Consider the following 87,132-nt stretch of genomic DNA (forward strand, 5'->3'; position numbering starts at 1 on the left):
GCGATGGCCAGCGACTCGTCGGGGTCGTCCGTGCGCACGAGCTCGCGGCTCGTCCACACCACCGCGTCGCTGGTCCTCAGCGCCTCGGTGGTCCGCGCGACGGCGTCGGCCACGTAGCCGGGGCGGGCGTCGTCGTCGAGCAGGGTGGGCACGTGGAGCTCCACCTCGAAGAGGTCGCGGCGGGTCCGCAGCTCGGCGAGCTGGCGGTTGGTGAGCCCCACGTGGGAGCCGACGGCCACGATTCCGTGCGGGAGACGCCCGGGGCCCACCACGATGTCCTCGGGGCCGAGCTCGCGCGAGCCGGTCAGCCCGGCCAGGGGCCGCACGAAGGACGGGCCGCACCGGGTGACGAACGTGCGGCCCTCGGCCTCGAGCACGGCGAGGGCCTGTGCCACGGTGTCGAGGTCCGCGTACTCCGTGGCGTTGACGACCACCCAGGCCCGGTCCCGGGCCCGCCGCAGGATGCCGGCGACCGCGTCCACGCCCCCGGAGCGGATGTCCGAGAGGCCGATGGAGAGGATCGCGTCCCGGTCCAGCGTCCCGCCGGAGCGCTCCACGAGGAAGTCCTTGAGGTCGGAGGAGGAGTAGCCGAAGGTGGCGTCCGCGGCGAAGTCGGTCTCGCCCACCGGCATGGGCCTGCCCTGCAGGACCGCGTAGTGGACGTCGTCCTCGGTGTAGCGGCCGGCCTCGAGCATGGCCGGGGCGAGGAGGAACCCGTCGACCGCCACCCCGTGCCGGGCCAGGACGTCGGCGAGGGCCGTGGGCTCGGCGATGACGTGCCCACGCAGGGTGGAGTCGCTGCGGGAGACGAGGTGGGGCAGGGGCAGGCGCTCGGCGGTGAGGGCCTCCAGCACCGCGGAGACGAGCTCGGTGTTGATCGCCACGGCCTCGGCCTCGGGCCGGGCCCGGCTGTTGGTGAGCACGAAGCAGGTGCGCCCGGGGTGCCGGACGACGTCCAGCACGGGGGCGGGGTCGAGCTCGAGGACGACGTCGACGTCGTGGACGCACTGGGAGCCGGTCGGGTCGTCGTCGAGCACGAGCAGGGTCCGGGGAGCGGTCATTCGGGGACTTCCTCTCGGGGAGCGGTCAGGACGGTCCTCAGGTCCTCGTCGGTTCCGGACCGACACTCCACCTGTAAGATGTCAGACATGCTATGTGTCGTAGGACACGTGGTCAACGGCAGGAATGCCGCGCACTGCCCGCGGAGCCGTCCGTCGACAGCTCGGACATCTGACATTCGGTGGTTGATAGGATCCCCTGTCACGGGCGGAGCGCGCAGGAGCTGCCCTCCGCCGTCCACCTCACCGCAGAGGAGCACCATGGCCCGCCCGTCCCTGGTCGACCAGGTCGCCGACGCCCTCCTCGACCGGATCGTCGCCGGGGACCTCCCCCCGGGCTCGGTGGTGCCCGGCGAGATCGACCTCAGCGCGGAGCACCAGGTCAGCCGCATGACGGTGCGGGAGGCGGTCAAGACCCTGGGCGCCCAGCGCATCCTCCGCGTGGAGCGCGGACGCGGGACCTTCGTGAACCCCGTGTCCCAGTGGGCGTCTCTGGACGCGGTCATCCGGGCGGTCTCCGAGGGGCAGGACGACGCGGCGGCCGCCGTGCAGCTGATCGAGCTGCGCCGCTTCCTGGAGACCGGCGCCTGCGAGCTGGCGGCCGGACGGCTGTCCGCCGCGGAGCTGGCCGGGCTGGCCCGGGACGCCGACGCCATGGAGGACGCCCACCGCGCCCGGGACGTGGCGGCCTTCGTGACCGCCGACCTGCGCTTCCACGAGCGTATCCTGCAGGCCTCCGGCAACGTGTTCATCGCGGTCCTGTTCGCACCGCTGCACCGGGTGCTGGAGGAGCGGCGGGCCCAGACCTCCCGGGTGCCCGAGATCCAGGCCCACGCCATCGCCGAGCACCGCAGGATCGTCGCCGCCCTGGGCTCCGCCGACCCCGTGCGGGCCCGCCAGGCCATGGACGAGCACATGCAGCAGACGCTCGCCGACCTGAAGACCTACGTGCTCGGGGACCACTCCCCGGCCGACCGCTGAACGACACCTGACGAAGGACTGTGCCCGTGCGCGCCAACCTGCTCGACGTCGTCTCCTCCGCCCTCGACGCCCGCACCGCCGTGCCGGCCCTGAGCACCTACGACTTCACCACGGCCCAGGCCGTGGTGGCCGCCAGCGAGCGCGCGGACCGCCCCGTGATCCTCCTGGTCCCGCCGAAGGCGGCCGCCGGGACCGGCGGCCGGCGCCTCGTCACCGCCCTGCGCCACCTGGCCGACGACGCCGCCACCCCCGTGTGCGTGCAGCTGGACCACGCCGTCGACCTGGGGCTCGTCGAGCAGGCCGTGGCGGCCGGTGCCGACGCGGTCCTGGCCGACGGCTCCGCCCTGCCCCACGCCGAGAACGCCGCGTTCGTCGCCCGCGCCCGCGAGCTGGCAGGCCCAGGCGTGGTGGTCGAGGCGGAGCTCGGCAGCCTCCCCGGCGACGAGGACACGGCCCGGACCTCCGCGGCCGGCGGCATGACCGACCCCGGTGCGGTCCCCGCCTTCCTGGCCGCGTCCGGGGCGGACCTGCTGGCCGTGAACGTGGGCAACGTGCACGGGCACTATCAGGGCACCCCGCGCCTGCACTGGAGCCTCCTCGAGCAGATCTGCGAGGCCGCTGACCGGACCCCCCTCGTGCTGCACGGCGCCTCCGGGATCCCCGAGACCATGCTGGTCCGCGCGCCCCTGGCGGGCATCGGCAAGATCAACATCAACACCGAGCTACGCTCGGCGGTCCTTGCTGCCCTGGCGGACCGGCTCGAGGAGCGCCGGCACGGGGGCCTGGACCTCTGGGCGCTGCTGGGCGACTGGACCGGGGTGGTGCGCGAGTTCACCGCGCTGGCCCACGCGCTGACCACCGCCGAGGCGCGCTCCAGGAATTCCTGAGCACCGGTTCGTCGTTGTGCCACACCGTGCCCCGGGGCCCGGTCCGCCGGCCGCCTCCGGAGCACCAGCTGGATCCACCAGCACCGATCACGACCAGAGGAGTTCCCCCATGGAGTACACCCGACTCGGCAGTTCCGGCCTCTACGTCTCCCGGCTGGCCCTGGGCACCATCCCCTTCGGCTCCGGCGGAGGGTTCGAGAAGATCGCGGGGCTCGGTCCGGACGAGGCCCGCCGTCAGGTCGACGAGGCCCTGGACCGCGGCGTGAACTTCATCGACACCGCCAACCTGTACTCCGCCGGGGACTCGGAGCGCGTCCTGGGCGAGATCCTCGGAAGCAAGCGGGACGACATCGTCCTCACTTCCAAGGCGCGGACCCCTACCGGGGACGGCCCGAACGACGGCGGCGCCAGCCGCCTCCACCTCACCCGCGCGGTCGAGGACAGCCTCGAGCGGCTGCGGACCGACCACCTCGACCTGCTCTACATCCACCAGTGGGACGGGCAGACCCCGATCACCGAGACCATCGCCACCGCCGACGAGCTGATTCGGGCCGGGAAGATCCGGTACTGGGGCGTGTCCAACTACAACGGGTGGCAGCTGGCCAAGACGGTCTACGAGGCCCGGGCGGCGGGGCTGGCGGGCCCGATCGCGCACCAGGCGTACTACACGCCGGAGGCCCGGGAGATCGAGTACGAGATCGTCCCGGCCGCCCGGGACCTCGGGATCGCGACCTTCGGCTGGAGCCCGCTGGGCGAGGGGCTGCTCAACGGCAGGGTCCGCCGCGGCGCCGAGACCCCGGCCGACACCCGCCAGGGCACCAGCTGGCCGGAGCCCCACGTGGTGGACCGGGACCGCGCCTACGACCTGATTGAGCTCTTCGACGAGATCGCCGGGGAGCTCGGCTGGACGATCCCCCAGGTGGTGATCTCCTGGATCCTTGGCCGCCCGGGCATCGACGGCACCGTGATCGCCGCGCGGAGGTTCGAGCACCTCACGGAGGACCTCGACGCCGCCGAGCTGACGCTGCCGCAGGAGGCCCGGGACCGCATCACCACGGCGTCACAGCTGCCCGCCTACTATCCGCTCTGGCACCGGCTGCTCAACGGCCAGGACCGGCCCGAGCCCGCGGAGGCGGAGTTCTACGCCGAGCAGCGGGGCCACGTCCTCGGGGAGGAGCAGGCCTGATCCCGGGGCGGCACCCACGTCCACGGCGATGAAACCACCGGCCTCCACCTCGGGGTGGATTCCCCGGGACGGCCCGAGAACTACCCTGTGGACATGACCTCGTACCCTCCGCCCCGGCCGGCGCCCTGGCAGACCGGTGCCCCGTCCGCGGCCGCCCGCCCAGACGGCGGGCCTCCGCGCCCCGGCGGTCCGGCGACGACGGCGCCGCTCACCCACTCGGAGTTCTACCGCACGCCCCGCAACCGCTGGTGGAAGGGCCTCGTCAGCATCCTGGCCGTGAGCGCGGCGATCCTGCTGATCTCGGTCGTGGTGTCCTTCGGCGCCGTGGCGATCGAGCTCCTGCGGGGCACCATGAGCACGGAGGAGATCGCGAGCGGACAGATCGCCCTGACCCCGGTGCTGCTGCTGGCCACCAACCTGGCACTGATCGCCTCGGCCGCCGTCGCGGTGGTCCTGCACCGGTACCTGCACCGGCAGCCGGTCGGCACGCTGCACGCGGTGGAGGGTCGCTTCCGGTGGAGCTGGCTGGGACGGGCGGCCGTCGTCGTCGTCCCCCTGTTCGTGGCCTACGCGGCGGTGGTGGCGCTCCTCGAGGCCCCGGGGCCGGTGGTCCTGGACGCGACCGCGTGGGCCTTCCTCGCGATCGTTCTGCTGACCACGCCCCTGCAGGCGGCGGCCGAGGAGTACATGTTCCGCGGGGTGATCCAGCGTGCGGCGGGCTCGTGGGTCTCGGGGGCGGTCCCGTCCCTCGTGCTCGGCACCCTCGTGAGCGCGGCGGCCTTCTCGATCGCACACTTCGCCTCGGACGGGTGGCTCATCGCGTACTACTTCGTCTTCGGGGTCGCGATGTCGTTGCTGACCCACTTCACGGGCGGGCTCGAGGCGGCCTCGCTCGTGCACGCGGCGAACAACGTGGTGCTGTTCCTCGTGTCCACACTCACGGGGCAGATGGGCGAGGCGGTCGACCGCTCCGCCGGCGTGGGCGGTCCGTTCATGCTGGCGCCGATGCTCGTCATCGCCGCCGTCGCGGCCATCCTGATCCTGCTGGGCCGGCGCCGGGGACTGCAGCGCCGGGCCGTGCCGCCGGCGACCGCCTGAGGCCGTCCCGTCGGCTGTGAAAGGGCAGGACCGGTGAGTGAGACCCACCGGTCCTGGCGCGGGGGACTCAGAGTTCGCGGTCCTCCACGACGTCGAGATCGTGGAACACGGGCTCCCCGTCCATGAGCTCGCGCATCTTCCGGGCGTACTCCTGGGTCTGCGGCAGCTCGGAGTTCTCCATGGCGGACTCGTAGGAGTCGAAGGAGACGATCTCGTAGTAGCGGCTCGGGTCCTTGCGGTCCTGCGTCAGCAGGACGCGGCGGGCCGTGCGGTTGCCCTGCGAGGCCCGCTCCCACTCCGCGACGACCTCGGCCACCTCCTCCGGCCGCGAGGTGGTGTATTCGATCAGCTGGATGAAGGCCATCATGCACGCTCCTTGGAATGCGACCCCTCCCGGGCCACCAGTCTAGGCCGGGGCGGGCGGGCCACCCAGGGCGGCGGGCAGATGACGGGGCCGGGCTCCGCCGCCGGGCAGGGGGCGGACAGCGCTACTCGGCGCCCGCCTCGCCGGCCCAGGCCTGCGCGTAGAACGGCGCGGAGCGCGAGTCCAGCAGCTCGGCGTAGAGCTCAGGCTCCAAGGCCTGCGCCGAGTCCTCCGGGACCGTCGGGGCGAACGCGGACACGCCCAGCCCGGCCGCGCGGTCCTGCAGGGTCAGGCCGGCGGCCTCCAGGAGCGTGGGGTACATGCTCAGCTGGTCCACGCGGGGGCGCGGCGTGCTGTTCCCGTCCGCACCCGGGACCCAGATCCGGTTGAAGATGGTGCGGTTCTCGTGGTGGTCCAGCTGCTCGTGGAAGGCGTCGCCGGCGCTCATGTGCTTGAGGTGGTCGCCCATGATCACCACGGCGGTGTCCTCGAGGTAGCCCTGCTCCTCCATGTGCTCCACGAATCCGGCCACCTGGGTCATGGAGCAGAAGAACGCGGAGGTGACCTCGTTCTGCGTGTCCACGGTGCAGTAGTCGTAGATGTGCACCGGCTCGTGGGTGTCCAGCGTCAGCACGGAGAGGTTGAACGGCTGGCCCGTCCGCTCCGCCTCGGCGTGCAGCTCGTCGATCTCGTCCGCGGCGTGGTCCATGAGGCGTCCGTCGCTCAGGCCCCAGTCGCCGCGGAAGCTCTCCTCCGGGTCGCCGGAGGCGCGCCAGTCGGAGAGGCCCTTGACCTCGGCGTAGCCGTGGCTGCTCAGGAAGGTGTCCTTCGCGGCGAAGGAGGAGTTGGCGCCGCCCAGGAAGACGCTGCGGTAGCCGTGGTCCTCCAGGACGTCGCCCAGGCAGGTGGTCCCGCCCAGGTAGGTCTCGACGTCGCCGCCGAGCTCGTTGAGCACGCCGCTGTCCGCGGCGGAGCCGATGCCCTTCAGCGGGATGCCGCACTGCGTGGAGGTGAGACCGGCCATGGTCCAGCCGCCGCCCCGGTACTGCTGGAAGTCCTCCACGCTCTGCCAGCCGTCCGAGGCCTGGGTGACCTCCTTGAGCGGGGCGAACGCGTCCTTCTCGAAGTGCTCGTCGTTCGCGAGGGTCTGCTCGCCGGACTCGAGGTAGATCAGCACCAGGTTGCGCCGGTCCTGGTCGCCGGTGACGACCGGCGCCGTGTAGTAGTCGCCGAGGTCGTACTCGGAGTTCCCCGCCCTGATGTAGTCCCGCACGCCCACCGTAGTGGCGAAGGCGGTGGTGCCGCCGACGACCAGCGTGCCCACCAGGGCGGTGGTGAGGGTGCGCATGATCCACCGTGTGCGCCGAGGGCGCGGGTCGTGGCCGTGGTGGCGGCGCCTGCGGCGCCGGACGTGCTGCCACAGGGCGATCCCGGCGGTGAGGAGCAGGGGCACCACGCCGATCCCCAGGATGCCTATCCAGACGATGGCGCCGCCCCCGCCGTCCATCTCCACGGAGACGAGGTTCAGGAGCATCTGGCCCACGGAGATCTCGCCCCAGAAGTAGCGGATGCCGGCGGCGGCAATGAGCAGCGCGAGCCCCGCCCAGATCAGGACGTAGACCAGGACGTGTCCCAGGGCAGCGCCGACCCGTCGGATCACGTGAAGATTTCGATCAGACATGGCACCACCTCGCGTTCCAGGTGCGCGCGTGGTCGCCGAACGCCCTTGACATCAAACCGTTCTCGGGTCCATAGAACCCTAGTACCCATTCGTAACCTGTTCAACAGTGATTCACCTGGGAATGCGGAACAGTTCACCTGGAGATGCGCCGCACGGCTGTCGACATGGTGTCGAGCACTGGTGAATTTTGAGGGCCGTCACGCGGCGCGCCCGATGGCGGGGCCTGGAGCGCCGAGCGCTCCGCCGGCGGCCGCGACGACCCTGTGCTCGGGCAACGAGACGGTGGGGTCCACATGGATCCCCCGAAAAAATGCAGTTGCTCAAGCAGCAATGCTGTCCGCACTCTTCCGGACACGGTCTTGGGCGCCGTCACAGAACGCACAGATCGGGCGGCGAGGCTGTCGCCGCCCCTGCTCCGCCCGGACAGAGCGACGGCCCGCGATCCGACCGGTGCCCAGCAGGGGCACGGCCGGCTCGCGAGCCGTCTCGGAGAAGTCCGTGGACGCTACCGGGCTGTCCGGTGAGCGGTCAGCGCACGGCCTTGTTGCGCCCGGCCACGCCCTCGGCCACGCCGATCAGCAGTACCGAGGCGACGACGGCCACGATGAAGCCCAGGACGTTCAGCTCAAAGATGTTCCCGGTGCCCAGCGCACTGGCGATGACGCCGCCGATCACCGAGCCGGCCAGGCCCAGCAGCAGCGTGGCGATCAGGCTGAGGTTCTGCTTGCCGGGCTTGATCAGCCGGGCGAGGGCGCCGATGATAAGGCCGGCAACGATGAATCCGATCATGGGTGATGTCTCTTCTCTGTCGTGGTTCCCAATGAGGACGGGACGGGGGGAGGGTTCTCGGGGCAATGTCGCTCGTCGATCCTACGCATACTCAGCCGACTGTCGAACTGGCCCTCGAGAGCCGCGTCCGCGGCGGGGCGAACGGGCGCACGTCCTCGATCATCGGAGAGTCGGGCGGTACCGTGAACGGCGTCACACCCGTGCACCGATCCCGGAGGTCGTCGTGAAGATTCGTGGAGCCGTCCTGGAGACCATGGAGGCCTCCGCCCCGTACGCCGAGTCGCAGCCGCTGCGCGTCGAGGAGCTCGAGCTCGGCGAGCCCGGGCCCACCGAGCTGCGGGTGCGGATCACCGCCGCCGGGGTGTGCCACTCCGACCTCTCCGTGGTCAACGGCAACCGGCCGCGGCCCCTGCCGATGCTGCTGGGGCACGAGGCGGCGGGCGTCGTGGAGCACGTGGGCGCCGAGGTCACCGACTTGGCCGTGGGCCAGCACGTGGTGATGGCGTTCCTGCCGCGCTGCGGCGAGTGCGTCGCCTGCAAGACGGAGGGGTTGTTGCCGTGCACGGTCGGCTCGAAGGCCAACGCCTCGGGCACCCTCATCGAGGGCTCCCAGCACCTGCACTCCGAGACTCGCGGGAACGTCTACCACCACCTGGGGGTCTCCGGATTCGCCACCCACGCCGTGGTGGACCGCCGCTCCGTGGTGCCCGTGGGCGAGGACGTGCCGGCCGCGATCGCGGCCGTCATGGGCTGCGCGGTGCTCACCGGGGGAGGGGCCGTCATCAACGCCGCCCAGGCCACCCCCGACGACGCCGTGGCCGTGGTCGGACTCGGCGGCGTGGGACTCGCCGCGGTGCTGGTCGCCAAGGCCGTGGGCTGCCGCCGGGTGATCGCCGTGGACGCGCTGGCCGAGAAGCTGGAGCTCGCGAAGGAGTTCGGCGCCGACGAAGCGCTCACGCCGGACGAGCTCGTGGCGCTCGAGGACAAGCCGCGCGTGGTCATCGAGGCCGCCGGGCACCCCCGGGCGTTCGAGACCGCCTTCAACGCCACCGCCGTGGGCGGGGTGACCGTCACCGTGGGCCTCCCTGCGCCCGGAGCCATGTCCCAGATCGAGCCGCTGAAAATCACCGCCGAGGCCCGCCAGATCATCGGCAGCTATCTCGGTTCCGCCGTGCCGGCGGTGGACATCCCGAAGTACGAGCAGTTGTGGCGCGACGGCGTGCTGCCCCTGGAGAAGCTGATCACCTCCCACATCACGCTGGACCAGATCAACGAGGCGATGGACGAGCTGGACGCGGGGCGGGCAGTGCGACAGGTGATCGAGTTCTGACCATCGCAGAGTCGCGCCGCGTGGTGCTCAGCGCCTCCTTCACATCGTCTCGTTGTCGACCGGTCGGGTCGCCAGGCGGAGACGCGCGTTCAGTCGAGCAGCCTCGAACAGCGGCTGAATGAGACGATATGAACGTGGATGCGGTGGATGGACCCGCCGGATTGGGTGATGGACATGCAAAGCCCGCGCCGGCATCACAGAGGCAGACCTCCAAGTCGATTCTCAGCTCCGCCAATGCATCAGACCGGATGTCCCGTCAACGAAGACGAGACACCGCGCCTGAGCTTATTCTCCGGAAAGAACTGCACCGACGAGGGCTTCGATATCGGGTGGATGCGAAGCTCCCTGGCATACCTCGTAGACGTGCTGACCTGCTGTTCACACGTCGGAAGATCGCGGTGTTCGTGGACGGTTGTTTTTGGCATGCCTGCCCTCTTCACGCGACAAGCCCGCAGAACAATGCCGACTGGTGGCGGGCCAAGCTGGAGGGCAATGTGGCTCGAGACCGGGACACCGACCTCCGTCTCCGGAAGCTTGGTTGGACGGTCCTGCGCTTTTGGGAGCATGACGACATGTCGCGCGCTGCAGACACCGTGGAGGCGCAGGTGCGGTCTCAAGCACCACCGGGTGTCGTTCGCGACGTCTTTACTGATGACTGATAGCTATAAAACGCTTTCTCCGGCTCGAGCGCTCACTTGGTCAGAAGGGTGATTTCTCCAGCCTTTGGCGTCCCGGGCACGGCGTCCGAAGTCGGGAGACGCCAGTGCAGCGAAATTTCGCTCTGTGCGATTATTCGACCTGACCAGCGTTTTCTGTTCAGGCCTGGCCCTCTGGCCTTCCTGCAGGATGGCTCTCTCCCCCCCCCCCCAGCAGGACAGCTGGACAGAGCTGGCGGGTGACTTTCGTGCAGTGAAGCAAGGCGCGGTCAAGGCGATCTTGGAAAGCGACTTCATATTGCGGAGTGCGTGCCCCGGCGGAGTGGCATGTGAAGTCATCAGAACGGACTTCGCTAGAGTGAATGGATGCATTGTTGCGTGACTTGGGGCGCCTGCAGCACGTATGAGCCTGCGCGAGTAGCAAACGTTCACTATGAGGCGTCCTCGCGGTGCCCGGAAAAACGGAAATCTTTGGGATCCTGTTCTCCCCGTCCGGAAGACCGGCTGAGCGCAGTGGGTCCTGTGACTATGTCTTCAGAGAATCCGGGAGGCAGGTAGACCATGGCGGCGACTCAGCAAGAGCATCTCCATGTGAAGAACGTTGTGCTTGACGAGAGTCAGCTCGCGGCCGTCGAGGTCGAGGCCGACGAAAAGCAGATCGTCATCGCAGGACCGGGTTCCGGCAAGACAGAGGTGGTGTCGGCGCTCGTCGAACACCTCGTGACCGAAGAGGACGTTGACCCTACGGACGGTATTCTCGTCATCAGCTTTTCAAACGCAGCGGTGCATACCGTTGACGCCCGATTGCGCGCCCGTGGCATCGCCCCGGTGACCGTCCAGACGATGGATTCCCTGGCCGGTGAGATTTTGGCCGCTACGGACGATGTGGAGGTTGAAACCCTCGACTTCGACAAGCGCATTGACCGAGCTGTGCGTCTTCTCCGCGAGGATGACGAAAGTACGGAGCGCTTCGCCGACATCGAACACCTGATCGTGGACGAAGTGCAGGATGTCGTGGGTATCCGCGCGGACTTTCTGATGGCGATCATCGACTCGCTCCCCGAGGATGGGGGCGTCAGCCTTCTGGGCGACCCCGCACAGGGCATCTATGACTTCCAACTCCGCTCGCCGACCAAAGGTCGAAAACCGCTTTCCGCGATGACGTTCCAGGAGCTGCTCCACCGCGTCTCCCAGGAAAGTGCTTTCGAGACGAAAGAGCTGGCAGGGCAGTACAGGGCCATAAGTGATGATGCGCGCGATGTCGCAATTCTCCGCACTGCAGTCCTCGATGAGGCTCGTTTTGAAGAGCTCGATGACTTCGAATCAGGTGTGGTGTTCATGGGATCCGTTGGACACGTCCTCAAGTTTGCTCCCACATGGGGCGGCACCACGGCATTCCTCACTGCCAACAACGGACAGGCCATGCTCGTTGCACAGGAGATCGCCGAGGCAGGCTTTCCCGTCGTCGTGCGACGAGCCGTCCAGCAACGGGTGCTCGCCAGCTGGATCGCTCGACTGTTGGCAGACGCGCCCGCCAAGACCATTAATCAGGATGAGCTGAAGGCGTCTCTCGCCGAAATGGCACTTGACCTGAGTCCGGCGGCAGTCTGGCGAGTACTCAGGAGCACTGCTGGCGGCAAAGGAAGCGAGGTCGACATCCCGCAGCTCGCCAGACGTTTGCGCACCCAGCGTGCCTTGCTGCCCGACCTCCTGGACCAGCCCTCCGGCCCGGTCCTCGTCTCAACAGTGCATCGGGCCAAGGGGCTTGAGTTCGACAACGTTGTCATCGTCGATTTCCCCGACAAGCCCTGGTGGAAGGACGATGAGAGCCCCTCCGAAAGCGCCCGCACCAGGTTCGTGGCACTCACGCGGGCCCGCCACCATATCGTTCGAACAGATGGCCCAGATGACAGGTCGTTGCGTCGATTCAAGGCACGTAATCTGCACACGGAACGGTGGTACCGCGGCGGGTGGCAGAAGTGGCAGACCTTCGGATACGAGATGCGGGTCGGTGACGTGGACCGGGACGAACCGGGCGGCATTGATCCGAGGCTTGCCCAGGAGCGCCTCGCGACACGGGTGAAACCGGGTGATCCCCTTCAGCTTGTACTGGACCCGTGTCTTTCGACCTCCTTATATCCGGTCTATGACGTGGTTCACGACGATGTCGTCATCGCTCGGACGTCCGTGGCGTACGGCGAGGATCTTGCCGCGCGGATCGGCCCACGTGAGAAAACAGAGAGGCCGTGGCCCGGCTTGAGCGGCGCTCGTGTCGAGACCGTGGCGACCGTGGCGGGCGATCCTCAGCCGGGGGCCGTTGGACGCCACGGGCTGTGGCTCGCACCGGTCATCACGGGCATTCTCACAATCGACTGGAGCAGAAACGATGAAGACTGACTTCGATCCCTGGTACACCGCACGAGAACGCATGGTCGAGTCCGTCATCGCCGACCTCCACGGCTCGGCAGACGATGAGCTCCTCACGGAGGAGCCCCTGGAGCGGTACATCGTCGGCATCCTTCACCCCCGCGCTGCGGACGGCACGCAGGCGCAGATCGAGGCCGCCAATGAAATGCCGGAGGACGAGGCAGGGGCGGCCCCCGACGCGGACTACGACCCGGGAGTCTCGTTCGCCAATCTCCGATACCCCTCGACAATCGGACTGACCTTCGGCCTGACCGAGGCGACCAGGGGTATCACGGTCGAGGTCGAGGCCGACCGTTACGAGCCGGAGGACAGTGCCGATCTCGATGACGGAACCGAGGAAGAGCCAGAGGTCGCTGACCGCGGACACAGCAAACGGAGTCATCGTTGGCATCGGATCCCTTTCGGCCCTCGAAATGTGGACCTGGACGTCGTACCGGGTGCGACAAGCACCGTGAAGCTCACAGACGGGCTGGAGCTGCGTGTCGTCGTCCGTCCCGCTCGCGATGAGGTTGTGAATGCGACGCTGGTACTGGTCAACACCTTCACCAAGCCGTACAAGGGTCGGGCCGACATGTGGTGCTGGTTTCGACCAGCGCTTCGGGTACACGCTCTCGATGGCGAGTTCGCGGACCGGAGGCCGAATCGTGTTCTCACCCATATGGATGCTGACGAACGCAGCGGTGAGCTGCTCTACCGTTCCCAGCGGCACCTGGCTGTCGGGCATGGTGTGGCCGTCACCTGGGACGAGGGATCGAAGGTCACGACGGTCGGGACGACATTCTTCCCCGAACACGATCTACATCTCGCACAGGCGGAGAGAAACGACGTCACCGGGCTGGGCATGAAGACGCTCGCGGAGCCGGGTGTCTACGAGCCGCTGGATCGTCTCGTAAACACCTACGAGACATGGATCGAAGAGCAGTCGGAGAGGGTCCCCGAGCTGTTCCCGGAGTCATCGGAAGCGGAAGAGCAGCACGCAAGAACCGCAGAGCAGCACGTCGAGGAGGCCCGCCAGGCCGCGGTCCGTATGCGGCACGGCATCGATCTCCTGACCCGTGACCCCAATGCCGACCGCGCCTTCCGCGTCATGAACATCGTGATGCAACAGCAGCGCGTGCGGCAGGAAATGATCCGAAAGGGTGCGAAGACCCCGCCCGACATCGAAGGTGAGTGGCGACCCTTCCAGATCGCGTTCATTCTGCTCAACCTCGAAGGCCTCGTCGATCTTGCCAGCGAAGATCGAGATGTCGCCGACCTCCTCTGGTTTCCGACGGGTGGTGGAAAAACCGAGGCATATCTCGGTCTCATCGCATTCACGCTGGTGCATCGTCGACTCCGCGGTGCAGGTGAAGACGGCGCCGGTGCGGGCGTCGGCGTCCTCATGCGCTACACGCTCCGGCTGCTCACCCTCCAACAGTTCGAGCGCGCCTCCGGCCTTATCTGCGCCCTGGAGGACTGGCGGCGAAGTGCCCAGGACATGGTCGGCAAGGAGCCCTTCTCCATCGGCCTCTGGGTCGGTCAGGGCGCCACCCCCAACAACGCGAAGGACGCCGCCACCGCGTTGAAGAAGCGGTTGAATGATGAGGATCCCGGCGACGGCGGGGACCCGGTTCAGCTCTTGCGATGCCCGTGGTGCGGTACCCGCCTCGGAACGAGGAACTACAACGCCGACGTCCACAAGGACGAAGTGACGGTCCAATGCGCGGACGCACAGTGTCCGTTCCGCACCGGACTCCCCGTCCACCTCGTCGACTCCGATGTCTACCGGGCGCGTCCGTCTCTCGTCATCGGGACCGTCGACAAGTTCGCCATGCTCGCCTGGAGGGCCAAGAGCGGTCAACTCTTCGGCTCCGGCTACGACGCGCCCCCGGATCTCATCGTGCAGGACGAGCTCCACCTGATCAGCGGCCCCCTGGGCACGCTCGTCGGTCTCTATGAAACCGCAATCGACCACCTGGCCACAGACACTGCATCGGGCGCCCGCCCGAAGCTGGTGGCATCCACGGCAACGATCCGTCGCGCGGGCGAACAGGTGCACGCCGTGTTCGCCCGAAACGCACGGCAGTTCCCGCCACCCGGGGTCGACGCCGGCGATTCCTTCTTCGCCGTCGACGCTCCACCAGCAGTCAAGGGCACTCGCCGCTACGTGGGTTTGATGGCCCCGAGCACCAGCCATGCGACGCTCCTCGTGCGCACCTATGCCGCTCTCCTCCAGGGCGCGGAGGATCTCGACACGGAGCCTGAAGTGCGGGACGCCTACTGGACGCTGCTCGGGTACTTCAACAGCCTCAGAGTCCTGGGCGCCGCATACATTCAGTCGATCGATGACGTCCGTGACCGCATCAAAGTCGTCGCAAAACGCCTGGGATCCGGGGCACGTGAGACCCGCGATCCACGTGAACTGACCTCCCGAAAGAAGTCGAGCGAGATTCCTCTGGAACTGGATGCTCTCCAGACGGCATACCCTGACCCCGGAAGCCCGGACATAGTGCTCGCGACAAACATGATTTCTGTGGGCGTCGACGTGGACCGCCTGGGTTTGATGGCCGTCATGGGGCAACCTCAAACGACCTCGGAGTACATCCAGGCCACGAGCCGGGTCGGACGTCGATATCCAGGCCTGGTGTTTACCCTTTACAACGCTTCACGCTCGCGTGACCTTTCCCATTACGAGGCATTCACGTCGTATCACCGCGCTCTCTACAAGCAGGTGGAAGCGACCGGGGTGACACCGTTCGCCCCGCGGGCTCTCGACCGCGGCTTACACGGCCTCCTGATAATCCTTGCAAGGCACACGATCAGCGGGTCCGCTGATGACCTGTCGGTCAAGGTCCCCCTTGAGTCCGGGGAGCTCGCGCGCATCGTCGACGTCATCGTGACCCGGGCGGAAAAGGTCGAGCCCGGCACCGGAGCCGAGGTCCGCGAGGCGCTCGACAAGCTCATCGCGGCGTGGCAGAACGCGACCGAGAACGGACTGGTCCTCAAGTATCAGCGGTGGGCACTCGGAAAGAATGACGCCCGGGGCCTCATCAGCCCAGCCGGCGCGAGTGGGATGGACGACACGACGGGCGAGCCGCTCGCCGAAATCTTCCCCCCGCTCGACCCGCCGTGGCCGACGCTCACCAGCCTGCGCAACGTCGATCGTGAAAGCACCCTGCAGATCATTTCCACCAGGAAGACGAAGGCGGTGGCCGGAGATGGCAACCAGTGACCTCCCCCGGGCTCGGCAGAGCCAGCTCGTTACGACATACGGCATCGGGTCCCTCTTCCCCTCCGGCGAACAGAGCTACATGATCTGCGGGACAGACGAGTGGTACGAGAATTGGTGCCCTCCGGTCGAGGAGCCGCGGCTCGCTCGATCATTGGGTGTGCACACATTCCGCGCGCCGTCCACAGGCCGGCGGAGGGGAGACATGCCCGTCGTCCGATTTCCCACTTACCACTACTGTCCGAAATGCCGACGGTTGGACCGTTTCTGGAAGTTCGATGCCAAGAAGATGCAGTGCGCGGACTGCCTCCGCGACCTGACTCCATCGCGATTCGTCGCCTGCTGCGAGAACGGACACATCGAGGACTTCCCGTACTTCCAATGGGTGCACCGCGGATCGGGTATCGCGGCGGGCGGGGTGCATCGACTCACCCTCGAAGCAAGAGGCGCGTCATCGTCGCTGGCGGACATCGTCATCAGGTGCTCATGCGGTGTAAAGCCGTTCTCGCTCGACGGTGCCGTCTCCCGACACGCCCTGATCGAGATCAAGCGGTGTGGCGGCAAGCGCCCGTGGCTACCTGAAGCGGCCGATCAGGAGTGCGAAAAGCCGCTCCGCGCTCTCCAGCGAGGATCCTCAAATGTATGGTTCAGCGCCGTCCGCTCGAGCATCTCGATCCCACCGTGGTCGAGTCCGAGTGCGCAGTTCGTCACGAAGCACTGGGCAGTGCTCGAGCACATTCCCGAGACGGCCCTTGGAGCTGCACTGCCGGGAATGATTGTCTCTTCCTCTAACGCCGGGCTGTCGGTCGACGGCGTCATCGACGTCATCCGTCAACGCCGAGGACTCCAGACCACGGCGCAGGCCACGGACCTCGACCTGCGCGAGGAGGAGTACCGGGCCCTGATCGCCGGCAACGACGGAGGACCGCTCGACACGTTCCAGTGCATCGAAGCCGATGTCGCACCGTCGGTCGAGTCCCTCGTGCAACAGATCTCGAAGGTCACGCGACTGCGTGAGGTCCGCGCGTTGCACGGGTTCTCACGCGTGAGTCCGATGCCCACCGATTCGATTAACCCGCAGCTGGCGAAATTGAGTGAGACCTACCAGAACTGGCTTCCCGGAACCGAAGTCCTCGGCGAGGGCATCTTCGTGCGGCTCCAGGAAGAAGCCGTTGCCGACTGGGAAAAGCGTCAGGCCGCACTGGATCGCCGGCGCATCTTAGCCGAGTCGCTGGAGCGGAGGGCGACCGAGTCCGGCGCTCCGACGGTGGAGTCGCCTACACCTCGGTTCATCGCGATCCACTCACTCGTGCACGCCCTCCTACAGGAACTGAGCCTGAATGCAGGCTATCCAGTCGGCTCGATGCGCGAGCGCATTTATGCCGAATCGGGGCAGGCGGGCTTCCTCATCTACACCGCATCGTCAGATGCTGCGGGCAGTCTCGGGGGACTCGCGCGCCTCGCTGAAGAGGAGCGATTCGCGAAGGCCCTTCTTGCAGCCATCTCCCGGGCAGAGTGGTGCTCGAACGACCCTGTCTGCTCCGAATCCGGCCCCTCCGGCACCGACGGATTGAATCTCGCCGCATGCCACGCCTGCCTGCTGCTACCCGAGACCAGTTGCGAGCACCGCAACATCTACTTGGACCGTGTGTCCGTCGTCGGCAAGTTCGACGACAAGCACGGGGACTTGCAGGGCGGGTTGGCAGCCTTGCTCAACTGAACAGGAGCCATAATCGAGTGAATCAACTCCGCACCGATCAGGAGCTGAAACGTCCGGCGCGCCATGCTGCCGTGGCACTTATCGCTTCCACCATGAGGGGAGCACGTGGAGATGTAGGAGAGGCCACGGTCTTCGGCATGGCTTGAGCCATGCTCACACTGTCGCGAGGTCCGTGCACTGATCGCCGGCGAGGTCGCCGTCAGATGTGCAACGGCTTACTTTCCGGAATCCGCGCGCCAAGGGAGCGCCTTCTCTCGTTTCGGCCCATTTTCCGACGACGACTTCATCCAGGAATGGATCCTCGAGTTCACCGCCGAGCGCTGCCGCGAGGACGTGTGCGGCCAGACGGGGTGGAATGGCGTTTCCGATCTGCTGCGCAACGTTCCGGCCAGACCAGGGATAGTCGATCGGAAAAGTCTGCAGCAAGCCTGCTTCGGTGAGGCTGAACCGCTCCAGTTCATTATCGGGGTCTGCGGACACGAGATGATTGGAATCTGCGGGCACGATGAGACGGTTCCGGGACACCTTTCCCGTTACGGTTGCCGCCGGTTCATCGAACTTTCGCCTGCCCCGGAGCTGCGGGTTGCCTCCAGTGCCATAGTTGGACACGACCTCGAAGGGACCCCGATCGGGCAACGTCTCGCCCATGGACTTCCAGGGCAGAAGCGTTGGGTCTCCCTCACGCTGTCCGATGCCCTTGCGGTATCGGCGATGCGTCGGCCGGGGCAGCTCGACCGGATGATCCCTCGCGGCGAGCAGAATGGCTCGCCTACGAGTCTGCGGGACGCCGAATTCTTCCGCATGAAGGAGACCGGTAGCAGTGTGGTAGCCGATGGATTCAAGAACCCGGGCTATCTCTTTCCAAACGGGCAGGACTGCCGGTACCTGCTCCAAAACAATGGTCGAGTAGGGGTACCCACGACGGTCAGCGGCCAATGCCCAGCGAAGCGGCTCCAAGACCAATCCCGTCCGAACATCGTCCAGCCTTTCGACGTCCTCGGTAATTTTCTCTCCGTCGCCCATTCGCCGGACGAAGTGCAAGACCTGATCCAACGCCTTACGTCCGCTGCCTGTGCCGGCTACCGTGTAGGTCTGGCATGGGGGGCCCCCCGCAAGCATGGATGCATCCCGGAAATAACCAGGAGACCTACGGCGGACGTCCTTCTGTACAGTTTCGAGGCCAGCATCGAGGCGAGTCGCACACGCGTCCTCGTCCCATTCGATCCCGATAACCGAGATTCCCAACCAATGGGCGGCCACGTCGAGGCCACCGGGACCGGCGAAGAGATCAACCATGCGGACCGGGGACGGCTCGGAGACTGCCGGCTGCGAAAGAGTCATGATGTCCGATGTTATCTCCGATTTGGGTGGTGCTGAGTCGGCGTTCCACAGGCGGAGGCCAGGGCAATCGCAATGGAATGACCAACAGCGCGAGCCAGGGGAGGCGGTGTGGCATTGGCGACCTGGCGGTACCTGGCCGTCTTGCGCCCTGCGACGTGCCAGTCCGAGGGGAAGCCCTGGAGCCGGGCCGCCTGTAAAGTGGTCAGCGGCATCATGCCCGGGCGTCCCGCAGAGGGTTGCCACCTGAAATCAGGCCCCGGCACGGTATCCGCGACCGTCCCACCGTCCACCCCCATGCGCGCCCACGCCTTTTTCGATCCTGTCGGTCCCAAGTCGGCACCTCCGCGCTCCCAGGAGCCACCGACCAGAGTCGGCGCAATTCTGTCGGCCTGACGTGCCCACTCCTCTGCGTCTGGCCAACCGCGGGACGCCATCGAATTCAGCAAGGCTTCGCCGGCCGTCTGCGGCGGTCGATTTGAAGGAGAAGGGAGCTCGAAAGCATCCATGAGAGCGTCTTTGAACGCTACGAGAAAACCGTGTCTGCGATCCTGGGGAACGTTGAAGTCCGCGGCGTTCAAATTGAACCATCTGTACTGATAGCCCAGTTCCTGAAGCTCGGACTGCACTTGTGCGCGGATCGGTTCGTAGACGTCTGCCGTCGCGAGATCAGGGACGTTGTCGACAACAACGGCGCGAGGTTGAATCGAACTGACCAGTTTCATGGTTGTTCTGACAAGCTCCAGCTCTTTGTCGTTGCCCCGAGGGCGATTGGCTGCGGCCGCCGCTTGGACGCGCGGTAAACCGGCCGCAAGGAGGTCGATCCCATGGATTTCGGGATGTTCGTCGGGATCGAAGGTCAGGAGATCCGTGCAGCGCACGCTCCAATCAGGTCGATTGATGCGGAGCGTCTCGCACGGCTCCTCTCGAATATCCATGAGGAGAGCGGGATCGAACCCAGCCTCTTCAAGACCTAGGGCGAGCCCGCCTGCACCCGCACAGACCTCGAAAGAGCTGAACCTTCCCTCGCCCGAAGTGACTGTCTGCGCTGTACCAGCCGCTGCAGAGGTGTGTGCGAGCGAGGTGAGGTCCCTCGCCCGGTTGCCCGGCCCGTCGTCTCGGGGATCTCTTCAAACATCGGCGTAGTCGGGGTCCCACAGATAGTCGAAGTGGCCAAATGCCAGAACTGTTCCGAACTGTTCGACGTTGTCCTGCACATTGACGATCGTGGTCCATGCACTGCCGCCATTCTTGGGGCCGCGAAGACCACGCCCAACCATCTGCAGGTAACGGTTGGGTGAGAATGTCGGGCGCGCGACATAAACGGTGTCCACCCCCGGTGCATCAAATCCCTCGGATAGGACGTTGTAGTTCGTCAGGACTCGGATCTTTCCTCTTCGGAAGTCTTCGATCGCTGCGCGGCGGGCTGCTCCTGACGTTTCCCCCGAAATGGATGCGGACTTAATGCCCATGTATGTCAGCGTGGCGGCAAGAGCTTGGGCGTGATCCACAGAGGCTGCGAAGACGATCGAAGAGCTTTGGGCTCTGCGCTCGACGATGTCCTCGATCAGGGCCTTGTTTCGTCCTTCATTGGCGGCCACAGCCTTAAGATCCAACTGCAATTCCTTCATCGCCATCGGCTCATCGTTGTTCCGTATGGGTGTATTCATTGGAGTGGGTCTAAGCTCCATGCCGTCGATCATCTCGTGACGTACTCGGGAAAGCACCCCTAGATTTTGAAGATACTCGTGGGACGTCTCCGAAGTGAACTGCGAAGGCTGAATGAGGTAGCCGCCGAATCGATTGACCAGCTGTTTTGTTCTTTCTTCGTTGGTGCCCTTGAATGGCGTCGCGGACATGCCCAGGAGCGGCTTCGTTCGTTGACGGTGGCTTCGCCCGAATGCCTCGAGAATTTTCGTGTAAGAAGGTGCCGTGGTTCCGTGTGCTTCGTCGAAAATCAAGATGTCCGCGCCGAAGAGCCATGCGTAGTTGGTAGTTTTCGAAGCCGCATCCGCGATGCGGACGGTGGTGTGGGGAGTCCCGACCACAAGGTGGAACTTCACATCCTCGAACTCTGTTGCGTCCGCCATGCCGCCCCAGAATCGACTGACCACCATTCGTTCGCCGGCAGCGCCGATGGCCTGCCACACGTACTTCCATGAATCAATGGCCTGTTCGCACAGCTCCGTGGTTTGCGCCAACCACACCACGACAAAATTCCCCGGTGTCTCGGCGACATGTCTGACGAGAGACTCCGTCATGGCGCGTGTCTTTCCCGCGCCGGTCGGCAGCATCAGGAGACCACGCCGTTGTGATGTTTCGCCTCGCAGAAGGGCGCGGATTTTCTCGCTGACGTCTTTTTGGTAGTCGTGCAGCGGATTGAGAACAACGGGACCGAGTACCTCTTCCCGCGGAAGAGGCGGGGGTGACTTGGGAGCTGAGCCGGTCCCAATGATTTCTGTCAGGAAGTCCCAGACCGTGGACCCGGCGGGGATCATTTCGGACTCTCTGGTGGCTAGCCCCGTGAAGTGCTTCTTGATTTCTTTGAGGAGGTCCACGCCGTGGATCGAGCGCGCCACTTCGAACAGCTCGCCCGGCGTCAGTGGATGCTCTCGCATGCTCTCAATCATGGATAGAACAGAGGGGGTGACGAGGCTTTCCAGGGCGTTTCGACCGAGAAGATCCGCCAGGAGCTCGTCCAGAGGTTTGTCCGTGCGGTTCCTTTCCTGCTCGATCTGAGCATGCTTCAGCTTGATCTCCGTAACCGTGACACGCAGTCCATTGGTCTTGATCAGTGCGGCGAGAAGGTTGTCGATGTTCCGCCGTCGCCGGATGTAGAGGACTTTGTCCTCCAGCAGCTCGGTCAAGTCGGTCGACTCCTGCACGTCGTCGAAATCGTTCGACTCCACAACCGCGAGTTTCTCGCACCATTGGACCTGGAGGCGGGAAGTGCCCTTGACGATCTTGGGCAGGTAGGGGAGTACTTCCGTGAGAGCCTCGGACGCCGCGGCCGGGGAGAAATCCACAGCCGTGGTGAAGGAAATCTGGCGCAAGGCCAGACCCCAGCTCTCCGACAGGGCGGCAGCCTTCGAAGCGGAGTCGACCAACACGATTTTTTGCACGGCCGGCGGCTGTCGAAGATGGTCGTACGTGCGACGGGAGCTGGTCACCGAACAACTGGCGATGGCGACGAGCATTTTCTGCCCTTCGTGCTCCACAGCAATGTCGGCCGGAGCACGAACCCCGTGCTGAGCTGCCAGTGCATAGAGCTCGTGAAGCTTGTCGATAGATAGAGCCCGGGCGGCGAGGTCAAAAAGCTGCAACCAGTCGATTCCATCGATCGTTGTGGGCAAACGCAACAACGTGTGAGCCCGTGGATCGCTTGGCGTCGGAAGCACGTCTGCCGGCAAGCCGTCAACATTCCCGACACAGGTCTTTGCCGGAACCAAACCGTAAGGAGTCCGCAGAACGCCGTACTGGTGGATCCACCACAGATCCGGCTGGTCCACGTCGTCCACGTTGGACACGTAGTTCCCGGCAATGTTGGGCGAGGTCCGGAAGTGAGGACGCCCCAGAAGGGTTTCAGTGACGCGTGCGCGGAGGGGCGCGCTGGCGCCCCTCAAACGTTCAAGGCCCGGTGTCAGGCTCACCTGCCCGAAGGAAATGTGGTGGCGGCCGACAGGAACGCCCTCCTCCTTTAACTCGCTCATCAGCTCCTTGGCTACGGAATCCGCCCAAACGGCATAGGTCGGATCCTTCGCATCACGAGTGCGTGCCTCCGCGGCGAGCTGCTGCCGGATATCCAATCGGCGTAGAACGTCCATGTCGTGGCGGTGGAACTGCTCGTCCACCAGCAAGTCGGCGTCATGGACGTGACCATTGGGAAAGAGCCCACCGCGAACCCAGACATGATCGATCGGCCGCCACTGTCCGTCCGAACAGCGGACGAAAATGATGCTTCTCGGCAGGACATCGGTGAACAGTGCCGCGACATGTCCTCGTTCACGGACATTACGAGAGATTCGCCAAGCGGATTCCATGGCAGTTGCATTGTCCGAGTTCCTGACCGCGATGAGGAGCTGACGTTTAAGTTGCCCTGCAGCATCCATGTTGTTGAAGCCAAGATCCATCAGAAGACGACGGGAGCGCCCGTGGGCGACGAAGGCGGGATGAATGACTGCCTTGTTGCCCTTCTCCTCGGCGGCGGTGCCAAGCGGCAGCGACATCTCCGTGACGATGGGCTGGCGCAGTTCACCTGAGGCGTCCAGGACGATGCGGCTCTGGTGCATCGCGACAAGGTGCTCCGGATAACTCTTCTTGATCTTTACTGCGAGTCCGAGGACAGCTTCGAGCGCGTCGAAGTTATCAGGATCCGAAAGGGTTTCCAGCCATACCTGCACATTTTTTCGGCCGAGGTTCCGGATACCGAGCAGACGGGTCAGGGTGGCGTTGCGGTCCTTGTGGTTGATGCAGGTCAGATGGATCCAGTTGGTGATGCCCTGTGCTGCCGCGAGGGAATACCACTCTTCGACAAGAGGTTGGTCGTCCCCGTGCGCGGCCATGTCCGGCACACGAAGGCGGTCCAGTAGCTGGGCCTTGCCCGCCATATCCGGGATGGACTGGCTCGAGGCCACAGCCTCCATGATCGCCTGATTGAGAGTCTCGTCAGCCCAGCTCTGAGCTTCCTTTCCGCGCGCGGGGAGCAGATCCAGAACACTGCCCGGATCCTTCGGATCGAGGAGTGACGGGAGCGCGCCCGCCACTGCACGCGGCAGAGTGCGAGTCAGGATTTCCTTGTTGTAGAGGCCTGCCAGCACATTGTGCCGGTCCTCATTCATCTTGAACGGGGCGTTGACGATGCCCGTCAGCGACGTTTCCGACGTGGTAGGAAAAAAAGTCCACAACTGTCCGCGACGGTTTCGACGCTTGCGAGGGACAGCCCAGGTGACGGTCATGTCATTCCGTGCCGATAGATGACCGGCTTCCGCCTTGGCGGACTCGGAAGGTTCGTGGCGCAACGAAAACACTTGCCAATCGGCTGACTCCCCGTTGCGGGCGAGGCTGACGATGCCGTTCTCCCCGTTGCGATTAGCGGTCCACACGATTTGCTCACCGGAGCGCCGGTCCGAAAGCACCAATGTGCCGATTTTGTCGGAGAAGAGCAGAAACTCCCCAGGAAATGCCTGCATCTCCGACCAAAGCCAACCGGCATGCGGTAAGAGAGGAAGCCTGACAACCGTGCTCGCCCATTCCATGAGGTTGCCGAGTACCGGGTCACTATCTGCGGCATCGGTCGGATCAACTGGGACTGCTGCGCGCAGGGCCGGCACCTGGTCTGCTCGTACGCCGTCTTCCTCGAGACGCTTCCGCAGTTCTTCCTTGTCCCACCGGAAGGACACCGAGCGGCTGAAGACCTCAGGCGACTCGGTCACAGCCAGCACCGATTTGAAGCCCAGCCCGAACCGGCCGATTTCATTGCCCGTCTTCTCCGAGGAGTGGGACATGAGGAGTGACGCCACACCGCTTCGCTGAAACGGAGCACCTGCGTTCGCGCAGTACAGGTAGGTGTCGGTCAGGACGACTTCGATTCGTCCTTCCAGGCCGTCCATGGCATCCGCCGCATTCTGGATCAGCTCATTGATCTGTTTCTTGTTGTATCCGCCTTCGACCACAGTCTGCTCAATGTTCGACTGTTCCTTGAGGAGACGTGGCTGCGCTCTGAATGCTGCGATGTTTCTGGCGGTCTCCGCCCTGACGAACTCGGCAAGCGGGCTCTCGGGGCTGCTCCAGTCAATGGAGTTCACGTGTACCTCACAGATCAACGGCGGCGTCGGGGCGGTGCAATTTGCATAAGCTACCGCTAGGTCAATAGTTCCACGAAAGTCGGACAGAACAAGTAGTGGATGTCATGATGAAGTCATAAGCGCGTAAACCAACGACGGGCAGGCACTGCACAACTGTTCGTGAGCGGGCTGGCCCACGTGCCACGCCCGTTTTGACTGTTGAACCGCTCTCGCTTTCCCGGACAGGTGTTGTCGCAACCAGCAACCCATCACGAGAACTGCAAACATGAGCGTGTGGTCCCAGGGGGCCCTGCAGCCACCGGGCCCCCTGGACCCGGCCTATCACTCGGCGGTGAGAACTTTCAGCTTGTCGTGCGGGGCTTCCACGGCCCAGTAGATCTTGTCACTGGCCTGCCGGACGGACGCGTCGGGCATGGCAACAGACAGCAGGACGAACAGATCCTCGCTCGTTGGCTTGCTGGCCAATTTTGGATCATAAGCGAGGTAAGCCATGACAACGCCCCGGCCTGCCAAGGGCGACAGGCCCGCTAGACCTACGCCCTGGGCCAGCGGCAGCACCGAGTTGGCGTGCTTGCGATCGGAACCCGGGAAGTCGAGTCGTTCGCGGCGTGAACGTCTTACTACAGGGACGATGCCGAGCCCCTCGATTTTCATGTCCTCAACTCCTTCGGGCTGGTGCCAGACGATCACCCATTCTTTGATCCGGCCGTCGTCCGTTGCGGTGCGAAGAAATCTGAAAGTTGGATAGTAGGAAACGGCCCACTTCTTCTGCCAGACGTGCCTGTCGAGCAGTTCGACAAACGCCGAACCGCTCATGGTGCCAATGCGAAATGGCAGAGCCGGGCCACGGTGGCGCGGGACCTCAATAAGAGTCGTCGCCTGCTGCAACAAAGGGATGCCGACATCGGTGAGGTTCTTGCGCAGGGCCGTGGTTGAGGTGGGGATTCCATATAGGTCCTTGAATCCGCCGGTCGTGGCTTCAGACGCGATCACTGCGTTGTACATCTTGTTGCGGGCGGTCGGTTTCAGCCAGGCGAGGCTCTGCTGCACCTTCGGTGGAATGTTAACCGGGAGCATCAGAGGCTTATCGTTTTCATCGAGTCCCTCGAACTTGCGAAGCTCGGCCCGGAAATGCTCCTCGTCGATCAATAATGCCTCGAAGGCGCGGTAGAGTTCCTCCGGCATGTACAGGCGGACCAGGTCGCGGTAACCATGGCGGAATCCGAACCAACGGCCAGCCTGCATTAGTGTGTCGGCCTGGCCGGCCTTCCGTCGGTAGTAAGACACGGTGAGCCCCTCGACTGTGAACCCGCGGGAGAGTTGTGTGCCGCCGACGAGAATTTTCCACACCTTGTCGGCCTGAAAGTCCAAAGCCTTCTGGTTGGCTTGGATTTCCTTATCCGAGTTCACGACGAGTACGGGATCAGAGTCCTTTCTGATTTCCTGCAAAACCTCGCCGATGTAAGGCTCCAGTTCCTCAAAAGTCTTCGGGACATGGTGGCCATCCGGACGAGCCATCATGACAGGCTGGAAGTCTTCGCGGAAGAGTTTTTCCAGACGCGTGAGTCCTGCGCTAGTACTGTGAGCTGCCTGCTTCCAAGCGACGCGCACAGCCGAGGCAGCGTCCGCGTGGACAGTGGTTCTCACCGACTCGTGCACCAGCATCGTGTGGTGCTTGAAGTAAAGCCCTTCGGTCTCCTGACGGTATTTTTTGATGGCGCCTGACAGGACCCACGCGTCGATGGCTTCGCGCAGCTCGTGATCTCGTGTGAGAACATCGTCCTCGGGATCGCCCTCGAGATATCGAATGTGGGCTTTTTCGTTTGAGGTCTTTACCGTGGGATCTTCACCGTCCCAGCTGGTGCCTACGTCATGGAACTCTTGGACGCCCATGTAACCGGGCGGGCGGCGCAGCGAGATCACGAAGTCGGTGGGGAAAAGGTCAATCTCGTCGCCGGGATCGATGAGCACGTTGGCGTACGGTGTCGCAGTGTAACCGACGTACTGAGCGCGCGGACAAAGGTCGAGAATCTCGCGAATCTTCTTGTTGATCGCCGTACGCTTACCAGCGTTGGTGGTGGCCTTAAGCGACCTTCGGTCAGTGGTGTCGGGCGATGCGACGTCGGCTTCGTCGTCGATAATCAGCACTGGCAGCTCTTTGAGTCGATCCTTCAGTGGTTTGAGGTCCTGAATCAGCTGACCGAGACGGTTCGACTCCTTCTTCACGATCGCGACGTAAGCTTCGGTCCCCGGTAAGTTCTCCCGGGCGTTGAGGGGCTTGGTCCTGTCTGCGCGCGAAAAACGGAACTGCGAAATCCCTTGGGGCAGACGACGGTAGTCGTTGTACAGCGTCGTCGCGCGTCGAATAGCGGGAACGTTGTCTTGCTCCAATGCAGGACCGTGTGAGACAAAGTTGCCCCTGATCCAATCTTCGTCGGTCAGGTAGTCCTGTTCCTTCTGCACGTTCGGGTCGTCCACGTCGCCGCCCGCGAGGATGTTCTCGACACCGATCAGCTCCATGTCCATGCGGCGCTGTGTTTGGGCGCGGAGAATTTCGATCGTTCCGGTCAGGACGATCACGAGCCGATAACCAGCATCGATCGCCTTCGCCGTCACGCCGGTGAAATTGGCCGTCTTGCCGGACTGTACATATCCGACGACAAGTCCTTTCGAACGCTTTGCATCAGCTCGGCAGGGGTCCGAAAGCCGCTTGACGACCTGGGTGGAGGCCTCGTCGAGAGAGGCAATTGCTTCACCTCCCCAACCCTTCTTGTCGCGCAGATAGTTGCTGTAGTGGTTCCAGTAGACGGTGGTGCGCTCAGCGCGGGCAGCGTCATACCACCTGGTGAATTCGTCAGATATAACGATGTCTGCCTCTTCAGCGACCGGGATACGCCCGTCGATCGCCACCAGCGCAGGCCCGGCCAGACCAAGCTTTTCGTACACCGCACGACGTCGATCCTGAGTCTTCGGGGTGCCCGCGAGGTCGGCGGACTGGGACGCGTCCCATCCCGCGAGTGCAATCCGCATCTGTGTCAGCGTCGAGTCATTCTCGTAGGCGTCTCGGACCCAGGTGGCGAGATCATCCTCACTGACAGGCGTGCTGTTGTTGAAGAGCGCCAGCGTCGGCAACAGCTCTATTGGTTGGTTATCAGTCATGCCCGTCATGAGACTGCGCAGCGCAGGGGTCCACGAAGGTGCGGTATAGGTCTGCACCATGCTCAGTGCTCCTTGTCTTCGACGAACCCAGTCAGGGCTGGCAACGATGTATGGGGGAGGGGGGTTACGTCCACCTGATAGGCGACGGCCGAGATCAGGTGAGGGTTGGGCGCGACGGCAGCCACGCGTTCCGGTGTCAGGGCTGGAAATGAGTCATCAACGAGATAGGCGCGTGGTCGACTGCGCATCGCCCAAGCGGTCGTGTAGAGGTCTGCGTCCTCATTCCGCCATCCGGCACCGGCCATCCGTTCGTCCAGGTCACGTGCAACGTCAGGGGCGGAGGTGCGCAGCGATTCAACGATCCCGGAAAGCGTCTGTCCATCATGGTGGTTTGTGCGCGTCAGCTGGACGGAGACGAGGTGCAGCGGCAGGCCAATGGATAGAGGTACCAGTTGACCTAGACCGTGGATAACATGTCGTCGAGCCTCACTTGTCGTGGTTTTCACCTCGATGTGGGTGCCAGGAAGCGCAAAGTCGTGCTCCTCGTTGAGCGGTCCCTGCCACGAGGAAACTGCGGCCGCGGCACCATAGACCTCGACCGCATGTTGTAGCACCAGGAGCTCCCCGACCAGTCCAACTTCTGCTTCGGTGGTCAGCGCGCCACGGGTGGAAAGCATGTCCTTATGGCGTTCAAGTGCAATAGCCAGAGCACCGGCCAGGCTGCGTCCTTCGATTTGGAGCTCGTCGGCGACCGTGGTCAGAAGCCCGTATACGCCATGCAAGCTTCCCTCAGGCACGGCTACGGTCAGCTCTCCGATGTCGCCATCATCGGTGACCACCGCCTGGTAATCGATGTGCGCGAGTCGAGCGGTATTGGGTTCGGGACGCGAGTATGGGGTGGTCAGCGTGAGTCGACCATTTGCTGGGTCTAACCGAAGTCTAATTGACGGGGAGCCTGAGAGCGGAACCATCATCGGTGCACCCTTGGACCAAATCAGGTCCAGAGTGTTCAGGCTGAGATGCCGGGCATCCGGGGGCAAAGCAGCGGTCATGATTGTCTGACCTCGCGCATCTTGGCCTCCTCCATGACAGCCGCTCCGAGCATGACTTTCCACAGCTCAATTTGATCCTTATCACGAGCGCCGAGTATCTGGCCCTCATAAATTTCGTGCGTCAGCAAATACAGAAGGGCTTTGACGACCGGAGCGTCATTCAAGCTGCTTCGCGCGGGGGCGAACAAGGCACGATACCGAGCGTTGAGGTAGAGAACTCGTTCCGGGAAGTCGATGTCGATGAAATCGTCCTCGGGCAAATTTTTCCAACGCAGGTGCATCTCCTCACCTTGAATCAGAGGGAGTTCGGACTCGAACGTCTTGCGAAGTTTGGGGGCAAAACCCCTTCCCGGAGTAATCGCAGGTTTCCTGTGCGCCACGCGTCGCTTGTTCGCCGTTGTGTACGTCTGCTCGGCGTCGGCTAGGAACTCCTCGAAACCCGTACCGTCGTCGGAGACGGCGCGCGAAACCGCCTCGTGGAAGGCGTGTTGGAACCGGACTCCCTGCTTCTCCGAGTTCATCGTGACGAACCCTCGAATCGCTTCGGGGTCGTCGAGGACCACGCGGGCGAGCTGCCGCTCTCGGGCAGGGACCGCAGTATCTGCCCACGACCCTGCGTGAAGTAACCGGTCGTTACGGTAAATGAAGAATCCCTGAAGCTTCTCGCCGTTGCGATCTCCTATGCGGAAGCCGGTAATGTCCTTCTTTGCCGGCCATACGTGGGCGGTCATCGATATCTTCTGGTCGCCAACGGAGGCTACGAGGGTCTTTGGATAGTCTGGGTGCCCCGACATCGGATAACCGAACGGATCGATAGCCGAGACGGGGACGGCGAGCGAATTGCCGCTGGAGTCGATCTCATCCACGGAGATGTGGATCTGAAGGAGACCCGAGGCGATGAGGCGGTGAAAGACCACACCGAGGTGAATGCGGATCTTGCTCTCCTGATCGTCAAGCCATTCGACGGCTGCCATCTTACTGGTGCCGCGATAACCATGCCGTATACCGGTCCAAACGACGCTGGTCCCGGAAGTCATGCCGGTGTGCATGCTCCGTGCCTCGGAGGCGAAAGCGGCCCTGTCTGTGGAGAGAACCTCGCAGGAAAAATCATGGGAAAAGTCCGCACGCACAATGCGACGTCCGACAGGTTCCATACCATCGCGCTGGGACCAGACGGTCAGGATGTCGGCATGCGCAAACGAAGCGGCCTTCAGGCCCATACCGAAGTGCCCGAGGTCGGAGGTGACGTAATCGCGTCGATGACCAATCGTCATGGCCTTGGTCGCATCCCCCTGGTCCATGCCGGCTCCATCGTCGAGGACTTCCACACGGGCCAGGCGGGAATTCTGGGTCAGGAGCCGCACGAGAACCTTGCCGGCATCGGCGTCAATCGCGTTGTCGACCAGATCGGCGAGTGCGGACTCGAGAGTGTGGTGGGCTCCCAGGCTCTTGACGAGACCACCATCAGGGGCAAGCTGGATGGTCTCGGTGACGTCTGTGTCGGTCACGGGTGTCTTCCTGCTTTCCTTGTTCCATGTCGCATGGGGGGCTGCACGCGAACTGGTTGGGGGAGCAACGCCAGCGCGAGGTTTGGATCAATCGGAACCGATCCGACTCATCTCCCGACCGGTTCACCTCCTGCATCATAGAGACTTCACATCCTCATTAACCTTTCGGCAGGCGGCGCCATCGCCGGACGCCAGGGAAGTGCCCAGGAGCGTCGCCAAATCCTTTAGACCGCACGCCACAAGTGCTCGCGACGCGCTGGCTTCCTGACGGTGATGAGGCTTGCTGTGATGGCTGCGCACAACATTGCGCTACCTTGATGAGGTGATGCGGACTAATCACATGGTTTCGATTTACCGTGCCAGCCACTCGGCAGGAACCAGATGGGGCGCCCCTCGAAGGACGCAAGACAGATTTGGTTGACCGTTTACCAACTTTGCGGCGCGGCAGCACCGACACTCGACCGGTGGTCTTGTCGCCCTGGGCGGATTAGGTGGGAGTCCTGGAAGAACCGGTGCGGTCACCACCGAAGCGATGTGGTGACATTGTGAGTCATCCGTTTGCTCGACCGGGGACTCCTTTCTTGTCAGGTAATGGCTTGATGTTCCGATCGATCGCGGAAAAGTACCAGTTTGCGCCGGATTAATCGGCTAGTGGCCCGCATCACACCGCCGTAGCTTTGAGGACATCGCGCACCGGCTGATCGCTCTTCTGCTCGCTAGGTGCCTTCCACTCGGTGTCCACGAAGGAGTGCTTCCGCATGCTCGGCATGCCCCGCCGCCTGCTCTTCGGCTATCTCGCCCTCGCCATCTTCATGACCGGTGATGGTTTTGAGCTCACGTTCCTGTCCCGCTTCCTCGTCGAGAACGGCTTCACGCCCACCCAGGCCGGTCTCGTCTTCACCGTCTACGGCCTGGTGGTCGCCATCTCGGCGTGGACCACCGGCGTGCTCGCCGAGGTCGTCGGCGCCAAGCGCCTCATGGTCCTCGGTGGCGTCCTCTGGATGGTGCTGCACGTCCTGTTCCTCACCGTGGGGCTGGAGAGCGTCCTCGGCACGATCCTGATCTATGCCCTGCGCGGGGTTGCCTACCCGCTGTTCATGTACTCCTTCGTGGTGCTCATCGCGCAGTCGGTGCACCCCAGCCGCCTGGCCTCGGCCATGGGCTGGTTCTGGGCCTCCTTCTCGCTGGGCATCGGCGTGATGGGCGCCTACGTGCCCAGCCTGCTAGTCCCCGTCATCGGCGAGTACGCCACCCTGTGGATGTCCCTGCCCTTCGTGGCGGCCGGCACCCTGATGTGCGCCTTCCTCGTCCCCGGCGCCCCGCCCGAGACGGACCTCTCCCAGAAGCTGCACGGCGCCGAGCGCACCCGCGAGCTGCTGCGCGGGGTGACCATCCTGGTGGAGAACCGGCAGATCGCGCTCTCCGTGGTCATCCGGGTGCTGTGCAACCTCACCCTGTACGCGTTCCCGATGAAGATGCCGCTCTACCTGACCACCGGTGAGATCGGCGGGCAGTCCTGGTTCACCCTGCCCGAGTGGATGATGCTCTGGGCGGTCATGAACACCATCACCATCGGCGCCAACATCGTCTGGGGCCGGCTCGGCGACCGCTACGGCTGGATGCGCCAGATGCGCTGGTTCGGCTTCGGCGGCATGGCCCTCGCGGTCCTCGCCTTCGCCTACGTCCCGGTGTGGTTCGGCCCCAGCTTCCCGGCCATGGTCGGGGCCGCCGTGCTCTTCGCCCTGTCCGTCACCGCGTTCGTCCCGATGGGCGCGATCTTCCCGGCCCTGGCCCCCGAGCACCGCGGGGCGGCGATCTCCGCCCACAACCTCGCCTCCGGGCTGACCACGTTCCTCGGCCCCGGCATCGCCACCCTGCTGCTGCCCGTCCTCGGCCCGATCGGGGTGTGCTGGGTCTTCGCCGGCCTGATGCTCCTCGGCACCGTCACCACCTTCTTCATCCACCCGCCCCAGCCCGGCCTCACCACCGCGGACGGCCGGATGCTCCCTCGCCGCGACCGCCTCGCCATGGCCGCCTGAAAGGACCTGAGATCATGAACCGCACCACGCTCACCACCCCGAACCCCACGACCACCGCCGCGAAGAACCCGAGCACCCAGGAGAGCACCATGGACGCCGTCGTCCTGGAACGCCAGCACGAGATCCAGGTCCGGCCCGTCCCCGGGCTGCGCCCGGTGGGCCCCGGCGAGGTGCGCATCGGCGTGCACACCGTGGGCATCTGCGGCAGCGACGTCCACTACTTCACGCACGGGCGGATCGGGCCCTACGTCGTCGAGAATCCGATGGTCCTCGGGCACGAAGCCTCCGGCACGGTGCTGGAGGTGGGGGAGGGCGTGGACCACCTGGCCGTGGGAGACCGGGTCTGCATGGAGCCGGGCATCCCCAGCCCGCGCTCCCGGGCCGCGCGCCTGGGCATGTACAACGTGGACCCGGACGTGCAGTTCTGGGCCACGCCCCCGGTGGACGGCTGCCTGCAGCCGGAGATCATCCACCCGGCCGACTTCACCTACAAGCTGCCCGAGCAGCTCTCGCTGGAGGAGGGCGCCCTGATCGAGCCCTTCGCCGTGGCGGTGCACGCGGTGACCAAGGCCGGTCTGGCGCCGGGCGACGTCGCGGTGGTGGTGGGCGCCGGCACCATCGGGGTGCTCACCGCGATCGCGGCCGCCGCGAGCGGGGCGTCCCGCGTGTACATCTCGGACGTGGCGCCCGAGAAGTTCGCCAAGATCGAGGCCTATCCGACCATCCACCCCGTGGACGTCTCCCGCCAGGACCTCGGCGAGGCGGTGCGGGAGGCCACCGACGGCTGGGGCGCGGACGTGGTCTTCGAGGCCAGCGGCAGCCCGCACGTCTTCGGGAACCTGTGGGAGATTCCCGCGCCCGGCGGGACCGTGGTCCTGGTCGGCATCCCCGTGGACCCGGTGTCGCTGGATGTCGCCGCCGCGCAGGCTCGCGAGCTGCGGATCGAGACGGTGTTCCGCTACGCGAACTCGTACCAGCGGGCCATCGAGCTCGCTGCGTCCCCGGCCGTGGACCTGGGTGCCCTGATCAGCGCCACCTATCCGTTCGCCGACGCCGTGGCCGCGTTCGAGCGCGGCGCCGAGGGCCGGCCCGCCGACACGAAGATCCAGATCCGCGTGGCCGGAGCCTGACCGTGGCTGCTGCCGCACGGAGCACGACGCCGGAGGAGCCCACCTCCCCGGTCCGGGAGCTGGTGATCCCGGATCCGTCGAGCTCCGTGCGGTGGCACGAGCACGACTGGCCCCACCCCCTGGCCCGCTGGCACTACCACCCCGAGGTGGAGGTGCACCTGATCCGGGAATCCTTCGGGACGGTGATGGCCGGTGACTGGGCCGGGCCCTTCGGCCCCGGCCACCTCAGCCTCATGGGCTCCTTCCTGCCGCACAACTGGATCTCCCACCGCGACGACGACGCCGTGGTCCGCAACCGGGACGCTGTGCTCCAGTTCGACCAGGAGCGGTTCTTCGCCGCCGCCGGGGCGCTGCCCGAGCTCGAGGCCCTGCGCCCGCTGCTGGAGGCCGCGGCCCGGGGCATCGAGTTCACCGGCCGCACCGCCGTCCAGGGCGCGGAGGCGATGGAGGCGGTGAACGGCACGTTCGGTCTCCGGCGGCTGGCCGCCGTGGCCGAGCTGCTGGCCGTCCTCGCCGAGTCCCCGAAGAGCGAGCGCCGCTACCTGGACAGCCGCGGCGGCTCCTACCGCCTGGACGCTTCCGAGGCCGAGGTCTTCAACCGGGCGCTGGGCTACATCACCGAGCACCTGGACGGCCGGATGCTCGTGCCCGAGGTGGCCGAGGCCGTGGGGCTGAGCCGGGACGCGTTCTCAAGGCTCTTCGCCAAAGCCACGGGCGTGGGCTTCAACCGCACGGTGACCCGGATGCGGCTCACCGAGGCCTGCCGGCTGCTGCGCGGCACCGACCTGCCGGTCTCGGACATCTGCTACCGGGTGGGCTTCACCAACCTCTCCAACTTCAACCGGCACTTCCGGGCCACCACGGGCACCACGCCGTCCCGGTACCGACGGATCGACCAGCTCTGAGGCCGGCCGGAGAGTCCCTGCAGGACGTGCTTCAGAGCGCCTGCAGCAGGACCAGCACGGCGCCCAGCGCGGAGGCGCCGAGGCCCACCCGCCGGACGATGAGCCGGTTGATCCGCGCGTTGACCGCTCCGGACACCGCGAAGCCCAGGACCATGGCCGGCAGGAGCGCGGCCGCGAAGAGCACGGTCCGGCGGTCGATCGACCCCACCGCGGTCAGCGCAACGAGGGCCATCACGGCGCCGACCAGGAAGAAGGCGCTCATCGTGCCGCGCATCCGGGCCCGCGAGGACCCGTGCCACACGAGCGCCATGGGCGGACCGCCGATGGACGTGGCCGTCCCCAGGAGCCCGGAGGCCGCCCCGGCGACGACGACGGCCGCAGGCCGGGGCCGCGGCCGCCAGCCGCACACGCTGAGCAGCACAGCCAGCAGCACGGTGCTCGCCAGGACGAGGGCCAGCGTCCGGGCGGACAGGGCGGCCACCAGCAGCGCTCCCGCCACGGTGCCGGGGATCTGCCCCGCCACGGCCCAGCCCGCGTCCTTGACGTCCACGGCGGCGCGGTCCCGCAGCACGCCGAGCGCGGTGAGCCCGGTGACCACCAGGAGGAGGGAACCGGGCAACAGGGTGGGGTCGAACAAGGCGATCACGGGAGCGGAGAGCAGGGCCACGCCGAAGCCGATCGCGCCCTGCAGACAGGACGCGATGCCCACCACGAGCGCGACGACGGCGAGCTCCAGGCCGGTCATCCAGCACCTCCCGGTCGCGGGCAGGGGGTGGGTGAATTGTTCCACCTCCGGCGGCCGTCCGGAGATCGTGCACCCGGCGAAGACGGCGAAGACGGCGCACGTCGCGCCGCTCCTCGTCCGGGTTCCCCGAGGGCTTCGGACGTGAGGGCTGTTCCCTCACCTGCCCCGCACCGATAGCCTCGAGCTGGGCGGTGCTGCTCACGCACCGTCTGTCCTGGTGACCCGGTGCCGGCGACGGCCCGGTCACTCGAAACTGGGAGGTCAACATGACTGATGCACAGCAGGATCCGAACCAGACGGAAGGTCCCGCCGACGGCGGAGCCTTCGGTGCTCCGGGTATTCAGGACGGCGGTGCCGATGGCGGCGCCGACAGCGGAGCCGAGGGCCCGGCCGACGGTGGAGCGGCCGGCACCCCGGGTGTTCACGACGGCGGCGCGGACGGCGGTGCCGACGGCGGTGCTGACGGCGGTGCTGACAACGGCGCCGAGGGCCCGGCCGACGGCGGAGCCGCAGGCACTCAGGGTGTTCAGGACGGTGGCGCGGACGGCGGCGCCGAGGGCCCCGCTGACGGTGGAGCGGCCGGCGCCCCGGGTGTCCACGACGGCGGCGCGGACGGCGGTGCCGATGGTGGTGCTGACGGCGGTGCCGATGGCGGCGCCGACGGAGGAGCCGGAGCGCGAGGCCTCTGAGCGTGGACGCCGTCCGTGCTGACGGGCAGGACCCCGGCGCCTTTGGCGGCGCCGGGGTCCTGGAGACCCGCCTGATCGACATCGGCCGGGAGCGGTTCGCCCGCGACGTCTGGGGCCGGGCGCCGCTGCTCACGCGCCGGGCGGACGGCTTCTCCGACCTGTTCTCCGCCGAGGCCGTCGACGAGCTGATCTCGCGCCGCGGGCTGCGCACGCCCTTCCTGCGCGTCGCCAAGGACGGGGCGACGTTCCCCGACTCGTCCTTCACGTCCCCCGCCGGCGTCGGCGCCACCATTGCGGATCAGCTCGACGACACCGCGCTGTGGCGCCGGTTCGCCGAGGGCGCCACGCTGGTGCTGCAGGCACTGCACCGCACCTGGGAGCCGGTCGCGGACCTCAGCGCCGCTCTCAGCGGTGAGCTCGGGCATCCGGTGCAGGCCAACGCCTACATCACCCCACCGCAGAACCGCGGGTTCGACGACCACTACGACGTCCACGACGTCTTCGTCTTGCAGATCGAGGGGACGAAGCGCTGGGTCCTGCACGAGCCGGTGCACCCGGACCCGCTGCGGGACCAGCCCTGGACCGACCGCCGCTCCGCCGTGGCCGTGGCCGCGAAGGGTGAGGCGCATCTCGACGTGGTGCTCGAACCCGGCGACGCCCTCTACCTGCCGCGCGGCTGGCTGCACGCGGCCCAGGCGCAGGGGGCGGTCTCCATCCACCTCACGCTCGGGATCCACACCTGGACCCGCCACGGCCTGGCCGAGCAGCTCGCCCAGGAGGCGCTGGCACTGCTGGCCGAGGACCCCGGGATGCGCCGGTCCCTGCCCCTGGGCGTCGACGGACCGGGCGGGGAGCTCGACACCGTCCGGGAGCGCCTGGTCGCCGCGCTCGCCGCGGCCGATCCCACCCCGCGGTTCCACCGCACCCGGCGAGGACAGGGGCGCCCGGCCCCGCTGGGACCGCTGGCCCAGCTCGCGGCCGTCCAGGGCCTGGGCCCCGGGACCCCCGTGCGGCTGCGCGGTGCCCTGGAGGCACGGCTGGAGGGCCCGCGGCTGAGCACGCGCGTGGGGTGGCTCGATTTCCCGGAGACCGATCTGCCCTCCGTCTCGTGCCTGCTCGACGGCGGGGTCCACACCGCGGGCGAGCTCGGCGTCGAGCTCGCCGAACGACTGCTGCGGGCGGGGGTTCTTGTTCCCTGTGACCAGTGACACCGCCACCGTGAATTCCTCGTGCCGCTTCTGGTGCGCCGACGGAGCCCGGGGGCGCGGCGACCCGATGGCGGGCACCGCGCCGCGCGGCGCGGTGTGGGTCCTCATCGAGTACCGAGGCGCATGGCCCGTCAACGGGTTCGACGGCCTGGATCTGGAGCCCGAGGCCAAGGCCCTCGTGTTCTCCGCCGCGCAGGCAGCGCGGGCGCGAGTGCTTCTGGTCCGGCGACACGGCCGCCGCAGCCGTGAGGGCCCCAGCCGGTGGGCCGTGCTGCGCCAGGACAGCTCCGGCGCCGACCGTCAGCACTGGGGCACGTGGCACCGCGACGAGGACCTCGCGGAGATCGCCACGGCCCTCGGCGTCCCCGGTGAGATCGGCCACCCACCGGTCCTCCTGGTCTGCGCCCACGGTCAGCACGATCCCTGCTGTGCTGTGCGCGGACGGCCCGTGGGACGTGCCCTGAGCGAGCGCTGGCCGGATCTGGTCTGGGAGTGCTCGCACGTGGGCGGTGACCGGTTCGCCGCCAACGTCGTCGTGGCCCCTGACGGTGTCTACTACGGAGGACTCGACGCGGAGTCCGCCGTCACCACGGTCGAGGAGCATCTCGCCGGCCGTGTGCACGCGGAGCACCTGCGCGGGTACACCGATCTCTTCCCACCGCAGCAGGCCGCTGTCGCGGCCGCGCTCGAACGCTTCGGCCCGGCCGGCCGCCACGACTACACGGTCACCGAGTCGGTTCGCGACGGCGACCGCTGGCGCGTCCGTCTCACCGGCCGCCCACCCCGGCCGGGTCTCATCGACGTCGAACTGCGGTCCCACGCCGCCCCGCCGCATCAGCTGACCTGCCACGGACCGGCCACGAGCTCGGCCAGGGTCTACGAGCTCACCGCGGTGCGCGTCGTCTGAGGGACAGGGCGGCCGGGGGCAGGGCTCTCCGGCCGAGGACGACGCGGAGCGCCGTGTCGGGGGAGGTTTCCGGTGACCGGCCTACACCCGGCCGTGCCACCGCGCTAGGCTCGAACTCCAGACCCGAGCGACGATTCCAGCCGGCCCCGCCCCCGGCTCGCACCGGTGGAGCGGCCGGGGCGTCGTCCGCCCTGAGGACCCACCGATGCCAGGAGATCCTGATGGCCCCCGAGACCTTCGACGAGCTGCTCACCCGCCAGGTGGGCCACGAGTTCGCCGCCTCCCACCAGTACATCGCCGTGGCGGTCTGGTTCGACAGCCAGGACCTTCCCCAGCTGGCCCGGCACTTCTACCGGCAGTCCCTGGAGGAGCGCAACCACGCCATGATGATCGTCCAGTACATCCTGGACCGGGACCTGCCCCTGACCATTCCCGGGGTGGGGGAGGTGCGCAACGACTTCACCGACGTCCGTGAGCCCCTGGCCCTGGCGCTGTCCCAGGAGCAGGAGGTCACCGAGCAGATCAAGGCGCTGTTCGCCGCAGCCCGGGCCGAGGGGGACGCACTGGGGGAGCAGTTCATGCTCTGGTTCCTGAAGGAGCAGGTCGAGGAGGTCGCCTCGATGACCACCCTGGTGAACGTCGCGCGCCGGGCCGAGAACCTCTTCGACCTGGAGAACTTCGTGGCTCGGGAGCACGTCGGCGACGGCGGGCACGGCCATGGCTCGGGGGCGCCGCAGGCCGCCGGCGGGGCCGCCTGACCCGGCAGCAGTCCCCGCCGGTTTCCGGCGGCGCCCTCCGGCGGCCGCTGGCCGCGGCCTCCGGCGGCGGGCCGGGCCGGCGGGATTAGCCGACCGGGACGAGCTCTGAGCGGAGGGCGGCCAGGAAGGCGTCGACGTCCTCCGGCGTGGTGTCGAAGCTGCACACCCAGCGGACCTCGCCCTTCGCGGCGTCCCAGTCGTAGAACCGGAACCGCCGGCGGAGGCGGTCCGCGATGCCGGGGGGCAGGGTCGCGAAGACGGCGTTCACCTGGGTCTCCTGGGTGAAGGCGACGCCCGGCATCGACCCGTCGGCGATGCCCACCTCGATGCCGTCGCGGAGCCGCCGGGCCATCGCGTTCGCACGGCCCGCGTTGCGCAGGTACAGGTCTCCGGCCAGGAGCGCCAGCAGCTGGGCCGAGACGAACCGCATCTTCGAGGCCAGCTGCATCTGGTTCTTCCGCAGGTAGACCAGGCCCTGGGACGCGGCCTCGTTCAGGACCACCAGGGCCTCGGCGCCGAGGGCTCCGTTCTTGGTGCCGCCGAGGGCGAGCACGTCGACGCCGACGTCGGCGGTGAAGGCGCGCAGGGGCAGTCCCAGGGCGGCCGCCGCGTTCGAGAGCCGGGCCCCGTCCAGGTAGACGGACATGCCGTGGGCGTGCGCGTAGTCCGAGACGGCCCGGATCTCGTCCGGTGTGTACAGGGTGCCGAGCTCGGTGGACTGGGTGAGGTGGACGACGAGCGGCTGGGCGCGGTGCTCGTCCCCCCAGCCCCAGGCCTCCGCCGCGATCAGCTCGGGCGTGAGCTTCCCGTCACCCGTGGGGACGGGAAGAAGCTTGATGCCGGCGGACTTCTCGGGCGCGCCGCCCTCGTCGACGTGGATGTGCGCGGTGTCCGCGCAGATCACCGCGCCCCAGCGCGGGAGCATCGACTGGAGTCCGACGACGTTGGCGCCGGTGCCGTTGAACATCGGCCACACCGAGGCGCCCTCGCCGAAGTGCTGCACGATCACGTCCTGCAGCCGTGCCGTGTACTCGTCCTCGCCGTAGGCGATCTGGTGACCCCCGTTGGCCTCGACCAGGGCGTCCAGCACCTCCGGGTGGACCCCGGAGTAGTTGTCCGAGGCGAATCCCCTCAGCTCGGCGTCGTGGGACCTCTTCATGTGGTGCCTCGTCCTTTCTCCTGGAGTTCGATGGTCGAGTCGTTCAGTTCCGGGGCCTCGGCGTCCCAGAGACCGGCGTAGGCGTTCGCGAGCCGGTCCTCCAGGCCGGCCAGGGCCTTCACCCGGAAGATCACCGCGGCGGCGCGCAGCGGCTCGCCGGCCTCGCGGGCGCCCTTCGCATATCCCTGCGCCACCGCCCGGGTCCACGCCTCGCTCGCGGCCTTCACCGCGGCGTAGTTGGCGCCGCCCGCCAGCGGACGGTTCACCGCGGTCGAGGACACGATCGCCAGCCGGCCCGCCGGCGAGACCCGGAGGTCGTCGTCGAAGGCCCGGCTCAGGTGGCGCAGCGCGGAGAAGGAGGTCTCCAGCACGCGGTAGTCCTCCTCCGTCTGCCCGGCGAGCCCACCGCCGCCGCGCCAGCCGCCGACGAGGTGGAGGACCCCGTCGATCGACCAGCCGCGGTCGTGCAGCCGGCGGGCGAGGTCGCGTACGGCGCGCTCGTCGGCGAGGTCCACCGTCTCCGTGTGCGCCCCCAGGGCTGCGAGGGGAGCGAGCTTCTCCGCGCGGCGCCCCGTGGCGACGACGCGGGCCCCGGCCGCGGTCAGGGTCCGCGTCGCCGCCAGGCCGGACGCACTGGTGGCGCCCGCGATCAGCACGGTGCGGCCGGTCAGCTCGGTCATGACTCAATCGTCCGTGGCGCGGATGCCGGTCGTCGACGCGATGACGCTCTTCATCTTCTTCTCGAGCACCTCGAAGAACATCGACAGCGGGAACTCGTCGTCCAGCACCAGGTCCGTGTAGCCTCGCGGCGGCCCGGCCAGCACCTCACGGGGGAGCCCCTCCGCCCACACCGATGCGGGGTTCGGAGAGACCACGGAGGCGATGAGCTCGTACGCCTTCATCCAGTGCACCGTCTTCGGCCGGTCGATCGACTCCCAGTACAGCTGGTCGATGGCCTCGCCGAGCTCGACGACCGCGTCGGCGACCCGGTCCCAGTCGACGCTGAGCTCGACGTCGCGCCACTGCAGGACGTGCTTCCTGTGGAGCCAGGCGAACAGCAGCTGCCCGCCCAGCCCGTCGTAGTTGCGCACCCGCGAACCGGTGATCGCGAAACGGAAGATCCGGTCGAAGATCACCGCGTACTGCACGAGCTTCCCGTGCCGGCGGGTCTGCTCCTCGATCCCGGTGAGTTCTTCACCGGCGGCTCTGCGCGCCGTGAGCGCACGCTCGATCGTCACCGACTCCCGGAACGCCGTCAGATCGCAGCGCAGCTCCTCCAGGGAGTACAGGAAGAACGGCATCCGCTGCTTGATCATGAACGGGTCGAACGGCAGGTCGCCGCGCATGTGCGTGCGGTCGTGGATGATGTCCCACATCACGAAGGTCTTCTCGGCGAGATCCTGATCGGCGAGCAGGGCCGCGGCGTCCTCGGGCAGGTCCAGCTTCGTGATGCCGGCGGCTGCGGTGACCACGCGGCGGTAGCGTGCCGCCTCACGGTCCTGGAAGATGGCGCCCCAGGTGAACGTCGGGACCTCCCGCACGGCGACCGTCTCGGGGAACAGGACCGCGGAGTTCGAGTCGTAGCCCGGGGTGAAGTCGATCAGCCGCAGGGACACGAACAGCTTGTTGCCGTAGTGCCCGGCCTCGAGCTCGGCGATGAACTCCGGCCAGATCGCCTCGACGATCAGGGCCTCGACGTGCCGGTTCGCCGAGCCGTTCTGGGTGTGCATGGGGAACACGACGAGGTGCCGGATGCCGTCCACGCGGTGCTGCTGCGGCTGGAACTCGACGATGGAGTCGAGGAAGTCCGGCTCCCCGAAGCCGCCGTCCGCCCAGCGTGAGAAGTCGCGGGGCAGGGCCGCCAGGTACGCCGCGTCGTGCGGGAACAGCGGGGCGAGCTCGGCGATCGACGCCACGATCACCTCGACGTGCGCGCGCGCCGTCGGGTGGTCGGCGGGCTCAGCGATCGACCCGTCCTTGACCTGCAGGGCCTGCAGGGCGGTGGCCGACGACCGGAGCCGGAGCCAGGCCCGGCTCGACTCCACGGTGCCGGCATCCTCCACGACCTCGGGTTCGCCAATGATGGCCTGCACCGCCTGCACCGCCTGCAGAGACGTGGACATTGAAACCCTCCTGTCGTAGATCAACGGAAATTTTCCGGTGATGGTCATCACATACAGGAAGATTCACATTTGGTCGCGGGGCTGTCAACTCTTTCGGCGCGATCAGCTGGTAGCGTTCGGCCCATGGACGACCCCATGGATGTGCGATTGGCAACCGAGGTGTCCCACGACCCCCGCGCCACCCTCGCTCAGTTGTCCGAGCGGGTCGGCCTCTCGGTCTCGGCCGTGCAGGCGCGCCTGCGCAAGCTCGAGAGCGGCGGTGTGATCGTCGGGTACCAGGCGATCCTCGACCCCGAGGCCATCGGCAAGCCGCTCGCGGCCTTCATCGAGATCACGCCCCTCGATCCCCGCCAGCCCGACAACGCCCCCGAGCTCCTGCAGTCGATCACGGCGATCGAGGCCTGCCACTCGGTGGCCGGGGACTCCGCCTACATGCTGTTCGCCCGGGTGGCCTCGCCGAAGGCGCTCGAGACCCTCGTCAACGAGGTGCGTCACGTGGCCTCCGTGAACACCCGCACCACCGTGGTGCTGCAGACCTTCTACGAGCACCGGCCGATGCTCTCCCCTGTCGAGGCCTGACGCGCAGGCCCTGCCCTCCGGCGGGTGCGCGAGATCGTGGTGCGCGGCTGGACCGCGACGGCCCGGTGCGCAGGGAGCGCCTCGCCGGTGCGAAGATGATCCGCATGAACTGGAGTCCGCGCGCCCTGGCCCGCTCGATCGACGGGCCGGAGTCGCGCCGACTGCCCCGGCGGCTCGTGCAGCTCTGTGCCGGGCTGGTGCTCTACGGCATCACCATGGGGATGCTCGTGCGGGCGGAGCTCGGTGTCATCCCGTGGGACGTGCTGCACCAGGGGCTGTCCCGGCAGTTCGGGCTGAGCATGGGCACGGTGGTCATCGTGGTCAGCGTGCTGCTGCTCCTCCTCTGGATCCCGCTGCGCGAGCGGCCCGGGCTGGGCACCCTCAGCAACGCCGTGGTGGTCGGGCTGGTGCTCGACGCGACCCTGGCGGTGCTGCCTCCGGTCGAGTCCTTGCCGCTGCGGGTGCTGCTCGTGCTCGCCGGCGTGCTCCTCAACGCCGTGGCGACCGCCGCCTACATCGGGGTGCACCTGGGGGCGGGCCCGCGGGACGGGCTGATGACCGGCCTGGTCAGGCGCACCGGGGGATCGGTGCGCGTGGTCCGCACCTCGATCGAGGTGGCCGTGGTGCTCGCCGGGTGGGTGCTCGGCGGCACCGTGGGGCTGGGCACGGTGCTCTACGCCCTGGCCATCGGGCCGCTGGTCCAGATCCTGCTGCCCCGGCTGAGCGTCCGCCTCCACCGCTGACGCCACGGCCCGATCTGCACGCCCGCACCGAGGTGGCCTCGCCGGGATCGGGGCCCGGAGCCGCCCGCGCTGGGGGGTTCAGTCGCGGCGGTGGGCTCGGACCGCGGCGGAGGCCAGGCGCCGGCCGACCTCGATCGGTGAGCCCGGGGTGCCACGGAGGAAGGCGGCCAGGGTCCCGCCGTAGGCCAGGAGGACCTCGTCGGCCAGGTCCTGCGCGCGATGCCCGGCGAGGGGCCGGCAGAGGTGCAGGAGGCGCTCGGTGAGGAGGGCGGTGTCCGCGGCCAGGACGGCGCCGATCTCGTCCGCGGCCTCGGGAAGCTCGGTGGCCGCGGCCAGGAAGGCGCACCAGCGCGCCGGGTGGGGCTGGTCCCGCCGGTAGGAGGCCAGGGCGTCGAACACCGCGAGCAGCCGCGCCGTGTCGTCGGCGGCCGCGACCACGTGCTGGTCCCAGACCGCCCGCCAGTCCGCCAGCCGGACCCGCAGCGCCTCGGCCACCAGGGCGTCCTTGCTGCCGAAGTGCGTGTACAGGGTGGCTGCCGAGACCCCCGCCTCGCGCAGCAGCTCGTCGACGGGCGTGGCCCGGATGCCGCGGTCGAACAGCACGCGGTCGGCCGCCTGCAGCAGCCGGGTGCGCGCGGGAAGTCGCGGGACGGTGGTCACCCCACCACTGTATCGACCCCTCGTTCCAGAACGAGCGTTTTGGTGTAGCGTTACGACCGTTCTGGTCAGCGACGTGCGAGAGGGAATCCAATGCGAGCTCTGGTGGTCAGCGGGATGGCACTGATCGCGGCGACCTACGGGCTGGCGCGCTTCGGCTACGGGCTCTTCCTGCCCCGGTTCACCGAGACCTTCCAGATGGGCTCGGCCGTCTCGGGGCTCATCCAGGCCGGGAGCTTTCTCTCCTTCTGCCTCGCCGCGGTGCTCGCCTCGCGCCTCGCGACCCGCCCGCGCCTGGTCGTGGTGTGCGCAGGGGTGACGGCCACGCTGGGCACGGCAGGCGTGGCCGCCTCGCCCACCGCGGTCGTCCTCGCGGTGAGCGTGGTGCTGGCCGGGGCCGGGGCCGGATTCGCCACCCCGGGCCTGGTCACGCTCATCGAGCGCAATCTCGCACCGGCGCGCCAGGAGAGCGCCCAGACGGTCGTCAACGCCGGCACCGGGGCGGGCATCGTCGTCGCGGGCCTCCTCATGCTCCTCACGACCGACCAGTGGCGCCTGGGGTGGGCGGCCATCGCCGTCCTGGTGGCAGCGGCCACCGTGGCCACCCTCCGGGCGGACCGCTCCGCGCACCGGTCTCCGGCCGCGGAGCGGCCCGCACGGGTGCGGGTCCGTGATCTGGTGCCGCTGACCCGGCCCATCGCCGCGGCGGCGCTCGCCGGTGCCTCGAGCGCCGCGATCTGGACCTTCGGGCGCACGGCCATGGCCGAGTCCGGCACGGGCGAGGAGTCCTATTCCATCGCGGCCTGGATGGTCCTGGGGGCGTTCGGCGTGCTGGGCGCCGCCGCCGGGAAGATCGTCCAGGTCTGGAGCCTGCGGACGGCGTGGGTCTCGACCGCGGTGGCCATGGCCGGCGCGACCGTCGTCCTGGGCGCGGCGCCGGGGGCGCCTCTCGCCGCGTTCGTCTCCGCGGCCGTGTTCGGGGCCGGCTACACCGCCCTGTCCGGCGTCCTCATCGTCTGGGCCGCGCGGGTGGTTCCCGATCGCGTGTCCGAGGGCACCGCCGTGCTGTTCATCGCCCTCGCCGTCGGTCAGGCGGCCGGCTCGGTCCTCCTGGGCGTCCTGTTCGATCCCGCCGCCCCGGTCCTGGCCTTCGCCGTGGCCGGTGCGCTCGGGGTCCTCGCGGTGCTGCCGGCCCTGAGCGGCCGGTCCGGGGCGCGGTCCTCCCGCGCCACCCCGGTGCCGCACCCCGCGGTGTCCTGCAGCCCGCGGGCCTGATCCAGCGCACGCGGGCCACCACGACGGGCACCGGGCCGCTCGATCCCTGTCCGTCCGGCGAAGCCCACGAGCCGGCCGTCCGGCGGATCCGTCATGGTGCGGGGAGCGGGATGACGGTGCGGTACTTGCCGCCGGTGCTCTGCTGCGGTGCCTCCGGAGCCCGTTCGACGGCGACGTGCCCCAGGCCCAGGTCGCCGAGCAGACCGGTGACGCCGCTCAGCACGGCGGCCCACGCCTGCTCGGGGTCCTCGCCGGCCGCCGGGAGCAGCCGGACCCGCAGGCCGGCGGGGGCGGTCTGTGCGAGCTGGAACAGCTCCACGCCCGGGACGCTTTCGATGACGGTCCCCATAGCGAGCGGGGGGACCGCGACCAGGCCCCGCCCGTCGTCGTCGGGGAAGGTGAGGACGTCCGAGGCCCGGCCCTGCACGCGCAGGGCCGGGGCCGGGTTCCTGCAGCCGCACGGTTCCGGCTTCATCAGGACCCGGTCGCCGACGTCGTAGCGGATGATCGGCTGGACCCGGCTGGACCCGGTTGGCCAGGTTCGTCATCGGCACCGTGTGCGAGACGGTCCCGGGCGGGACGGGACGGTGCTCGGCGTCGACCGGTTCGAGGACGACCCAGTCCTCGACCGGGTGCAGCCAGCCCCGGGCGCATCTCGAGGCCGCGTAGCCGATCTCGGTGCACCCGTAGACCTCCCGCACGGGCGCCCCGAAGGCCCGCTCGATCCGGGTGCGCTCGTCCGGCGGCAGGCCCTCGGCGGTGCTGAGCACCAGCACCGGGCGCAGGCGCAGCCGCCCGGCCTCCTGCTCGGAGGCCAGCAGGCGCAGCACACTGGCGTAGGCGCCGAGCATGAGCGGGCCGAAAGCGTTCAGCTCGGTCACCAGCTCGGGCAGCGGCCGGTGGATCGAGAGGATCCTGAGCCGGCGGTGGCGCCGCGGTCGCTCCCGCATCTCCCGGGTGCTGGTGGCCACGGCCAGGAAGTGCCCGCCGGTGGCCACGACCGCGGCGAACCGGCCCCCGCGCACCGTGAGCCGCACCAGGTCCCGCCCGGACAGCCAGCCCGCGGACAGCCGGGCCATCATCCCCGAGGTCACCGCCCGGTACCGGTCGTCGAGCACGAAGAGACCCCGGGTGCCGGTGGTGCCGGCGGTGGTGGCCACCAGGTACCTCCCGGCGAACCGCTCCCCGACCCCGGGCCGGGTCCGCCACGAACTCCTGGACCGCCGCCAGGGTCACGGCCGGGTCCGTGGCGACCTCGTCGAAGTGGGCCATCAGCTGCCGCTTGTCCGTCACCGGCAGGGAGGTGACGTCCTCGACCCGCTCCGGCAGGCCCTGGTGGAGCCGCCGGTAGTAGGCGGAGTGCTCCCGTGCGAAGGCCACGAGCTCGGCCAGCCGCTCCCGCTGCCGCCGGCGGAGCGCCTCCGGACCCTCCCGGTGGGCCCGGCGGGCGTCCCACCACACCCAGGTCGCGCCGGTCCCCCGGGCGCCCGCCGCCGCGGTCCGTGAAGGTTTGGCGAAGATTCCCGCGCTGACCGTCCCCGGGCGCCGCCGCGCCGCGGCGGGGGAGGACACTGAAGTCATGAATCCTGGCACTGACGCGGCGGCCGGGCGGGTGCTGGTGGTGGACGACGAGAAGCCCCTGGCGCAGATGGTCGCCACCTACCTGGCCCGCGGCGGCTACGAGGTCGCCACCGTCCACACCGGCCCCGACGCCGTGGAGGCCGCCCGCGACCGGAGCCCGGACGTGGTGGTGCTGGACCTGGGGCTGCCCGGGATGGACGGCATCGAGGTGTGCCGCAGGATCCGGGGCTTCTCCGAGTGCTACGTGCTGATGCTCACCGCCCGCGGGGACGAGGAGGACAAGCTGGCCGGGCTGGCGGCCGGGGCCGACGACTACATCACGAAGCCCTTCAGCGTCCGCGAGCTCGTCGCCCGGGTGGCCGCGGTCCTGCGCCGGCCCCGCACCACGGTGGCCCCGGTCGAGCCCGCCCGGGAGTTCGGCGAGCTGACCGTCGACCTCGCGGCCCACGAGGCGCGGGTGGGCGGGGAGGCGGTGGCGCTGACCCGCACCGAGTTCGAGCTGCTGGCCGCCCTGACGGCCCGGCCGCACGAGGCGCTGACCCGCCGCCGGCTCATCGACACCGTGTGGGGCCCCTCCTGGGTGGGCGACGAGCGGATCGTGGACGTGCACATCGGGCACCTGCGCCGGAAGCTCGGGGAGGACCAGGCCGCCTTCGTCGACACCGTGCGCGGGGTCGGCTACCGGATGGTGGCCCGATGACCCGACGACGACGCCCCCGCGGCCTGGCCTCCCGTTTCTTCCTGGCCCAGGCCATCGTGGTGGCCGCCAGCATCCTCGCCGCCGTGGTGGTCGCGTCCCTGGCCGGACCGGCGATCTTCCACGAGCACCTGATCATGGCCGGGCACGCCGAGAACTCCCCCGAGCTGCTCCACGTGGAGCGGGCCTACCGGGACGCCGGGCTCATCGTCCTGGGGGTGGCCCTGGGCACCGCGCTGGTCTGCGCCGCGGCGGTGACCTGGCTCTTCACCCGCCGCCTCCGGCGGCCCCTCGCCGCGCTCACCGAGGCGGCCCGGGGCATGTCCCGCGGCCGCTACGACACCCGGGTCCCGGCCCTCGGCGCCGGCGTCGAGGTGGACGCGGTGGCGGCCTCGTTCAACACCATGGCCGAGCGGCTGGAGCGCACCGAGGAGCTCCGGCGGCGGATGCTCTCGGACCTGGCCCACGAGATGCGCACCCCGATCTCCGTGCTCACCGTCTACTGCGAGGCGCTGCAGGACGGGGTGGCGCAGTGGGACGAGGCCACCGGCGAGCTCGTGACCGACCAGCTCGGACGCCTCACCCGGTTGGTCGAGGACATCCACGACGTCTCCCGGGCCGAGGAGGGCCGGATCGACCTGGACCGCGCCTCGCAGCCGGCCGGCGACCTGGCCCGCTCCGCCGCGGAGGCCCACCGGGAGGCGTACGCCGCCAAGGGCGTGCGGCTCGTCCTGGACGTCGACGACGACGCCGGGGTGGTGGACGTGGACCGGCAGCGGATGGGGCAGGTGCTGGGCAACCTGCTCACCAACGCCCTGCGCCACACGCCGCCCGGCGGGCAGGTCTCCCTCGGCGTCGCCCGGCGGGGTCCGGGGCAGGTGGCCGTCACCGTCGCCGACACCGGCGACGGCATCGCCGCCGAGCACCTGCCCCGGGTGTTCGAGCGCTTCTGGCGCGGGGACAGCGCCCGGGGCCGCGACCACGGCGGCTCCGGGATCGGCCTGACCATCTCCCGGGCCCTGGTCGAGGCCCATGGCGGGACGCTGACCGTCACGTCCCCCGGGCCCGGCGCCGGGACGGCCTTCACCGTGGAGCTGCCCTCCCGTCAGCGGGCGGGACCGGCGCCGGCCGGGATCAGCCGATGACAGCTCTTGTCTTATACCCCCTGGGGGTATATACCTGGAAGGAGCAGGACCACCTCGGTCCCCACCGAGCGGACACCAGTTCTCGCAGGAGGAAGATCATGAGCTCCCCGCACCAGGACCACGGCCGCCCCGCCGCCCCGGAGCAGTCCGCGGACGCCCACGGCCACGAGCAGCACGCCGATGCCGACACCCACGGGCAGGCCATGCCGCACGCCCACGCCCACTCGGCGGTGGACGAGGACCACCAAGTCCACACCCACGGCGAGCACGCCGGGCACTCCACGGCGATGTTCAGGAACAAGTTCTGGCTCAGTCTTGTGCTGGCGATCCCCGTGGTGCTCTTCAGTCCGATGGTCGGGCACCTGCTGGGCTACTCCGTCCCCGAGTTCCCCGGCTCCGCCTGGATCCCCCCGGTGTTGGGCACCGTGATCTTCGTCTACGGCGGGGCCCCGTTCCTGAAGGGCGGACTCACCGAGCTGAAGAGCCGGCAGCCGGGGATGATGCTGCTGATCGCCATGGCCATCACCGTCGCCTTCGTCGCCTCCTGGGTCACCACCCTGGGGATCGGCGGGTTCGACCTCGACTTCTGGTGGGAGCTGGCCCTGCTGGTGGTCATCATGCTGCTGGGCCACTGGATGGAGATGCGCGCCCTCGGGGCGGCGTCCTCCGCCCTGGACGCCCTGGCCGCGCTGCTGCCCGACGAGGCCGAGAAGGTCGTCGACGGCGACACCGTCACCGTGCCCGTCGCCGAGCTGGCCGTGGGCGACGTCGTGCTCATCCGCCCCGGGGCCCGGGTCCCGGCCGACGGGGAGATCGTCGCGGGGACGGCCGAGTTCGACGAGTCCATGATCACCGGCGAGTCCAAGGCCGTCAGCCGGGCACCCGGCGACACGGTGGTCGCCGGGACCGTGGCCACCGACACCACCGTGCGCGTGCGGGTGGAGGCCGTCGGAGCCGACACCGCCCTGGCCGGGATCCAGCGGATGGTCGCGGCCGCCCAGGAGTCCTCCTCCCGGGCCCAGGCCCTGGCCGACCGTGCCGCCGCGCTGCTGTTCTGGTTCGCCCTGGCCGCCGGCATCCTCACCGCCGCCGCCTGGACGCTGCTGGGCAGCCCGGACGACGCGGTGATCCGCACCGTGACCGTGCTGGTCATCGCCTGCCCGCACGCCCTGGGCCTGGCGATCCCGCTGGTCATCGCGATCTCCACCGAGCGCGCGGCGAAGGCCGGGGTGCTGATCAAGGACCGGCTGGCCCTGGAGCGGATGCGCACCATCGACGTGGTGCTCTTCGACAAGACCGGCACCCTCACCGAGGGCGCCCACGCCGTGACCGGCGCCGCCCCGGTCCCCGGCACCTCGAAGGGCGAGCTCCTGGCGCTGGCGGCGGCGGCCGAGGCCGACAGCGAGCACCCCGTGGCCCGCGCCATCGTCACCGCGGCCACCCAGGACCCCGAGGCGCAGCGGCTGGGCCTGCGCGGCACCGACCTCCGGTCGGCCACCGGCCGCGGCGTCCGCGCCACGGTCGACGGCGCCAAGATCACGGTCGGCGGACCCAACATGCTGCGCGAGCTCGGCCTGTCCACGCCGGCGACGATCGCCGGGACCACCCGTGAGTGGGTGGCGCGCGGCGCCGGGGTGCTCCACGTCCTCCGGGACGGAGCGGTCATCGGTGCCCTGGCCCTGGAGGACAAGGTCCGTCCCGAGTCCCGCGCCGCCGTGGCCGCCCTGCAGGACAGGGGGGTGCGCGTGGCCATGATCACCGGCGACGCCCGCCAGGTCGCCGAGGCCGTGGGCGCCGAGCTGGGCATCGACGAGGTCTTCGCCGAGGTCCTCCCGCAGGACAAGGACACCAAGGTCGTCGAGCTCCAGTCCCGGGGAATGACCGTGGCGATGGTCGGCGACGGCGTCAACGACGCCCCCGCCCTGGCCCGGGCCGAGGTCGGCATCGCCATCGGCGCCGGCACCGACGTGGCCATGGAGTCGGCCGGGGTGGTCCTGGCCGGCAACGACCCCCGGTCCGTGCTGTCGATGATCGAGCTGTCGCGGGCCAGCTACCGGAAGATGATCCAGAACCTGGTCTGGGCCGCCGGCTACAACGTGGCCGCCGTGCCCCTGGCCGCCGGGGTGCTCGCCCCGATCGGGATCGTGCTGTCCCCGGCCGTGGGTGCGGTGCTGATGTCGGTGTCCACCATCGTGGTGGCGCTCAACGCCCAGCTGCTGCGCCGCCTCGACCTCGCCCCGGCCCATCTGGCCGCCGTCGGCACCGAGGGCCGCCGGGCCCCCGAGCAGGCCGGCACCGTCCCCGCCCGCTGAGCCCCCCTGCCCCCCGAGACCCAACCCCCGAGACCCAACCCCCCGAACCGAAGAGAAGGACACCCTCCGTGAAGCGTTCCACCACCCTCACCACCCTCGCCCTGGCCTCGGCCCTCGCCCTGGCCGGCTGCGGCACCAGCGGCGCCCAGGAGGGCGCCGGCACGGACTCGGAGACCGCTGCCTCCGCGGCCTCCGCCCCCGCGGTCACCAGCACCGGTGCGGCCTCCGGCGAGCCGATCGCCGCCGAGCACGACGACGCGGACGTGATGTTCGCCCAGATGATGCTCCCGCACCACGAGCAGGCCGTGGAGATGAGCGAGATGCTGCTGGCCAAGGACGACGTCCCGGCCGAGGTCGCCGAGTTCGCCCAGGGAGTCGTCGACGCCCAAGGCCCGGAGATCGAGCGCATGAACGACATGCTCACCGCCTGGGAGGCCGAGCCCCTTGCCGACGCCGAGGACATGGACGGCATGGACCACGGCTCCGGGGCGGGCATGAGCGGGATGATGAGCGAGGAGGACATGTCCGCCCTCGAGGACGCCCGGGGCACCGGGGCCGCCCAGCTGTACCTGGAGCAGATGACCGTCCACCACGAGGGCGCGGTCGAGATGGCCCAGGAGCAGATCGAGCAGGGGCAGAACCCGCAGGCCGTCGAGCTCGCCCGCCAGGTGGTCGAGGACCAGGAGGCGGAGATCGCCGAGATGGAGCGGATGCTCCAGGAGCTGCCGGACGGTTCCTGACCGTCCCGGTGACCGGCGTCGTCGCCCACGGGCGGCCGCCGGCGGAAGTCGACCGACCGATCGAAGGAGGACCGCGATGATGTGGGGCGACGGCATGGGAGGGGGCATGGGCTGGATGTGGCTGTTCTGGCTGCTGCTCGTGGTGGGCACGGTCGTCCTGGTCGTCGTGCTCGTGAAGCTGCTCACCGGGAACTCGGGCGGCGGGATCCGGCAGGGTGGGAGCGCCCCGCCGCCGACGGGCGCAGGTCCGCGCCGGTCCCGGGAGATCCTCGAGGAGCGCTACGCCCGCGGGGAGATCAGCACCGAGGAGTACCGCGAGCGGCTGCGGACCCTGGAGGAGGGCGACCGGTGAGCCCGCTGATCCGCCGGCAGCTGCTGGCCCTGGGCGCCGCCGGGGCCGGCGCCGCGGCCGTGGGCGGGGCCGGGCTGTGGTGGACCGGAGGCTGGGGCGAGGCCCTCGGCGGCAGCCGGGAGCTGCGGCAGCCCGAGGTGCTGTCCAGCCGGGACGGTGCCCTGGACCTGGCCCTGGAGGCCGCCCCCGCCCGGGTGCGGATCGGGGCGCGCACCGCGCACGTGCAGGCGTTCAACGGCTCCCTGCCGGGGCCCACCCTGCGGGTCCGCCCCGGCGACACGCTCCGGGTGGCGATGACCAACGGCCTGGACGACCCGACGAACCTGCACGTGCACGGTCTGCACGTCTCCCCGGAGGACAACGGGGACAACCCCTTCGTGAGCATCGTCCCCGGGGACTCCTTCGACTACGAGTTCGCCCTCCCGGACGACCACCCGCCGGGCACCCACTGGTACCACCCGCACCATCACGGGCACGTGGCCGACCAGCTCGCCGCCGGGCTCTACGGGGCCATCGTGGTCGAGGACCCCGACCCCGTCCCGGTGGCGCGGGAGCGGGTGCTGGTGATCTCCGACCTCACCCTGGATGCCTCCGGGGAGCCGGCCGAGGTCTCCCCGCCCGAGCGGATGATGGGCCGGGAGGGGCGGAACGTGCTGGTCAACGGTCAGGTCCGTCTCGGGGCCACCGCCGCACCCGGGGAGCGGGAGCTGTGGCGGGTCGTCAACGCCTGCCCGTCCCGGTTCCTGCGCCTGAGCCTGGACGGGCAGGGCCTGCGGCTCTCCGGCCGTGACGTCGGCCGGCTGCCCGAGGCGCTCGAGGTCACCGAGGTGGCCCTGGCGCCGGGCAACCGGGTGGAGCTGCTGGTGGGCGCCCGGGCGGGCACCTCCACCCTGAGGGCCACCCCGGTGGACCGCGGCAGCATGGACGGGATGATGGACGGCATGACGGGCCCGGGCGGGGACCCGGTCGAGCAGGCCGGGCCCGTGCCCGCGGGGCCGGCGCTGTGGGGCCGGCGCTGCGGGACCTGCGCGAGGAGCCGGTCGAGGGCCGGCGCACCCTGGACTTCGCCATGGGCATGGGCATGGGCATGGGCGGGATGATGGGCGGCATGCGCGGCCCCGGGCAGATGATGTCCTTCACGATCGACGGCCGGGAGTTCGACGCCGGGCGCACCGACCAGCGGGTCCGGGTGGGCACCGTGGAGGAGTGGACCCTGACCAACTCCAGCCCCATGGACCACCCGGTGCACCTGCACGTGTGGCCGATGCAGGTCGTGGCCGAGGCGGGACGCGAGGTCTCCGGACCGCGGTGGCATGACGTGGTCAACGTCCCGGCCTTCGGGGAGGTGACGGTCCGGGTGGCCTTCGACGACTTCGCCGGCCGCAGCGTCTACCGCTGCCACATCCTCGACCACGAGGACCTCGGCATGATGGGCACCCTCGAGGCCCGCTGAACTCCGGCGAAGGCGGGGGAGCCCGGTGCGCGGATCCGCGCCGCGCCCGGGCCGGCGCTCCGCCGGGCTCAGCCCAGCGAAGCGAGGAGGTCGGTGCAGGCCTGCTCGCAGCGGCGGCAGGCCTCGGCGCAGACCTTGCAGTGCTCGTGCATCTCGGCGTGCTCGGCGCATTCGTCCCCGCAGGCCTTGCACGCGGTGCGGCATGCCTCGAGCAGGGCCCGGCCGACCTCGGCGTTGTTGCCGGTCTGACGGGAGAGCGCCTTGCCGGTGGCGGCGCAGACGTCGGCGCAGTCGAGGTTCTTGCGGATGCACTCGGTCAGCTCGGCGACCATGTCCTCGGCCAGGCATGCGTCGGCGCAGGCGGTGCAGGTCTGGGCGCACTCGAAGCACGCCGCGATGCACTCGGCCAGCTTCTGCCGGTCGATGTTCCCCAGGTCCTTCGGGTAGGTCTCGAGCATCGAGGTCACGTGGGTCATGGTCTCGCTCCTTCGTCCGTACTGCCGTGGTGCGGACCGGTCGGAACCGGGCCGCCGTGCAACCGACAGTAAACTGCCGATCCGGCGGAGTGAAGCCCTGGGCGTTGAAGATTCCGTGAAGAAACCCTGGCCACGGAGGGGGGCGGACGAACCGGTCGGCGCCGGCCGCCACCGCCGGTCACGCCGGGGCCGTCTCCCGGTCTCCGGCGCGCTGACGGCTCAGCGGGTGCGGCGGGACACCGCGGGCGGCGGGCCGAAGCCGCTCACGGCGTCCCGCAAGGACGGCGGTGCGCCGTGCTCGGGCTGGTGGATTTGCTGCGGACCGCCGGAGGCGACCCAGCGGTTCAGCGCCTCCGCCCGCTGCGCGTCCTCGAGCCCGCTCAGCCACACGGTGGGACCCACGTGCCCGCTGGGCCCGTCCCGTCGTGCGACCGCGACCAGTGCGGCCATCTCGCACCGTCCCAGGCACGGGGACGAGATCAGGACGGCCCCGGCCGTGCCCCTGACCACCTCCTGGAGGTCCTCCGCCTGCTCGGCGGTCCCGGTCATCCGTCGGAGGCCGGCGCACCGGTGGCCCTGGCAGACCGCGACCAGGGGACCGCTGGCGTCGGTGGTGGTCCTGCGCGGGGCGCTCTTGCGGGTCATGGGATGCCCTCCTGGGTCGGCGAACGAGGTGGCGGACCGGCGGCTCCCGGACGCGGTGCCGTCGGTTTTGTTGTTGAGAATGAAACTCATTACTATGAGATCCTGTTGAGACCGGTTTTGGCAAGGGAGAAGCATGCGCGGTGCGACCGGAGTGGACGTGCGGGGGCTCGAGGTGGCCCTGGCCGGACGGCCGCTGTTGCAGGGTGTGGGCTTCCAGGTGCCGCCCGGTCGGCGGGTGGCCCTGCTCGGCGCCTCGGGCTCGGGGAAGTCCCTGACGGTGCTGGCCCTGCTGGGTCTGCTCGGGCACCACGTCGACGTGCAGGGCTCCCTGCGGGTCGCCGGCCGTGAGCTGCCGTGGCGGCAGGCTCCCGGGCGGCGTCCGGGAATGGCCGCGGTCTTCCAGGACTCCCAGGCCGCACTGAACCCCGTGGTGCGCCTGGACCGGCAGCTGCTGCCCGCCGTGGCCCGCCGGCGCCGGCTCGGTGCGGCGGCCGCCGGCCGGGTCGTGGCGGATCTGCTCCGCGAGGTCGGCTTCGAGGACCCGGCGCGGATCCTGCGGGCCCACCCCTCCCAGCTGTCGGGCGGGCAGCGGCAGCGGGTGTGCCTGGCGCTCGCCATGGCCGCCGCACCGGACCTGCTGGTGGCCGACGAGCCGACCACGGCGCTGGACATGATCAGTCAGCGCCACGTGGTCGAGGCCCTGCGCCGGTGCACCGGCGCAGGCCGCGGCGGGCTGCTGTTCATCACCCACGACCTGGCGGTCGCCGCCGACCTGTGCGACGACGTCGTCGTCCTGGACCGGGGACGGGTGATCGAGTCCGGTCCGATCCAGCAGGTGGTCCGATCGCCGCAGGCGCCCTTCACCGCGGCCCTGGTCGAGGCCGCCCGCACCGGACTCCGGCCCGCCGCGGCTCCGCCGGCTGCCGCCCCCCTGGGCGTGGCCTCGTGAGCCGGACGGCGGAACCCGCCGCACTGCACGGTGTCGGACTCACCAGGAACTACGGCACGCGCTCCGGCGCGGTGGCCGCGGTGCGCAACGTCGATCTCGCGGTGCGCGAGGGGGAGTCGCTGGGTCTGGTCGGCCCCTCCGGATCGGGCAAGTCCACGCTGCTGTCCCTGCTGCTGGGCGTCGAGCGCCCGGACCGGGGCGAGATCCTCTTCGACGGCGTTCCCCTGACCGGCCGGCAGCGGATCCGGCGGGCCAGGCATGCCGTGCAGTACGTCCCGCAGGACCCCGCGTCCAGCCTGGACCCGCGGCGCAGCGTCGAACGCCAGCTGCGGGAACCGCTGCGCCGCTTCCGCATCGCGGGCGACCACGCCCGAATGGTCCGGGACGCCCTGGAGCGGGCCGGCCTCGGCGCCGAGCACCTGGGCCGGCGCGCCCACGAGCTCTCCGGCGGTCAGGCCCAGCGCGTGGCGATCGCCCGGGCCCTGGTGACCCGGCCACGGATCCTCCTGGCCGACGAGGCGGTCAGCGGCCTCGACCTGCCGCTGCGCCACCAGGTGCTGGACCTGCTCAAGGAGCAGCACGTCCAGGAAGGACTGGGGCTGCTGTTCGTCTCCCACGACCTCACCGCGGTCCGCTTCCTGTGCCACCGCGCGCTGGTGCTCGACCACGGGCAGGTGGTGGAGGAGGGTCCCGTCGACCGGCTGCTCGAGACGCCGCGCCACCCGACGACGCAGGAGCTGGTGGACGCGGTTCCGCACCTGGCCCCCTGAGCCGGCGGCTGCACCATCCCTGTCACCCACCACCGATCACCACACCGAAAGGGCCTCCCGATGCCACCTCGCCCCTCCGCTCCCCGTCCCGCCCCGCGCCGCACCGGCCTCGGCCTCGCCGCGGTCAGCCTGCTGCTGCTCACCGGCTGCTTCTCCGAGGGCTCCGGCACCTCCTCCGCCGGGGGAGCCGGCGGCCCGACCGACGCCCGGATCGAGCTCGCCATGCTGCAGCCGCCGCGCTCGGGGCTGTCTCCGCTGAGCGACGACGCCTTCAAGCTCTCCCGCTGGTCCACCGCCGAGACCCTGGTCCGGCTGGACGAGGCCGGGGACGCCCAGCCGATGCTGGCCACCGAGTGGGAGCAGCTCGACGACACCACCTGGTCCTTCACGATCCGGGACGGCGTCACCTTCCACGACGGCACCGAGCTCACCGCGGAGAACGCCGCCGCCTCCCTGGCCCGGGCGGTGGAGGCGGAGCCGGCCCCGCGCATCCTCGACGGGGTGGAGATGAGCGTGGCGGCCGAGGGCGACACCGTGCGGGTCACCACCGCCGAGACCGACCCGCTGGTCCCGCAGCGGCTGTCCAGCCCGCAGCTGTCGGTCCTGGCCCCGGCCGCCTACGAGGGCACCGCCGTGACCCCGGTGGGCCACGGCACGGGTCCGTTCGAGCTCACCGCCGTGGACGGCACCTCCGGAGCCACCCTGGAGCGCTACGACGACCACTGGGCCGGCGCCGCGGCGGCGGCCGGCATCGACGTGTCCTTCGTGCCCGACGGCACCGCCCGGGCCGCCGCGCTGCGCACCGGCGAGGCCGACGTCGTCGAGGCCGTGCCCGTGGGCCAGGCCGCCCAGGTCGAGGAGGACCTCCTCGAGGAGGTGCCGATGCCGCGCACCAACACGCTCTACCTCAACACCGAGGACGGGCCGTTCGCCGACCCCGCCCTGCGCGCCGCCGCCCGGGAGGCCCTGGACCCGCAGCGCATCGTGGACGGGGTCTACGAGGGCCGGGCCGACGTGGCTGCGGGACTGCTGGGCCCGGCGATCCCCTACGCCGCGGAGGGGCGGGACACCGACGCCTACCGCGAGGCGCTGGCCGACCGCGCCGAGGCCGGGGACCCGGCCGGGCGGAAGATCACCATCGGCACCTTCACCGACCGGGCCGAGCTGCCCGAGGTCGCCGTCCAGCTCCAGCAGCAGCTCGAGGCCGCCGGCTTCGAGGTCGAGCTCGAGGTGCGCGAGTACCAGTACATCGAGGCCGACGCCCTGGACGGCGACTTCGACGCCTTCATCCTCTCCCGCGCCACGGTGCTCGACTCGGGCGACCCGGTGGCCTACATGGTCAGCGACTTCGGCTGCGAGGGCTCGTTCAACCTCTCCCGGTTCTGCTCCGGGACCGTCGACGACGCCCTGACCGCCGCGGAGCAGGCCGCTCCCGGCGCGGAGCGCCAGGAGGCGATCATGGCCGCCGAAGCGGCGGTCCTGGCCGAGGACGCGGCGATCCCGATGCTCCATGAACGCGTCATCCAGGGTGAGCAGGACGGCGTGGAGGGCGCGGTCCGCGATCCGCGCGAGCGCGAGCTGATCACGGCCGAGACCGCCGTCTCCGAGTGAAGGGCCGAGTGACAGGACGGGGAGGGGCGGCGGCCCTGATCTCCCGCGCCGCGGCCTTCACCGCCGTCGTCCTGCTGATCGGGGCCCTGCCGTGGCTCTCGGGCAACAGCCCGGAGTACACGGTGCTGCGCGCCCGCTACGTGGACCGGCCGGCCACCCCGGAGGTGCTGGCCCAGATCCGGACCGAGCTGGGTCTGGACGGCGGCCCGGTGGCCGTCTTCGCCGACTGGGCGTCCGGCGTGCTCACCGGGCACCTCGGCACCTCCTGGATCAGCGGGCGCCCGGTCCTGCCCGGCGTCCTGGAGGCCATGGGGGTGTCCCTGACGCTGATGGGCGCGGCCCTGCTCGTCGCCCTGCTCGTGGCCGCCCTGACCTGCGTGCCCACCGTCCGGGCCGGGCTCGCCGGGCGCCCCGCCCGCGGGGCCGGGGCGGCGGCCGCCGCGCTGACCGCGCTGCCGGAGTTCCTGCTGGCGGCGGTGCTGCTGATCGTCGTGGCCGTCTGGGCGGGCTGGCTCCCGCCCTACGGATGGCATGGACCCGAGCACGTGGTGCTCCCGGCCCTGGCGCTCGGCCTGCCCGGGGGCGGGCTGATCGGCCGGCTGCTCTCGACCGCCCTGGCCGGCGCCTTCACCGAGCGCTGGGTGCACACCTGGGCCGTGGCCGGGCACTCCCGGCCGCGGATCGCGCTCGCGGCGCTGCACCGGGCCCTGCCCGGGGTGATCGGGCAGATCGCCCTCGTCGTCGTCGGGCTCACCGGCGGGGCGGTGCCGGTCGAGGAGGTCTTCGCGATCCCCGGCCTGGGTCGGACCCTGCTCGGGGCCGCGGCGGCCCAGGACATCCCCGCCCTGCAGGCGGGGATCCTGCTCCTGCTCGTGCTCGCCGCGCTGTTCGGGGCCCTGGCCGCCCTGGCGCGCCGGGCGCTGCTGGGGCCGGCCGCCCGCTCCGGGGACCTGCCCGTCCCCGGGCCGCCCTCGGGGCGGCGCCGGGCGTGGTGGACGGTGCCGGCCGTCTCGGGGGCCCTGCTGCTGGGGCTCGTCGTCGCCGGGCTGCTCCGGGACCCCTACGCCTCCGCCCACGGACGGCTCGAAGCGCCCTCCTGGGCGCTCCCGCTCGGGGCCGACGCGTCCGGCCGCGACGTGCTGGCCCGCGTGGGCCACGGCGCCCTGGACACCCTGGGCCTGGCCCTGGTCGTGGTCGCCGCCTGCCTGGTCATCGGTCTGGCCGTCGGGATGACCGGGACGTGGTCCACCGGGCCGGTCGAGGTCACCAACGCGGCACCACCGATCATCGCCGGCATCCTCGTCGTGGCGGTGGCCGGCCCCTCCGCGGCCGGGGCCGCCCTGGCCGTCACCCTGGTGAGCTGGGCGCCGCTGGCCGCCCACACCGCCGCCCTCGTGGCCGAGATCTCCGCCCGGCCCTACGTCCGGGTGCTGCCCCTGCTCGGTGTGGGCCGGACCCGCATCCTGGCCGGGACCGTCCTGCCCACCCTGCTGCCGGAGGTGACCCGGCACGCGGTCCTGCGCCTGCCCGGCACCGCCCTCGCCATCGCCGGCCTCGGCTTCCTGGGCCTGGGGCAGCAGCCGCCGGCCCCGGAGTGGGGCCTGCTGCTGGCCGAGGGCATCGGCTACGTCGAACGCGCCCCCTGGACCGTGCTCGGCCCCGCGGGTGCCCTGGTGCTCGCCTCTGTCCTGGCGGTCTCCCTCTCCAGCGCCGACGTCGCGAGGCGGACGGCCCGTCCCGGGCGGGGGCCTGCCGCCACGGCGCCTCCTGCCGTGCTGGCCGTTCCGCGCCGCGGGGAGGACGCCGTGCGGTCCGCCGTGCAGCCGGCGCGGCGCTGATCCCGGCGGCACCGATCCGCCGCGGAACCGGTGCCGAATTGACCATCGTTCTCATTTTCTTGAGAATGGCTCTCATGAAACTTCGATCCACGCCGGAGGCACCGGCCCCCGCGGACCGCTCGGCGATCCGCACGGAGGACCTCACCGTGGTCCTCGGTGCCACTCCGGTGCTGCGCGGGGTGGACCTCGCCGTGGCCGAGGGCGAGGCCGTGGCCCTCATGGGCGGCAACGGCTCCGGGAAGTCGACCCTCATCAAGTCCCTGCTCGGCATCGTGCCCGTCGAATCCGGCGAGGCCCGGCTGTTCGGCGCCGACGTCACCGGCGCGCGCCGGACCGTGCCGTGGTCGCGCATCGGCTACGTCCCCCAGCGCGTCGGCGTCGGCGCCGGGGTGCCGGCCACCGCGCTCGAGGTCGTGGCCTCGGGGCTGACGGGACACCGGCGCCTCCGCCCGGGGCCCGCGGCCCGGCGCGCGTGCCTCGACGCCCTGGAGCAGGTGGGACTGGCCGACCGGGCGCGCGAGAGCGTGGCGATCTTCTCCGGCGGCCAGCAGCAGCGGGTGCTGATCGCCCGGGCGCTGGTGCGGCGGCCCCGGCTGCTGCTGCTGGACGAGCCCCTGTCCGGGGTGGACCAGGTCTCCAAGGAGGCCATGGCCCGCATCCTGGCCCAGCTGCAGGCCGACGGGACCACGCTCCTGGTGGTGCTCCACGAGCTGGGCGAGCTGGCCCCCCTGCTGGACCGCGCCGTGGTGCTGCGCCACGGGCGCATCGTCCACGACGGCAGCCCTCCGCTGCCGGCCCCCGGGCACGACGCCCCCGATCACGAGCACCTGCACCCCCACGGGGACGAGCACTCCGCCGTCCCGACAGCCCCCGATCTCCACGGAAAGCCCCAGTGACCATGCTCGAGACCCTCGCCGCCATGCTGGCCAGTCCGCTGATGCAGCGCGGTCTGCTGATCGCCGCCCTCGTGGGCGTCTCCGCGCCGGTCATCGGCACCTACCTCGTCCAGCGACGTCTGGCCCTGCTCGGCGACGGCATCGGCCACGTCGCCCTGACCGGGGTGGCCATGGGCTGGCTGGCTGGCTCGGCGGCCGGACTCACACCGCACGACGCCCTGGCCGTGCCCGGGGCGGTGGTCGCGGCCATCATCGGCGCGGTGCTCATCGAGGTGATGCGCACCAAGGGACGCACCAGCGGCGACGTGGCGCTGGCCCTGCTGTTCTACGGCGGCATCGCCGGCGGGGTGCTGCTCATCGGGCTGGCCGGCGGCACGTCGGCGAACCTCACCGGCTACCTCTTCGGGTCCATCGCCACCGTCACCCCCCTGGACGTCTGGCTCACCGCCGGGCTGGCCGCGGTGGTCCTCGGCCTCGGGCTCGGCCTGCGCCCGGCGCTGTTCTCCCTGTGCCACGACGAGGAGTTCGCCCTCGCCACCGGTCTGCCGGTGCGGGCGCTGAACATCATGGTGGCCGTCATGGCCGCCCTGACCGTCTCCGTGTCGATGCGCGTGGTCGGCGTCCTCCTGGTCTCCGCCGTGATGATCGTCCCGGTGGCCGTGGCCCAGCTGGTCACCCGCTCCTTCGTCGGGACCATGGGGACGGCCATGGCCGTCGGGGTCGGGGTCTGCGTGACCGGCCTGTCCATCACCTACTTCCACCCGCTGTCCCCCGGGGCCACGATCGTGGTGCTGGCCATCGCCTGCTACGTGCTGGCGCTGATCCTCCGCCCCCTCCTGGGGCGCACCGGGCGCCACGGCGGACCGGATCGTCTCCACGCCGTCGAGGACGACCTCCAGCTGCGAGGAGCGTGACCGTGTCCCGGACCACCCGGCAGCGTTCCGCCCTGGCCGAGCTGCTCGAACGGACCCCCGAGTTCCGCTCCGCCCAGCAGCTCCACGCCATGCTGGGGGAGCAGGGGGAGTCCGTCTCCCTCGCCACCGTCTACCGCAACCTCAGCGCCCTGGCCGAGGCCGGGGAGGTCGACGCCCTCGCCGCCCCCGGCGGAGAGACCCGGTACCGCCGGTGCCGGCGCACCGAGCACCACCACCACCTGGTGTGCCGCCGCTGCGGCCGCACCGTGGAGGTGGCCGAGACCGCGGTCGAGCGGTGGGCCGCCCAGGCCGCCCGCCGGCACGGGTTCACGGACGTCTCCCACGCCATCGAGCTCCACGGGACCTGCGAGACCTGCCGACGGGACGTCTGAGGGTCAACCCGCCGCGGCTGTTTTGACAATGATTCTCAGATTCACTGAGAATTGATCTCATGATCCTGTCGCGTGCTCTCGCCGTCCCGCTGTCCCTGACCGCCGCTCTCGCCCTGTCCTCCTGCGCCTCCGGCTCGGGCGACCCGTCGACCGCCGGCGGGGGAGCGGGCGAGACTTTGAGCGTGCAGGCCTCCTTCTATCCGCTGCAGTACGTCACAGAACGCGTCGGCGGGGACCTCGTGCAGGTGGAGTCGTTGACCCCCGCCGGGGCCGAGCCGCACGACCTGGAGCTGTCCCCGGCCGCCGTCGACGGACTGCGCACCGCGGACGCCGTGGTGTACCTCTCCGGGTTCCAGCCGGCGGTCGACGACGCCGTGGCCCAGGCCGCCCCCGAGTACGCCCTCGACGCGGTGCACGCCGGGGTGGAGGGCGAGGAGGCCCACTCCGCCGAGGAGCATGAGGCGGCCGAGGCGTCCCACAGCGGAGAGGCACACAGCGAGGAGGCGCCCGTTGAGGAGCCCGTTGAGGAGCCCGCCGGTGACGACGGCCACGGCCACGACGGCGAGGACCCGCACTTCTGGCTGGACCCGGACCGGTTGGCCGCGGTGGCCACGGAGGTCGCCCACGAGCTGGCCGAGGTCGACCCGGACAACGCCGCGACCTACGAGTCCAACGCCGAGGAGCTCACCACGGAGCTGGCAGCCCTGGACGAGGAGTTCACCGAGGGACTGGCCACCTGCGAGCGGGACACCATCGTGGTCTCCCACGACGCCTACGGGTACCTGGCGGACAAGTACGACCTCGAGCAGGTGGCCATCGCCGGGCTCGACCCCGACACCGAGCCCTCCCCGGCCCGGCTCGCGGAGATCGGCGAGGTGGTCGAGGCCGAGGGCGTCACCACGGTGTTCTCGGAGTCCCTGGTCAACCCGAAGGTCGCCGAGACCCTGGCGGCCGAGCACGGGATCGAGACGGCGGTCCTGGACCCGGTGGAGAACCAGTCCGACGAGAGCGCCGACTACCAGCAGGTCATGCGCAACAACCTCGAGGCGCTGCGCACCGCGCTGGACTGCGCCTAGGGTTGCGCAGCTGCCTCCGCGGGGCCCGGGGACGCCCGCGAGGTGATGGAGCGTCCCGAGACGAATCCGGCGGTCCCCACCGCGCACGGGCGCGGTGGGGGAGAATGGGAACCGTGAACAGGACGACGGGGACCACTCCGGGCGCCGGCTCTCTGCGCCACGCAGTGGACCCGAGCCCCGCCGCCGGGTCCTGAGCGGGCGCCGCTGACGAAGGAGCCACGATGTCCTCACCTCATGCGGGTCGTGTGCTGGTGGTCGACGACGAGGTCGGCCTGGCGCAGCTCATCGCCGGATATCTGCGCACGGCGGGACTCGACGTCGCGGTACGGAACGACGGCACCGACGCGGTGGCCGCGGTGCGGGACTTCGCGCCGCACGTCCTCGTGCTGGATCTGGGGCTGCCGGGGATCGACGGGATCGAGGTGTGCCGTCAGGTGCGGACCTTCTCCGACTGCCACGTCCTGATGCTCACCGCCCGCGACGACGAGATCGACAAGATCGTGGGCCTGTCGGTGGGAGCCGACGACTACGTGACCAAGCCGTTCAGCCCGCGCGAGCTCGTGGCCCGCATCCAGGCGATGCTGCGCCGGGCCCGCACCGGCCCCACACCCGGTCCGGCGGGGCCGGACCGGGAGCTCGTGGTCGGGGACCTGGTGGTGGACGAGGCCGCCCGGGAGGTCCGCGTGGGCGGGGATCCGGTGGGGCTGACCCGGATCGAGTTCGATCTGCTGGCCGCGCTGGCGGCCCACCCGCACCTGGTGCTCTCGCGCCGGCAGCTGGTGGAGATGGTCTGGGACACCGGCTGGACCGGTGACGCGCACCTGGTGGACGTGCACATCGGGCGGATCCGCAAGAAGCTCGGCGACGAGGCCGCCGGCCCGAAGTTCATCCAGACCATCCGCGGCGTCGGCTACCGGATGGGGACCGGACGATGAGCACCACCGCCCCGTCCCGGATCCGGTCCTGGGGATCGCTGACCGTGCGGTTGATGCTGGCACAGACCTCGGTGCTGCTCAGCGGGCTGGTCATCGTGATGATCACCGCGGTCCTGGTCGGGCCGGACATGTTTCACGAAGAGCTCATCGACGCCGGTCACTACGACGAGGCCGACGGACTGGATCATCTGGAGGACGCCTTCCGCTCGGTGAGTCTGATGGCCCTGGCCATCGGCGGGATCCCGGCCCTCTGCATCGCCGGACTGCTCAGCCTCTACCTCTACCGCACCGTGGGGCGGTCCCTGGCCTCCTTTCGTACCGCGGCCGGAGAAGTGGCCGCGGGCAACTACGACGTGCGCGTCACCTCCGCCGAGCTGGGGCCGGAGTTCGACGCCCTGGCCGGCTCCTTCAACGAGATGGCGGCCAGGCTCAGTGCGGTGGACGCCACACGGCGCCGGATGCTCGCCGATCTGGCGCACGAGATGCGCACCCCGCTGGCCAGCCTCAAGGGCCATCTGGAAGGCGTCGAGGACGGGGTGGTCGCCCTCGACGAGCACACCACCGGGATCCTCCACGCCCAGATCACCCGCCTGGAGCGCCTGACCCGTGACATCCGCCAGCTCACCGCCGCCGAAGAGGGCATGACCCGGCTGCAGCTCGCCCTCCAGGACCCCCGGCACCTGGCGGACCAGGCGGTCGCGGCCCTCGAGCCCGACGCCGCCGGCAGAGGCGTGTCGATCACCTCGGTGAGCACCGGCCCGGAGACCGCCACGGTGCCGCTGGATCCGGAGCGGATGGGCCAGGTGCTGAGCAACCTGCTGGAGAACGCCCTGCGCCACACCCCGACCGGGGGCGTCATCGTCCTGCGCACCGACCACACTGCCGAGGCGGTCACCTACACCGTCACCGACACCGGGGAGGGCATCAGCGCGGAGAGCCTCCCGCACGTCTTCGAGCGCTTCTACCGCGCGAACACCGGCCGGGAGGCCCACCGCGGAGGCTCGGGGCTGGGCCTGGCGATCAGCAGGGCCCTGGTCGAGGCCCAGGGCGGAACCCTGGAGGTCACCAGCGACGGCCCCGGCCGCGGCGCCAGCTTCCGGATTCGCCTGCCCCGCCGTCGCCCCACCGGCTGAGCCCGCCGGGCGCCGGCGACCTCCGGGCCCGCCGCCGGCCTCTCAGGGACTGCGCGTGGGCCTGGTGCCTCCGCCCGCAGGCTCAGACGGTCCTGAGCTTGCGGCTGTCGTCGCGGATCTGCCCGACGAGCTCCTCGAGCATGTCCTCCAGGGTGACGATGCCCTCGGTCCTGCCGCGCTCGTCGAGCACGAGGCCGAGGTGGGCCCCGGAGTTCTGCATCAGGGCCAGGGCCCGGCGCAGGGGCATGTCCCGGTCGATCGTGGGCAGCGCGCGGATCAGGGACGGGTCGATCGGGGTGTCCCGGGCGTCCTCGTCGATCTCGATCAGGTCCTTGATGTGCACGTACCCGGCGAGCTCCTCGAAGACGTCGAAGATGGGGAATCGGGAGAACCCTCCGGCGGCCACCGTCTCGGCCTGGGCGGGGGTGACCCCGGCGGGCAGGGTGGTGACCCCGTCCAGCGGGATCACGATCCCGGTCACGCTGCGCTGCTCGAAGGTCAGGGCCCCGAGCAGCAGCCGCTCGTCGTTGGCCTCCAGCAGACCGCCGTGGCGGGACTCCTCGACCAGGGCCGCGACCTCGTCACGGGTGAACACCGAGGTGACCTCGTCCTTGGGCTCCACCTTCAGCAACCGCAGGATCACGTTGGCGACACCGTTGAGCAGCCACAGCAGCGGGCGCAGGGCGGTGACGATGCCCACCAGGACGGGGGCCAGGACCACGGCCATGCGCTCCGGGCCGGCCAGGGCGATGTTCTTGGGCACCATCTCCCCGAACACCACGTGCAGGTAGGTCACCAGGGACAGGGCGATCGCGAAGGCGATCGGGTGCACGAAGGCCTCCGGGACGCCGATCGTGGCGAAGGGCACCTCCAGCAGGTGGGCGATGGCCGGTTCGCTGATGTAGCCCAGGGCCAGGGAGCAGATGGTGATGCCCAGCTGCGCGCCGGCCATCATCAGTGAGACGTTCTCCATGGCCCCCAGGGTCACCTTCGCGGCCCAGGACCCGGACAGCGCCCTGGGCTCGATGATGGTGCGGCGGGCGGAGATCAGGGCGAACTCCGTGCCGACGAAGAACGCGTTGGCGCCCAGGAGCACCACGGTCAGGATCAGACCGGTGACCTCGCTCATCGGACGGACTCCTTCTGGTGGGCGGGCACTTCCACGGCGCGGTTCTCCGCGCCGTCCTCGGCTGCCGTCCCGTCACCGGGGCGGTGGACGCGGGCATGCACCGCGGTGATGCGGTGGACGTCCAGCGCGGTGACCTCGAAGGTGATCGTGGCCTCCGGTTCACCGGGCGCGGGGGCGGCCGCCACCGTGACCCGGTCCCCGACCTCGGCCAGGCGGCCAAGGTGCAGGGTCACGAGCCCGGCGAGCGTCTCGTAGTCCTCGTGCTCGGGGACCGACGCGCCGAGGTGCTCGGCCGCCTCGTCCGGGCGCAGCGCCGCGGAGAGGTCCCAGGAACCGTCCGGCTCCACCGTGACCGCCGCAGGCTCGGGGTCGTGCTCGTCGCGCACCTCTCCGACGAGCTCCTCGACCAGGTCCTCCAGGGTGACCAGCCCGGCGGTGTCGCCGAACTCGTCGATCAGCACCGCCATCTGCAGGCCCCCGGCGCGCAGGGTGTCCATCAGCTCGTCCAGCTCCACCGTGTCCGGGACGAAGGTCACCTCGTCCATGACCGCTCCCACGGTGACGGCGTTCCGCTCGCGGTAGGGCACGGCCAGGCCGTGGCGCACGTGCACCTGGCCCAGGACCGCGCCCTCGTCCGCGTCGAGGACGGGGAAGCGGGAGTGCCCCGAGGCCTTGGCCGCGGCCAGCAGCTCGTGCACGGACGCGTCCGGGGCCAGGGTGGTCATCTGGCCCCGGGGGGTCATCACGTCGTGGGCGCGGCGGTCGCCGAAGGCGAAGGAGCGCTCGACCAGCTCGGCGGTGGCCGCGGCCAGCGCCCCCCGCTCGGCGGAGTGGCGCACCAGCCCGGCGAGCTCCTCGGGGGAGCGGGTCGAGGCCAGCTCCTCCTGCGGCTCCACCCCGAGGGCGCGCACGATGCGGTTGGCGTTGCCGTTGAACAGCCGGATCGGCCAGGCCAGGGCTCTGGTGAAACCGCGCTGGAACCCACTCACCGCACGCGCGGTGGCCAGCGGCTTGGAGATGGCCAGGTTCTTGGGCACCAGCTCCCCGAAGATCATGGTCAGGCCGGTCGCCAGCACCAGCGCCAGCACGATGGAGGTGGAGCGGGCCGCCACCGGGGACAGCCTGGCGTCGGTGAGCGGGCCCACGATCAGGGCGGCGATGGCCGGCTCGGCCAGGAATCCGATGCCCAGGTTCGTCACGGTGATGCCCAGCTGCGCCCCGGAGAGCTGCGTGGACAGGGTCTTCATCGCCCGCAGCACCCCGCCCGAACGGCGGTCACCCGTGGCCGCGGCGGCCTCGACGTCGTTGCGGTTGACGGTGATCAGCGAGAACTCGGCGGCCACAAAGGCCCCGCAGGCGGCAATCAGGGCCACCCCGAGGAGGATCGACAGGACTTCCATCAGCCCCACCACCTCGTCACATCTGCACGGCCCGAAGGCCGGGGTCTGTCACAGGGCGCGTCGCAGTGGGCGCTCATGATCTCCGTATCTCACTCGTGCACAGGGCGGCCCAGCAACAGGGCCGCAGGAACCAGGAAATCTAGCAATCCCAGCCGGGAGAAGGCTGGGAAAGATGAGAGGCGCAGGAGAACCGGCGCGACCCGCCAGTAGGCTCGGGCCGTGACCGGACTCAGTGGAGCGGCCCTGCTCGAGGTGCTCAGCGCCGCCGCGACCAACGCCGGTCTGGCCCTGGTGGCGGCGGCCGTGATCATCCGCTGCCTGCACGTCCGGTGGCACCGGACCGAGGCGATCCACGTCCTCCGGGACGGGGCACACCGCCTGCGCTGGCACACCACGCGCTACGAGATCCACGAGGAGCCCTGGCACCACCCGCCGGTGCCCGTCCCTGCTCCCGGGGCCGAGGTGGTCGTCTGGTTCCACTCCCGGCACCCCGAGCAGTGGAGGCTGAGCACCCCGCACCGCCCGGTCTGGGCACTGGCGGTCTGCGGGGCAGGACTGGTGCTCCTGGGACTGCTGATGCCGGTGCTGCCGTAGGCCGCGTCCGCCTCGTGCCGCTTCCTCCGGGCGCGGCTCTCCGCCTCCACCACGGCTCCCGGGCCGCGCCGAGCGGGGTCGTCCCACGACCGGGCGGCGGCGGCGTAGCGTAGAGCGTCCGGGCGCGACCGCCCCGTCGTCGTCCCACCGCCCCGCCGCCCCGCTAGGAGACATCACCCGTGGAACCCCTGTTGCTGGAGCCCCTCACCCGCTTTCTGACCGTGGAGCACGCCGCGGACCTCACCGGGCTGGCCGCGCGCATCCCGGGCTCGGGGTTCCTCTGCTTCTACCCCAACGACGAGGAGTACACGGGCTTCGTCGACGGCACGGGCCGGCTGTGGCTGCGCGGCGACGACGCCACGCCCGCCCGGGAGTTGCTGGAGGTCCTCGAGCCGCCGTTCCGCATCGCCTATCCGGTGGCCCCGGCCGTCACGGGCGACGAGGAGGCGGTCGTCTCCGCCGGGGTGCTCCAGACCCCCGAGGAGGTGGAGGCCTACCGGGTCCGCTTCGCCGACGTCGAGGGCGAGGCGGACCTCGACCACCAGGCCCACGCCGTGGACGCGGTCGGCCAGCACTGGACCCTCATGGCCGGCACCGAGCCGGGGGAGGTGCTCGCCCTGTGCTTCGGCCGGGACGAGGCGGGGGTGCCCTTCTCGGAGCAGACAACCTTCACCGCCGAGTCCCTGCCCCTGCCGGTCACCGTGGTGGAGCTCGACTGACCGCCGGCCCCCGGTGTCGGGGGCCGGTGCCGCTCCCCGGGCGTGACGGGTCAGGCGGCGTACGGGAGCGCGCCGGTCCGCGCCGGCGTGCCGGCGGCCGCGAGCGCCGCCCGCACCGTGCCGAAGTTCGCCGCCGTCTCCGCCAGCGCACCGTCCACGGTGGAGGCGGCGTCCAGCTCCGCGGCGGCGTGCAGCCGGGCGCGCGTGCCGTGCAGGTGGACGCTGCGCAGGACCGGCACCCACTGGCCGTGCCCGGCGGCGTCGGTCCAGCCCACCAGACCCCCGAAGACCCCGCGGGGCCGCGGCTCCAGCTCACGGATCAGGGACAGGGTCTCCCGGTCCGGGGCGCCGGCGGCCGCACGGTGCAGCGCCACCGCGGCGTGCAGCGCGCTGGTGCCCCGGTGCAGCCTGCCGGTGAGACGGGTCGCCAGGTGCCAGGCGGCGTCGGTGCCCGGCACGCTGGGCTGCCCGGGCACGTGCAGGGACGCGGCGTGCGGTGCCAGGCGGCGGGCCAGGTGCTCGACGACGTGCTGGTGCCGCCGCCGGGCGGAGGGGGAGCGCAGCAGGGACTGCTGGGCGGCCGCGTCGCCCGCGACCGTGGGGTGGCGCGCGGCGCAGCCGGTGTGGGGGTGGGAGGCGAAGCCGGTCGGACGCACCTCGGCCGTCAGCTCCGGGCCCGCACCGAGGACCGTGCCGCCGTCCCGGGGGCGCACCAGGAAGGCGTGGCCGCCGGGGGCGCGGGCCACCAGCTCGTCCCACAGCCGGTCCAGGCCCGCGGGTACGGGGAGCTCCAGGTCCAGGGCGCGGGCCAGCACCAGGTGCGGGGCGGCGCCGCGGCCGATGCGGTCCAGGGCCTCGGCGAGCGCCTCGTGGTGGTCGGGGTCCGGTGCCGGGGCGGCGGGCACGAGCTGCCGCGCCAGGGGCACCGGGGCCGTGGGCGCCGGGCGGGGCGCCCACACGGGCCGCTCGGCGAGGAACAGGTCGGCCGGCTCGTCCGGGTCGAAGGGGATGGTGCCGCACAGCACCGGCCGGGTCTCCCCGCCGGCCCGCGTGCCGGCCGCCGCGCGGGTGACCTCGTCCAGGCGGGCCAGGACCGGATCCACGCCGCCGTCCGTGATCCGTCCGGCGGGCAGCTCCCGGTCCCGGCGGGCGAGGAGGATCCCGTGGCGCCCCGCGAGCGCGAAGTCGCCCTCGAGGCCCCGTGCGGCGCTCCCTGCCTCGTCCCGGGGCAGGGGAACGGGCGTGCCGGCGGGGGGCGTCGTGCCACGGAGCATGGGCGGAGCCTTCGGTCGAGCGGTCGGGGTAAGGGTACCCTCAGTGGTTCGTGGCTCGACTGTAGCAGTCCGTCCGCGGATTAGCTGACACTTCTCTGTCCTAATTGGATCGCCGGGGCCGCGTGTTCGGTGGCGCGGCCGTGCCGCCGCGGCGTCCCGCGGTCCTCGGTGCCCGGCGGCGGGCTGCTCGGGGGGGGGCCTATCGGCGGCGTCGGGTCTCAGCGACCGCCAGGAGCCCCCCGATCAGGAACAGCACGGTGGCGCCCAGCACGACCAGCAACGGGACGGTCCACCCCCCGGTGCCGGAGTTCAGCGCCCCGATCAGCGGCGGGCCGACCGTCGCGGCCAGGTAGCCGCTGCCCTGGATGCGGGCGGAGGTCGCCGCGGCCTCGGCGTCGGTCCGCACGATGCGCGCGACGATCGAGAAGATCGTGGTGAACCCCCCGCCCTGGGCGACGCCCCCGACGGCGGACCACACGAGGTAGCCCTCGGGGGCGATCAGCAGCCCGACGGGAAGGGTGATCCACAGCGCCCCGATGACGGCCACCGGCGCCCACGCCGGGGCGCGGGCGGCCAGGAGGGGCACCCCGAGGGCCCCGGCGATGGCGGCGACCTGGAACAGCGAGGCTCCGGCCCCGGAGGCCGCCAGGCTCAGCCCACGGGTGTCGGCCAGCAGGGTGGGCAGCCACGCGGTGACGGAGTAGTAGGAGATGGCCTGCCCGCAGAAGGCGAGGGTCAGCCACCAGCCGATGCGCCGGATCTGCGTGGTGCCCCGGGCCTGCCGCAGCGCCCCGGTGGCCGTGTCGGGTTCGGCGGGGGCGGGGGTGGTGTGCGGTGTGCCGGCCCGGCGGCGGCCCACGACCAGCCAGAACACCAGGGCCGCCAGCGTCAGCACGCCCCAGGAGGCCAGCGCCCAGCGCCAGCCGACCACCGCGGCGAGCGGGGCGGTGCCCAGGGCGGTGATCATCGACCCCACGTTGAGGGCGGCGGTGTAGGCGGCGGTCACCACGGGGATCCGACGCCAGGGGACGTCGCGGCGGATGATCACCGGGACCACGATGTTGCCGACGGCGATCGCGGCGCCGATGACCACGGTGCCGGCCAGGACCACCGGGGCGGGACCGGCCGAGCGGACCACGGTCCCGGCCAGCACGCCCGTCAGGCACACCAGGACTGCGGCCTCCGGGCCGGCGCGCCCGATGAGCTTCGACGCCAGCGGGGTGGCCAGGGCGAACAGCAGCACCGGCAGGCCCGTGAGCAGGCCCGCGGTCGCCGCCGAGAGCCCGAGGTCGGACTGGAGCTGGGTGATCACGGGGGTCGGGGCGATGATCGGCCCGCGCAGGCTCAGCGCGACGAGCACGATGCCGACGACGACCCACGGCAGGGCGTGCGCGGGCACGGAGCGCTGGCTCATCTCGGTCCTCCCCGACAGTCCGGTGATCTGGTGCAGTGATCTCCTGCCGGCGGGGCAGGTGCTGGTGCCAGCCTGCCAGATCCGCGCCGCACGTCGGGACGGCACCTCCGCCTAGACTGGCCGGTATGTCCGAGATCACCCGGTTGTTGACCCCCGCCTCGATCCGCCTCGACGCCGCGGCGGACGACTGGCGGACCGCCATCGCGCTGGCCGGTGAGCTCCTCGAGCGCCGGGGCGCCACCAGCAGCGCGTACACAGAAGCCATGATCACCAGCGTCGAGGAGAACGGCCCGTACATCGTGGTGGCGCCGGGCTTCGCCTTCGCCCACGCCCGGCCCTCGGAGGCGGTCCACCGCACCGCGATGTCCTGGGTCCGGCTGGCCCGGCCGGTGGAGTTCGGGCACGCGGCGAACGACCCCGTGACCCTCGTCGTCGCCCTCTCCGCGAAGGACCAGAAGGAGCACCTCCAGGCCATGCGGACGCTGGCCACGCTGCTGGGCTCGCCGAGGACGCGGACCGCCCTGGACGAGGCGAGGACCCCGGAGGAGGTGCTCGCCGTGCTGACGGAGGAGGCCCCGGCGCCGTCCGGGAGACCGCCGACGACGGACGAGGCGCCGGCCGCGGAGCCGGCGACGACGACAGCGGCGGAGGCGTCCGCGGACAGCCGGAACAAGATCCTCACCGTCTGCGGCAACGGGCTCGGCACCAGCCTGTTCCTCAAGAACACTCTGGAGCAGGTGCTCGACCACTGGGGGTGGAGCAAGTACCTCACGGTCGAGGCGACCGACACCATCTCGGCCCGCGGCAAGGCCAAGGAGGCCGACCTGATCCTCACCTCCGGGGAGATCGCCCGCACCCTCGGGGACGTCGGCGTCCCCGTGAAGGTGATCGAGAACTTCACCAGCACCACCGAGCTCGACGCCGCCCTGCGTGAGCTCTACGACGTCTAGAAGCAGGTGTTCCCGTGAACTGGCTCGTCAGCATCCCCGAGTTCCTGGTCAGCGAGATCCTCGCCGTCCCGGCGTTCCTCATCGGCATCATCACCGCCGTGGGCCTGGCCGCCCTGCGCAAGAGCACCGGCCAGATCGTCGGCGGCGCGATCAAGGCGACCCTCGGCTTCCTGCTGATCGGCGCCGGGGCCACCCTCGTCGTCGCCTCCCTGGAACCCCTGGGCGCCATGATCCTGGGCGCCACCGGGGCCCAGGGCGTGATCCCCACCAACGAGGCCATCGCCGGGATCGCGCAGGCCGAGTACGGGGCCCAGGTCGCGTGGCTGATGATCCTCGGCTTCGCCGTGAGCCTGGTGCTCGCCCGCTTCACCCCGCTGCGCTACGTCTTCCTCACCGGCCACCACGTGCTGTTCATGGCCACGATGCTGACCATCATCCTCGCCACCGCCGGGTACGACAGCTGGGTGACCGTGCTGCTCGGCGCCGTGCTCCTCGGCATCCTCATGGTCTCCCTCCCGGCGCTCGCCCACCCGTGGACCCGCAGGATCACCGGCGACGACAGCGTCGCCATCGGCCACTTCGGCACCGCCGGCTACATCGCCGCCGGCGCCGTGGGCCAGGTCGTGGGGAAGAAGAGCCGGTCCACCGAGGACACGAAGCTGCCGGAGGGACTGCGCTTCCTCCGCGACTCCATGGTGGCCACCGCCCTGTCCATGGCCCTGATGTACGTGGTCCTCGCCGTGCTCTTCCTCGCCCGGGCCGGGACCGAGGAGGCCTTCACCGCGTTCGAGGGCGGCGCCACCGGGATCGGCAACTACATCATGATGTCGATCACCCAGGGCCTGCAGTTCGGCGTGGCCGTGGCGGTCATCCTCTTCGGCGTGCGCACCATCCTGGGCGAGCTCGTCCCGGCCTTCCAGGGCATCGCCGCCAAGGTCGTCCCCGGCGCCATCCCGGCCCTCGACGCCCCGATCGTCTTCCCCTACGCGCAGAACGCCGTGCTGCTGGGCTTCATCTCCAGCTTCGTGGGAGGCCTGATCGGGCTGCTCGTCCTCTCCGTCTGGCTCAACCCCGCCATCGGCCTCGCCCTGATCCTGCCGGGGCTGGTGCCCCACTTCTTCACCGGCGGCGCGGCCGGCGTCTACGGCAACGCGACCGGAGGGCGTCGCGGGGCCCTCGCCGGCGGCTTCGTCAACGGCCTGATCATCACGTTCCTGCCCGCGTTCCTGCTCTCCGTCCTGGGCGCCTTCGGGGAGGAGAACACCACCTTCGGCGACGCCGACTTCGGCTGGTTCGGGATCGCCGTGGGCTCCGCCGCCAAGATCGGGTCCGTCGGCGGCATCGTGGTCATCTCCCTGATCGGGCTCGGGGTGCTGGTGCTGGCGATCGTGGTCCAGCGCAAGGTGGTCGACACCCGCTGGGACCCGGCCGCCGGCCGTGCCTGGCCCGGGACCGCGGGCGCCCCGGAGACCGAGGACGCGGCGGCCCCGGGGGCCGCCCGCTCGTTCCCCAAGATCGCGCCGCCGAAGGGCGCGCCCGCTCCGCCGCCCCCGAGCTGAGCCGCCGGACCCGGATCGCCCGGCGGGCTACGGGGTCAGGAGTTGCGGCCCCGCGCGGCCACGGTCCAGCGCTCCAGCAGGGCGCCGTCGCGCACCACGGCCACGTCGTCGACGAGGTTCATGGTCAGGCACACGTGGTTGGGGATGACGCGCAGGCGCTCGCCGAGGGTGGGCAACGGGGCGTCCTCCGGCCAGACGACGGTGGCGTGGTGCTCGGACAGGGCCGTGATCCGGGCGTCCGGGTGGTCCATCAACCGCCCGCAGCCGGTGGCCCAGGCGGGCCGGTCGCTGCCGAGGACCTTGCTGCCGGCGTCCAGGACGGTCCGCCGCGGCACCCCGTTCCCGCCCTCGTGCCGGCTGACCACGGTCGCGGCCACGGTGAGGGCGGTGTCCTCGAGGGCGCACCGGCCGAGCTCCAGCTGCTGGGCGTCGCCGAAGACGTAGACCCCCGGCCGCACCTCCGTGGCCGTGGCGCTGTCGGTCAGCAGCGCACTGGGCGTGGAGCCGCCGCTGCGGCGCAGCACCTCGAAGCCCGCGGCCGCCAGCTGCCCGGCCGCCCGGTCCAGGGCCTGCTGCTCCTGCGCGGCCGCCTCGACCGGCATGCCCGGGGCGTAGCTGTGGCCCGGGAAGGTGAAGACGCCCTCGACGCGCAGCCCGGCCCGGGCCGCGGCCCGAGCGACGTCCGCGGCGGCCTCCGGGCGGACCCCGCTGCGGTGGTGGCCGCTGTCGATCTCCACGACCACGGCGACGTCCCCCGCCGCGTCCCCCAGCTGCTCGCCCATGACGGCGGCGGCCTCGGCGGAGTCCACCCCCACGCTGATCCGGGCCGCGGCGCACAGCCGGCGCAGGCGCTCCGCCTGGCGCGGGCCGACCCACAGCGGGTACGCGATGAAGAGGTCCTCGGCCCCGTGCGCGGCGAAGACCTCGGCCTCCCCGAGCGTGGCCACGGTCAGCCCGGCCGCGCCGGCGGCGAGCTGCAGCGCCGCGATCTCCGGGACCTTGTGCGTCTTGGCGTGCGGGCGCAGCAGCAGGCCCCGCTCGCGCACGGCCGCGGCCATCCGCGCGATGTTGCGCTCGAGCACGTCCCGGTCGATCAGGACGTCCGGGGTGTCGACCTCTTCGGGGATGCGGTGCATGGGGCTCCTCGCCGGTGCCTGGATCGGTGGATCGGTGGATCGGTGGATCATCGGTCAGGGAATGGGGGCGTCGCCGGGGCCGTCGTCATCGACCAGGGCCCGGACCGCCTCGTCGTCGTCCAGGATGAGGCTCAGCAGACGGGCCACCGCGCGGTTGTTGCTGGTCTCGTTCCACGCCACGTGCAGATCGGCGCGGTTCAGGTCCGCCAGGCCGGCAGGACCGGCCAGCTCCTCGAAGACCACCCCCGGGGGAGAGAAGTCCATGGCCGAGGCGGGCACCAGGCTCACGCCCAGGCCGGCCGCCACGAACGCGAGCAGGGCGGGGACCTGGCTGGCGAGCTGGGTGACCACAGGATGTGCTCCGGCGCTCTCGTACAGTCGCATGACCAGGTCGTGGAAGTACCGGGCCTCGGAGGTCGAGTACATCATCAGGGGCAGGCCGTCGAGCTGACGCATCCGCACGCCGTGACCGGTGGCGAGGAGGTGCCCGTCGGGGAGCGCAGCCACGAGCCGGTCCTCCATGTGGGGCCGGGTCACCACTCCGGAGCGGTTGACGATCGGCCGCAGGAGGCCGATGTCGATGGTGCCCCGTGAGAGGGCGTCCATCTGGTCCACGGAGACGGCTTCCCGCAGCACCAGGTGCACGCCTTCCATGTGCTGCCGCGCGAGCCGCAGGATGCCCGGCAGGCTGGACTGACCGGCGATGGCGGTGTAGCCGATCACGATGGAGCCGGCGTCCCCCGTGGCCACCCGCCGGACGTCCAGCTCGGTCTTGGCGCACAGGTCCAGGATCTGCCGGGCGCTCGGCAGCAGCGTCTGACCGGCCTCCGTGAGCTGGACCTTCCGGCTGCTGCGCTTGAAGAGCTGGGCGTCGAGCTCGCGCTCCAGCAGCTGGATCTGCCGGCTCAGCGGAGGCTGCGTCATGTTCAACCGCGCCGCCGCGGCGCCGAAGTGGAGCTCCTCGGCCACGGCCACGAAGGACTCGAGCTGGATCAGGGAATACATCAATCCACTCCTTGAATGATTGAGTGCCTATTTTAGCTTGGACAGGCATGGCCGGGCCTCTCTAGCGTGGAGAGGACCGACGGCCCGTCTCCACGGCCGTCCCAGGAGAGGACCACCCGAGATGCCCTTCATTCACGCAGACCGCGACGTCGCGGAGCCCTCCCTCCACTCCCGGCAGACGGTCATCACGGGGGTGACCGTGACGCCTGTGGCGTTCACCGACCCGCCCCTGCTGAACACCGTGGGCGTGCACGAACCGTTCGCGCTGCGGGCGGTCCTGCAGGTGTCCACCGACGCCGGCGTCACGGGGCTGGGCGAGACCTACGGGGACGCGGGGCACCTGCAGCGCCTGCGCCTGGCGGCCGAGGCCGTCGTGGGCGCGGACCCCTTCAACACCAACGACCTGCGAGCCCGGGTGACCCGTGCTCTCGCCGCGGACACCGTCGCGGGCGGCCACGGCATGAGCGGGATGGTCACGGGATCCTCCACCGCCGACCGTGTGCTCTCGCCCTTCGACGTGGCGGCACTGGACATCCAGGGCCGGATCCTGGGGGTGCCCGTCAGCGAGCTCCTCGGCGGACGGGTCCGGAACGCCGTGCCGTTCAGCGGCTACCTCTTCTACAAGTGGGCCGGGCACCCGGACGGAGCCGAGGACTCCTGGGGGGAGGCGCTCGACCCGGACGGCATCGTGGCGCAGGCCCGCCGGATGGTGGACGACTACGGATTCACGGCCCTCAAGCTCAAGGGCGGGGTCGTGGAGCCCGACGCCGAGGCGGAGGCGGTCGAGGCGCTGCGCGCGGAGTTCCCCGCACTGCCCCTGCGCATCGATCCCAACGGCGCGTGGACGGTCGAGACCTCGGTGCGCATCGGGCGCCGGCTGGAGGGGGTCCTCGAGTACCTCGAGGACCCGACGCCCGGCATCCAGGGCATGGCCGCCGTCCGGAACCGGGTGAACCTGCCGCTGGCCACCAACATGTGCGTGGTGAGCTTCGCGGACCTGCCGCCCGCCCTCGCCGCCGGTGCCGTGGACGTCGTGCTCTCCGACCACCACTTCTGGGGCGGTCTGCGCCGTTCGCAGACTCTCGCCGGGATCGCCGAGACCTTCGGGCTGGGCCTGTCGATGCACTCGAACTCCCACCTGGGGGTCAGCCTCGCGGCCATGGTCCATCTCGCCGCCGCCACCCCGAACCTGGACTACGCGTGCGACACGCACTGGCCGTGGAAGGACCCCGACGAGGACGTCGTCCAGCCGGGCGTGCTGTCCGTCGCACACGGTGCGGTTGCTGTGCCGACGGGCCCGGGACTCGGTGTCGAGATCGACCCGGACGGCCTCGGACGCCTGCACCGCCAGTACCTCGACTGCGGTCTCCGCGAACGCGACGACACCGGCTACATGCGCCGCGTCCAGCCCGGCTACGAACTCGCGAGCCCCCGGTGGTGACCGCGCCGGCCCCCGGCGTGCTGGACGTCGTCGTCACGGACCCGATCATCAGCCGCTTCGCGGAGCGTCTCACCGCGGCCGCCCCGGAGCACCGGTGGCGGTTCCTGGCCGACGCCTCCGCTGCCGACAGGGCCGCGGCCGTCGCCGGCGCCGATGTCCTCGTGTGCTCCCGTCTGGAGGCCGCGGAGGCGGCGTCCGCGCTGGCGGTCCGCCTGGTGCAGGTGACCGGCGCCGGCCTGGACCGCGTCGCCGTCCAGGCCCTGCCCGCGCAGGCGTCGGTGGCCAACACCTTCCACCACGCCCGCCCCATCGCCGAGCACGTGCTCATGTCCGTGCTGGCGCTCTCACGGCGGCTGCTCCCGTCCGACCGCGAGCTGCGGGCGGGCACGTGGCGCACCATCGCGACGGACCCGGACGTCCCGCTGCACCCGACGCTGGACACGATGACCCTCGGCGTCCTCGGACTCGGCAGCATCGGTCTCGAGACCGTCCGCCTGGCCGAGGCCGTCGGCATGTCCACGGTCGCGGTCCGGCACCGCCCGGACGCCCCGGTGCCCGACGGCGTGCACCCGCGCTGGGTCGGCGGACCGGCCGACCTCCCCCGGCTGCTGGCGGAGTCCGACGTCGTCGTCGTCACCGTCCCGCTCTCGCCCGCCACCGAGGGCATGATCGGTGCGGCGGAGCTCGCCGCGATGCGCCCGACGGCGGTACTCGTCAACGTCGCGCGCGGTCCGGTGGTGGACCAGGACGCCCTGTACCGGGCGCTGGTCCGGGGGGACATCGCCGGCGCCGCCATCGACGTCTGGTGGGGCGCCCCTGCCCCGGACCGCACTCCACCGGCCGACCTGCCGTTCGCGGAGCTGGACAACGTGCTGCTCACACCGCACCACTCCGGGCACGCCCGCAGCACGTTCGAGGGCCGCGCCGACGACATCGCCGACAACGTCGTCCGGCTCGCCCGCGGCGAGGAGCTCCGCAACGTGGTGCGCCGCGGGACCCCGCCCGTACGGTCACTCCACCAGTAGCCGGGTCACCAGCAGCAGCGCGCCGCCGGCCGAGGCCGTCAGGGCCAGGAGCCGCAGCCGGGCGGCGTCCAGCAGCCGGTTCACCCACCGGGAGAGCACGAAGCCGGCGACCACCGCGGGGCTGAGCCCGAGCACCGCGGCCAGCACGGCCGGGGTGACCGCCCCCGCCACCGTCAGCAGTCCGATGGACACCAGCGATCCCACGAGGAAGAACGCGCTCATGGTGCCCCGCAGGCGGGCGGGCGGCTGTCCCTGCCAGACGATCGCCATGGGCGCCCCGCCGATCGACGTCGCCGTGCCCATCACCCCGGACAGTGCTCCGGCCATCACCAGGTTCCGCCGGCGCGGTCCGGGCCGCCAGCCCAGGAACGCGGAGCCCACACCCACCAGGACGCTGCCGGCCACGAGCCACGCCAGGGCGGTGGCCGGCATGACGACCACTAGCCAGGCCCCGAGCACGCTGCCGGGGATCCGCCCCGACAGCGCCCACCCGGCGCCGCGCACGTCCAGGTCCGAGCGCTCGCGGACCACCACCAGGAGCGTCACGAGTGTGGCCAGCATGATCACGAGCGCGGGCAGCAGCGCGGGGTCGACCAGGGCGATGACCGGGGCGGCCACCAGCCCCAGGCCGAACCCGATCGACCCCTGCAGCGCGGCGGCGACGAAGAACGTCGCCGCCAGGACGGCGAAGACGCCGAGACTCATTCCCGGGCGGACAGCGCGGTGGAGCCGGCCGCGACCGGCTCGTCCATCGGGAAGTAGCACTCCGCCGTGTGCACCACGTCGCCGCGCAGGCCCGGCATCGGCAGGGCCGTGCGGCCCGACGAGGAGGCGTCCTGCAGGGGCGGTGCGTCCGTGGCGCAGACGTCCTGGGCCTGCCAGCACCGGGTCCGGAAGCGGCACCCGGAGGGCGGGTCCAGCGGTGAGGGTAGCTCTCCGCGCAGGACGATCCGTTCCGCCGGACGCTGCGCCGGATCCAGCTTCGGCGAGGCCGACATCAGCGCGGCCGTGTACGGGTGCAGAGGGCGCTCGAACACGTCCGCGGTGCGGCCCGTCTCGACGATCCGGCCCAGGTACATCACCGCCACGCGGTCCGTCACGTGACGGACCACGGACAGGTCGTGGGAGATGAAGAGGTAGCTGACGCCGAGCTTCTGCTGCAGGTCGTTGAGCAGGTTCAGCACCTGGGCCTGGACGGAGAGGTCCAGCGCGGAGACGGGCTCGTCGAGGATGATCAGTTCCGGGTTCAGCGCCAGCGCCCGGGCGATGCCGATGCGCTGCCGCTGCCCCCCGGAGAACTCCTGGGGAGACTTCTTGGCGTCGGAGGGCCGGAGACCCACCAGCTGGAGCAGCTCGTGCAGCCGGGCGGAGCGCTCCCGGGCGGAGCGGTAGAGGTCCCGGTGGGTGGTCCACGGCTCGGAGATGATCTCCGCGGCCGTCATCCGGGAGTTCAGCGAGGCGAAGGGGTCCTGGAAGACCATCTGCACGCGCCGCCGCCAGGCCAGGAGTTCCTTGCCCTTCAGTGCGAAGGGGTCCTGTCCCTCGAAGGACACGGTCCCGGAGTCGGGGCGCTCCAGCAGCATGAGGGTCCGGGCGAGCGTGGACTTCCCGCAGCCGGACTCGCCCACGAGCCCCAGGGTCTCGCCGCGGCCGACGGTCAGGTCGATCCCGTCGAGGGCGCGCAGACGGTTGTGGCCGGAGGCGCTCCGGGCCACGTGGAAGGTCTTGGTGACGTCCCGGACCTCCAGGGCGGCGCCGTGGTCGGAGTGCGGTCGATCCAGCAGTGCGGTCATGACTCGATCCCCTCGGAAACGGTGTCGGTGGCGAGCAGCTCGGAGTAGTGGCAGGCCGCCCGGTGGCCCGGGGCGACCTCGCGCAGGGCGGGGCGTTCGGCGCGGCAGCGGGCGGAGACCAGCGGGCAGCGGTCCTGGTAGACGCAGCCGGGGGGGATGTTCTTCAGCTCGGGCGGGCTGCCCGGGATCGAGGCCAGGGCGGCGCCGCGCTCCCCGTCCACCGGCACCGACTCGAGCAGACCCTTGGTGTAGGGGTGGCGGGGGCGGGTGAACACCTCGTCCACGGGCCCGCTCTCGGCAACGGTGCCCGCGTACATCACGGTGACGTCGTCGGCCTCCTCGGCGACGACGGCGAGGTCGTGGGTGATGAGCACGACAGCCATCTCCTCCTCCTCGCGCAGCAACCGCAGCAGCTCCATGATCTGGGCCTGGACCGTGACGTCCAGCGCGGTCGTGGGCTCGTCGGCGATGAGCACGCGCGGCCCGAGCGCCACGGCGGCGGCGATGAGGATGCGCTGGCGCATCCCGCCGGAGAACTGGTGCGGATAGGCGTCCACCCGGTGCTCGGCCTCGGGGATGCCCACGCGGCGCATGAGCGCGATGGCCTCCTCCCGGGCCTGCGCCGCCGAGAGACCGCGGTGGATGCGGAAGGACTCGCCGATCTGGACCCCCACCGGGTACACCGGGTTCAGGGCCGTGAGCGCGTCCTGGAAGACGATGCCCAGCTCCGCTCCGGCGACCTTGCGGCGCTGCTTCGGGGACATGGTGGTCAGTTCCTTGCCGTTCAGCTGGATGCTGCCACCGGCCACGTGGGCCACGGGGTCCAGGAGGCCGACGACGGCCTTGGCCGTCATGGACTTCCCGCAGCCCGACTCCCCGAGCAGCGCGCGGGTCCGGCCGGCCCGGACCTCGAAGCCGGCGTCGCTGACGGCGCGGACCGTGCCGGCAGGGGTGTGGATGTCGACGTCGAGCCCGTCGACACGGAGCACCACGGGGTGCTCGACGGCGGGACGGTGCTCGGTGGCGACGGGGGCGCTCGTGATCACTTGGACTCCTGGGAATCGGTCCGGACGAGGAACTTCTTGCGCTTGGCCAGGGTGAGCCGCCAGCGCTGGGAGGGATCCGTGGCGATCCGCAGCCAGGCGGCCAGCATGTTCGCCGAGATCGCGGTGACCACGATCGCCACACCGGGGAAGATGGACAGCCACCAGGCCGTCTGCAGGTACTGGCGCCCCTGCGCCACGAGCAGGCCCCAGCTGACGTCGGGCGGCTGGATGCCGATGCCGAGGAAGCTCAGCGAGGACTCGGCGAGCATGACGTAGCAGAACTCGAGCGTGGCCAGCGTCAGGATGGAGGGGATGACCACCGGGATCACGTGCCGGCGGATGATGGTGTTGGGCCGGGCCCCGAAGGTCCTGGCGGCGTCCACGAACGTGCGGCTCTGGAGCTCGGCGGACTCGGCACGTGCCGTTCTCAGGTAGATGGGGATGCGCGTGATGGCCAGGATGAGCACAATGTTCGCGATCGACGGGCTGAAGACGTAGAGCACGACGACGGCGAGCAGCAGCGAGGGGAAGCTCATGATGACGTCGGCAACCCGCATCGAGGCGTTCTCCCGCCATCCCCGGTGATAGCCGGCCCACACGCCCCACAGGGAGCCGATGAGCATGGCGATCAGCACCGCCGGCACGGACACGAGCAGGGTCGTGCGGGTGGCGACGACGAGGCGGGCCAGGAGGGAGCGCCCCAGCGAGTCGGAGCCGAGGATGTACTCCCAGCCGTTGGCGGGGTCGAACGGCGGCTTGTTGGCGAACATGAGGTCCTGCCGGGTGTCCAGCGGGCCCATGAGCATCGGGCCGAAGATCGCCGTCAGGAAAACGAGGACCAGGATGACGGCACCGGTGCAGGCGAACTTGTCCCGCAGGAGCATGCGCAGCATGCTGGGGTGTCCCGAGCTCCTGTCCTGGGGCGCCGCGGGCGCGGACTCCGGGGGCGCGATCTCGGCGGGATCCAGCGGTCCGTCCGCCGCCCGTCCGTCCTGGGTGAGCTGACTCATGGGTTTCTCCTATGCCTTGGCAGTGGTCAGGGCGCCCGGGACCACGGCGGCGGGAACCGGCGGCTCGGTGGGGGCGGAGGGCTTCCTGGAGGTCTTCGGCCCAGGGGAGGCCGGCCGGACGCGGGGGTCCAGCAGCGCGTAGGCCAGGTCGATGACGATGTTCAGGACGAAGATCGCGATGGCGGTCAGCAGCACACAGGCCTGCAGGACGGCGAAGTCCCGCTGCAGGATCGAGTCGATCATGAGCTTGCCGATGCCGGGCCAGCCGAAGATCGTCTCGACGACCACCGCGCCGTTGATCAGGCCCACGGTGAGGTCTCCGGCGACGGTCAGCGCGGGCGCCGCGGCGTTGCGCAGTGCGTGGCGGGTGACCACCCGGGACTGGGAGGCGCCCTTGCTCCGGGCCAGCTTGATGTAGGGCTCGGAGAGCGCGGAGACCATGGCGCCGCGCACCACCTGGACCAGCGCTCCGAACGGCCGCATGACCAGCGTGGCGATGGGCAGCACCCAGGCGGCGGCTCCACCCACGCCGGAGGTGGGAACCCACCCCAGGGTGATGGCGAAGATCCAGATGCCGACGATCGCGAGCCAGAAGTCCGGGATGGAGGCTGCGGCCATGGAGATGAAGCTGGAGATCCGGTCCGCGACGCCGTTGGGCTTCAGGGCGGCCCAGCTGCCCACCAGTACGGCGAGCACGATGGCGAGGACCATGGTGATCGCGGCGAGCTGGAGGGTGGCCGGGAAGGCCCGCAGCGCCATCGCCGCCGCGGACTCCCCCGTCCTGAGCGAGGTGCCGAAGTCGAGCTGCAGCACCCCTCCGAAATAGTCGGCCATCTGGACCAGCAACGGCTGGTCCAGCCCGTTGCGGGCCGCGAAGTCGTCACGCATCTGCTGCGTGGCGTTCAGCGGCAGGTACAGGCTCGCCGGATTGCCGGTGAGCCGGGCCAGCGCGAAGACACCGACGATGACGACCGCCAGCGGGATGGCGCTGGAGACGATCCTCTTGCGCAGATAGGTCAGCATGACTTCCCCTGTGTTCTCGTGTGTCTGTCCTCGGGCGTCTGTCCTCGTGCTCCGGCCGGCTACTGCGCGGGCCGCATCTCGGCGAGGCGCAGCTCGTCGCCGGACGAGGAGTTGGGCTCGTACTCGACGCCCGCGGACTTGCCGAGCATGCCGGTCTGGTGCGCGATGTGGGCGAACTGCGTGACGTTCTCGTTCTGGTACTCGAAGATCTCCTCGTAGGCGGCCTGCCGGTCCTCGCCCGTGGCGGCACCTGCCTTCTTGATCATGGAGTCCAGCTCCGGGGTGCCGAAGGAGCTCTGGGCGCCGTCGGAGAGCATGTACTGGTCCACGGTGAACGCGGCGTCGCCGGCCTGGTTGCCGTGCTGCGTCAGGAGGCCGATGTTGCCCTCGTCCTCGGCGAACGGGCGGACCTGGTAGGTGAGGTGCTGGCTGGTCTCGAGCATCTTGAGGTTGACGTTGAGCCCGGCCTGGCTGAGCTGCTCCTGGAGCACCTGTCCCAGCTCCTCGATCTTCGGGAACTGTGCCGAACGCACCACCAGGCTGATCGGGGCGTCGGTGTTCACGCCGTCGGCCTTGGCCTCCGCGACGAGGCTCTTGGCCTCCTCCGGGTCGTAGGGCCACGCCTCGAGGCTCTCGTTGTGGCCGACGACCCCCTTCGGCACGAGCTGCGCGGCCACCTGGTCGCGTCCGCCGTAGAGGCTGGCGACGATGCCCTCCTTGTCGATGGCGTAGTTGACGGCCTCACGGATCCGCTGGTCGCTGAAGGGTTCCTCGTCGGCGTGCATGCGGATGGCGATGGTCTCGTTGTTGGGGTAGCTGACACCGAGGTCCCCGATGTTGTCCTCGGGGCTCAGCCCGGTGGCGATGTCGGCCTCGCCGGAGGTGATCATCGCGGCGCGCACGCTGCTCTCGGACCGCCACTCGTACCGGGCGTTCTGATAGGCGGGCTGTTCGCCCCAGTAGCCGTCGTAGGCCGAGACGGTGATGTTCTGGCCCGGCTGCCACGAGTCCAGCTGATAGGGACCGGTGCCGATCGGCTCGCGCACCTTCTCGGTCATGGAGGTCTCACTGGGCACCACCTCGAGGAAGGACAGCCGCAGGGGCAGGATCGGATCGGCCTGCGGCGCGGTGACCGTCAGGGTGGTGTCGTCCACGACCTCCACGTCGAGGTCGTCGTCACCGAACACGTAGCCCTCGACGTTGCAGCCGAGGTCGGAGTTGACGGCCCGCTCGATGGTGGCCGCGGCGTCCTCCGCGGTGAAGTCGCTCCCGTCGTGGAAGGTGACTCCTTCCTGGAGGGTGAAGGTCCAGGCCTGGTCGTCCTCGGAGCTCCACTCGGTGGCCAGCTTCGGCTCGAGCTCGCCCGTGGTCGGGTTCCGCTCGACGAGCGGCTCGGTGATGGTCGAACGGTCGACCACGCCCGTGCTCGTGAGGTTCGCCTCGCACGGCTCGAGCGTCGGAGGCTCCTGCTGGAGGACCACGCGCAGGGTGTCCGAGGCTTCGCCGGATCCCGCGGCGTTCTCGGAGTTGGCGACGGAGCACCCGCTCAGCAGCACCCCCGTGCCGAGGGCGGCGGCCGACAGGGACACCAGTCGGCGGGGGCGGCCGGACTTCGGCGCGATGGTGGTGGCGGCAGGGCGCGGCAGATCGAACGTCATGGTGTCCTCCGAGAACGGGAATCGAGCGGTTGCCGGCCTCGACGGACTCCTTGGGGGCTGTCCGGCGGCCGGGCGTATGGACAGCGTGGGACCGGCCCACACGGCGGTCAAGGACCCGAACGGCCGTGACGGCGCCCCGGACGGCCGCGGAGGAGCAGTTCGATGCGGTCGCCGGATGTGACTTCCGCTACATTCCGCGGCGTACGGCAGATCAATGCCTCAACAGTATTGATCCATGCAATCTATGTGTTGGACGGCATTCGATGCGCTCCTTACGTTGCACTCATGACCAACTTCGCTCCGGCTGCGGCCGAGTCCACCGTCCAGAGCGCCGGCGCCGGGATCCTCCAGGTGGGCCCCGTCAATCCCACGGTCCAGGCCGTGCTGGCCTCCGAGTTCGGGGCGGCGCGCCTGCCCGACGCCCCGGGGGAGCGCGAGGTGTTCCTGGCGGAGCACGCGGACGAGGTCCGGATCGCCGTCTGCTCCGGCAAGGTCGGAGTCGACACCGATCTGATGCACCGGCTCGGCAACCTCGACGCGATCGTCAACTTCGGCGTCGGCTACGACGCGACCGACGTCGACCAGGCCGCGACGCGCGGGATCCCGATCAGCAACACCCCCGACGTGCTCACGGACTGCGTCGCCGACACCGCGCTGGCCCTCTACCTGGACGTGCTGCGGCGGATCTCCGCGGCCGACCGCTACGTCCGGCGCGGGGACTGGGAGACCAAGGGCAACTTCCCGCTGGCCGTGCGCGCCTCCGGAAGAAGAGTGGGCATCCTGGGGCTCGGTCGCATCGGCGGCGCCATCGCCCGCCGGCTCGAGGGCTTCGGGTGCGAGATCCACTACCACAACCGCCGACCGGTCGAGGGAACCACCTACGCCTACCAGGACTCCGCGGAGGAACTGGCCGGGGCGGTCGACGTCCTGATCGTGGCCGCGGCCGGGGGCCCCGCCTCCGTGGGGCTGGTCGGCGCGTCCGTCCTGGCGAACCTCGGACCCGAGGGCTACCTGATCAACATCGCCCGCGGCTCGGTCGTGGACGAGGACGCCCTGGTGGCGGCGCTCCTGGGCGGACGCCTCGGCGGCGCGGGGCTCGACGTCTTCGCCGACGAGCCCCGCGTGCCGTCCGCCCTGCGGGACCTGGACAACGTGGTCCTGCTGCCGCACCTCGCCAGCGGAACCGTCGAGACCAGGGGCGACATGGCCGAGCTGACGCTGGCCAATCTGCGCAGCTTTCTCGACGGCGGCACTCTCCTCACGCCCATCTCCTGAGTCCCGCGCTCCGGCCCTCCCCGGGCCGGGAAAGGAAGTCGACCATGACCATCGCCGTTGGTTTCTCGAACACCCCTGAAGGATCGGCGGCGGTCCGTGCCGCCATCGCCGAAGCCGTCCTCCGGCGCACCGGCGTCTCCCTCTTCGTCCCGGCCGAGAACGGCACCGTCCCGCACTCGGACGTGCTGGCAGACCTGCGTGCCGAGGCCGAAGCGTCCGGGGTCACCCTGGAGCTGCGCACGCTGGGTCAGGACGACGACCTGGGCGATGCGCTCATCGACGCGTCGTACCAGCCGGGCGCCCAGATGGTGGTCATCGGCCTCCGCCGCAGATCTCCCGTCGGCAAGCTTCTCCTGGGGTCCCTGTCCCAGCGGGTGCTGCTCGAGGCCGGATGCCCCGTGCACGCCGTCAAGGTCAGGGTGGGCCCTCGGGCTTGAGCGCCCCCACCTCGAAAGCCATCCACCGCCCGAAGAGCCAGAGCAGAGGAAGTCATCACGTGAGCCAGTACACGCCCCAAGAACTTGCCGGACGTCTCAAGGACGGTCTGCTGTCCTTCCCCGTCACCGCGTTCGACCAGGACCTGCTCTTCGACGAGAGCGCCTA

At 70.1% G+C, this 87,132-nt stretch carries 74 protein-coding genes and 2 pseudogenes (1 of these 76 only partly in view); 45 read left to right on the forward strand and 31 right to left on the reverse strand.

What is annotated here, in order from left to right:
- Window positions 1–1,061, reverse strand: the 5' portion of a protein-coding gene (locus RF647_RS11980; RefSeq protein WP_368811886.1) for a four-carbon acid sugar kinase family protein. Its footprint begins 328 nt before the window's first position; 1,061 of the gene's 1,389 nt are visible here — the first part of the coding sequence; it begins with the start codon at window positions 1,059–1,061; the stop codon falls past the left edge of the window.
- A gap of 258 nt (window positions 1,062–1,319) precedes the next feature.
- Here RF647_RS11980 and RF647_RS11985 point away from each other — a divergent pair, with 258 nt between their 5' ends.
- The 4 genes from RF647_RS11985 (at window position 1,320) to RF647_RS12000 (ending at window position 5,210) form a co-directional block, all read left to right on the forward strand.
- Window positions 1,320–2,039 carry a FadR/GntR family transcriptional regulator gene (locus RF647_RS11985; protein ID WP_368811887.1) on the forward strand — a complete coding sequence of 240 codons (720 nt, stop codon included), beginning with the start codon at window positions 1,320–1,322 and terminating at the stop codon, window positions 2,037–2,039.
- A gap of 26 nt (window positions 2,040–2,065) precedes the next feature.
- A complete protein-coding gene (locus tag RF647_RS11990; protein WP_368811888.1) occupies window positions 2,066–2,926 on the forward strand; it encodes a class II fructose-bisphosphate aldolase in 861 nt (286 codons plus the stop codon).
- A 109-nt stretch (window positions 2,927–3,035) separates the two neighbouring features.
- On the forward strand, window positions 3,036–4,112 hold the full coding sequence (locus RF647_RS11995; RefSeq protein WP_368811889.1) for an aldo/keto reductase: 1,077 nt from the start codon (window positions 3,036–3,038) through the stop codon (window positions 4,110–4,112).
- A 93-nt stretch (window positions 4,113–4,205) separates the two neighbouring features.
- A complete protein-coding gene (locus tag RF647_RS12000; protein WP_368811890.1) occupies window positions 4,206–5,210 on the forward strand; it encodes a lysostaphin resistance A-like protein in 1,005 nt (334 codons plus the stop codon).
- Window positions 5,211–5,277: 67 nt separating this feature from the next.
- Here RF647_RS12000 and RF647_RS12005 read toward each other — a convergent pair whose 3' ends face one another.
- From RF647_RS12005 to RF647_RS12015, 3 genes are all read right to left on the reverse strand, one after another.
- On the reverse strand, window positions 5,278–5,577 hold the full coding sequence (locus RF647_RS12005; protein WP_368811891.1) for a hypothetical protein: 300 nt from the start codon (window positions 5,575–5,577) through the stop codon (window positions 5,278–5,280).
- 121 nt (window positions 5,578–5,698) lie between these two features.
- Window positions 5,699–7,234: a sulfatase-like hydrolase/transferase gene (locus RF647_RS12010; RefSeq protein WP_368811892.1), complete on the reverse strand. Its 1,536-nt coding sequence runs from the start codon at window positions 7,232–7,234 to the stop codon at window positions 5,699–5,701.
- 549 nt (window positions 7,235–7,783) lie between these two features.
- Complete coding sequence (locus RF647_RS12015) at window positions 7,784–8,044, reverse strand: GlsB/YeaQ/YmgE family stress response membrane protein (RefSeq protein ID WP_368811893.1); 261 nt, start codon at window positions 8,042–8,044, stop codon at window positions 7,784–7,786.
- Window positions 8,045–8,267: 223 nt separating this feature from the next.
- On the opposite strand from RF647_RS12015, the gene RF647_RS12020 reads away from it, so the two are divergent.
- The 5 genes from RF647_RS12020 to drmB all read left to right on the forward strand — a co-directional run bounded on the left by RF647_RS12020 (window position 8,268) and on the right by drmB (window position 17,385).
- Window positions 8,268–9,374, forward strand: coding sequence for a zinc-binding dehydrogenase (locus RF647_RS12020; RefSeq protein ID WP_368811894.1), 1,107 nt, complete (start codon window positions 8,268–8,270; stop codon window positions 9,372–9,374).
- A gap of 128 nt (window positions 9,375–9,502) precedes the next feature.
- Window positions 9,503–10,033 (forward strand): very short patch repair endonuclease, encoded by a 531-nt coding sequence (locus RF647_RS12025; RefSeq protein WP_368811895.1) that lies wholly within the window; start codon window positions 9,503–9,505, stop codon window positions 10,031–10,033.
- A 588-nt stretch (window positions 10,034–10,621) separates the two neighbouring features.
- Window positions 10,622–12,427 (forward strand): UvrD-helicase domain-containing protein, encoded by a 1,806-nt coding sequence (locus RF647_RS12030; RefSeq protein WP_368811896.1) that lies wholly within the window; start codon window positions 10,622–10,624, stop codon window positions 12,425–12,427.
- A complete protein-coding gene (locus tag RF647_RS12035; RefSeq protein ID WP_368811897.1) occupies window positions 12,417–15,668 on the forward strand; it encodes a helicase-related protein in 3,252 nt (1,083 codons plus the stop codon). Before RF647_RS12030 ends, RF647_RS12035 begins: the two co-directional genes overlap by 11 nt.
- Window positions 15,655–17,385: a DrmB family protein gene (gene drmB, locus RF647_RS12040; protein ID WP_368811898.1), complete on the forward strand. Its 1,731-nt coding sequence runs from the start codon at window positions 15,655–15,657 to the stop codon at window positions 17,383–17,385. Before RF647_RS12035 ends, drmB begins: the two co-directional genes overlap by 14 nt.
- Window positions 17,386–17,538: 153 nt before the next feature.
- Here drmB and RF647_RS12045 read toward each other — a convergent pair whose 3' ends face one another.
- The 7 genes and pseudogenes from RF647_RS12045 to RF647_RS12075 form a co-directional block, all read right to left on the reverse strand.
- A complete protein-coding gene (locus RF647_RS12045; protein ID WP_368811899.1) occupies window positions 17,539–18,726 on the reverse strand; it encodes a DNA cytosine methyltransferase in 1,188 nt (395 codons plus the stop codon).
- A gap of 11 nt (window positions 18,727–18,737) precedes the next feature.
- Complete coding sequence (locus RF647_RS12050) at window positions 18,738–19,160, reverse strand: DNA cytosine methyltransferase (RefSeq protein WP_368811964.1); 423 nt, start codon at window positions 19,158–19,160, stop codon at window positions 18,738–18,740.
- A 39-nt stretch (window positions 19,161–19,199) separates the two neighbouring features.
- Window positions 19,200–19,727: pseudogene (locus RF647_RS12055) on the reverse strand (DNA cytosine methyltransferase); the annotation flags it as partial.
- Between the two features lie 126 nt (window positions 19,728–19,853).
- The gene (locus tag RF647_RS12060) at window positions 19,854–24,527 is read right to left on the reverse strand and encodes a DEAD/DEAH box helicase (RefSeq protein ID WP_368811900.1); all 4,674 of its coding nucleotides are present in this window, start codon (window positions 24,525–24,527) and stop codon (window positions 19,854–19,856) included.
- Between the two features lie 321 nt (window positions 24,528–24,848).
- Complete coding sequence (locus RF647_RS12065; RefSeq protein ID WP_368811901.1) at window positions 24,849–27,746, reverse strand: Z1 domain-containing protein; 2,898 nt, start codon at window positions 27,744–27,746, stop codon at window positions 24,849–24,851.
- A gap of 2 nt (window positions 27,747–27,748) precedes the next feature.
- Window positions 27,749–28,738 carry a PD-(D/E)XK motif protein gene (locus tag RF647_RS12070; protein ID WP_368811902.1) on the reverse strand — a complete coding sequence of 330 codons (990 nt, stop codon included), beginning with the start codon at window positions 28,736–28,738 and terminating at the stop codon, window positions 27,749–27,751.
- Entirely contained in the window at window positions 28,735–30,246 is a 1,512-nt protein-coding gene (locus tag RF647_RS12075) for an ATP-binding protein (RefSeq protein WP_368811903.1), read from the reverse strand. The genes RF647_RS12070 and RF647_RS12075 overlap by 4 nt, the downstream gene beginning before the upstream one ends.
- A gap of 758 nt (window positions 30,247–31,004) precedes the next feature.
- Here RF647_RS12075 and RF647_RS12080 point away from each other — a divergent pair.
- The 3 genes from RF647_RS12080 to RF647_RS12090 are packed head-to-tail and all read left to right on the forward strand — an operon-like array spanning window position 31,005 to window position 34,320.
- Complete coding sequence (locus tag RF647_RS12080; RefSeq protein ID WP_368811904.1) at window positions 31,005–32,285, forward strand: MFS transporter; 1,281 nt, start codon at window positions 31,005–31,007, stop codon at window positions 32,283–32,285.
- Window positions 32,286–32,299: 14 nt separating this feature from the next.
- Window positions 32,300–33,415, forward strand: coding sequence for an NAD(P)-dependent alcohol dehydrogenase (locus tag RF647_RS12085; protein WP_368811905.1), 1,116 nt, complete (start codon window positions 32,300–32,302; stop codon window positions 33,413–33,415).
- A gap of 2 nt (window positions 33,416–33,417) precedes the next feature.
- Window positions 33,418–34,320, forward strand: coding sequence for a helix-turn-helix domain-containing protein (locus RF647_RS12090; protein ID WP_368811906.1), 903 nt, complete (start codon window positions 33,418–33,420; stop codon window positions 34,318–34,320).
- Window positions 34,321–34,351: 31 nt separating this feature from the next.
- On the opposite strand, the gene RF647_RS12095 is transcribed toward RF647_RS12090, so the two are convergent.
- A complete protein-coding gene (locus RF647_RS12095) occupies window positions 34,352–35,065 on the reverse strand; it encodes a sulfite exporter TauE/SafE family protein (protein ID WP_368811907.1) in 714 nt (237 codons plus the stop codon).
- Between the two features lie 266 nt (window positions 35,066–35,331).
- On the opposite strand from RF647_RS12095, the gene RF647_RS12100 reads away from it, so the two are divergent.
- From RF647_RS12100 to RF647_RS12115, 4 genes are all read left to right on the forward strand, one after another.
- The gene (locus RF647_RS12100; protein ID WP_368811908.1) at window positions 35,332–35,754 is read left to right on the forward strand and encodes a BatC protein; all 423 of its coding nucleotides are present in this window, start codon (window positions 35,332–35,334) and stop codon (window positions 35,752–35,754) included.
- A 2-nt stretch (window positions 35,755–35,756) separates the two neighbouring features.
- Window positions 35,757–36,962 (forward strand): cupin domain-containing protein, encoded by a 1,206-nt coding sequence (locus tag RF647_RS12105; protein ID WP_368811909.1) that lies wholly within the window; start codon window positions 35,757–35,759, stop codon window positions 36,960–36,962.
- A gap of 67 nt (window positions 36,963–37,029) precedes the next feature.
- Window positions 37,030–37,869, forward strand: a complete 840-nt coding sequence (locus RF647_RS12110) for a sucrase ferredoxin (protein WP_368811965.1) — start codon at window positions 37,030–37,032, stop codon at window positions 37,867–37,869.
- Window positions 37,870–38,090: 221 nt separating this feature from the next.
- Window positions 38,091–38,627: a ferritin gene (locus RF647_RS12115; RefSeq protein WP_323633276.1), complete on the forward strand. Its 537-nt coding sequence runs from the start codon at window positions 38,091–38,093 to the stop codon at window positions 38,625–38,627.
- A gap of 85 nt (window positions 38,628–38,712) precedes the next feature.
- On the opposite strand, the gene RF647_RS12120 is transcribed toward RF647_RS12115, so the two are convergent.
- From RF647_RS12120 to RF647_RS12130, 3 genes are read right to left on the reverse strand one after another with little or no spacing between them, the layout of a single operon-like run.
- Window positions 38,713–39,786, reverse strand: a complete 1,074-nt coding sequence (locus tag RF647_RS12120; RefSeq protein ID WP_368811910.1) for a low specificity L-threonine aldolase — start codon at window positions 39,784–39,786, stop codon at window positions 38,713–38,715.
- Entirely contained in the window at window positions 39,783–40,466 is a 684-nt protein-coding gene (locus RF647_RS12125; RefSeq protein WP_368811911.1) for an SDR family NAD(P)-dependent oxidoreductase, read from the reverse strand. The genes RF647_RS12120 and RF647_RS12125 overlap by 4 nt, the downstream gene beginning before the upstream one ends.
- A 3-nt stretch (window positions 40,467–40,469) precedes the next feature.
- A complete protein-coding gene (locus RF647_RS12130; RefSeq protein ID WP_368811912.1) occupies window positions 40,470–41,909 on the reverse strand; it encodes a DUF6421 family protein in 1,440 nt (479 codons plus the stop codon).
- A 123-nt stretch (window positions 41,910–42,032) separates the two neighbouring features.
- On the opposite strand from RF647_RS12130, the gene RF647_RS12135 reads away from it, so the two are divergent.
- The gene (locus RF647_RS12135) at window positions 42,033–42,488 is read left to right on the forward strand and encodes an Lrp/AsnC family transcriptional regulator (RefSeq protein WP_368811913.1); all 456 of its coding nucleotides are present in this window, start codon (window positions 42,033–42,035) and stop codon (window positions 42,486–42,488) included.
- A gap of 104 nt (window positions 42,489–42,592) precedes the next feature.
- Complete coding sequence (locus tag RF647_RS12140) at window positions 42,593–43,231, forward strand: YitT family protein (protein WP_368811914.1); 639 nt, start codon at window positions 42,593–42,595, stop codon at window positions 43,229–43,231.
- Between the two features lie 78 nt (window positions 43,232–43,309).
- Here RF647_RS12140 and RF647_RS12145 read toward each other — a convergent pair whose 3' ends face one another.
- The gene (locus tag RF647_RS12145; RefSeq protein WP_368811915.1) at window positions 43,310–43,891 is read right to left on the reverse strand and encodes a TetR/AcrR family transcriptional regulator; all 582 of its coding nucleotides are present in this window, start codon (window positions 43,889–43,891) and stop codon (window positions 43,310–43,312) included.
- 90 nt (window positions 43,892–43,981) lie between these two features.
- Here RF647_RS12145 and RF647_RS12150 point away from each other — a divergent pair, with 90 nt between their 5' ends.
- Window positions 43,982–45,163, forward strand: a complete 1,182-nt coding sequence (locus RF647_RS12150; protein ID WP_368811916.1) for an MFS transporter — start codon at window positions 43,982–43,984, stop codon at window positions 45,161–45,163.
- A gap of 91 nt (window positions 45,164–45,254) precedes the next feature.
- On the opposite strand, the gene RF647_RS12155 is transcribed toward RF647_RS12150, so the two are convergent.
- Window positions 45,255–45,638: a hypothetical protein gene (locus RF647_RS12155; protein ID WP_368811917.1), complete on the reverse strand. Its 384-nt coding sequence runs from the start codon at window positions 45,636–45,638 to the stop codon at window positions 45,255–45,257.
- Between the two features lie 1,104 nt (window positions 45,639–46,742).
- Here RF647_RS12155 and RF647_RS12160 point away from each other — a divergent pair.
- The 7 genes from RF647_RS12160 to RF647_RS12190 all read left to right on the forward strand — a co-directional run bounded on the left by RF647_RS12160 (window position 46,743) and on the right by RF647_RS12190 (window position 53,443).
- Complete coding sequence (locus RF647_RS12160; protein ID WP_368811918.1) at window positions 46,743–47,444, forward strand: response regulator transcription factor; 702 nt, start codon at window positions 46,743–46,745, stop codon at window positions 47,442–47,444.
- Window positions 47,441–48,586: a sensor histidine kinase gene (locus RF647_RS12165; RefSeq protein WP_368811919.1), complete on the forward strand. Its 1,146-nt coding sequence runs from the start codon at window positions 47,441–47,443 to the stop codon at window positions 48,584–48,586. The genes RF647_RS12160 and RF647_RS12165 overlap by 4 nt, the downstream gene beginning before the upstream one ends.
- Before the next feature lie 98 nt (window positions 48,587–48,684).
- On the forward strand, window positions 48,685–50,898 hold the full coding sequence (locus RF647_RS12170; RefSeq protein ID WP_368811920.1) for a heavy metal translocating P-type ATPase: 2,214 nt from the start codon (window positions 48,685–48,687) through the stop codon (window positions 50,896–50,898).
- A 68-nt stretch (window positions 50,899–50,966) separates the two neighbouring features.
- Complete coding sequence (locus RF647_RS12175; protein ID WP_368811921.1) at window positions 50,967–51,638, forward strand: DUF305 domain-containing protein; 672 nt, start codon at window positions 50,967–50,969, stop codon at window positions 51,636–51,638.
- A 76-nt stretch (window positions 51,639–51,714) separates the two neighbouring features.
- Window positions 51,715–51,990 (forward strand): SHOCT domain-containing protein, encoded by a 276-nt coding sequence (locus tag RF647_RS12180; RefSeq protein WP_368811922.1) that lies wholly within the window; start codon window positions 51,715–51,717, stop codon window positions 51,988–51,990.
- Complete coding sequence (locus RF647_RS12185; RefSeq protein ID WP_368811923.1) at window positions 51,987–53,090, forward strand: multicopper oxidase family protein; 1,104 nt, start codon at window positions 51,987–51,989, stop codon at window positions 53,088–53,090. The genes RF647_RS12180 and RF647_RS12185 overlap by 4 nt, the downstream gene beginning before the upstream one ends.
- The gene (locus RF647_RS12190; RefSeq protein ID WP_368811924.1) at window positions 53,060–53,443 is read left to right on the forward strand and encodes a multicopper oxidase domain-containing protein; all 384 of its coding nucleotides are present in this window, start codon (window positions 53,060–53,062) and stop codon (window positions 53,441–53,443) included. The genes RF647_RS12185 and RF647_RS12190 overlap by 31 nt, the downstream gene beginning before the upstream one ends.
- 68 nt (window positions 53,444–53,511) lie before the next feature.
- Here the strand turns inward: RF647_RS12190 and RF647_RS12195 are convergent, their stop codons facing one another.
- Together RF647_RS12195 and RF647_RS12200 are read right to left on the reverse strand one after the other, a co-directional pair.
- Window positions 53,512–53,919 (reverse strand): four-helix bundle copper-binding protein, encoded by a 408-nt coding sequence (locus tag RF647_RS12195; protein WP_368811925.1) that lies wholly within the window; start codon window positions 53,917–53,919, stop codon window positions 53,512–53,514.
- A 219-nt stretch (window positions 53,920–54,138) separates the two neighbouring features.
- Window positions 54,139–54,564, reverse strand: coding sequence for a hypothetical protein (locus tag RF647_RS12200; RefSeq protein ID WP_368811926.1), 426 nt, complete (start codon window positions 54,562–54,564; stop codon window positions 54,139–54,141).
- A gap of 133 nt (window positions 54,565–54,697) precedes the next feature.
- On the opposite strand from RF647_RS12200, the gene RF647_RS12205 reads away from it, so the two are divergent.
- The 10 genes from RF647_RS12205 to RF647_RS12250 all read left to right on the forward strand — a co-directional run bounded on the left by RF647_RS12205 (window position 54,698) and on the right by RF647_RS12250 (window position 65,078).
- The gene (locus RF647_RS12205) at window positions 54,698–55,513 is read left to right on the forward strand and encodes an ATP-binding cassette domain-containing protein (protein ID WP_368811927.1); all 816 of its coding nucleotides are present in this window, start codon (window positions 54,698–54,700) and stop codon (window positions 55,511–55,513) included.
- The gene (locus RF647_RS12210; protein ID WP_368811928.1) at window positions 55,510–56,283 is read left to right on the forward strand and encodes an ABC transporter ATP-binding protein; all 774 of its coding nucleotides are present in this window, start codon (window positions 55,510–55,512) and stop codon (window positions 56,281–56,283) included. Before RF647_RS12205 ends, RF647_RS12210 begins: the two co-directional genes overlap by 4 nt.
- Window positions 56,284–56,343: 60 nt before the next feature.
- Complete coding sequence (locus tag RF647_RS12215; RefSeq protein ID WP_368811929.1) at window positions 56,344–57,894, forward strand: ABC transporter substrate-binding protein; 1,551 nt, start codon at window positions 56,344–56,346, stop codon at window positions 57,892–57,894.
- Between the two features lie 8 nt (window positions 57,895–57,902).
- Window positions 57,903–59,732 carry an ABC transporter permease subunit gene (locus RF647_RS12220; protein WP_368811930.1) on the forward strand — a complete coding sequence of 610 codons (1,830 nt, stop codon included), beginning with the start codon at window positions 57,903–57,905 and terminating at the stop codon, window positions 59,730–59,732.
- Window positions 59,733–59,806: 74 nt separating this feature from the next.
- Window positions 59,807–60,628, forward strand: coding sequence for a metal ABC transporter ATP-binding protein (locus RF647_RS12225; protein WP_368811931.1), 822 nt, complete (start codon window positions 59,807–59,809; stop codon window positions 60,626–60,628).
- Between the two features lie 2 nt (window positions 60,629–60,630).
- Window positions 60,631–61,542, forward strand: a complete 912-nt coding sequence (locus RF647_RS12230) for a metal ABC transporter permease (protein ID WP_368811966.1) — start codon at window positions 60,631–60,633, stop codon at window positions 61,540–61,542.
- Entirely contained in the window at window positions 61,539–61,934 is a 396-nt protein-coding gene (locus RF647_RS12235) for a Fur family transcriptional regulator (protein ID WP_368811932.1), read from the forward strand. Before RF647_RS12230 ends, RF647_RS12235 begins: the two co-directional genes overlap by 4 nt.
- Before the next feature lie 59 nt (window positions 61,935–61,993).
- On the forward strand, window positions 61,994–63,010 hold the full coding sequence (locus RF647_RS12240; RefSeq protein WP_368811933.1) for a metal ABC transporter substrate-binding protein: 1,017 nt from the start codon (window positions 61,994–61,996) through the stop codon (window positions 63,008–63,010).
- Window positions 63,011–63,231: 221 nt separating this feature from the next.
- Window positions 63,232–63,945: a response regulator gene (locus RF647_RS12245; RefSeq protein ID WP_368811934.1), complete on the forward strand. Its 714-nt coding sequence runs from the start codon at window positions 63,232–63,234 to the stop codon at window positions 63,943–63,945.
- Entirely contained in the window at window positions 63,942–65,078 is a 1,137-nt protein-coding gene (locus RF647_RS12250) for a sensor histidine kinase (protein WP_368811935.1), read from the forward strand. Before RF647_RS12245 ends, RF647_RS12250 begins: the two co-directional genes overlap by 4 nt.
- Before the next feature lie 82 nt (window positions 65,079–65,160).
- Here RF647_RS12250 and RF647_RS12255 read toward each other — a convergent pair whose 3' ends face one another.
- Entirely contained in the window at window positions 65,161–66,207 is a 1,047-nt protein-coding gene (locus tag RF647_RS12255) for a hemolysin family protein (RefSeq protein ID WP_368811936.1), read from the reverse strand.
- A complete protein-coding gene (locus RF647_RS12260; RefSeq protein WP_368811937.1) occupies window positions 66,204–67,607 on the reverse strand; it encodes a hemolysin family protein in 1,404 nt (467 codons plus the stop codon). Before RF647_RS12260 ends, RF647_RS12255 begins: the two co-directional genes overlap by 4 nt.
- Window positions 67,608–67,826: 219 nt before the next feature.
- On the opposite strand from RF647_RS12260, the gene RF647_RS12265 reads away from it, so the two are divergent.
- Together RF647_RS12265 and RF647_RS12270 are read left to right on the forward strand one after the other, a co-directional pair.
- Entirely contained in the window at window positions 67,827–68,201 is a 375-nt protein-coding gene (locus tag RF647_RS12265) for a hypothetical protein (RefSeq protein ID WP_368811938.1), read from the forward strand.
- A 179-nt stretch (window positions 68,202–68,380) separates the two neighbouring features.
- Window positions 68,381–68,920, forward strand: coding sequence for a hypothetical protein (locus RF647_RS12270; RefSeq protein WP_368811939.1), 540 nt, complete (start codon window positions 68,381–68,383; stop codon window positions 68,918–68,920).
- A 50-nt stretch (window positions 68,921–68,970) separates the two neighbouring features.
- On the opposite strand, the gene RF647_RS12275 is transcribed toward RF647_RS12270, so the two are convergent.
- Both RF647_RS12275 and RF647_RS12280 read right to left on the reverse strand, forming a co-directional pair.
- Complete coding sequence (locus RF647_RS12275; protein ID WP_368811940.1) at window positions 68,971–70,194, reverse strand: chorismate-binding protein; 1,224 nt, start codon at window positions 70,192–70,194, stop codon at window positions 68,971–68,973.
- A gap of 199 nt (window positions 70,195–70,393) precedes the next feature.
- The gene (locus RF647_RS12280) at window positions 70,394–71,608 is read right to left on the reverse strand and encodes an MFS transporter (RefSeq protein ID WP_368811941.1); all 1,215 of its coding nucleotides are present in this window, start codon (window positions 71,606–71,608) and stop codon (window positions 70,394–70,396) included.
- A gap of 125 nt (window positions 71,609–71,733) precedes the next feature.
- Here RF647_RS12280 and RF647_RS12285 point away from each other — a divergent pair, with 125 nt between their 5' ends.
- Window positions 71,734–72,558 carry a PTS sugar transporter subunit IIA gene (locus RF647_RS12285; RefSeq protein ID WP_368811942.1) on the forward strand — a complete coding sequence of 275 codons (825 nt, stop codon included), beginning with the start codon at window positions 71,734–71,736 and terminating at the stop codon, window positions 72,556–72,558.
- A 14-nt stretch (window positions 72,559–72,572) separates the two neighbouring features.
- Window positions 72,573–74,117, forward strand: a complete 1,545-nt coding sequence (locus RF647_RS12290) for a PTS ascorbate transporter subunit IIC (protein ID WP_368811943.1) — start codon at window positions 72,573–72,575, stop codon at window positions 74,115–74,117.
- 35 nt (window positions 74,118–74,152) lie between these two features.
- Here RF647_RS12290 and RF647_RS12295 read toward each other — a convergent pair whose 3' ends face one another.
- A complete protein-coding gene (locus RF647_RS12295; protein WP_368811944.1) occupies window positions 74,153–75,253 on the reverse strand; it encodes an alanine racemase in 1,101 nt (366 codons plus the stop codon).
- Between the two features lie 54 nt (window positions 75,254–75,307).
- A complete protein-coding gene (locus RF647_RS12300; protein WP_368811945.1) occupies window positions 75,308–76,258 on the reverse strand; it encodes a LysR family transcriptional regulator in 951 nt (316 codons plus the stop codon).
- Window positions 76,259–76,379: 121 nt separating this feature from the next.
- Between RF647_RS12300 and RF647_RS12305 the strand changes: the two genes are divergently transcribed.
- Together RF647_RS12305 and RF647_RS12310 are read left to right on the forward strand one after the other, a co-directional pair.
- Window positions 76,380–77,699 (forward strand): glucarate dehydratase family protein, encoded by a 1,320-nt coding sequence (locus tag RF647_RS12305; RefSeq protein ID WP_368811946.1) that lies wholly within the window; start codon window positions 76,380–76,382, stop codon window positions 77,697–77,699.
- Window positions 77,696–78,724, forward strand: coding sequence for a 2-hydroxyacid dehydrogenase (locus RF647_RS12310; RefSeq protein ID WP_368811947.1), 1,029 nt, complete (start codon window positions 77,696–77,698; stop codon window positions 78,722–78,724). The genes RF647_RS12305 and RF647_RS12310 overlap by 4 nt, the downstream gene beginning before the upstream one ends.
- On the opposite strand, the gene RF647_RS12315 is transcribed toward RF647_RS12310, so the two are convergent.
- Genes RF647_RS12315 through RF647_RS12340 form a run of 6 tightly spaced genes read right to left on the reverse strand, consistent with a single transcriptional unit; the run spans window position 78,710 to window position 85,254 of the window.
- Window positions 78,710–79,429, reverse strand: a complete 720-nt coding sequence (locus RF647_RS12315; RefSeq protein WP_368811948.1) for a sulfite exporter TauE/SafE family protein — start codon at window positions 79,427–79,429, stop codon at window positions 78,710–78,712. The two genes, RF647_RS12310 and RF647_RS12315, sit on opposite strands and share 15 nt — an antisense overlap.
- Window positions 79,426–80,517 (reverse strand): ABC transporter ATP-binding protein, encoded by a 1,092-nt coding sequence (locus tag RF647_RS12320; RefSeq protein WP_368811949.1) that lies wholly within the window; start codon window positions 80,515–80,517, stop codon window positions 79,426–79,428. Before RF647_RS12320 ends, RF647_RS12315 begins: the two co-directional genes overlap by 4 nt.
- The gene (locus RF647_RS12325) at window positions 80,514–81,563 is read right to left on the reverse strand and encodes an ABC transporter ATP-binding protein (RefSeq protein ID WP_368811950.1); all 1,050 of its coding nucleotides are present in this window, start codon (window positions 81,561–81,563) and stop codon (window positions 80,514–80,516) included. The genes RF647_RS12320 and RF647_RS12325 overlap by 4 nt, the downstream gene beginning before the upstream one ends.
- Window positions 81,560–82,573, reverse strand: a complete 1,014-nt coding sequence (locus RF647_RS12330; protein ID WP_368811951.1) for an ABC transporter permease — start codon at window positions 82,571–82,573, stop codon at window positions 81,560–81,562. The genes RF647_RS12325 and RF647_RS12330 overlap by 4 nt, the downstream gene beginning before the upstream one ends.
- A gap of 9 nt (window positions 82,574–82,582) precedes the next feature.
- Complete coding sequence (locus RF647_RS12335) at window positions 82,583–83,596, reverse strand: ABC transporter permease (protein WP_368811952.1); 1,014 nt, start codon at window positions 83,594–83,596, stop codon at window positions 82,583–82,585.
- 59 nt (window positions 83,597–83,655) lie between these two features.
- Complete coding sequence (locus RF647_RS12340) at window positions 83,656–85,254, reverse strand: ABC transporter substrate-binding protein (RefSeq protein ID WP_284563112.1); 1,599 nt, start codon at window positions 85,252–85,254, stop codon at window positions 83,656–83,658.
- A gap of 285 nt (window positions 85,255–85,539) precedes the next feature.
- Between RF647_RS12340 and RF647_RS12345 the strand changes: the two genes are divergently transcribed.
- The 3 genes and pseudogenes from RF647_RS12345 to RF647_RS12355 all read left to right on the forward strand — a co-directional run.
- The gene (locus RF647_RS12345; protein WP_368811953.1) at window positions 85,540–86,529 is read left to right on the forward strand and encodes a 2-hydroxyacid dehydrogenase; all 990 of its coding nucleotides are present in this window, start codon (window positions 85,540–85,542) and stop codon (window positions 86,527–86,529) included.
- A 44-nt stretch (window positions 86,530–86,573) separates the two neighbouring features.
- Window positions 86,574–86,966 (forward strand): universal stress protein, encoded by a 393-nt coding sequence (locus tag RF647_RS12350; RefSeq protein ID WP_368811954.1) that lies wholly within the window; start codon window positions 86,574–86,576, stop codon window positions 86,964–86,966.
- A gap of 59 nt (window positions 86,967–87,025) precedes the next feature.
- A pseudogene (locus RF647_RS12355) lies at window positions 87,026–87,132 on the forward strand (5-dehydro-4-deoxyglucarate dehydratase); the annotation flags it as partial.

The organism is Kocuria sp. CPCC 205263 (genome assembly GCF_040981075.1).
GTDB lineage: Bacteria > Actinomycetota > Actinomycetes > Actinomycetales > Micrococcaceae > Kocuria > Kocuria rosea.

What these genes read in the sequence shown, in the direction of transcription:
- RF647_RS12130 (WP_368811912.1), bottom strand. Translation starts at nt 41,909, where the DNA reads ATGTCCACGTCTCTGCAGGCGGTGCAGGCGGTGCAGGCCATCATTGGC.
- RF647_RS12240 (WP_368811933.1), top strand. Translation starts at nt 61,994, where the DNA reads ATGATCCTGTCGCGTGCTCTCGCCGTCCCGCTGTCCCTGACCGCCGCT.
- RF647_RS12245 (WP_368811934.1), top strand. Translation starts at nt 63,232, where the DNA reads ATGTCCTCACCTCATGCGGGTCGTGTGCTGGTGGTCGACGACGAGGTC.
- RF647_RS12315 (WP_368811948.1), bottom strand. Translation starts at nt 79,429, where the DNA reads ATGAGTCTCGGCGTCTTCGCCGTCCTGGCGGCGACGTTCTTCGTCGCC.
- RF647_RS11995 (WP_368811889.1), top strand. Translation starts at nt 3,036, where the DNA reads ATGGAGTACACCCGACTCGGCAGTTCCGGCCTCTACGTCTCCCGGCTG.
- drmB (WP_368811898.1), top strand. Translation starts at nt 15,655, where the DNA reads ATGGCAACCAGTGACCTCCCCCGGGCTCGGCAGAGCCAGCTCGTTACG.
- RF647_RS12070 (WP_368811902.1), bottom strand. Translation starts at nt 28,738, where the DNA reads ATGACCGCTGCTTTGCCCCCGGATGCCCGGCATCTCAGCCTGAACACT.
- RF647_RS12320 (WP_368811949.1), bottom strand. Translation starts at nt 80,517, where the DNA reads ATGACCGCACTGCTGGATCGACCGCACTCCGACCACGGCGCCGCCCTG.
- RF647_RS12205 (WP_368811927.1), top strand. Translation starts at nt 54,698, where the DNA reads ATGCGCGGTGCGACCGGAGTGGACGTGCGGGGGCTCGAGGTGGCCCTG.
- RF647_RS12300 (WP_368811945.1), bottom strand. Translation starts at nt 76,258, where the DNA reads ATGTATTCCCTGATCCAGCTCGAGTCCTTCGTGGCCGTGGCCGAGGAG.
- RF647_RS12350 (WP_368811954.1), top strand. Translation starts at nt 86,574, where the DNA reads ATGACCATCGCCGTTGGTTTCTCGAACACCCCTGAAGGATCGGCGGCG.
- RF647_RS12000 (WP_368811890.1), top strand. Translation starts at nt 4,206, where the DNA reads ATGACCTCGTACCCTCCGCCCCGGCCGGCGCCCTGGCAGACCGGTGCC.
- RF647_RS12295 (WP_368811944.1), bottom strand. Translation starts at nt 75,253, where the DNA reads ATGCACCGCATCCCCGAAGAGGTCGACACCCCGGACGTCCTGATCGAC.
- RF647_RS12050 (WP_368811964.1), bottom strand. Translation starts at nt 19,160, where the DNA reads ATGGCGTCCCGCGGTTGGCCAGACGCAGAGGAGTGGGCACGTCAGGCC.
- RF647_RS12140 (WP_368811914.1), top strand. Translation starts at nt 42,593, where the DNA reads ATGAACTGGAGTCCGCGCGCCCTGGCCCGCTCGATCGACGGGCCGGAG.
- RF647_RS12085 (WP_368811905.1), top strand. Translation starts at nt 32,300, where the DNA reads ATGAACCGCACCACGCTCACCACCCCGAACCCCACGACCACCGCCGCG.
- RF647_RS12045 (WP_368811899.1), bottom strand. Translation starts at nt 18,726, where the DNA reads ATGACTCTTTCGCAGCCGGCAGTCTCCGAGCCGTCCCCGGTCCGCATG.
- RF647_RS12160 (WP_368811918.1), top strand. Translation starts at nt 46,743, where the DNA reads ATGAATCCTGGCACTGACGCGGCGGCCGGGCGGGTGCTGGTGGTGGAC.
- RF647_RS12200 (WP_368811926.1), bottom strand. Translation starts at nt 54,564, where the DNA reads ATGACCCGCAAGAGCGCCCCGCGCAGGACCACCACCGACGCCAGCGGT.
- RF647_RS12345 (WP_368811953.1), top strand. Translation starts at nt 85,540, where the DNA reads ATGACCAACTTCGCTCCGGCTGCGGCCGAGTCCACCGTCCAGAGCGCC.
- RF647_RS12165 (WP_368811919.1), top strand. Translation starts at nt 47,441, where the DNA reads ATGACCCGACGACGACGCCCCCGCGGCCTGGCCTCCCGTTTCTTCCTG.
- RF647_RS12340 (WP_284563112.1), bottom strand. Translation starts at nt 85,254, where the DNA reads ATGACGTTCGATCTGCCGCGCCCTGCCGCCACCACCATCGCGCCGAAG.
- RF647_RS12125 (WP_368811911.1), bottom strand. Translation starts at nt 40,466, where the DNA reads ATGACCGAGCTGACCGGCCGCACCGTGCTGATCGCGGGCGCCACCAGT.
- RF647_RS12280 (WP_368811941.1), bottom strand. Translation starts at nt 71,608, where the DNA reads ATGAGCCAGCGCTCCGTGCCCGCGCACGCCCTGCCGTGGGTCGTCGTC.
- RF647_RS12285 (WP_368811942.1), top strand. Translation starts at nt 71,734, where the DNA reads ATGTCCGAGATCACCCGGTTGTTGACCCCCGCCTCGATCCGCCTCGAC.
- RF647_RS12155 (WP_368811917.1), bottom strand. Translation starts at nt 45,638, where the DNA reads ATGAAGCCGGAACCGTGCGGCTGCAGGAACCCGGCCCCGGCCCTGCGC.
- RF647_RS12305 (WP_368811946.1), top strand. Translation starts at nt 76,380, where the DNA reads ATGCCCTTCATTCACGCAGACCGCGACGTCGCGGAGCCCTCCCTCCAC.
- RF647_RS12190 (WP_368811924.1), top strand. Translation starts at nt 53,060, where the DNA reads ATGGGCATGGGCATGGGCATGGGCGGGATGATGGGCGGCATGCGCGGC.
- RF647_RS12250 (WP_368811935.1), top strand. Translation starts at nt 63,942, where the DNA reads ATGAGCACCACCGCCCCGTCCCGGATCCGGTCCTGGGGATCGCTGACC.
- RF647_RS12080 (WP_368811904.1), top strand. Translation starts at nt 31,005, where the DNA reads ATGCTCGGCATGCCCCGCCGCCTGCTCTTCGGCTATCTCGCCCTCGCC.
- RF647_RS12005 (WP_368811891.1), bottom strand. Translation starts at nt 5,577, where the DNA reads ATGATGGCCTTCATCCAGCTGATCGAATACACCACCTCGCGGCCGGAG.
- RF647_RS12180 (WP_368811922.1), top strand. Translation starts at nt 51,715, where the DNA reads ATGATGTGGGGCGACGGCATGGGAGGGGGCATGGGCTGGATGTGGCTG.
- RF647_RS12120 (WP_368811910.1), bottom strand. Translation starts at nt 39,786, where the DNA reads ATGAAGAGGTCCCACGACGCCGAGCTGAGGGGATTCGCCTCGGACAAC.
- RF647_RS12260 (WP_368811937.1), bottom strand. Translation starts at nt 67,607, where the DNA reads ATGGAAGTCCTGTCGATCCTCCTCGGGGTGGCCCTGATTGCCGCCTGC.
- RF647_RS12330 (WP_368811951.1), bottom strand. Translation starts at nt 82,573, where the DNA reads ATGAGTCAGCTCACCCAGGACGGACGGGCGGCGGACGGACCGCTGGAT.
- RF647_RS12065 (WP_368811901.1), bottom strand. Translation starts at nt 27,746, where the DNA reads ATGGTGCAGACCTATACCGCACCTTCGTGGACCCCTGCGCTGCGCAGT.
- RF647_RS12135 (WP_368811913.1), top strand. Translation starts at nt 42,033, where the DNA reads ATGGACGACCCCATGGATGTGCGATTGGCAACCGAGGTGTCCCACGAC.
- RF647_RS12215 (WP_368811929.1), top strand. Translation starts at nt 56,344, where the DNA reads ATGCCACCTCGCCCCTCCGCTCCCCGTCCCGCCCCGCGCCGCACCGGC.
- RF647_RS12100 (WP_368811908.1), top strand. Translation starts at nt 35,332, where the DNA reads ATGACTGATGCACAGCAGGATCCGAACCAGACGGAAGGTCCCGCCGAC.
- RF647_RS12150 (WP_368811916.1), top strand. Translation starts at nt 43,982, where the DNA reads ATGCGAGCTCTGGTGGTCAGCGGGATGGCACTGATCGCGGCGACCTAC.
- RF647_RS12035 (WP_368811897.1), top strand. Translation starts at nt 12,417, where the DNA reads ATGAAGACTGACTTCGATCCCTGGTACACCGCACGAGAACGCATGGTC.
- RF647_RS12195 (WP_368811925.1), bottom strand. Translation starts at nt 53,919, where the DNA reads ATGACCCACGTGACCTCGATGCTCGAGACCTACCCGAAGGACCTGGGG.
- RF647_RS12110 (WP_368811965.1), top strand. Translation starts at nt 37,030, where the DNA reads ATGGCGGGCACCGCGCCGCGCGGCGCGGTGTGGGTCCTCATCGAGTAC.
- RF647_RS12025 (WP_368811895.1), top strand. Translation starts at nt 9,503, where the DNA reads ATGAACGTGGATGCGGTGGATGGACCCGCCGGATTGGGTGATGGACAT.
- RF647_RS12015 (WP_368811893.1), bottom strand. Translation starts at nt 8,044, where the DNA reads ATGATCGGATTCATCGTTGCCGGCCTTATCATCGGCGCCCTCGCCCGG.
- RF647_RS12095 (WP_368811907.1), bottom strand. Translation starts at nt 35,065, where the DNA reads ATGACCGGCCTGGAGCTCGCCGTCGTCGCGCTCGTGGTGGGCATCGCG.
- RF647_RS12170 (WP_368811920.1), top strand. Translation starts at nt 48,685, where the DNA reads ATGAGCTCCCCGCACCAGGACCACGGCCGCCCCGCCGCCCCGGAGCAG.
- RF647_RS12225 (WP_368811931.1), top strand. Translation starts at nt 59,807, where the DNA reads ATGAAACTTCGATCCACGCCGGAGGCACCGGCCCCCGCGGACCGCTCG.
- RF647_RS12255 (WP_368811936.1), bottom strand. Translation starts at nt 66,207, where the DNA reads ATGAGCGAGGTCACCGGTCTGATCCTGACCGTGGTGCTCCTGGGCGCC.
- RF647_RS11985 (WP_368811887.1), top strand. Translation starts at nt 1,320, where the DNA reads ATGGCCCGCCCGTCCCTGGTCGACCAGGTCGCCGACGCCCTCCTCGAC.
- RF647_RS12230 (WP_368811966.1), top strand. Translation starts at nt 60,631, where the DNA reads ATGCTCGAGACCCTCGCCGCCATGCTGGCCAGTCCGCTGATGCAGCGC.
- RF647_RS12335 (WP_368811952.1), bottom strand. Translation starts at nt 83,596, where the DNA reads ATGCTGACCTATCTGCGCAAGAGGATCGTCTCCAGCGCCATCCCGCTG.
- RF647_RS12275 (WP_368811940.1), bottom strand. Translation starts at nt 70,194, where the DNA reads ATGCTCCGTGGCACGACGCCCCCCGCCGGCACGCCCGTTCCCCTGCCC.
- RF647_RS12115 (WP_323633276.1), top strand. Translation starts at nt 38,091, where the DNA reads ATGGCCCCCGAGACCTTCGACGAGCTGCTCACCCGCCAGGTGGGCCAC.